Origin of the sequence: Deinococcus sp. KSM4-11 (assembly GCF_004801415.1) — a bacterium.
Taxonomy (GTDB): domain Bacteria; phylum Deinococcota; class Deinococci; order Deinococcales; family Deinococcaceae; genus Deinococcus.
In genome coordinates this window covers 167,050-281,013 of sequence record NZ_SSNX01000004.1, presented here as the reverse complement: position 1 = coordinate 281,013, position 113,964 = coordinate 167,050, and the positions used below count along the sequence as shown (strand labels likewise).

Genomic DNA, 113,964 nt, shown 5'->3' with positions numbered 1-113,964 from the left:
CCATCACGTCATCGACCTGACGTCCCGGCCGGACGCGGTCATGCGCGTGGCCCCCCTGCCCGACGCCCCCGCTCCGTTGCCCCTGCCCAGGAACACGCCCACCGCCGAACTGCACCTGGACTCCGCGCGGCTGGTGAGTCTGGCCACCCGCAGCCAGCTCGGCACGTACCGCGCATACCAGCGCAGCCTGAAGGATGTGGGGGTGGCCCTGCGCGAGCGCCCGGAACTGGCGGCGGCGCAGGCCGTGTTCGCGGTGACGCTGTTCTACGGGCCGCTGGAACAGGCCGGGTTCACGCTGCTCGACCTGCCACCCGCTCGTGCCCGGCTGTACGGTCTGGGATTCCGCGTGCTGCGCCTGGTGCATGGCACCGTGCGGCCACCCAGCGTGAAGGCGCCGAAGATGGCGTGGATGCCCAGGGAGGAGTTCGTCCGGCGATTCGGCTGAGCGCAGGCTGTCAGCCCCTCACGTGAGAGCGTTCATGCCCAGCTCATTCTTCGCAGGGAACGCCGTTTATGCTTTGCGCAGCACAGAAAAGCGCAGGCAGCCCCTTCCATGAAGACAGCGGTGCTTCTGCGTGGTCGGAGCCGGAGGTCGCACCAAGTTGAAGGTGCAGCACAGTCGGAGGCCGCCTGACGTACATCCCTGCCGGGCTGATCGGCACTGGAGGATTCATGCTTCGTTTCCCTCATCCCCTGTCCTCCCTTGTGGGTTCGACCCTGCTCGCGGCCGTCCTGTCTGCGTGTGCGAGCTCCACCACCACCACGCCGGCTCCCGTATCAGGCAACCGCCCGGTTGTCACGTCGCTCTCTGGAAACATGGAACTGGGCGATCAGGACAGGCCCCAGCCGACCACCGTGACGATCAACGGCTCTCACCTGCAGCAGGCCAGCGTGACCTTCGGGCTGATCGGGCCGGGCAGCGACCTGCACGTCAATGCCGACGGCACCCGCATCACGGTGGTGGCGCCGACCAATGACGCGGGCCGCACGCCGATCATCGTGAGCACCCCGGACGGCAAGGTGAACGCCGGGATCTACACGTTCCTACAGGGCCTGCCCCGGCCGCTGGTGCGCCTGCTGGCCCTGACGCCCACCTCTGGCCCGGCAACCGGCGGCACGACCGTGACCTTCACCTACGACGGCGATCTCAACTTCTCGCCGGTCGATCAAGCGGACTTTGAGGTACCCGACGTGTACTTCGGCACCGTCAAGGCCACGAAGGTGCAGCGGAACGGGGACACCATCACGGCCGTATCGCCGGGTGGGAGCGGCTTCGTGGACGTGACGTTCCGGTGCCCGATCGACAGCTGTTACACCTTCAGCACCAGTGAGGCGATTCCCTTCTCGTATATGCCCTGAGCGGCTGGGCCGTCAGTAACCGCCGCGGGTATCCCGTGTGGTTTCACCTCGTCCGAAGCGCGCCGCGAGTTCCTGCGTGACGCGGGCCAGCAACGTGGCGTCCACGCCCACCGCGACGAAGGTGCAGCCCGCCGCCAGGTAGCCTCGGGCCTGCGTCTCGTCGGTGCTGAGGATGCCCGCCGCCTTCCCGCTGGCGACAATCCGGCGGATGGCGTCGTCGATGGCTGCCACCACGTCCGGATGCTCCGGGTGACCGAGCTGCCCCAGGCTGGCGCTCAGGTCGGCCGGGCCGATGAACACGCCGTCCACGCCCTCGACCGCCAGGATCTCGTCCAGGGCGGCGAGCCCGGCGGCGGATTCCACCTGCACGAGCAGGCAGATGTGCTCGTCGGCGTGATGCACATAGTCTGGCACGCGGTTCCAGCGCGAGGCACGGGCCAGGGCGCTGCCCACACCGCGCACGCCACGCGGCGGGTAGCGGGTCGCGGCGACCAGCGCGCGGGCCTGCCCGGCGCTCTCGACCATGGGGATCAGCAGGGACTGCACGCCCAGGTCGAGGTACTGCTTGATCAGGTGGGTGTCTCCGACCGGGGGGCGCACGACCGGCGCGACCGGGTATGCGGCCAGGGCCTGCACCTGCGCCAGCATGCTGCGGACGTCGTTCGGCGCGTGCTCGCCGTCGATGAGCAGCCAGTCGAAGCCTGCCCCGGCGCAGATCTCGGCACTGTACGGGTCGGCCAGGCCCACCCACAACCCGATCTGCGCGTTCCCGGTGGCGAGGGCCACCTTGAGAGGATTGGAGAGGCTGGGCGGCGTCATCGGTTCACGGTTCCTTCCCGGCCAGACCGATGTAGGCGGGATCGACGAAGATGCCGCCCTGACGCTGCTCGGTCACGTCCGCCGGATTGCCGTGAAGATCCTGAACCTGCGCGGCGTACACCTCCGCATCGTCCTGTGGCACGTACCCGAGGATGTCCCAGCCCTCGGGACTCATCCAGCGACGGGTGTTGCCGCTGATGCCCGCCACGATCAGGTACGCCACCCCCGGAGCCGTGACCGCGCGGGCAAACAGCTGGGCCGCGTCCCTCGGAGAGAGCCAGGTGGACAGGTGCCGGGCATCCTGCGGCTGCGCCTGGAACGAGCAGATCCGCACGCCCACGAACTCCAGGTAGGAGCGGTCGACGTACATGCGGCCCAGCGCCTCGCCGAAGACCTTACTGACTCCGTAGTAGGAGTCCGGGCGCACCGGAACGTCCGTGCCGATCACCTCACGCGGGTAATTCCCGACCGTGTGGATGCTGGACGCGAACGCCACCCGGCGCACGCCCGAGAGCCGCGCGGCCTCCAGCACGTGGTAGGTGCCGTCGATGTTCACGTCCCGGATATGTTCGTAGGTGTGCTCGTTCGGGATGCCGCCCAGGTGGATCACGGCGTCCACGCCGTCCATCACGCCACGCACTGCCTGAAAATCGGTCAGGTCGGCCAACATGACCTCTTCTCCCTCACGCGCCGGGCCCAGGTCACGCACGTCCGTCAGGCGCAGGGTCGTGTGCGGATTCGGCAGGAAGGCGCGCAGGCCGTCGCGAAGGGCCGAGCCGATCTCGCCGGCCGCGCCTGTGAGCAGGATTCGTTTCACGTCAGGTTCATTCATCATCGACCTCGGTTCCGGCCTCCACGGTAGCGTGCGGAGCGCCTGCGGCACCTCCAGCGGGGGCACGGAGCCATATGGGCGGGAAAGATGTGGAAACGATCCGCCCGGTACCGTCAGCGTGATCGACGTGGCCCGCGCCCTGGCCACGCAACAAGACCGGAACGTATGGCGGAACGGCAGCCGGATTCAGGCGGAGTGGAATTGTCACGAGTGGATGAACCGGAGTCGCTGCGGCCCTTCGCGAGACAGCAACGCCCGGCAGATGCCGGGCGTCGCGCAGGGTGTTGCTGTGCGGCGGCTTACTTCGCGCCGATGGACTGCCCGGCGGCACTGGCCTTGCTCTGCCACAGGGCGTATTCCGAGGATTCGGTCGTCAGCGTGGCCGGATTGACGAGCGTCGTGTTGTTGTAGCAGGAGCCCGAGACGCAGTCGGGCGTCCAGGTGTTCGCCAGCGAGGGCGTGCCCGTGCTGCTGTAGCGCATCCAGGCGATCTGGTTGTCGTGCACGGTGTTGTTCACCCACACGCCGCCTGCCTTGGAGCCCTGCTGATCCCAGACGTAGATGCCGATGTTCTGCGCCGCGATCTTCTGGCCGTTGGGCAGCAGCCCGCTCGACAGCACCCGGTTGTCGTGCACGTTGTGGTCGTGCCCCCCGGCGATCCCGATGCCCTGGTTGCTGGTGCTGATGATCGTGTTCCCGTACACCTCGAAGTAGCCGCCCGCGGTGCTCATGGTGCTGCCGTTGCCGTCGCCGAGCAGGATGCCGCCACCGGCATACCCGGAATCGGTCGCGGTGTTGATGGCGTAGGCGCCCCAGATGATGTTGTCGTGGATCTTGACGCGGCTCGCGGAGGTGCCGGTGGACTGGTACATGTTGATGTTCTCTTCCAGCGCGCTTTTGCCGGGTTCGTTGATCACCTGGTTCCAGCCGATTTCCGCGTTCACCAGGCCCCGCACGCTGTTGAACTGCACGAACTGGTAGCGCACGAAGGCATTCTGGTAGCCGCCACTGCCGTTGCTGAGACGGCCGTCGATGTTCTTGACGCTGTTGCGCAGGATCTTGATGGTCTGGCCGGCGCCGCTGTTGCCGATGAAGTTGCGCACGTAGATGCCGCCGGTGCCTTCCATGTAGTTGTTGGACACGTTGAGGTTGACGGTGTCCTCGGAGTTCAGGAAGCGGCCCATGGCCTTGCCCGAGACATTCGGGTTGACGCCGTAGCCCTTGGTGTTGCGCAGGGTCAGGTTCATCTTGAAGCCGCTGATGAGGTTACCCGGGCCCTTGACGTTGGCATTTTCGATGATGACGGGATCGGTGGTCTTGACGGTGATGGCCGGCACGCTGGGGTTGGTGCTCTGGTAGTTGCCGGTGTACGTGCCACCGACCGTGATGACCAGCGGCCCCTTGTAGGTGACGTTGCCGCTGGGGGTCGGCGTCGGCGTGGGGGTGGGCGCCGGGGTCGAGGACGGGTAGGTAACGAGGAAGCAGCTCTTGGACGCCCCGACGGCCGGGTCGCTGCCGAAGGCGGTACTGGTGCAGGTGCCGGAGTTCGTGATCGACTTGTAGATCCAGCGGGTGTCCGCGCCGAAGCGGACGGTCTGGGTGCCGCTGACGGTGAAGGCGCCGTACTCGGAGGCCAGTTTGGTGTAGGTGGTGCCGCTGGGATCGCCAGACGTCGAGGACGCGGCGCAACTGGTCACGCGGGCGTTGGCCCAGTCGCCGTGATCGTAGGAGTTGCCGTCACCGGCGTCGGTCACCACGAGCTTGAGTTCCTTCTTGCCGGAGACGCTGACACTGACGGACTTGGTCGCGCTGGAACCAGTCATGGTGCCGGAATCGTAGAGCTTGGTGCCGTCGGCCCAGACCTGGAAGACAACGCTGCCGCTGGTGCCCACTTCATCGTCCACGCCGATGTCGCTGGCGAAGGTGCTGCACTGGCCGCCCAGGGCATAGGTGATGGTGGAGTTGGCGTGGACGCCCACCCCGGTCGAGTAGGTCTTGCCGCCCAGGGTCAGCGTCCGGCCGTCGCCGCTGCCACTTTCGCCATTGCTCTTGTTCAGTTCCACGGGGCCCCAGCCGTTGGTGGCGGACGTCCAGGTCTGGCTGGACAGCTGGTTGTCGCCGGACGAGAGCGCCATGGCCTTCAGGGTGCCGGTGGTGGCGGGGGCCACCCAGGGCGCGCCCACCCCGTCTGCCAGTCGGCCTTGACCACCGTTCACGGCGGATCCCTCTGGGGTGCTGGGCGACTGCGAGCAGGCGGCCAGGGCCAGGGGGATCAGGAGGAGGGCGGCGGTGCGGAAGCGGGCAGGGGGGAAGTGGGTCATGTGATGTCCTCGGGAAGTGATCTGCGATAGGGCGACGGCCCTGGAAGCGGACGCGCTTCGGGGGATTCGTACGCTGGTTTGGGGGAGGGGGGGACGTTGGTGGCCGGGGCTCGTCAGCGGCCGTGCATATGCCTCTGGACTTAAGTTAACCAAACGTTATGAAAGTCAGGTGTACGCCATCATGTGAGGTTTGTTACTTGTGAGTAAAGGTGAGCCTGCTCAGGCTGTCAGATTCGGCGTGATCAACGCATAAAATCGTTTAACATTGCCCGGTCATGAAATCGCTTTCTCACGTGGCCGACTCTCATGACCTCCGAGACCAGTGGTTAATTCCTTCATAAACTCTTCGCTGTCATCGGATAAAAGGATGATTTCCATTTAGACATCCTGTCTAGACATCAGATTCGGATCAGACCCGTCCGATAGGGAGAACGACTCCCCAGACCAGTGCCAAGACAATTTACCTGCCCATTCATGAGAAGGCCGCCCTCCCATCCCAATCCGCCACGCGCTACCTGTTCAGACCTCAAGCCAACGAGGCGACCTGTGTCACATTCACGGAAGAGCCTCAGAGAAGTTCACTCCCTCCTCATGCAGCCCTGACCGAGCGGCCGTCACTCTGCCCTGAACCGGCACGAAGGTGGCCCTGTCAGTGAACCAGACCCGTGGGCAGGATCAGGTGATCCCGACGGTAGGCCGTGCGGAACCCGGCACGGCGCATGTTGTGCTCACTCGGATTGGGCTTGTCGGGCACTTCCTCCGCCACCTGCGTGAACACCGTATGTGCCCCCGCCCGCGCGGCATCCGTGATCCGGCGTGTGATCAGCGCCGACTGTGCGCCGTGCCGACGCCATTCGGGCAGCGTGGTGGCATTCCCGAGCCACCCATACCCCCCGTGAACGTACAGGCTGGCACACGCCACAGCGACTCCACCGATCCAGGCAAGGTAGTCCGTCCAGCCGGGCCGACCAGAAACGGCGCGGGTCATGGGTTCAAGATCCGGAGGCATGGAGAACCCACGGAGCATGACCGACCCGAACGTCGCATACTCGTCCGGCATGACCTGCCGCACCTGCACGTCCGGTGACGCCTGGGGCACAGACGCCGCCTCCCGCCAGACCTGCATCCATGCGCGAGCTGGTCGTGCCCCAAGGCCCAGCAGTCGGTTCCCCAGGTCGTCCGGCTGCACGCCCGGCACGAGTCCGACCATCACGTTTGGCAGCCCCAGGGCCCGTGCCCTCGTCCGTAGGCCCTCGATGGCCTCATCCGTTGCCGGTTCGGTGACGCCCAGATTGATCGTGCGGTTGAAATCCAGCACCTGCGGATACCGGGTTAATGTCACCAGGAATGCGCCGGGCAGATCGTGGACGAACAGGCCCAGTGCGTCCCGATCCGCTGGCGTCAAACCGTCCGACAATTCAGTCAGAACCTGTCGTTCCAGCAGTTCCAGCGTCTGTGGAGTCAGCCCCCCGGAAGGAATGACGTGTGTCATGCTCCAGCTTATTCACAAATCCTGAGCACGCCAGCCGCAGAGCAGGGAACGACGTCCCGGTGAGGGGATGCTGGTTTTCCTCTCCTGCTAGGGATCCCGGCCGCCTGCCGCCCGACCCTGGAAAACTGGGTGGGCTATAGGACGTCCTCCGGCCGGGCTCAGACCTCAAGCTGCTCGGTATTCGTCAGGCCGGAAAGGGAGTTCCGCCCGCCCCTGTTCACCTGTCGCATTTCTACAATCGTCCGCACGGGTGACTTCTCTATCGTGACGTCATGACTGAGCCTGCTGCTCCCACTCTGTCCGTCCCCAAGCGCCCCCCCATCCTGTTCCTGCTCGCCACCGCCTTCCTCTTCTCCATGGGCATGTCACTGGTCTTCCCGGTGCTGCCCTTCGTGGTCGCCCAGTACGTGCCCAACATCCACCAGCAGGCCAGTGTGATCGGCTGGCTGGCCGCCATCTACGCCCTGCTCACGTTCTTCTCCTCGCCGGTACTCGGCGCACTCAGCGACGCCTACGGCCGCCGGCCTGTCCTGATGGTCTCGCTGTTCGGCTCCGCCATCGGCTACGTGATCTTCGGGATCGGGGGCAGTCTGTGGATGCTGTTTCTCGGGCGGGGCATCGACGGCCTGACCGCCGGCGGTCTGAGCGCGCTGTTCGGCTACGTGGGCGACACCACGCCCGAAGAGGAGCGCGGCAAGGTCTTCGGGCAGATCGGCGCGACCGTGGGGGCTGGCTTCATCATCGGCCCAGCGCTTGGGGGGCTGCTGTCACACCTCAGCCCGAGTGCTCCCTTCTATGCCGCCGCGCTGGTCAGCGTCCTGAACCTGCTCTGGGGCTACTTTATCCTGCCCGAGAGCCTGAGCCCCGCGCGGCGCACCAAGCACTTCGACGCCGCGCACCTCAACCCCCTCACGCAGCTCCGGGGGGCGCTGGAACTGCCCGTCGTTCGCCGCCTGGTGACGGTGAGCGTGCTGTTCATCCTGCCCTTCTCGCTGATGCAGGTGGTGCTGTCCATCATGGCCCGCGACAGTCTGCACTGGGGGCCGGGCCAGGTCAGCACCGTCTTCATGGTGGTGGGCGTGTGCGACATCGTGGCGCAGGGACTGCTGCTGCCTATCCTGCTCAGGCGCCTCGGAGACCGCCGGGTGTCGCAGCTCGGCCTCTCGATGGGAGTGGTGGGCATGGCCCTGCTGGCGCTGGTGCCGACCACAGCGCTACCGACCCTGCTGTACATAGGCGTGATCCTGTTCGCGTCGGGTGAAGGCATCTTCAACGCCACGCTGGCCTCGCTGCTGTCGGCCTCGGCACCGGAGGATGCGCAGGGACGCGTGCAGGGGGGTGCGCAGGGCGTGCAGTCGCTGGCGCAGGTGGCAGGACCACTGATCGGGGGCACGTTGTACTCGCGGGTCGGTGGCACTCCGACCTTCGCAGCGGGCACCGTGGTGGTGGCTCTCGCCCTCGCCGTGCTGACCGGCAGCCGCACGCCGAACGTGGAACCGCGAACGGAAGCGGCGGACTGAACGACCACTCAGGACAACCGACGCAGGGAAGGTATTGGAATATGCCCCTCCCCTCCCTGCGCTGGTTGCACTTCTTCTTTCGGGGGCGTCCACGCCGGACGACCGTGTTGCTGGAAGACAACCTGATGTAATGCCCCGCACAATCAAGCAGTCTGTCGAACGGTAGGCGCTGGTGGTCGACCTGTTCGACGCGGCGCCACCGGCTACCGGCTCCGATAGGGGTTCGTGCAGCGATGAACTGAGATCCTACGGCCCTGGCAGTCTGCCGACCGATTCCAGGATCACGGGGCCAGGTATTTAAGTTCTAGGCTGGGGGCACGCGCACCGCCCTCAGCCGTCGCGAAGTCGGCGAAGCCATAACTGCCCTCCGGCTGATCCTTCGCAAATCGCAACCGGTACTGGGTGCGGTCGCCACGCGCCGCCCGGTTCGCAAGGTCGTCCCTCACCTGGGTCAGGACGTCTGCTGAGCGCCGTGTCAGGGCCGCATCCTTGGAGAAGGCGGCAGTGACCAGACTGAGCGCCGGAGTGCCAAAATCCGTGATGGTCAGCTGGTTCCCGTAGTTCACCTGTTCCAGGATCAGCTGTTCGCCCGCAGTGGTCATGTCCGCGTAGGCGCTCGACGGATAGACGGTAACCTGCTCCAGACCCAGGGTGGCGGCCGAGAGATCCCCCGGAACCACGGTCGGCGGCAGGCCAGACAGGTCAAAACTGAAGAATGCCCGCACGGAGACCGTGGCGCTTCCCCCCTCCGGCACCATGTCGCCCATGCCGCCCGTCCGCGCGGTGTTGCCACCAACAACTCCATTCGAATACAGCGCGTCGCGGCCGGAGGTGTAGCCGTCCAGCGCCGCCTGGCTACCGAGCACAGCCGTGAATTGCCGGGCCGTCCTGAAGCTGGCCACGGTCTCTTTCAGGGTGCCACCGGCCTGATCTGCGGCACTTGATCCGACCAGGAAGCTGTAGGTGATGGGGGCCGCTGTGCCATCGGCATACTTGAGATCGACTTTCGGATCGATGGTGACCTTCGTACTGTTGGCATTCCACACGAAGGTGACCTGATCGCGGCGCAGCCCTTCGGAGAACGACACGTAGGCCGCCTCCACCGAGGCGTGGTTCATGGGCTGGTTGAAGCTCAGTTCAATGTTGGTGTCCTTGTGCACGCCCACCGCACCGTTGGGGGGGCTGATGGCCAGGAGTTCCGGCGCACCAGCCGAGGGCCCAGGGGTGCCCCCACCACACGCGGTCAGGCTGAGGGCGAGGAGCAGAACCAGTGCCGACGTGCGTCCGTCTTTCATCGTGATCACTCCTCGCATTGGATCTCATGTCGGTCGCGACCTGCGGCCTCAGCCATTCCACAGTCCTGGGAACAGTCCAGATGGGTGCTTCGTGCTCCAGCTTATCCGGAAGCTTGACGCTCTGCTGGCAACGCTTGACAGTGACCCGAAAGAACGCCATCCCAATACAGAGCCAGAGCCGCTCCTACACCAACAGTCCAAAAACCGAGCCAGATAACTCCACGCATAAAGCAAACCCCCGCGCTGGGCGGGGGTTTTCCTGGCGGGCCCTGCAGGACTTGAACCTACGACCCTCGGTTTTGGAGACCGATGCTCTACCAACTGAGCTAAGGACCCTGGGATGCTGCTGGCGCGGACGCACTTGAGCCTGTGCAGAGTAGCAGACACCCAGGGGGCGTGCAAGACACGCCATCACGCCTAGAGCACGCCACCGCCGAGCATCAGGCGCAGGGCCGCGAGCACCGCCACGACGGCGCTCAGGGTGGTCGCCGTGCGGTCTTTCCCCAGCGCGCCGAAGATCAGGCCGAGCAGGGCGGGCGGCAGTACGAAGATCCAGTTCAGCCAGCCGAACAGAGGCAGCACGCCCAGGATCAGGCCAAGGGCCGCGAGGATACCGAAGATCAGGGACAGGGCTCTCATACCCCTGAATACGGCGCCTGCGGGCTGGGGGTTCCTGTTACGCCTGGCCGCGCATGCCCTGTTCGGCGATCCGGGCCGCGGCGGGTTCATCGTCCTGGCCGCTGTCCTTCACGGCGTGAGCGCTCATGCCCCACTGGTGACCGCTGCTCTGCGCGCCCTGCAGGATCACGCGGGCCAGTTCACCGAGCGTGGCTCCGCCCGCGCGGACGTCCATGCGGAATTCACGGCGCAGTTCATCCAGACTGGTGTCGTCGAGCATCAGTTCCGTGCCGTAGCGCAGGGTGGTGGGCGGCACGATCAGCAGGTGGGCCTCGCCGGGCGTGATGGCGTGCCGGAAGCAGCGGCCGGTCAGCAGGCCCGCCACGGTCGTGACCTTGCCGAAGGTCTTGTTCTCTATGCCCCGCACTTCCAGCGTGAGGCCCTGGATGGCGCGCAGGGGCTCCACCGCGCGATCGAGGGATTCCGCGAACAGCGATCCCGTGCCCAGGATGACCGTCCGGGGTTCGGGCAGCGCTTCGGGCAGGTCCGGCAGGCCCTCAGTCAGGAAATCGCGGATCATGCCCACGCCGTTCTCGAGCATGGGGAAGCCCTCGTACTCCTCCTCGGTGGGAAGGGGCTCGCCGGCCAGCAGGTACAGCTCGTCAGAGGGGAACACGAATCGGGTGCCGCGCTCCGCGAGGAACTGCTTGCGCCACACGTTCAGGCGGCGCAGCGAATCCTGCGCTTCCTCGCGCGTGAAGGTGCGGACGTCCGGCAGGTTCGTGCGGTGAGATGTGAGCCCAATGGGAACGACCGCCGCCGAGATCACGTTCGGGCGGCTGGACAGGTACTCCACAGTCTCGTCGAGGTGATCGCCGTCGTTGCGCTCGGGCACCAGCACGATCTGCGTGTACAGATCGATGTCGGTCAGGCGCTCAATCATGCTGCGGATCTGCACGGCCTGCGGGTCTTTTACCTTCAGGCGCCACCACTTCATCATGTCCTGCCGCAGATCCTGGTTGGCCGTGTGCACGGACACGTACAGCGGCGAGAGATTCTCGTCCTGAATGCGCTGGATGTCGGTTTCCGTCAGGTTCGTGAGGGTCACGAACGAGCCGTACAGGAACGACAGGCGGAAGTCGTCGTCCATGATGTACAGGCTCTTGCGGAAGCCCCGGGGCATCTGATGCACGTAGCAGAAGTCGCACTTGTTCGCGCACTTGCGGATGCCGTCGAACAGCACTTCCTCGAACTCCAAGCCCGGATCCTCCCACTCGACGGTGAAGGTGAAGGTCTCATCCAGGCTGGGCGCGGTCGGCAGGAACAGGCGGTGGTGATCCTGGGCGGTACCCGGCACGCCCGTCATGACCTGCGGGGCCTGCACCGGGCGGGCAATCTCGAGGGTGGCCGCTCCCTGCGACAGCGCGTGGCGGTAGGCCAGCACGTCGGTCACGGCGTCACCGTTCACGCGCAGCAGGACGTCGCCGGGGCGCACGCCCGCCCGCTCGGCCGCGCTGCCCGCCTCCACCGATTTGATGGGAGCGGGGTACAGCGTGTCCTGGATGTTCTCGGCGGCCGTCACGGTCATGCACCTCCCAGCGGAGCCCACTCGTGGCCCCGGTCAAGCATGACACCATACCAGACCCGTGGACACGGTGCGTCATCTGGCGCACCATTCCCACGCCCTCAGGCGGAGGTGAGCGCCACCCGCTTCAGCATGGGCACGGCTGGGCTCACGTTCATCTGGAGGGCCAGGTCGACATCGGCCCCGAAGCCCCGTTCGATCAGTTCCCGGCCAGAACTGCACCCGGCGCCAAGGCGAGCAAGGTCAGGGCGTGCGGCCCGGAAGGCCTGGGCGGCAGCCTCCGCTTCGGGCGATGACCGCCCGCCCAACGCGTCGATCACGGCCCCCGCGCCGATCCAGTCCTCCAGCGCGGGCCGCAGCGTACCGTCCGGCCAGCGTTCCCCGGCCGGCACGACCAGCACGCGCTTCACGCCGCGCAGGTGGGCGCCCACCGCCCCGGCATTGCGCAGGCAAGCGACATAGACGGACACGCCCAATTCGGCCGCCGCCACACAGAGGGTCGCTCCATTGGGCGAGGGCAGCACCACCCTCTCCCCCACTGGCACTGACCGCAGAGACGACGGCGACAACGAGTATCCGTCGGCCAACCGACGCTCCCAACTCGCCAGCAGCGCGCCCTGCTGCTGCGCGAAGGCCACCGCCGAATCGTCCCGCCAGCGGTAGGGAAGCACCATCGCGCCGCGCGCCACTGCCACATCCACGCACGTCGAGAACGAAAGCACGTCCACGATCACCACGGCGTCTGCCAGCGGAGCCAGGAAGCGGAGGCCCGCCTCGCCCCACTCGCAGCGCACCTCGAAGGCCGACTGGTCGACGAACATCTCCCGCAGCGTAGCCGCTAGTGTGCAGCCATGTCGTCGCTGATGGAACTCCGCAAGGTCTGGGGAAATGCGCCGCTGCTGGCCGTCTCGGTGGGCGTGTTCATCCACGACGAGTCCGGGCGGGTGCTGCTGCAACGCCGGGGCGACGACGGTCTGTGGAGCGAACCGGGCGGCGCCCTGGAACCCGGCGAGGACTTCCTGACCGGCGCGCACCGTGAACTGCTGGAAGAAACCGGACTGAGCTGTCCCGACCTGGCCCTCATTCCGCTGCCAGACGGCCTCCAGGACGGTCCGGAACTCCACGGACGGTATCCGAACGGCCATGAAATCTACGTCGTCGGCCTGCGGGCCCAGGGGCATCTTCCCGCCTCTGCCCTGGCACAGGCGGCGCCCGACGACAGCGGCGAAACGCTGGAACTTCGCTGGTGGCCGCTCGACAACGTGCCACCACTGAGCAGCAACGCCAACCGCACAAGCATGAACATCCTGCGCGCCCGCGTGGGCCTGCCACCCCTGCCGCTGGTGCCGACTCCACCTCCGCCACCGATTGGCAATCACCTGATGGATCTGCGAAAGCTGATCGGCTCCCGCCCGCTGTTTTCTCCGGGCGCGAACGTCCTCGTGACCGATGATCAGGATCGGCTGCTGCTGCTCCGGCACGGCGCCACGGGGCTATGGGCGCTGCCGGGTGGGGGCCTGGAGCCCGGCGAGAGCTTCGAGCTGTGCGCCGCCCGCGAACTGTTCGAGGAGACTGGCTTGAAGGCCGCGCGCTTGGAGCCGCTGGAGATGTTTGCTGGCCCTGACTACCGCTTCACCTACCCGAACGGCGACGTCGTGGACAACGTGTCGGTGCTGTACCGCGCGCACGGCGTGACCGGCGACCTCACCCCGCAGGACGGCGAGGTGCCTGGTGTCGGCTGGTTCCACGCCGACGAACTGCCGGACGACGAGGAACTGAGCGGCGAGCTGATCCGGGCAAACCTGCGCGTGTGGCGGAACGCTCAGTCCTGATCCTGCGGGTAGTCAGGGAAGATGTTGTCCGCCTCCCAGTGAGGCACCAGACCGTAATGCCGGTACAGGGCTGCCTACTCGGGCAGGTTCGCGTCCGGAGCGACCGTGGGTGCCGTCTGGATCAGCCGGGTGCTCGCGTTCACGGAGATCTCGCCGTCCTCGACGGACGCGAGGAGATCCACGGGCACGAAGCGCGAGTCCGGCGTCGCGACGTCCAGAAAACGGATCTTCTGCTGCGTGGTGTCGTCCAGCAACACGGCCTGAACCCATCCCACAGCGCTTCCTACCACATCGACCACATCAGACCCGATCACGTCCTGAACGTGATTGGGAAACAGCCGAGTGTAGTCCATGACGCGCTTCACGCCTTCTCCCGAATCCCCCATCCCTGCGCCCGCACGGCGGCCATCACCCTGTCCATCACCGGATCGACTTCCTCGTCGGTGAGGGTCTTCGCCGTGCGGAACACGAGGTGCACCGCCACGGAGCGCTGGCCCTCGCCGATCTGCTCGCCGGTATACACGTCGAAGGGTTCCACGGACTCCAGCATCTCGCCGCCTTCCTCGCGCAGCAGGGCGGCGACCTCGCCGTAACTGACGGTCTGCGGGGTCACGACGGCCAGATCCCGCCACGCAGCGGGGGCGCGGCTGGGGTCGCGGAATGCCCACGCGCGGCCCGGCAGCGGCAGAGCCACGTCCAGCACGTAGGTATCGCCCTTCAGGCCGAATTCCTGCGCGATCTCGGGATGCAGGGAACCCATCCAGCCGATGACCTCGCCGTTCCACACGACCTCGCCCGCAATGCCGGGGTGCAGGGCGGCCGGCACGCCCTTGCCATCCGCACGGTCGGCTCGCAATTGCCGGAGTTCGAAGCCCGCGCCAAGAGTGGCGGCCAGCGACTCGACAAGGCCCTTGAAGGCGCGGAAGTCTCCGGCCACGCCCGGCTGTTGCGCGCTGGGGCTGGGGGCCAGCGCGCCGCGCAGCAGCAGGCCCAGGCGTTCGGCCTCGCCGCTCTGCGGGAAGATGCGGCCCATCTCGAAGATCAGCACACGGTCGCCCCTGGCGTGCGCCTGCGCGGCCCTGAGCAGCGACGGGTACAGCGCGGTTCGCAGGCCGGTGCGGTCGGCGGTCATCGGGTTGCGCAGCCGGGCGGTGGGCGTCTCCGTGCGGGCCCTGGCGGCTTCCTCGTCGCTGGTGAAGGTATAGGTCACGACCTCCTGGAAGCCCAGACCGGCCAGCGTGCGCCGCAGCGTGGCGCGTTCCACGCCCTCGCGTTCCGCACCGATGTTGCTGGGATGCACGCGCAGCGTGGGCAGAGACTCCGGCAGTTCCGCGTAGCCATGCAGGCGCGCGACCTCCTCGGCCAGATCCTGCCAGATGGTCATGTCCACCCGCCACGACGGCGGCGTGACGTGCAGCGTGTCGCCGTCGCCCGTGACCGTGCAGCCCAGACGCGTCAGGATGTCGCGCATCTCGGCGGTGTCCACGTGCATGCCGAGCAGCGCGCGGATCTGATCGCCGGTCGTGTCGATGGTGCCGGGCACCTCCGGTTCGCCCACGACGGTCGCGCCGGGATGGATGGTGCCGTGCCCGGCCTCGGCGAGCAGGGCCGCTACCCGATCCGCCGCCTTTGGCGCGAGGAGGGGATCGACGCCACGCTCGTAGCGGTACACAGCGTCCGTCTTCAGTCCCAGCCGGGTGCTCGTGCGGCGCAGCAGGACGGGATCGAAGTGCGCGGACTCGATCACCACAGCCGTCGTGTCGGCCCGCACGTGCCCGTGGTCGCCGCCCATGATACCGGCGATGCCCAGCACGGTGTCGCCCGCCTTCGGCTGCCCCGCCGCCGCGAAGGCCTCAGCCACGCTGGAAATCTCTGGCTGGTCGCCACCCAGGATCAGCAGGTCTTCTGCGCCGACCGTGTGCACGCCCCCCATCAGATCCTTCACGACCTCGCCCTGCCGCTGCCCGAAGGCCACCAAGATCTGGTCGTCCGCCACATCCCGCCGGTCGTACAGCGCCGTCGGCTGCCCAAGTTCCAGCATCACGTAATTGCTGGTGTCCACGATCAGGTCAATCGGACGCATTCCGGCCAGCGTCACGCGGCGCTGCATCCACAGGGGCGCCGGGCCGTTGGTCAGGCCGCTCACGGTGCGCGCCGCGAAGTGGTCACAGCCGAAGCGCAGCTTTCTGGACGGATCACGCTCTAGCGTCAGGCCCTTCGGCGGGAGGGTGACCTTGATTTCCCCCGGCCCGCTCGCCGCCGGGCCAGCCGGCGGTTCTACCAACACCAGCTTCAGGAAGGCCGCCAGGTCCCGCGCCAGGCCCAGCGCACTCAGGACGTCCGCACGGTTCGGCGTGACCTCCACATCGAGCACGTGGTCGTCCGGCCACAGTTCTCGCATCGGCGTTCCCGGCGTTGCCGTGCTCGCGGGGAACAGCATCAGCCCCGCCGCGCCCTCGCCCAGGCCCAGTTCCTTCGCGCTGGCCGCCATCCCCCACGACTCCACGCCCTGCATGGCCCGCACGCCGTAGGTCATACCCCCCAGTTCCGTGCCCGGCGACACGAGCGCCACCATCGTCCCCACCGGCAGGCCCACCGCGTTCGGCGCTCCGCTGGCAATGACCTGTTCTCCGTTCGAACCGGTATCCAGCGTCAGCTTCGTGAGCTGCGTGCCCTCGATGGGTTCAGCACGCGTCACCGCGACCAGCAGCACACCCCTCGGTGGCGCGGCCACCTCGTCTACGCCCTCCAGCGGCAGGCCCAGGTGCGCGAAGGTCGGTTCCAGCTCCGAGAGGGGCGGGAGGTTCGGAACGAGTTCTTTGAGCCAGGAGTATGGGATTTTCATTGTGTATACCTCTGCGATACGGTCGGGAAGCGGCCTTCCGCCAGTTCTCGTACCACGTCCCGGAGTTCAGGGGGCACGAGGTTGACCTCGTCCAGACGGTCTACGCTGATCCACTGGGGTGAGTACCAGTTCTCCTCACTGCTCCGGATGGCTTCCGGCCCGTCACCGAGGCGCATCTCGCCCGACACGTGGTTCACCTGAAAGTAAAACTCGTCGTTGCCCAGACCCTGGTGGCGGTACACCAGTGGCCCGACCTCCACGAAGAGGTTCACTTCTTCCAACAGTTCGCGGACGCAGGCTTCGGCGGGCGTCTCTTCGCCTTCGATGCCGCCGCCCGGCAACGTGGCGTATTCGCGCCCCTGCTTGCGCCGCAGCATGAGCAGAACCTCGGACTGGTCATTGAGAAGAATGCCGACGGCGCGGGGACGGAGGCTCATGAGTGGCCTGGGTGCTGAATAGGCTGCCTCAAATACGCTATACGCGCTGCCCAAAGGCCCAGTACAGTTCTAGAGAGCCAATGCCATAGTTGAAGCTTTTCTGGAGTAAGTATCAAAATTCTGCCTTCCTTTTTTCCGTCCTCACGATATTCAATATCTGGATGTCTTCCACTGCCTACGTAGCGCCATTGTCCATGCGCAAAGGCATTCCTGAAACCCCACACTTCACCCGTCGTAAGAAACTTAGAGACTGCTTTACTCGGCCCATGCCTGGGCGAAGCCGAAACAATAGCTTTCAGGTATGAATCCTGAGTATAGACAAAATACAGGTAATTAGCAGACAGCACCGCAGCGTGATTCATTGAATCGTCGCTATATATTTCGACGAAATACCTTTCAGCAAATGTCAATATATGGGCAAGCTCGCCGTACACAGATTCAGCATCTGGATAATACGCGGGAAATTTGTTAGACAGCACAAGCGAATCAATCGCAAAAACCTCGTCCCTTATTTAAGTAGCCAGTGATTCTAATGAATCATTAGGAACTCCAATTATTGCAAGTTCAGGCTTGTAGCTGGCCAACCTTTTGTCCATCTCCTCCCAAGTCATTCCCACTTACCCCAATTCCCCCCGGAACTGCCCGATCACCCTCGGATCGTTGGCGTAGAAGTAGCGGATGTCGGGAATCTTGTACTTGAGCATGGCAATCCGCTCTGGCCCTAGGCCGAAGGCAAAACCGGTCTTGCCCTCGTAGACGCGCGCCTTGCCCGCCGCCTCGCGCAGGTCGTCCACGGCGCGGAAGACGTTCGGATGCACCATGCCGCAGCCGCCCAGCTCCAGCCATTTGCTCTCGCCGCGCGGGTTGTCCCAGTACACGGCGAAGTCGGCACCGGGTTCGGTGAAGGGGTAGTAGCTGGGCTGGAAGCGGACTTTGGCGGTGGCGCCGTACAGGCCGCGTGCCATCTCGGCAATGGTGCCTTTGAGGTCGGCCATGCTGATGTTGTCGCCGACGACGAGGCCTTCGAGCTGGTGGAACATGGCCTCGTGGGTGGCGTCGGTGGCCTCGTAGCGGTAGACCTTCCCGCGTGCGACGATCTTCAGGGGTGGTTCGTGGTCGACCATGTAGCGCACCTGCATGGGGCTGGTGTGGGTGCGCAGCAGGCGGCCGTCTTCGAGCCAGAAGGTGTCCTGGAGGTCGCGGGCGGGGTGGTACCACGGGACGTTCAGGGCCTCGAAGTTGTGGTGTTCGTCCTCGACTTCGGGGCCTTCGACGACGGTGTACCCCATGCGTTCGTAGATGGCGGTAAGGTCGTCGTACACGCGGTTGATGGGGTGCAGCCCGCCGGCGGGGAGCGGAAGGCCGGGCAGGGTGACGTCGATGGCCTCACTAGCGAGTTTGGCGTCGAGGGCGGCACGTTTCAGGGTGGCCTCGCGTTCGTCGAGGGCGGTCTGGATGGCCTGCCGGATGGCGTTGATCTCCGCGCCGCGCGCCTTGCGTTCCTCCGGAGGGAGTTTGCCCAGGGCGCCGAGTTCGCGGGTCACGCTGCCACTCTTGCCGACGTATCGGGTCTTGACGGCCTGGAGGTCGTCAAGGGTCTGGGCGGCGTGGATCTCGGGAATGGCTTCGTGCGGCATGGGGGTGTCGGTCATACGGTCTCCTGGTCGTGAACAACTGGTCATGAAAAAACCCCGCCCTGGCGTGGGCGGGGTGACGCGCTGCGCCTGTATCAGGCGAGCGGAACCCCGGAGCGGGGAAACGGCGAAAGTGTACCGGATCGGGGCGTCATGCAGATCAAGGTAGCAGATCGGGATCGCTTGACCCTCCGCGTGATGGCGGATGTTTAAGTTGCGTTCATGTTCAGGCCGCCGGTGTGCCTGGAGGGTACCCGCCCTGTTTTCTACGTCTGGGCGCGTGCCACCATGACCTCATGGGTGAGGTAAGTGTGGAACTGGTGTTGCTGGCGGCGGGGGTGCTGCTGCTGGTCAGTCTGGGTGTAAGCCGGGTGGGTGGGCGGCTGGGCATTCCGGGGCTGCTGCTGTTTCTGGGCGTGGGCATGTTGTTCGGGTCGGACGGCCTGGGCATTCAGTTCCACAATTACCGTCTGAGTCAGGCGATCGGAACCCTGGCCCTGTGTTTCATCCTGTTTCAGGGCGGCCTGGATACGAACTGGGTGCAGACCCGGCCGGTGGTGCGCCGGGGCCTGAGTCTGGCGACGCTGGGCGTGCTGGGTACGGCGGGCATCATGGCGGCCTTCACGCATTTCGCATTCGGATTTCCGTGGCTGGTGGCGTGGCTGCTGGGCGCCATCGTGAGCAGCACCGATGCCAGCGCCGTGTTCAGCGTCCTGAAGGAACGCAAGCTGGGCCTGAAGGGGGACGTGACGCCGCTGCTGGAATTCGAGTCCGGCGGGAACGACCCGATGGCGGTCTTTCTCACGGTGGGCCTGCTGGAACTGATCGCGCACCCGGAAGCGGGGGTGCTGAGCATCGTGCCGCTGTTCCTGGAGGAGATGCTGATCGGGGCGCTGGTCGGCTACGCACTGGGCCGAGCGGCGCTGTGGATCATCAACCACGTGCAGCTCCAGTTCGAGGGTCTGTATTCGGTGCTGAGTATCGCGCTGGCGCTCACGATCTTCGGTGGGGCGGCCGTGGCGGGCGGCAGCGGGTTCCTGGCGATCTACATCGCGGGCGTGATCCTGGGCAACGCGGAGTTCATCCACAAGCGCAGTCTCGTGAACTTCCATGATGGCCTGTCGTGGCTGATGCAGGTGGCCATGTTCCTGACGCTGGGGCTGCTGGTGAATCCGCACGACCTGCTGCCCACGGCGGGGTTGGCGCTGGCGTGCGCGCTGGTGCTGGTCTTCCTGGCCCGGCCGCTGAGCGTGTACCTGAGCCTGGCGAACGCGAAGATGCCCGCCAACGAGAAGGGCATGGTGGCGTGGGTGGGCCTGCGCGGCGCGGTGCCGATCGTCCTGGCGACCTTCCCGCTGCTGGCGCACGTGCCGCAGGCGCAGACGCTCTTCAATATCGTGTTCTTCATCGTGCTCACCAGCGTCCTCCTGCAGGGCACCACCCTGACGCTGGTGGCCCGCTGGCTGCACGTGCGCGAGAACATGCCGCCCGCACCGACCTACCCGATCGCGTACACGCCGACCGGGCAGGGCAAGAACGGCATGGTGGAGGTCGAGGTGAGGGCCGGGAGCGAGGCGGCCGGGCAGCGCATCGTGGATCTGAGATTGCCGCCTGAGGCGCTGCTGATCCTGGTGCACCGTGCCGGCGAGTTCCTGATTCCCAAGGGCGCGACCCAGTTGCTGGCCGGTGACAGTGTCCTGGTGCTCGCGGAAGGGGACGCGCTGCGGGCGGTACGGGAGCGGCTGGGAACGGCCTGACAAGGAACGAGGCAGAGCGGGAGAACAATGCCGGACTGGCAAGTGAATATCACTCCCCATGCCTCCTACTGACCCGGCAGGCACGTCTGGCTTCGACAAGATCCCCCCCGCCGGGCGGTACCAGTGGGGGGATTTGTGCGTCTGGAACGTAAGAAATTACTCAGAACCTCCTGCTTAGCCTGAGGGCGATGAGGACTCCCGCCCGATCTGTTCGTCTGCCCAGCCCGCTGCTGGCCCTGCTGGGACTCGGCGCTCTGTGTGCCCTGCAGCTCGCGCAGCTGCTGGGACTGGGGCCGTCCGTCCTGGGAGCCATTCCAACCGGCCTGCTGGAGGTACCCGTGTTCGTGGGGAGCGGCGCCCTGATCGTGGCGCTGGCCTCGCGCACCGTGGAGGTTCGCGCGTGGCGACTCGTGGGGCTCGGCACGCTGCTGTGGGGGGCGGGACAGTGGCTGTTCACCCTGCTGCCCCAGCCGCTGCCCGTGCCGTCGCCGGTCGATCCGCTGTTCCTGGCGCTGCCCACCTGCTTCCTGCTGGCCCTGCTGCGCTTCGAGCGGCGCTGGCCGTCCCTGCCGGGCATGGCCGCCAAACTGGATGTCGCGGCCCTGATGGTGAGTCTGGGCGGGTACGTGTGGTACTTCCAGGTCGCTCCAGCGCTGCTGCAACCGGGGATCGACATGCTCCCCAGCGTGGTGTCCAGTACGTATCCGCTGGCCGATCTGCTGGTGCTGGGCCTGCTGCTCGCGCAGGGCTGGCGCAGCCGCGAGGGCGCGCCCGGCGGGACGTGGCTGCTGGCCCTGGGAATCCTGGTGTTTCTGGCGGCGGATCTGGGCTTCTCGGTCATGAGCGCGCAGGGCACGTATACCGGCACCGACTGGCCAGACGCGCTGTGGCCGCTGGCCGCGCTGGTGTTCGCTGGCGCGGCGTGGCAGGCGGCACACCGCCCAGACCGCACACGAACCGACGCGCGCCTCCTGAGCATGCACACCCGCCTCGCTCCGTACGTGGCGCTGCTGGGCAGTTTCGCGCTGCTGATCTGCCTGAGCGAACGGGACACGCTGGAGGGTCTGGGAGCCCTCACGGCGACCTTCGTGGTAGCGCTGCTGGTCGCGGCGCGGCAGACCCTGGCGCTGGGGGAAATCCAGGATCAACGGGCGCTGCTGCACCACCAGGCCCACCACGATCCCCTGACCGGGCTGGGAAACCGCGTGCAGCTCGACGCGATCCTGCGCGGCGCGCTGGCCGGCGACGACGAGGTCGGGCTGCTGTTCGTGGATCTGGATGACTTCAAGTTCGTGAACGACGCCCTGGGGCACCGCGTGGGCGACCAGTTCCTGCAGGAGGTCGCGCGGAGGCTGTGCCAGGCGGCAGGAACGGGGCATCCCTGCATCCGGCTGGGTGGGGACGAGTTCGTGGTCGTGCTCGCGCCGGCCACCACGGCCACCCTGCAGGCCCTGTGCGAGCGGGTGGTGCTGGCCCTGCGGGAATCCGTGACCCTGTCCGGGCAACGCCTCCAGATCACGGCGTCGGTCGGGGGCGCGCTCTCCACACCGCAGGAACGTGACCCGGCCGCGCTGCTCAGATGGGCGGATCAGGCGATGTACGAGGTCAAACGCACCGGCAAGAACGCCCTGAGCCTGTATACGCCGGGCGTGCACGACCAGCTCGCGGCCCGCCGGATCCTGATCGAGACGCGCCTGCGCGGCGTGCTGGAGCGCGACGAACTGAGTCTGCACTACCAGCCGCAGCGCGATCAGGACGGCCAGCAGCGGCGGTTCGAGGCGCTGCTGCGCTGGACCGATCCGGAACTCGGGCCGGTGTCGCCGGGTGAGTTCGTGCCCATCGCGGAGACGGCCGGACTGATGGTCGCGCTGGACAACTGGGTCATCGACGAGGCGTGCCGGCAGCTGGCGCTGTGGCTGCCACAGTTCCCGGACCGGCAGGTGGCGGTGAACATCAGCCCGCCGCATCTGGTGCGCGCGGACTTCCTGCCGGGCCTGAAGGCGTCCCTGTCCCGCCACGGCGTGCGGCCGCAGGCGCTGGAGCTGGAGGTCACCGAGCGGCTGCTGGTCGAGAACGAGGTTCAGGCCCGCGAGACGTTGCGCGCCCTGCTCGACCTGGGCGTTCACGTGGCCATCGACGACTTCGGGGTGGGGCAGTCGTCCCTGTCGGCGCTGCTGCGGCTGCCGATCACGACCCTGAAGATTGACCGGGCCTTCACGCACGAACTGGGGGTCGGCGGGCCCGGCAGTGCGCAGGCGCAGGCGGCGTACACCGTGGTTCAGGCGATCGTGGCGCTGGGACAGGCCCTGGCGCTGCGCGTGGTGGCCGAGGGCGTGGAGACCTCCATGCAGGCGCAGCTGCTCCAGAACCTGGGGGTGGACGCCTTGCAGGGCTACTGGATCGGCCACGCACAGCCGCCGGAGATCACGCCCCTGCCGGAACTGAGCAGCAGCTTCAGCGCCCACCACGCCTGACAGCCAGCGACCCTCCCCGTCGTCTGCCCTGCAAAGACACGCCCGCCCGGCCGCCCGAGTGGGGGTGTTACCGTGGAGCCATGACGACTGCCGAGAACCCCGCGCCCCCGGTCACGGCCGCACGTGACACGGCCATCTTCGACCTGATCGACCGTGAGCACGACCGGCAGCTCCACGGTCTTGAACTGATCGCCTCCGAGAACTTCACGTCGGCCGCGGTGCGCGAGGCGCAGGGCTCGGTTCTGACCAACAAGTACGCGGAGGGCTACCCCGGCAAGCGCTGGTATGGCGGATGCGAGGTCGTGGATCAGGTCGAGCAGATTGCCATCGACCGCGTGAAGGAACTGTTCGGGGCGGCGTGGGCGAACGTGCAGCCGCACTCGGGCAGCAGCGCGAACCTCGCGGTGTACAACGCCCTGATCGAACCCGGCGACACGGTGCTCGGCATGGATCTCTCGCACGGCGGGCACCTGACGCACGGCAACCCCGTGAACTTCTCGGGCCTGCGCTATCACATCGTCGGGTACAAGGTAAATCCGGAGACCGAGCGGATCGATCTGGACGAGGTGCGCCGCCTCGCGCACGAGCACCGGCCGAAGATGATCATCGCGGGGGCGAGCGCGTATTCGCGGATCATCGATTTCGCGGCCTTCCGCGCCATCGCGGACGAGGTCGGGGCGATCCTGTTCGCCGACATCGCGCACATCGCGGGCCTGATTGCGGCGGACGTGCACCCGAACGCGCTGCCACACGCGCACGTGGTCGCCAGTACCACCCACAAGACCCTGCGCGGCCCGCGCGGCGGGATCATCCTGAGCAACGACCCCGACGTCGGCGCGAAACTCGACCGGGCCGTGTTCCCCGGCTACCAGGGGGGACCGCTGGAGCACGTGATCGCTGCCAAGGCCGTGGCCTTCGGGGAGGCGCTGCGCCCGGAGTTCAAGACCTACGCCGCGCAGATCATCGCCAACGCGCAGGCGCTCGCCGGGGCCTTCCAGGACAAGGGCTACCGGGTGGTGTCGGGCGGCACGGACAACCACCTGTTCGTGCTCGACCTGCGGCCGCAGGGCCTGAACGGCACCAAGGCCACCCGGCGCCTGGACGCCAACCACATCACCATCAGCAAGAGCACGCTGCCGTACGACACCGAGAAGATCATGCATGGGGGCGGCATCCGCATCGGCACCCCGGCCGTGACCACCCGCGGCATGAGGGAAACCGACATGCCCCGGATCGCTGACCTGATCGATCGGGCGCTGCACGAGCAGGACGTCAAGGATGAGGTTCATGGCTTTGCGAGCAGCTTCCCGCTGCCCTGAACGGGCCGAATGTCCGCACTTCACGCGGACAGAAGCCGGTACGCTGAGTGACCATGAGTACTCCGATGGCGTCCAACACCCCTGGCAGTGACCTCACCCTGGAGCTGACCCGACTGGGGCTGAACGCGCCGGAGCTCGGGAGCGCCATGCAACCCGTGCTGGACAGCCTGATCGCGCACACGGCCGCCGTCGGCTCCGGATATTTCCAGTGGCGGGATCAGACGCTGGCGTACCACGCCCGCGCCGCCAGCGGCGAGATGCCCCAGGGCGCCAGGATGGCGGCCCTGCTCGCCCATGGCCTACCGCGCCAGCTGCCCCTCATCGGCGCCCTGCAACACGCTCCTGGCGTGCTGTTCTTCCCAGACACCCGCCTGGATCCCAGCACGGCCGGGTTTTCCGAGCTGGGCGTGCAGTCCCTGATCGCCGCGCCCATCCGGGGCCGCGACGGCCATCTGGTCGGCACGGTGCTCGCCCACACCTTCGCCCAGCACGACTGGACTCCCGACGAGTGCACGCTGGTGAGCAATGTCACCGGCCTGCTCTGCCTGCTGGCCGCCCGGCTGGACGCCGAGGAACGTGAACGCGCCGCGCAGGAGGACGCCCTGCGGGCCCTGGGCCTGTGCCTGGAAGCCCGCGACGCCGAAACCAGCGGGCACACGGATCGCGTGACCAGCCTGGCCACCTGGATAGCCGCCACGCTGGGCCTGCACGGCCCGGAACTGCGGGCCCTGCGCTGGGGTGCGTACCTGCACGATATCGGCAAGGTCACCATCCCGGACGCGATCCTCGGCCACCCCGGCCCCCTCACAGCGCCCATGTGGGCCCGCATGCAGGAGCACGTTCAGGCGGGCATGAACCTCGCCCAGCAACTGCCGTTCCTGCCGGGGGCCGCCCTGGACGTGATCGCCCACCACCATGAACGCTGGGACGGCACGGGCTATCCCGCGGGCCTGAGCGGCGAGGACATCCCACTACCCGCCCGGATTTTCGCGGTGTGCGATGTCTACGACGCGCTGATGCACGTCCGGCCGTACAAACCCGCGTGGCCGCTCAACGAAACGCTCGTCGAGATCCGCGCGGGGAGCGGCACGCACTTCGACCCGCAGGTCGTGGACGCCTTCCTCGATACCCTGGCCAACGAAACCGCCCAGGCCTGAGCCACCAGCGCGGGTGCCCGGCGGAACCGCTCACCCCCCGGTGACGGATGTGGCGGGGATCACGCGGCTGCGGCCCACCACCCCAGCGAACGCGGCGATCAATGCGGCGAACACCACGACCAGCAGCAACGCGACCCGCAGGGACACCGCGCCCGCCAGTCCCCCGATCAGCGGCGGCCCGACCAGGAACCCGACGTACCCCGCCCCGGCCGCGGCGGCCACTGCTGTCGCTGCCGGTATACCGGGTACCGCGCCGGCCGCGCTGAACATGACCGGCACCACGTTCGAGAACCCGAAGCCGCACAGCGCGAAACCCAGGAAGGCCAGCGCCGGCACCGGCGCCAGCAGGGCCAGCACCATCCCGACCGCCGCGAGCAGGCCGGAGGTGCGCAGGAGCGTCACGGCGCTCATCCACGCACGCAACCGGTCGCCCACCAGCCGCGCGGTCAACATGGCCACGTTGAAGGCCACGAACCCGCCGACCGCAACGCCCCGGTCCGCGTGCAGGGCATCACGGAGGTACACGGCGCTCCAGTCGGCGACGGCGCCCTCGGCCACGTAGGCCAGCAGCACCAGGACCGACACGCCCAGCAAGACCCCGGACGGCAGCACGAACGTCGGCCCGTCCTGGGCGCGGCCCCGATCCAGCGCGGCCGGCAGCAGCCGCGGCAGGGCCAGGAGGCCCAGTACCGCCAGCACCCCGGCCACGAGCAGCGCGTACGACAGGGGTGCCCATCCGGCGCGCAGCAGCAGCGACGCGCCGCCCGCACCGGCCAGCGATCCCGCGCTCCACATCGCGTGCAGCGACGACATGACCGGGCGCCGGAGCTGCCCCTCGACCAGGACGCCGTGCGCGTTCATGGCCACGTCCATCAGGCTCACGCCCACCCCGAACACGAACAGCGTCGCGACCAGAAGCGGCACGCTCGGCGCGGCGATCAAGGCGGGAAGCAGCGGCACCACGGCCACCGCCGAGGCTGTAGTCAGCACCCGACTCCCGAAACGCGCACTCAGCCGCCCAGCCAGCGCAAGCGCCAGCACACACCCCACCGCCAGGGCCACCAGGACCAGCCCCAGCGCCGGTTCACTCAGGTGCAGGTGTTCCCGCACCGACGGGATGTTCGCCGCCCACGTGGCCATCGCCGCGCCGTTGATGAAGAAGGCCGCCATAGTGGCGACTCTGGCCCGTGGTGGGCTGGCCGGTGAGGTCATGCTGTACGTTACCGGATCACGTTCGTCAGACTCACGGGATGCGAGCGGTCGGGCCGGGGTTCGCGGGGCCAGTGGCGCATCGGGTGGTCGGATTGGTGACGTGATGATGGCAGCCGCATTCCCCCAGAATAGTAATTACCACCCCAGATTTATCCCAGGGCGTAATTCAGATGTACAGTGATGCGTACAATGACTCCAGACACGCCCGTCCAGATTCTCGACGCCTACGCCACCGCCGTCTACGCCCGTGACGTGGACGCCCTGCTCGCCCTGTACCACCCCGACGTGACGGTGTACGACATGTGGGAATCGTGGCTGTACGACGGCCGGGACGCGTGGCGCGGCATGGTCGAGGGCTGGTTCGGCAGCCTGGGAGACGGGCGCGTGGAGGTCACCTTCGACAACGTCCGCAGCACCGCCACGCCGGAACTGGCCCTTGTGCACGCCTTCGTGACATACACGGGTCAGAGCGCCAGCGGGGAACGCCTGCGCGCCATGAACAACCGCGTGTCGATGACCCTGGTGCCTGAGGGAGACCGGTGGCTGATCCAGCATGAGCACAGCAGCGCCCCCGCGCAGTTCGAGACAGGGAAGGTCAGTCTTCAACGCCCGGTGTGATCAGGGCGCTGGCGGGTGGCCCCGCTCTGGTGGGCCACCCGCCGGTGAGAAGACGGCTCAGCGCGGCAGGACGCTGGTGCCCATCAGGTATTGGTCGATGGCCCGTGCCGCCTGGCGGCCTTCACGGATGGCCCACACGACCAGACTCTGGCCCCGGCGCATGTCTCCGGCGGCGTACAGGCCCTCGACGCTGGTGGCGTAGCCGCTGCCCTCGTCGGTTCCAGCCTGGGCGTTGCCACGGGCATCCTTGGTCACGCCGAAGGAGTCGAGCACGCTGCCCATGGGGTTGGTGAAGCCCATGGCGAGCAGGATCAGGTCGGCCTCGTGGATCTCCTCGCTGCCGGGCACCTCTTCGAGCTTGCCGTTCACGAGTTCGATGCGGACGGTCTTGACGCCGGTGACCTTGCCGCCCTTGCCGATGAATTCCTTGGTGGCGATGGCGAACTCGCGCACGGCCCCTTCCTCGTGGCTGCTGCTGGTGCGGAGTTTCAGCGGCCAGTACGGCCATACCAGGGGCTTGTTCTCCTGCTCGGGCGGCTGGGGCATCACCTCGAACTGCGTGACGCTGGTGGCGCCGTGACGGTTGCTGGTGCCCACGCAGTCACTGCCGGTGTCGCCCCCGCCGATCACGACGACCTTCTTGCCGTCCGCGCGGATCTGCTTTCTCAGCTTGTCGCCGGCGTTCACGCGGTTCTGGTTGGGCAGGAACTCCATGGCGAAGTGAATGCCGTCCAGGTCGCGGCCTGGTGCGGGCAGGTCGCGAGGCTGCTCCGCGCCGCCGGCGAGCAGCACGGCGTCGAATTCGGCGCGCAAGTCGGCGGGCTTCACGCTCTGCCTGCTGAGGTTCGTGACCTTGCTGTCCCGGGGCCAGTCGCCCACGACCACGCCCGTGCGGAAGGTCACACCCTCGGCCTCCATCTGCGCCACGCGGCGGTCGATGTGGCTCTTTTCCATCTTGAAGTCAGGAATGCCGTAGCGCATCAGGCCGCCGATGCGGTCGTTCTTCTCGAACACCGTCACGTCGTGCCCGGCCCGCGCAAGCTGCTGCGCGGCGGCCAGCCCGGCGGGGCCGCTGCCGACCACGGCGACCGTCTTGCCAGTCCTCACCTCGGGCGGTTGCGGCATGACCCAGCCCTCCTGCCAGCCGCGTTCGATGATCGCCAGTTCGATGGACTTGATGCCCACCGGATCGTCGTTGATGTTCAACGTGCACGCCGCCTCGCAGGGAGCGGGGCAGATGCGGCCCGTGAACTCCGGGAAGTTGTTGGTGGAGTGCAGCGTGTCCAGCGCCGAGCGCCAGTCGTCCTGGTACACCAGGTTGTTGAAGTCCGGGATGATGTTGTTGACCGGACAGCCGTTGTTGCAGAACGGAATGCCGCAGTCCATGCAGCGCACCGCCTGCTTGCGCGCCATCTCGCCCGCCAGCGGCTCCACGAACTCGCGGTAGTGCTTGAGGCGCGCGGTCGGCTGGGCGTACTTCTCCTTGATGCGGGGTTGCTCGAGAAAACCGGTGATCTTGCTCATGGGGACTCCGGGGATGAACTGGAAAGCGGGCGTGATGGTCGGGCGGCGGGAGCGAAGTGACCCTCTGCCCTGAGGGCCCTCCGCTGTCGGCTCCTTACTTCGTCAGCGTGCCCTGGCCGCCCTTCTTGCCGGTCTTGACCTTCATGCTGGTCGTGTCGGCGGCCTTCACGGTGCCTTCCTCGGGACGGGCGGGAGCGGCCGCGTGTTCCTTCAGAGCGCGCTGGTATTCGAGCGGGAAGACCTTGATGAACTTGCCCAGCGCCGCGCCCCAGTCGTCGAGGATCTCGCCAGCGCGCTGCGAGCCGGTGTAACGGTGGTGTTCCTCGATCAGGTACCTCAGCTGGGCCTCGTCACTCTGGCCGCCGTGCAGGGCGCGCCGATCGGCCCCCAACACGGCAAGGCTGTGGAGCTGCTCGTCTTCGGGCTGGACGCGCGCGAGGCTGACCATGCTCAGGTTGCAGCGTTTCTCGAACTGGCCGTCCACGTCGTACACGTAGGCCACGCCGCCCGACATGCCCGCCGCGAAGTTGCGGCCGGTCTTGCCGAGCACGACCACCGTGCCGCCGGTCATGTACTCGCAGCCGTGGTCGCCGGTGCCCTCAACGACCGCCTGCGCGCCCGAGAGCCGCACGCCGAACCGCTCTCCGGCCACACCCCGGAAGAAGGCCTCGCCGCTGGTCGCGCCGTAGAGCACGGTGTTGCCGACGATGATGTTCTCCTCGGCCTTGCCCCGGAACTCGATGGTGGGACGCACCACGATCCGGCCGCCCGAGAGACCCTTGCCGGTGTAATCGTTGGCGTCGCCGATCAGGTACAGGGTCAGGCCGGGTGCGAGGAACGCGCCGAAGGACTGTCCGGCCGTGCCCTCCATCTGGATATGCACGGTGTTGTCGGGAAGGCCCTCGGGACGCGCGCGGATCAGCTCGCCCGACAGCATCGCGCCGACCGAGCGGTTGACGTTGCGTACGTCCTGCAGGAAGTGCACCCGTTCGCCCTTCTCGATGGCAGGGCGGCACTTCTCGATCAGCTTCAGGTCGAGTGCCCGGTCGAGGCCATGGTCCTGCGTCTGGAGGTGGCGGGTGCCCACATCGTCCGGCAGCTCCGGGCGGTAGAACACGCGCGAGAAGTCCAGGCCCTGCGCCTTCCAGTGCTCGATGCCCTTTTTGGTGTCGAGCAGGTCGCTGCGGCCGGTCAGCTCATCGAAGGTACGGATGCCCAGCGAGGCCATGATCTTGCGGGCCTCTTCGGCGATGAAGAAGAAGAAGTTGATGACATGCTCGGGCTTGCCCTGGAAGCGGGCGCGCAGCACCGGATCCTGCGTGGCCACGCCGACCGGGCAGGTGTTCAGGTGACACTTGCGCATCATGATGCAGCCCTCCGCGACCAGCGGCGCGGTGGCGAAGCCGAACTCGTCGGCCCCGAGCAGCGCGGCGATCACGACGTCCCGGCCGGTCTTGAGCTGCCCGTCGGTCTGCACGCGCACGCGGTCGCGCAATCTGTTGAGCACCAGCGTCTGCTGCGTTTCCGCCAGGCCCAGTTCCCACGGCGTGCCCGCGTGCTTGATGCTGCTCCACGGGCTCGCGCCGGTGCCGCCGTCGTGCCCGGCGATCACGATGTGGTCGGCCTTGCACTTCGCCACGCCCGCCGCGATGGTGCCCACGCCGACCTCCGACACCAGCTTGACCGAGATGTCCGCGCGGGGGTTCACGTTCTTGAGGTCGTGGATGAGCTGCTTGAGATCCTCGATGGAGTAGATGTCGTGGTGCGGCGGCGGCGAGATGAGGCCCACGCCCGGCACCGAGTGGCGCAGAAAGCCGATGTACTCGCTGACCTTGCCGCCGGGGAGCTGGCCGCCCTCGCCGGGCTTGGCGCCCTGCGCCATCTTGATCTGGATCTGGTCGGCCGAGGTCAGGTAGCCGGTGGTGACGCCGAAGCGGCCCGAGGCGACCTGCTTGATCTTGGAGCGCAGCGAGTCGCCGGGTTCCAGCGGGTAGTCGATCTCGACGCGCTTGTCGCCGGTCGCGCCCACACCCAGGACGCTGCCCAGCGTCTCACCGCGGCCGATCTTCTCGCCGCGCATTTCACGCTCGTAGCGGGCCGGGTCTTCCCCGCCCTCGCCGGTGTTGCTCTTGCCGCCGATGCGGTTCATGGCGACGGCCAGCGTGGTGTGCGCCTCGGTCGAGATGGAGCCCAGGCTCATGGCGCCGGTGGCGAAGCGCTTCACGATCTCGGTCGCGGGTTCCACTTCTTCCAGCGGCACGGGCTCCACGCTGTCCGTGCGGAACTCGAACAGGCCGCGCAGGGTCATGTGGCGACGGCTCTGGTCGTTGATGATCCGCGCGTACTCCTCGAAGGTCGAATATTCCCCGCTGCGGACCGAGTGTTGCAGCTTGGCAATCGCGTCCGGCGTCCACATGTGCTCCTCGCCGCGTGCGCGCCACGCGTACTCGCCGCCAGCGTCCAGCTTGTCGCGCAGCAGCGGATCGTCGCTGAAAGCCGCGCGGTGCATCCGCAGCGCCTCCTCGGCCACCTCGAAGATGCCGATACCGCCGACCTTGCTGCTGGTGCCGTAGAAGTACTTCTGCACGAAGTCTTCCTTCAGGCCAATCGCCTCGAACAGCTGCGCGCCGCAGTAGCTCATATAGGTGCTCACGCCCATCTTGGACATGATCTTGCTCAGGCCCTTGCCGACCGCCTTGATGTAGTTCTGGATGGCCTTCTTGGCGCCCACCGAGGACAGATCGGGCATGCCGGGGATGTCCTGGTGCAGGTCGGCCAGCGTTTCGAGGGCCAAGTACGGGTGGATCGCCTCGGCGCCGTAGCCGGCCAGCGCGGCGAAGTGGTGCACCTCGCGGGCGTCACCGGTCTCGACGACCAGCCCGGTCTTCATGCGCAGTCCGGCCCGGACGAGATGGTGGTGCACGCTCGCCAGCGCCAGCAGCGCCGGAATCGCCACGCGGTCGCGGTTCACCGTGCGGTCACTCAGGATGATCACGTTGTGCCCGGCCTCGATGGCGTCCACGGCGCGCGCGTTGATGGTCGCCAACTTCGCCTCGATCCCACGCGAACCCCACTCGGCGGGGTAGGTGATGTCCAGATCGTAGGACTTGAACTTGCCGCGCGTGTGGCCCTCGATGGAACGCAGTCGGGCGATGTCGTCGAAATCCAGGATGGGCTGATCGACCTGGAGGCGCATCTGCGGGTTGACCGCGTTGATGTCCAGCACGTTCGGGCGCGGTCCCACGAAGGACACCAGCGACATGACCACGGCCTCGCGGATCGGATCGATGGGCGGGTTGGTGACCTGCGCGAAGAGCTGCTTGAAGTACGAGTACAGCGGCTTGTTCTTGCCCGACAGCACCGCCAGCGGCGAGTCGTTGCCCATCGAGCCGATGCCTTCCTCGCCCGTGAGGGCCATGGGGCCCATCAGGAACTTCAGGTCCTCCTGCGAGTACCCGAAGGCCTGCTGGCGGTCGAGCAGCGCCTCGCTGAATTCGCCGATGGTGCCAGTGTCCTCGGAATCCGAGAGCGGCACGCGGGTGTTCTCCACCCACTGGCGGTACGGCTTGGCCTGCGCGAACTGGGTCTTGAGTTCGTCGTCCTCGATGATGCGGCCCTGCTCCAAGTCGATCATGAACATCTTGCCGGGCTGGAGACGCCACTTCTTGACGATCTGCGCTTCCGGGATGGGCAGCACGCCCGATTCCGAGGCCAGGATCACCAGGTCGTCGCGGGTCTGGATGTAGCGGGCGGGGCGCAGGCCGTTGCGGTCGAGGGTCGCGCCCACCTGTCGGCCGTCGGTGAACACCATGGCGGCCGGGCCGTCCCACGGTTCCATCAGGGCGGCGTGGTACTCGTAGAACGCGCGGCGGCGATCCCCGATCAGGGTGTTGCCCTCCCATGCCTCCGGGATCATCATCATCGCGGCCTGCGCCATGGGGTAGCCGGCCATGGTGAGCAGTTCCAGGGCGTTGTCGAAGGTGGCGGTGTCGGACTCGCCCTCGAAGGAGATCGGGTAGAGCTTCTTCAGGTCGTCGCCCAGCACGGGGCTCGCCATGATGCCCTCGCGGGCGCGCATCCAGTTGAAGTTGCCCTTCACGGTGTTGATCTCGCCGTTGTGCGCAACCATGCGGTAGGGGTGCGCCAGCGGCCACTCGGGGAAGGTGTTCGTGGAGAAACGCTGGTGCACCAGGGCCAGGGCCGACACGACCCGCGTGTCCTGCAGGTCGAGGTAATACTCGCCCACCTGGTCGGCCAGCAGCAGGCCCTTGTAGATCACCGTGCGGCACGACATCGAGGGCACGTAGTATTCGGCGCCGTGCGTGAAGGCCAGCGCCCGGATGGCGTTGCTGGCACGGCGGCGGATCACGTACAGCTTGCGCTCCAGGGCGTCCGGCACCAGGGTGTCGGCCCCAGCCCCGATGAACACCTGCCGGATCACGGGCTCCTTCTCGCGCACCGTGGGGCTCATGGGCATGTCGCCGTTGACCGGCACATCGCGCCAGCCGAGTACGAGCTGGCCCTCGGCCATGATGGCGCGCTCGAGTTCCTGCTCGCACGCGCGGCGCGACGCGATCTCCTTGGGCAGGAAGATCATGCCCACGCCGTAGTCGCCGGGCGGGGGCAGCGTGACGCCCTGCTCCTGCATGACCGCGCGGTAGTACTCGTCCGGGATCTGGATCAGGATGCCGGCACCGTCACCCATCAGGGCGTCCGCGCCGACCGCGCCGCGATGGTCGAGGTTCTCGAGGATCTTCAAGCCGCGCTCGATGATCGAGTGGTTCTTGTGGCCCTTGATGTGCGCGACGAAGCCCACGCCGCAGGCGTCGTGCTCGCGGGCCGGGTAGAGCCCCTGCGTGGCGGCGGCCAGGCGTTCGGCGGCATTGGCCCCACTGTGGGTGGGCACGGAGCCGGCAACGGGGCCGCTGGTCTGCTGTTCGTTCATGTCCATGTCGTCGCTCCATCTCACCGTGTGCGTCCCGGCGGTGAATCCGGACGACCTGCCCGGAGCAGGTCTTCAGTGTCCACCGTACACCTTCTCCGCCGGAACATCGGAGACTTGTTTATAACGTCCAGGCCGAAGGATGACCGACAGCACCGTAAAAACTACTTGCTTTTGCAAGCAACTATACTGACGCTTCCGACCGGGTTTTCGCGTTAAAAGACACTGGCCATTCCTCCTGTCGATTGCCAGGAACCGCTCTACTGACCGCGAAGAGGATGTGCGAGGAAGAAGTCCGGCCAGGACGTGAACCAGAGCCGCCTTCTCTCACGCAGAGATGGTCACCGACAGTGAGACAGCGGGCTCCTTTGGGTGCCCTCTCCCCCAAATAGCCTGCACAGCGGTTCAGGCTTCCGGCGTCAGGGTCAAGACGGTGAGCTCGGGCGGGCACAGGTTCCGGAAGGGAATGCCGCTGGTGCCCAGGCCCCGGCTCACGTAGGCCGGCGTGCCGTGCGCGCCCTGCACCCAGCCCATCGCGTAGCGCTGCCCGAACGCGCTGGGCACCACCGGCGCCCCGATCAGCGGCAGCCGTACCTGACCTCCATGCGTGTGCCCGCTGAGCACCAGTCCAGCGGCGACGGGCAGATCAGGCAGCACGTCCGGATTGTGGCTGAGCAGGATCGTCGCAAGGTGCCCAGCTCCGGCCAGCGCCGTCCGGGCGTCGGGGGTTCCGTTCCACAGGTCATCGACGCCGCCGATATACAGGTCGCTGCGCACGGCCACCCCCTGATCCCGCAGGATGGTGATCCCCTCGGCACCCAGATCCTGCGCCAGCTGGGCGCGGCGCGCGGCCCAGTCGGCCTGGGCGGGCCCGTAGTACGGACTGGCGAACTTCCCGAAACTGCCGTAATCGTGGTTGCCCCAGACGCCGTACACCCCCAGCGGGGCCTTCAGGCGCGCCAGTTCACGGATCAGCGGCCGTGGCGACGTGCGCAGCCGCTGGTCGATGTAATCCCCACCCAGCAGGATCAGATCGGGCCGGGCCGCCAGGGCGGCGTCCACCCAGCGGCGGATCTGACCGCCGCCCACATACAGGCCGTAATGCAGGTCGCTCAGGAAGGCCACCCGCAGGGCCGAACGCAGCCCCCGCAGGGGCCGGGTGTGCGCCGTGACCTCCAGCGTGTGGGCCTGGGCCACCCCGGCGCCACCGGTGGCCATCAGCGCGGCCCCGCCACCGGCGAGCGCCCGCAGCAGGCGGCGGCGGGTGAGAGACTGAACGCGTTCCATCCAGGCAGGGTAGCAACCGCCCGGTGGCGGTCATGATCCAGTCGTGAAGATGCTGTCAGGTCCGCCCGGTACCATGGCGACATGCCCGTTCCTTCCTCTCCACCGCTGCTCCTCGTGATCGACGTGCTCGACGAGGACACGGGACTCGCGGACGTCGAGGACGACCGTGGCCGCACCTTCCAGCTGCCCGCCGAATGGCTGCCCGACGCGAACGACGGCGCGGCCTACCACGCGCACGCGACGGGGATGGCCGTGACCTTCACGCCTGCCCCGGACGGCGCACGCCTGCTGCGGGAGCGCAGCAAGCAGACGCTGCTGGCCTTCAGTGACGAGCACGGCAGCGACGAGTCCGGCAGTGATGGCAGCGGAGAGCCGACATGACCGCCCCCGCCCTGATCGTTCCGGACCTGCATGGCCGCCCGGACCTGCTGCGCGCGGTGCTCGACCACTTCCCGGACTCCCACCTGGTGGTGCTGGGCGACGCCATCGACCGGGGCGCGCGTTCCATGACGGTGGTGGACATGCTGCTCGACCTGCACACAGCGGGCCGGGCCACGCTGCTGATGGGCAACCACGAACGCATGGCGCTGGAGGGCATCCGCTGGTACCGCCGCTACCTGGGCACGCACGACATGGGCGATTACCGCCGCGCCATGGAGGGCTACCAGTGGTGGATGCGGGCCGGGGGGGACACCGTCCGCAGCGAGCTGGGCAGCCTGACCCTGGAGAAATTCCCTGCGCGGCTGGAGACGTACCTGAACCTCCTGAAGACCGTCGTGTACGTCACGGGGGATCACGTGATCCACACTACGCCGCCGACCTCGCCGAGCCTGCTGGTGTCGCATGCAGCTCCGCCCGTACACCACCCGGAGCATCCCAATCCGGAGGACGCCGCGCTGTGGCTGCGTCCCTACGAGGGTCCCTTCCGCATGCCCGGGGGCGTGACTTTCAGCATCCACGGCCACACGCCGGTGCAGACGCCTGCGCGGATCGCGAACCACCTGTATATCGACATGGGCGCATACGAGACGGGTCGCCTGGCCGTGGCGGAAGCCACACCGCACGGCCTGCCGCAGCTCACGGTCATCTGTGGCCGGGGCGAACCTAGTAAGGCCCGCAAATACCCACGGTTCGGCGAGCCGGTGCCCGTGCGGGTGATCGACCTGCCCGGCGCGCCGCAGCGCTGAAGCTCAATCCTTCAGAAGTCAGAAAGGGTCGTTCAGTCCATCTTGAGGTTCGCGTCACCTCACGCTGAACAGCCATGGCCACACTAGAGGTATGGAACTCCTGCTGCTCATGGCCGCCGCGACGCTGCTGATCATGCTGCTCAGCTTCATCGTCCTGACCCGCGAGGAACGTGAGGTGAACCGCGAGTTCAACGACAGTGGGGCACAGAACCACGGACTGCCGGTCGCCGGGGATTGACTATCCGGCAGCCCAAGTGAGAACGCAGCCCTAGGCATCGGGGCTGCGTTCTCGTGTGGGGCTTCAGCTTTCCTCGTACTCCAGGTACGTGTAGCCGAGGAGCTCCTCGCCGTAATCCTCCAGGAGTTCATTCTCCTGATCGGCCGTGAGGGTCTTGGCCTTGATGGCCGCGTCGGCCTGATCCTCGATGGCGTCGCGCAGCATGGGCTCCTCGTAGCCCATCGACTCGATCATGCGCCGGGCCTTCTGGCCGCGCACGAACAGGTCGATGTGGTACCGCCCGCCGGGCCGCACGGTCACATGCGCCTCGCTGACCTTCCCGAAGAGGTTGTGGGCGCTGCCCAGCACGTCCTGGTACGCGCCCATCAGGAACGCGCCCAGGTAGTACGGGCGGTCGCCGGGCTCGTGCAGCGGCAGGGTGGCCTTCACGTCGCGCAGGTCGATGAACTTCTCGATCTTGCCGTCACTGTCGCAGGTGATATCCACGATGGTCGCCTGCCGGGTCGGCTTCTCGTTCAGGCGATCCAGCGGGACGATCGGAAACAGCGCCTGGATGGCCCAGTTGTCCGGCAGGCTCTGGAAAAGCGAGAAGTTGCAGATGAACTTGTCCGCCAGCACCTTCTGCAGGTCTTCGAGTTCGTCGGGCACGTACTTCTCGTTCTGGATGAGTTTGGCGATCCGGCGCAGGATGGCGTTGAACAGCGCCTCACCGCGCGCCCGGTCCGGCAGGGTCACGTACCCCAGGTCGAAGAGGTTGTGCAGCGTCTGCTTGTCGCCCACGGCGTCGTTGTACGACTCGCGGTAGTTGCGCGACGTGATGTTCGCCAGGATCTCTTCCATGTCCTTGACGATCTGGTGGCTGTTCTCATCGGCGGGCGCGAGGTCTTCGAGGTCGCGGGTGGGGCCGGTCACGTCCACGACCGGCATGATCAGCACGGCGTGGTGAGCGGTGAGCGCCCGGCCGGATTCGGACACGATCACGGGCTCGGGCACCTGCCTTGCCTTGCAGACCTCCTGCACGGTGTACACGATGTCGGCCGCGTACTCCTTGACGGTGTAGTTCATGCTGGCGTAGAAGGTGGTCTTGCTGCCGTCGTAATCGACGCCCAGGCCGCCGCCCACGTTCAGGTACTTCAGCTCGGCCCCGGCGGCGATCAGGCCCGCGTAGGTCTGCGTAGCCTCGCGCACCGCCACCTTCACCCGGCGGATGTCGGTGATCTGCGAACCGATGTGCGTGTGCAGCATGACCAGCGTGTCGAGCATGTTCTCCTCGCGCAGCCGCTCGACCACGCGCAGGAGTTCGTAGGCGTTCAGGCCGAACTTCGCCTGATCCCCGCCGGATTCCTCCCACTGCCCGCTGCCCCGAGCGTGCAGCTTGAAGCGCACGCCCATGGCCGGGCGCACGCCCAGGGCCTTGGCCTGCTTGAGGATGCGTTCCAGTTCGCTGTACTTCTCGATGGTGATGACGACGTTCTTGCCGAGGGTGCGGCCCCACAGCGCCAGCTTGATGAAGCCGTCGTCCTTGAAGCCGTTGCAGCACAGCAGCGCGTCCGGGTGCATCTTCTGCGCCAGGCACAGCGCCAGCTCGGCCTTGGAACCGGCCTCCAGGCCATGTGCGTAGTCGAAACCGGCGGCAGCAACCGACTCCACGACCACACGGCGCTGGTTCACCTTGATGGGAAACACGCCCTGGTAGTGGCCGGTGTAGCCGTACTCCTGGATGGCCGACTGGAAGCTTTCGTTCAGGTGCTTGACGCGCCCGGCGATCACCTGCGGGAAGCGCAGGATGACCGGCAGGCTCTCGCCCCGTTCGACGATCTCATCAACGATGGCACGCAGCGGGGCGTGCAGGCCGGGGCTGGGGGTGACTTCCAGCGCGCCCTTGTCGGACACGCGGAACCAGCCGCCGCTCCAGTTGGGCACCTGGTACAGTTCGGCGGCGTCGGTGGTGGTGAAGCTGGTGTTCAGGGGGTTGGTGGCAGTCACGTGAGGCGTCCTCCTCCGGGTGGGGTAGGCTCGCCGTGCGCGGGGTTCGGAGGCCACTCGCTGACCCGCCGGACGCCGTGCGAAACCGGGGCAAATAATACGGCAAGAGGGTGCCCCGCACCGTCATGTCCGTCCACCCCCTGGAAAATGAAGGGGATAAAAAGAAGAAAGCGAGGCGTTCACCTCGCTCCTCTCTCCTGGCGGTCCGGACGGGATTTGAACCCGCGACCTTCTGCGTGACAGGCAGATATGCTAACCGCTACACTACCGGACCAATACTGGCGCACCAGCGGACAGAAGACTACGGGCGCCCGCGCCGGAAGTCAAGCCGGTCGGCGCGGGCGCGAGCCTTCAGGATTGGTCAAGCGCCCATCCCGGCAAAGGTGGGCGCGGGTACGCACCGGCGCGCGGGGGCGCGTCAGCATCGGCCATGGCCCGTGCGCCCGATCCCAGTTGTGCCGTCCGCCCCGCCGCCCTCGCCGCCCTGCTGCTCGCCGCCGTCGCCGGGGCCCATTACGCTGCCCCCCTCCCGGACAGCGCAATCGCCAAAGCCAGTCGCCAGTTCAGCCTGCCTTTCACCGGCCCGCCCGGCCCGAATACTTGGCTGCTCGGCCAGGGCTACGGGAACACCACGGGCGCGTACCGGCAGCGGCGCAGCACCTACGGCAACCTCCAGGGCATCCACGCAGGCCTGGATTTCAGCGCGCCCTGCGGTACGCCCGTGCACGCCATCGGGGACGGCGTGGTGGTGGATGTGGACGGGCCACACGGCAGTCCGCCGCACAATGTCGTGATCGACCATGCCGGGAACCTCAGCAGCCTGTACGGGCACCTGCTGCGGCGATCCACCCTGAAGGTTGGGCAGCGCGTGAAGCGCGGGGACGTGATCGGGCTGAGCGGCGACTCACAGTTCACGTGCGTGAGCGCGCCTCACCTGCATCTGGAACTGCGCGACCGCTCGCACCAGCGCTTCTTCAACCCGCAGCCGTACATTGCGGCCGACTGGAATTCCCTGGCCCTGGCGAGCGGCTTCGGTCGCGGCTACGAATACGACCTCAACGCTCCGCGCCGCTGGCAGGCGCCCGACACCCAGCCCGAGGCCCTGCGCGGGGGCCGGCTGCTGAACGAGTTCGCACGCCCCTGGCCCCCCGCTCCCGGAGGTTCCCGATGATCCGGTTCCTGCTGGCCGCGCTGCTGACCGGCAGCGCCGTGGCCGCCACGCTGCCCTCCCAGCCGATCCTCTCGGGCAGCTGCTGTCCCGGAGCCGTCTGGACTCCGGATTCGCAGGCGCTGCTGTTCCTGGACGGCCCGCCGGTGCGCGGCAGCACCGGCATCTACACCGTGCCGGCGGGTGGGGGCGCGGTCACGCGGAGATTTTCGACCGTCGCCTTCTATTCCCCCGCGCTGAAATGGGCGGTGCGGCCCGGCACGGGCGAGTCCACGACCCTCGCGCGTCTGTCGGACGGCAAGACCTTCACGCTGCCCACGCGTGGGGGGGACGTCGTGTGGAACCGGGCCGAGACGAAGCTCGCGTACGCCCGCAGCGCCACCACCGGCAACTACGACCGCCGGGTCACACGGGTCTTCACCGCCGACGTGTTCGGAGCCCCGAAAGCGGTGGCCACGGTGTACGGCGGCGGGCCGATCGCGTGGCTGAACGACCGTACCCTGCTGGTCAGCGGCAAGACCACCGCCGGCGCGCGCGACCGCGACCTATTCACGCTGGACGTGCAGACCGGCGCGCGCCGCACCCTGCGCACCGCGCTGGGGTTCCGGTCGGTGCAGGTCAGTCCGGACGGCCAGCAGGTCGCATATACCATCTCCTTCGACAGCGCCGCCCGCAATGGCCTGTGGCTGCAGCCGACCGCCGGGGGAAGCCCGAAGCGCCTGACTGAGTTCGGCGCGTTCCTGTGGAGGGACGCCCGCCGCCTGCTGCTGATTCCGCTGCGCGTGGACGGCGGCCCGCACGTGCTGCGGCAGCTCGACACGCAGATGAACACGTGGACGACCCTCGGCGACCTGGGCGATCAGGTGCGGCAGGCCGACTGGCAGGTCAGCCCCGACGGACAGCGCCTGAGTTACCTGAGCGCCAGGGACGGAAACGTGCGGGTGCTGCGCCTGCCATGACCACGGCGGCGCTAGGCTGCACCCATGTTCCGCCGTGATCCCACCACGCGGGCGCTGGAGCAGGTGGCCGGCGTGCTGGGGACGGACGTGCGGACGCTACGGCCCCTGACGCGCACGCTGTACCGCAAAGGCGGCGTGCTGGGGGCGGCGCTGGGCGGCAAACAGGTGGTTGTGGGTCTGGGGGGCGTGCCTGCCGACGGCATCTTCGAGCTGGCCAGCGTGACCAAGCCCTTCACGGCAGCCCTGGCGGACGCCCTGGTGCGGGGGGGTCGGCTGCAGTGGGACGAGCCCCTGGCGGCGCTGGGCGGCCCCCTGCGGACATTGCCGCTCTTCCTGACCGCCCGGAGTCTGGCCACGCACACGGCGGGCCTGCCGGCGCATCCTGCGCGGGTGGCCGTCACGACCTTCACGCACTTCAATGGGCCCTACGCGCCCCTGAGTGCGCGGGAGGTGCTGGGGAGTGCGCGGCGCTGGGCCCGGCCCGGCGGACGCTTCGCGTACTCGAATCTGGGAGTGGGCGCGCTGGCGCTGGCGCTGGCCTACGCGGCGGGGGAAACGCCAGAGGCCGGGGGGTACGCGCGGGCCCTGCGCACCTGGGTCACGGCCCCACTGGGCCTGGAAGTCAGGCCCGACCCGGCGGGCGTGCTGGTCGCTCCGTCCGGGCTGCTGGGTTCACAGGCCTTCACGGGATTCGGGCCGCTGGTGGGGGCGGGGGGGCTGTACGGCGCGGCCGACGACCTGCTGGAGTTCGCGCAGGCGCACCTGGACGGCCGGGCGGGGGCGCACTGGCAGGACATCCAGCGGCCGCCCGGCCTGCCGCCGCTGCTGTCCGGGGTGAGTCCCGGCTGGTTCGTGAGCGGCCCCGGTCAGGTGCGCTGGCATGACGGCGTGGCGCGCGGCACCCGCACCGGCCTGGGCTTTCACCCGATGTCGGGCGCGGCCGTGGTGCTGCTGGTGCGGGGCGGGGCGCCGCTGGTGGGCGTGCGGGGCGCGATCCCGGCGCTGCTGCTCGCGCTGCTGGGCCCGGGCGTGTAGGTCACGCGGGGCTCAGGGCGTGGTGGCCACGGGGGGCGGCAGGAGCCAGGTCAGGGCGCGGGCATCGTTCAGGCCGCTCAGCAGGGGCCGCGCCCGCCAGTTGCCCTGGTTCAGGCCGTACACGGTGTCGTAACTGCTGAGGTTCGCGTTCGTCAGGGCGTACAGGTACCCGTCGAGGGTCACAGTCACGTCGCGCAGATCGATGAATGAATTGACGGTCGCGGCGTTCGCCGTGGTGCCGTCCCAGACCTTCAGCGGCTGGGCCACGCCGCCCCCCAGGTCGCTCGGCCACGCGATCAGCAGGGTGCGGGAGCCGGTCGCGGCGCTCCACACGCGGTCGTAGCGGGTCTTGCCGAAGGCGCCCAGGGTGGTGGCGGCGTCGGGTTCGCCGGTCGCCTTGAGTTTCTGCAGGCCGCTGTCCATGGCGGCCACAATGTCCGATCCATACGGCGCGAGGTCGCGGATGGCGGGCGTGGCAATGGGCGTGCTGACCTCGGCGGTGGCGTCGCCGGTGGTCACGACGGCAGCCCGCATGATCTCGCTGCCGCCGCCCACACGGGCCCGCGCGACCACCCCCACCTCGCCGCTGACGGCCAGCCGGAGGGGCGGAATGTTCGAGCCGGCGCTGGGTGGCAGATAGGTGGGCAGCAGGGCCGTCCAGACCAGCGTGCCGTCCTCGCGGTACAGCGCGAGCTGCTGGGGGCCACCGTCGCACTCGCTGAGGGTCAGCAGGCGGGTGCGGGTGACGTTCATGGCGGCCTGCTTCAGGCACACGGGCGTGAAGGTCGGGGGGGTATACGGCGTGCCGGTCGCCAGCGTGGCGTCCCGGCTCTCCACGCCCGCCGTCAGGGTCAGGGCCAGCCGCAGGCCGCTGGACAGGGGATCGACCGCCACCGCCTTGCCCGAGGGGGTCGGGATGGCCACACTGGTGTCGTCCGAGATGGGGGCCGGGTTCAGGCTGTCGTTCGGGGCCAGCGTGCGCAGCGTGGCTCCGCCATCGACGATCATGACCACGCGTGCGCCGGGAATGGTCTCCTCGGTGCCGGTACACGCGGCCAGCACGAGGGGCAGGGCCAGCAACAATAGGAAGCGGTTCACGGGAGACCTCCGGGGGTCGGGAGCGGGCGTCAGGGGGTGGTCAGCAGCGGCACGTCGAAACCCGTGCCGGTCAGGTCGAACAGCGGGTACGCCGTCTGACCGGGCAGACCGACCGCCAGCCGGTACCGGCCCAGGCCCAGGTCCGCCTCGGCCTGCAAGGCCCAGCAGCAGCGGTCGATGGTGAGGCCCACGACCGGCGCGAGCGGCGTGGGATTCTGCCGGACGCCGTCCACCCAGCTGAAGGTCTGCGACAGGCCCACCGTGACGTACGCGCCGGGCCGCTCGCCCTTGCGCCCGATCCCGACGGTGGCGCGCACCGGGCTGAGCTGCAAGGATTCGTACTTCCTGTCGACCGCATCGCGCGTGCGGGTATACACGGCGCGGCCGGACAGGGCGGCGCGACTGCCGAACTGCCACGCCACGTCGGCATCCACACGGCCCAGTTCGGTACGCGGCTGATCCAGGCCCGCCACGTTCATCACGGCGCTCAGGGCCAGGCGGTTGCCGGGCTGCGTGGTGCTCAGCGATCCCGACAGCGTGGGCCGCGTGAACCCGCCGCGCACCAGATCGTATGCGCCGCCGTACGTGACCTGCCAGGAGGTCGCGCTGCCGCCGGTGGTTCCCACACTGAAGTTGATGGTGCCGCTGTCCGTCGCGGTGTCCGGACGGTTCAGCAGCAGGTCGTGCGTGCTGCTGAACTGGTAGCGGTTGCGCCACGTCACCGTCTCAGTGCCCGTGACGCGCGCGGTCGTGAGGTACAGCTGCTCGGACGCGCTGACGGACAGCGGGTTGAGCACGGTGTCGCGCGTGACGGCCGCGTTCACGCTGAAGCCCACGTTGTCCAGCCGCTGGTTCTGGATGTCCTGCGTGGCGTACACGGAGAAGGAATTCGTGCGGACATCCCCGGTCACGGTGGCGCGGGCCGTGAAGGGCGCATACCCGGTGGCGCGGCTGTACCCGCCCGTGAAGGTCAGCGTGAGATCCGGGGCGGGCCAGCGGCTGCTGCGCCGGTAGTACGCCGCATGCGCCGGCTCGGCCGGGGTTGCGGGGGCGGCCGAATCTGTGGGCGCCACGGGCTGGGTGTCCGGCTGGGTCGGAGTCTGGCCGGGCGCCTGCTCTGTGGGGAGCTCCGGCACCTGGCCACTCGTGTCGGGAAGCGGGGCGGGAGCGGCTGGATCCGGCTGGGCCGGTGTGGTGCCCACACCGGCGCCCACCGCGGGAGTGTCCACGCCGGAAGCAGGGACGGCCGCGTCGGGCAAGGGTGTATCGGGTGTGGGCGCGACGGCCGGGCTGGTCGGGACGGCTCCGGTGCTGGCGGGCCGGGCGGGCACGTAGGTCAGCACGTTCGACTGCGGGTCGCTGAGCGTCACGGTGTACGAGAAGCTGTCGAGTTCCTTCGTCACGAAGTCGTAGCCGAGCTGGGAACTGAGGTTCAGCGGCAAACGCGACACGTCCAGCGTGAAGACGGTGGCCCCCTGCTGCGTGCCGGGCAGGAACAGGTCGCGGCGGTACTGAATGCCGAAGCGCACATCCTTCACCGGCACGGTGCTGAGGGTGACGCCCAGCGGCGCGCTCAGCAGGTGATAGACCGCGTCGAAGGCGAAGGGACTGGTGCCCTCGTTGCGCGTGTACCCGGCGCTGAACTGCACGGTGTTGGTGGTGTTGAAGCGCTGCGTGAGGGTCGCGCCCAGGTTCAGCTGCACGGTGCGGGCCCCGGTGCCGTAGAAGCGGCCCGTATACGTGTTCGTGAGGATCAGGTCGGCGTTGGTCCAGGGCTGCGCCGTGAACGCGATGCTGTGGCTTTCCTCCAGGCGTTCGGTGGTGATGTTCGGGCCCTGCGCCGTGGCACTGGGCGACAGCGGGTTGCTGCGCGCCATGTAGTTCCCGGCACTGAAGTGGAAGTCCGTGCTGAGGTTCCCGCGCGTGTACGGTTTGGGATCGACCACGACCTCCGGCAGCTTCAGGGGCGTGTCCAGGCCGGTGGTGGGTGCCGGGCCGTAGCGGTCGGCATAGTTGAATTCGGCCGTGAACAGCGGGTAGTCGACCTTCGCACCGAAGGTGACGCGCGTGACGCCCCGTTCCGGATCGGCGGCATACCGCCCGATGTCCTGGCGGTTCACCGTCAGCGAGTACTCCAGATCCTTCAGGGCCGACTCCAGCGGCAGGCGGCCAGTCACGGCCAGGTTCAGATCCACGTCGTCGCCGGGCTGCTGCACGCTGTCCAGGAACGGGCGGGGACTGATGAGCGTGTACAGGTTCACACGGTCCACGTACGGCATCGGCGCGTACGAGCGCAGCGACACGCCGTAGCCGACGCTGGGATTGCGGTTCTGGTAGTAGCGCAGCAGCGTGGTGCCCAGCGTGCTCGACCCGATCGAGAAGGGCAGGTCCGCCTCGACGGTCAGGCCGTCGTCGGCGCCCTGCCCGACCAGCAGGCGGGGCTGACGGTCGGCGTCGTTCAGGGGGATCACCACGACCGGCAGGTACAGCACGGGCGCGTCGGCGATCAGGAGCTGCGCCTGGTACGCCACCAGACGGTCGCCGGGGTACATCAGGATGCGCTTGGCCCGGAAGGCGTAATCGTTCGGTGTCCGGCCGCAGCGGGCGCAGGTGGTGAAATAGCCGTCCGTGGCGCGCAGCTGGCCGGGGATGCGCTCGATCTGCGCGCCCCGGATCTCCAGGTCGGCGTCGCTCATCAGGACGTCCTCGCCCGTGACCTGCTCGGCTCCCAGATCCACGACGAGGTTCTCGCCGGTCATGACCTGACCGTCCTTGGCGCTGCGGTACGTGGCCTGGCCGACCAGCGTCAGGGTGCGCTTGGTGCGGTTGAACTCGACCCGTTTGGCCCGCACCAGATCGTCGTCGACGCGCAGTTCGACCATCTCGCCCGCGATGACGACGAGTTCCTGATCATCGACGTTGCGCAGTTCGAGCGTGTCGGCCGTGACGATCCGCACCGTGCGGGCGCCCGCCGCGCCGCCCAGCAGGCCCAGCAGCGCCAGCGTGAGGGCCGCGCTGCGCGCGCGGTTCCGGGCCCGCCGGCCCAGCGGCCGGCCGTGGGAACGGCCCGTCACCGGACGCCGTCCTGCAGGGAATTCACAGCCAGGACAGCCGCCGACGGGCGCGGCAGGTCACGGTCGCCCGCGAGCAGCGCCCCGCCTGCCGCACGCCCGGCCAGGACGCTCAGGCTGGTGCCGGGATAGTAGAAGCCCAGCACGTACAGGTGGCTGTACCCCTGCCGGGCCAGCCCCAGGGCCCCGTACTGCGAAAGGCCCACACCGTGCCCCGCCCCGCTGCCCTCGACGACCAGGGGGCCGCCCGTGGCGAGCGCCGTGCCGTCCAGCGTGACGCGGGTACCTGCCGCGCCCAGCGAACGCACGAAGCCGCCCGCGTTCGCCCCGTCGATCCGGCCCGTGCCGGTCGATCCCGTCAGGGTGATCTCCAGCGGCCGGCCGGACGGGCTGAGGCGCGTCACGGCGACGCTCTGGATGGCACCGACCTGCACGTGGTAGCGAGCGGCGACCTCCGCGAGCTTCGCGGCCCCGACCTCCAGCCGCCAGTGGGCTCGCGGACTGCCCGCCGAGAACGGATCGGTCTGCGCTGGCAGGTACGGCAGGGCCTTGCCCCAGACCTCCGCGCTGGAGGCCGTGTAGCCACCGGAATCCGCGCTGAAATACGTGCTGGCGGGCTGTGTGCCGTAGGCGACCACCTGCCCGCGCGTGGCGAGCACCGCCGCGTCCGACGAGGGCGTTTCGGCCCCCACGCCGGGGTACACCTGACAGCTTTCCGTGGCGCAGGTGTCGTAGGGGCTGTTCGGGGTGATGCGCGCCGCCACGTAGGTCCGTGCGATCACCGCCTGCGCGCTCAGGGCCGCCACCGGCCAGGAGGTTGGCATCTCGGCCGGCACGACCGACCGCACGTAATCCTCGACATCCACCACGTTGATCGCCTGCACCCGACCGGCCTGCACGCGCAGCTGCACGCCGCCCCGGTAGGTCTTCCCACCGATCTCGACCACGCTGCCCACGCTGGGCGGCAGGTACAGCGCCACGTTCCCGGCATCCTGCCCGTTCAGGGTGAGGCGCGCGCCGTCCGGGGTCAGGCCGACCGTCCAGCCCGCCAGTGGGAGCGGCGCGGCGGCCCCCAGCGGCCCGCCCGTCAGGCCCGTCCCTGCGGGGCGCACGGGCACCCGCACCACGACCTGCGGCGCGCTGGCGACCAGCACACGCACATTCAGTGCCTGCGCGGCGCTGGCCGCGAGCAGGGCAGCCAGGATCAGCGGGCCAGAAGGGTGGGAACGCGGCAGGAAACGCATCTAGCGCGAGTATACGCAGCCGCTCTCCTCAGCGAACTGACAAGACCGTGAGAAGCGCGCCCCCGCGCCCGCGCCCGGCGCGGCATGATGCCCCTCATGCCGCCCGCCGATTCCCAGCCGCCCGGTCAGGTGTGGGCCCACACCGGTCAGCCCTTCACGCCCCGCGACTACGGCGTTCTGGTGCTGGGGGCCGGCCGCATGGGCACCGCCTGCGCCCTGTTCCTGCGTCAGCTCGCCCCGCCACTGGGCGTCCTGCTGGTCGAGGAGGGCGGCCTGCCCAACGAGGAGGGAGCGACACTGCTCTCGCCCGGCATCTGGACGGCGCTGGACGCGCCCGCAGAGCGCCGGGCCGAGGCGCAGTGGGTGCGGACGCAACTGGGCACGGCCTTCGGCGACATCTCGCTCCAGACGCGGGCCTTGATCGACCTGCACACGATGCCCGGCATAGGCCGCGTGCCCACCCGTGACCTGGGGCTGGACGCGGCCCTGGTGACAATGGACTCCCTACCCTGGGCCAGCGTGCACGCCCAGGCCGCCACGTACCGCCCCGGCGCGCTCGCCCTGAATGCGGCCCAGGCGGCCATCCGTGCTGGCGCGAACCTGATGCTCAACACCCGCGCCCAGCTCTGCGGGGACGGCACGGTCATGCTGGAGCGCCTGACGGTCACCAACACCCACCGGATCGTCGTGCACGAGACCCACCGGATCCGCGCGCAGACCATCGTCGTGGCCCTCGGCGCGAACGGCCCGCACGCCGTCGAGCACGATCTGGGCGTACACACTGCGCACGCCCGCGCGTACCGGCAGTTCCCGCGCCTGAACCTCCCCAGCACGGATCGCTCTCCCCTGCTGCGTGCCCACGGCCTCACGCTGCGGCCCGTCAGCGGCGGCTATACCCTCGTCCCGGCCATCCACCACCGCGACCCGGCCGGGTACGAACCCGTGGGCGGCAAACTGACCGGCGTGCCCACCGGCCTGCGCCGAGAGACGCTGGAAGACCTCGTGGCCGCCATGGACGACCTGCCCGCCCTGGCCACGGACGCCCTCGAGACGGGCCGCAGCCTGAGCGACGTGCCCGGCGCATGGTTCGCGCTCCCGGACGGCAGACCGGACGGCCTGCCCATGCACAGCGAGGTCACCCCGAACACGCACCTTCTGCTCGGTGGCCCGAAGGCCGACGCGCTGGGGCTGAGCGTGGCCTACGATCTGGCCGCCAGGATCGCAGGCGTGGAGGAACGGCCGTGGGATGGGAGCGCCACCCTCCCGTGAGGAGCAGGGAAAATCACTGGATCAGCCCTGAGTGACGCTGATCCAGTGATCCGTGTGTCGACCGCTCAGCTCTCCGTGAACGCGCCCAGGTGGCGGAAGCGCTCGCCGCGCTGCTGGCGCAGTTCATCCGGCCCCAGGGCCATCAGCTCCCGCAGGTGGCGGGTCACCGCCTCGCCGACCGGGATGGCGGCGGCATCAGCATCCAGGTGCGCGCCGCCGGTGGGTTCAGGGATGATCTCCTCGACGATCCCCAGGTCGAGCAGGTCCGGCGCCGTGAGCTTCAGGGCCTCGGCCGCCAGGGGGGCTTGGGCGGCGTCCTTCCAGATGATGCTGGCGGCGCCCTCCGGAGAGATCACGGAGTACCACGCGTTCTCCTGGATCAATACCCGGTTCCCGACGGCGACCGCCAGCGCGCCACCACTGCCGCCCTCGCCGATCACGACGCACACGGCAGGGACGCGCAGGGACAGCATGCGGCGGATGCTCTCCGCGATGGCCCAGCCCTGGCCGCGCTCCTCGGCTTCCAGACCCGGATAGGCGCCCTGCGTGTCGACCAGCGCGACCACCGGCAACTTGAACTTCTCGGCCAGATCCATCAGGCGCACGGCCTTGCGGAAGCCCTCGGGGTTGGCGCTGCCGAAGCGACGGCGGATCTTGCTTTTCGTCTGCCGGCCCTTTTCCTGGAGCAGCAGCATGACGGGAATTCCCTGCCAGCGGGCGGGACCGCCGATCAGCGCGGGATCGTCGCCGAAGCGGCGGTCGCCGTGCAGTTCATGGAACTCGGTGCACAGCCGTTCCACGTAATCCAGGGCCGTGGGACGACCGGGCGCGCGGGCCAGCTGTACCCGTTCCCAGCGGGTGGGCGGTGGGCGCAGGTCGCGCAGGCGCTGCACCTCGGCACGCAGGGGGTGCAGCGCCGCGTCGAGGTTCTGCCCGGTCTTCTGCGCGGTGCCCTCCAGGTCACGCACCCGCGCCTCCAGCTCCTTCAGGGTATCGGGAATCAGGGCGTCCGGGTTCAGGGTCACGCGCTGGCCTCACGGTGGGTGAGCAGGCCGAGCAGGGAGGCCAGGTACGTGCGGTGCTCGCGGCGATCCACGACGGCATCCACCATGCCGTGCTCCAGCAGGAACTCGGCACGCTGGAAGCCCTCGGGAAGATTCTGGCGGATGGTCTGCTGGATCACGCGCGGGCCCGCGAAGCCGATCAAGGCGCCAGGCTCGGCCACGATCACGTCCGCGATGGTGGCGAAACTGGCGGTCACGCCGCCGGTCGTCGGATCCGTCAGCAGGCTCACGTAGGGCAGGCCACGGGCACTCAGGCCCTCCAGCGCCACCGTGGTCTTGGCCATCTGCATCAGGGACAGCGCGCTTTCCTGCATCCTGGCCCCGCCGCTGGCGGTCACGATGATCAGGGGCGTGCCATGCCACGCGGCGTGCTCGGCCGCGCGGGCGATCTCCTCGCCGACCACGCTGCCCATGCTGCCGCCGGAGAACGCGAAGTCCATGACCGCCAGCGTGATGGGCAGACCTTCCAGCGTGCCGTGTCCGGTCAGGATCGCGTCGGGCCGCCCGGCCTTGCGCTGCGCGCGTTCCAGCCGCGCGGTGTAGGCCTCTGTGTCCACGAAGCCCAGCCGGTCGACCGGACGCACCGGCCCGGACAGCTGCGTCCAGCTGCCGTCGTCAATTAGCAGGGTCACGCGGTTGCCAGCGTCCACGCGCATGTGAAAGCCGCACTTGGGGCACACGAACGCGTTCGCCTCCAGGTCACGGTTGTACAGCCCTTCCTTGCAGTTGGGACACTGTGTCCACAGGTCCGGCATGTCCGTGCCCTCACCCTTCTGCTGCGGGCGGCGGCGACGGAAAAAACGATCTAGGGCCATGTCAGTCCTCCCGGCTTCACTCTACCGGTGCATTCTAAGCGGGCTTCTGGGCTGCGGGTTGCACCGCGTCCAGCTTCCGGGCCGGGGCTCACCCGAGTTTGCCCTTCAGGTAATCGTCGAGCTGCGCAAGTTGCAGGTTCACATCTCGCTGGAGCGCGTCGATGCGGGCATTCACGGCGCTCAGCTCGCTCGTGCCGGACGCGGCCGGCAGGGCATTCAGACGCTCGTCGATGTGCGTCTGCAGCAAGGCGAAGCGGCTGCCTTCCTTGCTGTCCAGGCTGACGCGCAGCTGCTCCATGTCGCGCAGCAGACGGGCGCTGTCGGCCTGGGCCCGCAGGCCCGAAATACCCGCCCAGAAATAGAAGACCAGGGTCAGTAGCGTTCCCAGGATCAACAGGAGCAGCCCCATGGGCACCTTCGTGTACGTCACGAAGCCCAGGCTGATGGTGTGGGGGAACATGAGGGAATTGGTGTTCAGCAGCGCAAACAGCGCGAGCAGCACCAGCACCACAATCAGGACGACCGTCCGCATGAGCGCAGCCTAACATTCCCCCGCGGCACTCCAGCGTTGCCTAAGCGCTTCGTGAGTTCCGGCCGAAACGGACGCACAGAGTCGCCCATCTGGAAGGGTATCCTGCACTCATGTCCCTGGTCGTGATGGTCACTATTCCCCCGGAGCGCGCCCATGACCTGGCCCGCACCCTGGTTGCCGAGCACCTCGCCGGCTGCGTGAACGTGATCGGCGGCGTACAGAGCGTGTACCGCTGGCAGGGCGAGATCGCCGAGGATCCGGAAACGCTGCTGCTGATCAAGACCAGCGGAGAACGCTATCCGGAACTTGAGGCGCGCATCAAGTCCCTGCACCCGTACGAGGTGCCGGAGATCATCGCCCTGCAGTTCGACCGGGCACTGCCGGAATTCCAGTCTTGGCTGCGCGAGGCGCTGGAAGACCGCAAGTAGCGTAAAGCGCTGACAAGACGACGACATGGATGCAGGCAGGAGCAAGGGCTCCTGCCTGTCGTCTGCCCGTTTGGCTACCGTCCGGCGAGCAGTTGCCAGATGGCGGGGTTGCTGACCCAGCCGTACCACACGTTCGGGAGCAGGCCCAGGAGGGTCACGCCGGCCACGCCCAGCACGACGGCAAGGGTGGTGGGGGGCCGCTGGCCGTGCGCGTATTCGCGGCTGGGGGTGCGGTCCGGCATGAACATCAGCATGCCGGGGCGCAGGTAGTAGATCAGCGCGGCCACGCTGGTCACGGCGGCCAGCACGCTGAGCCACACGTAGCCGTTCTGGAAGGCCGCCTGGAAGGCGAGGTACTTGCCGAAGAAGCCGGCGAAGGGCGGCAACCCCGCCAGGGACGCGAGGCAGATGGCCAGCGCGACCGCGTAGGCGGGGTGGCGATAGAACAGCCCGCGCAGATCCGAGATCTCCATGCCGACCTCGCTGCGCTGCAAGGCGGCGACGATGGCAAGCGCGGCGGCGGTCATCAGGGTGTACACCAGCAGGTAGTACGTGAGGGCCGCGCCGCCCGTGGCTGGCGTGCCTAGCAGCGCCATGGCCAGGAACCCGGTGTGCGCAACAGCGGAGTACGCCAGCATGCGCTTGAAGTTGCGTTGCAGCAGGGCGGCGCTGTTCCCGATGATCAGGGTGGCGGCGGTCAGGATCTGGAGCACGCTGGCCCAGCCGGGCGCGTCGGCCAGCGCGCCGGAGAACACGCGCAGCATGCCCGCGAACACGGCGACCTTCACGACCGTGCTCAGGAACAGGCTGATGCTGGTGGGCGCCCCGGAGTACACGTCCGGCGTCCACTGGTGGAAGGGCACGAGCGCGATCTTGAACGCGAAGCCGATCAGCACCAGCAGCGCCCCGCCGACCAGGATGCCGGTGTTCTGCGGCAGCAGGCCGCTAACCGAGCCGACCCGCAGGCTGATCTCAGCGAAGTTCAGGCTGCCGGTCGCGCCGTACACGAACGCGATCCCGTAGATCAGGATGGCGCTGCCAACCGCGCCCAACAGGAAGTACTTCAGGCCGGATTCCTCGGCGCGGCGCGAGTCCTGCAGGGTGGCCAGCACGTACCCGGACAGGCTCATGATTTCCAGACCGATCAACAGCACGATCAGGTCGCCGCTGAAGGCCATCAGCAGCGCGCCCGTCACGGCGTACATCAGCATGGCGTCGAATTCTGGGAAGGAGATGCGCGCGCGCCACGCGGTGTCAAGCGACACGAGCAGCGTCATCACGCTGCCGACCAGGATGACCAGGCCAAGCAGCAGGGCCGGGTTGTCGGCCTGGAGGGACGCGGTGATCAGCGGTTGGCCGTCGGACAGGGCCACGGCGTGCGTGAAGGCCTGCCGGCCCTGATTCCACAGCGTCATCATCCAGACGCCGGAGATCAGCAGCCAGCCGATGTTCATGTACGTCAGGGCGCGGCGGCTGACCCAGAAGCCCAGCAGGGTGCTGAGGAGCGCGCCGAGCAGCACGGCCAGGATCGGGAACAGCGCGCCCATGGCGTACACGTCGGTTCCGGTGGGGGTGCTCAGCATCCGAACTCCGTCCAGTTCCGTTCCACCCTGGACAGTTCAGGGCGGCCCTCCACTTCCCGGAGTCCGTCTGTCGTTCCTTCGCGCATCCGCTCGGGTGACCGCCGGCAGAACACCGGCTTCACTTGGAAGTTATTCAGCATCTTATTGTCCCCCGAGTGCGGTGAGCACGGCTTTCACGGCGGGTTGCATCAGGTTCAGGGCGGGCGCGGAATACACGCCGAAGAAGATCGCGATGCCCAGCGGCAGGGCTAGGATCAGCCACTCGGTATGCACGAGGTCGCGGACGGGTATCCCGCCGGGCGGCCGCGCCTGCCAGAAGGTGTGCTGGAAGGCCGTGAGGGCATACGCGGCGGCAGCAATGGTGGTGATCCCGGCCAGGAACGCCAGCCACGGGTACACCTGGTACGCGCCGAGCAGGATCGAGAACTCACCGACGAAGCCCGCCATACCGGGCACCGCGATCGAGGCCAGCCACAGGGCCAGCGTGAGGCCGCCCAGGGCGCCCGCCTGGGTCATCACGCCGCCCACGCGCACCTGAATGCTGCCGGTGCGTTCCTGCACCATCCCGACTGCGAGGAACAGCGCGCCGGTGTACAGGTTCTGGAAGGCGAGCAGGTACATCGCGCCGATCACGGCCGTCTCGTTCAGGGAGAATACGCCCAGCGCGACGAAGCCCATGTGCGAGAGCCCCGCGTAGGCGAGCAGGCGTTTCCAGTCCTGTTGGTGGAACGCGATCCACGCGGCGTACAGCGCCGTGAAGGCCGCGAGGCCCATCAGAATCGGGCGCAGCTCCAGGCTGGCATCCGGGAACAGGGTGATCCCGAAGGTGAACACCCCGTATCCGCCGACCTTGTACAGCGTGCCCATGACGTCCGGGATGCCGCTGTCGTGGTTCTGCTCGTGGAAATCCGGCAGCCACGCGTGCAGCGGCCACAGCGGCAGCTTCACGGCCATGGCGGTCAGGAACGCCACGTACAGCCACGTCTGGGTGCTCCCGGCGGGCAGGACGTGCGTTCTCAGGTCGGCGAGCGCGAAGGTGGGACTGCCGCCCAGGTACTTGATGCCGATGATCGAGACCAGCATCAGCAGCGAGCCGAATAGCGTGTACGCCGCGAACTTCACCAGGGCACGCATGCGGCCCTGCTTGCCGTAGATGGCGAGCATCAGCAGCGAGGGCAGCAGCGCGTCCTCGAAGAACACGTAGAACAGCACCAGATCCCGCGCGGCGAAGATGCCGATCAGGCCCGTTTCCATCGCCAGGATCAGAGAGAGCATGGTGCCGGGGTTCGGAATGCGCCGCGCCGCGTACAGCACCGCGATGAACGACATGAACGCCGTGACCATCGCCAGCGCGAGGCTCACGCCGGACAGTTCTGTGGAGTACGTGATTCCCAGGGCTGGCACCCAGTTCACGTCCAGCGGGCCGCTGCCCCCGGCGCGCCAGATCATGAAGCCGAAGCCCAGCGTGAGGGCCGAGAGGAGGCCCGCCATTTCGTCGCGCCAGCGTTTCGGCGTGACCAGCAGGATCAGGCTGCCGAACATGGGCAGGAAGATCATGAATGTGGGCAGCAGCCGGATAAGGTCGCGGCTCACAGGCCACCTCCGATGGTCTTGAGCGCCCAGTACCCGATGATCGCGGCCGTGCCGAGCAGCATGCTGACCGCGTAAGCCCGCACGAAGCCGCTCTGCCACAGCGTGAACAGCCCGCCCGGCGCGGCGGCGTTGCCCGCAATGCCGTTGATCAGACCGTCGGTGCTGCGATCCGCAATGTCGAGCGCGCCGGAGATGGTGCGGCTGGGCGCGCTGATCAGGTTGTCGTACACGGTGTCGAGGTACAGCGCGTTGGTGCTCGTCCGGCCCAGCGGCCCGTTCGTGAGCGTGTCGCGCCGGAACGAGGTGTAGGCCCACAGCAGGCCCAGCACCCCAGCCGCAACCGCCAGGACGGTCAGCAGCAGTTCGGTGGAGGACGCGAGCTCATGTTCGAGGGGCGGCACGACCTTGCCCAGGAACCCGTCGAAGGCGTGCCCACCGCCCAGGAAGGCGGGAACGTTCAAGAAGCCGCCCAGCGTGGCGAGCGCGGCCAGGATGCCGAGCGGCGCGGTGATGATCGCGTCGGCCTCGTGCGGGTGGGCGTGTCCACGGTACTCGCCCTGCCACACCAGGAAATACCAGCGGCCCATGTAGAACGCGGTCAGCAGCGCCACGCCCAGGCCAATGACGTACAGGCCGATGTTCTGCCCGTACGCGGCGGCCAGGATGGCGTCCTTGGAGAAGAACCCGCTCCAGATGGGAATGCCGCAGATCGCCAGGACGCCCATCAGGGAGACGATGTGCGTGAAGGGCATGAACTTTCGCAGGCCGCCCATCTGCCGCACGTCCTGCTCCTCGTGCACGGCATGGATGACGGCCCCGGCGGCGAGGAACAGCAGCGCCTTGAAGAACGCGTGCGTGAGCAGGTGGAACACGCCAGCGGTGTACGCGTGCAGGCCGACGGCCATGAACATGTAGCCCAGCTGCGACACGGTGGAGTACGCGAGGATCTTCTTGATGTCGTACTGGTTCAGGGCACACAGCGCGCCGTACAGGGCGGTCAGGCCGCCCACCCACGCGACCCACAGGGACGCCGTGGGCGCGAGGTCGTACAGGAAGTGGCTGCGGGCCACGAGGTAGACGCCCGCCGTGACCATGGTCGCCGCGTGGATCAGCGCGGAGACGGGCGTGGGGCCGGCCATGGCGTCCGGCAGCCAGGTCGTGAGCGGCAGCTGGCCGGACTTACCGACCGCGCCGACAAGCAGGAACAGACACGCGAGTTCCAGCGTGGGCTGGTCGAACTTCACGCTGCCGATGCGTTCGGCCAGCTGCGGGATGTTCAGCGTGCCGAAGGTCTTGAACAGCAGGAACATACCCAGCATGAAGCCCAGGTCGCCGATGCGGTTCATGATGAAGGCCTTGCGGGCCGCATTGCTGTTGCTGGTGCCCTCGGCATTGGTGGCTTCGAACGACGCCTGATCCTTCGCGTCACCGCGCCCGGCGAACCAGAAGCCGATCAGCAGGAACGACGCGGTGCCCACACCCTCCCAGCCGACGAACATCAGCGGGTACGAGTCGGCAAGCACCAGGATCAGCATCATCGCCACGAAGAAGTTCAGGAACGCGAAGAAGCGCGTGAACTTGGGATCGTGGCCCATATACGACACGGAATAGACGTGGATCAGAAACCCCACGCCGGTGATGATCAGGGTCATCAGCGCGGAGAGCTGGTCCCAGGTGAAGCCCACCGTGAGGTTTGCGGTGACGTTCCCGTCACCGAGGGCCATGTTCGGCAGCCACGTCCACAGCGTCTCGTGCTGCGGCGCGTCGGTCAGGCCAAAGTAGCGGCTGACGGCGATCAGGAAGCTGAGCAGCACCATGCCACTGCCCAGCCAGCCGCCGGTGCGGCCGGGGAAGAGGCGGGGCGAGCAGATCAGCAGGGCGAAGCCCAGCAGCGGCAGCAGCGGTAACAGGTAAAGGGGCACTCTGAGCACTCAGCCTTTCATGCCCGCGAGATCGTCCACGTTGGTCGTCTCGCGTTTGCGGAAGATGGCGACAATGATCGCCAGGCCGATCGCCACCTCGGCGGCGGCCAGGGTCATCACGATGAACACGGCGGTCTGTCCGGTCGGGTCGCCCCACGCGCGGGCAAACGCCACCAGGGCGATGTTCGCGGCGTTCAGCATCAGTTCCACCGACAGGAAGATCATGATGGCCGTGCGGCGGGTCAGTACGCCGATCATGCCCAGCGCGAACAGGATGCCGGACAGGGCCACGTACGAGGCGGTCGGCACCATCAGGCACGCACCTCCCGCTCGGGCAGGCGCGACACCGTGGCCGGGACGGACGGCAACAGGACTTCCTCGGTGTCGTCCACGCCGTCCGGCTCGGCCGCCGGGCGCTGCACCAGCGCGACTGCGCCCACGATGGCGACCAGCAGCAGGATGCTCACGGCCTCGAAGGGCAGCAGGAAGCGGGTCAGGAGCGTCTCTCCCATGACCAGCGCCGTGCCGTCCCCCACGCCCTTCACGCCCACGGCGAGCGGCTGGGGATCTTTGTACGTGAAGGCCAGCACCACGAAGGCCCCCGCCAGCACCGTGCCGCCGATCCCGGCGAGTTCGCGCACGTATGGAATCGGGTCGGCGCTGGTGATCGGGGAGTTCGCGTTCAGCAGCATGATCACGAACAGGAACAGCACCATGATCGCTCCGGCGTACACGATGACCTGCGTGGCCGCCAGGAACGACGCGCTCATGGTGGCGAACAGCCCGCCCACGCACAGCAGCGTGCCGACCAGCCCGAGGGCGGCATGCACCGCGTTCCGGGCCGCGATGGTGGTCACGCCGCCCGCGATGGCCAGCGCGCCCAGAAGAACGAACGCGATCATCATGCGCGGCCTCCGATACCAGCGGTCACAAGGTCAGCACCCCTCTTGCCGTCTGCAGTCCTCATTTCGGGTACGTCACCCCCTCCAGTTCGGCGCGCACGCCACCCTCGACCTGGAAGCCCAGCCGCACGGGTTTGCCAGTGCGGGCGGCCTCGCGGCGCTGCGGCAGGCTGCCCTGCATGCCGACCAGCATGTCCTCCTTGCCGTACACGAAGTCGCCGTAGCGGTAGTCGGCCATCTCGAACTCGTTGCCCATCACCACGGCGCCGGTCGGGCAGGCTTCCTCGCACATGCCGCAGAAGATGCAGCGCAGCATGTTGATCTCGTACACCTTCGCGTAGCGCTCCCCAGGACTCGTGGGGTTCGCCGGATCGTTCTCGGCGGCCTCCACGTAGATCGCGTACGCCGGGCACGCGGCCGCGCACAGGCTGCACCCGATGCACTTCTCGAGATTCGTGCCGGGATGCCGCGTGAGGATGTGGCGTCCACGGAAGCGCGGCTGCAGCGTGGCCCGCTGCTCGGGGTAACTGACCGTGATGGGCTTCTGGAACATCTTGCCCAGCGTCAGGCCCATCCCCTTGGCAATTTCAAGAACGCCCATATCCAGCTCCTTTGATGATCCGCACGGCGCCCATCAGTCCCCCCCCACCGGTCGGGGAGTGGGCCGCACGGCGTCTTCCTCGCGTCGGACGGTGGGCGTGTTCCACAGCGGCCGCACGCGGTCACTCATGATCAGCAGCGCGACCAGACCCGCCAGACTGAGGATCGCCAGGAACCACAGGCCGCCGTTGCCCCGGTACGCGAGGAACGCGGCCGTGAGCATGGTGTTCGCCAGGGCGACCGGCAGCACCAGCTTCCAGCCGAAGCGCATGAGCTGGTCGTACCGCAGCCGGGGCAGCGTGGCGCGCACCCAGATGAAGGTGAAGAGGAAGAACGCGATCTTCACGACCAGCCAGATGATCGGCCAGTCGCTGATGCCGGGGATGATCCCGTTCAGGAACTGCGGGCCTTTCCAGCCGCCGAAGAACAGCGTGCTCATTACAGCCGACGCGGTGATCATGTTCACGTATTCGGCCATCTGAAACAGCGCCCACTTGATCGCGGAGTATTCCGTGAGGTACCCGGCGACGATCTCCTGCTCGGCTTCCGGCAGGTCGAAGGGCGTGCGGTTCGTCTCCGCGAACGAGCTGATCAGGAACAGCGCGAAGCCCAGCGACTGGAACAGGATCAGCCAGCCGTGCGTGGCCTGCCAGATCACGATGCCCTGAAAGGACGTCGTACCGACCAGCATCAGCAGGCCCAGCAGGCTCAGGCCCATGCCGAGTTCGTAGCTGATCATCTGTGCGCTCGACCGCAGGCCGCCCAGGATCGGGTACTTGCTGCCCGACGCCCAGCCGCCCAGGAAGATGCCGTACACGCCCATGCTGGTCAACGCGAGCAGCGCGAGGACGCCCGTATTCAGGTTGTACACCCACGGGTCTTCCCCGAACAGGCTGTTGGCCGGGCCAGCGGGCAGGCCCCCGAAGGCCGACAGCGCCATGGCAATCGCCACGATGGGCGCGAGCGTGTACACCAGCTTGTCGGCCAGCGTGACGCTCACATCCTCCTTGAAGATGCTCTTGATGGCGTCTGCGAGAGGTTGCAGCAGGCCCAGCGGCCCCACGCGGTTCGGACCGGGGCGCAGCTGCATGCGGGCCAGCAGGCGGCGCTCCACGAGGGTCATGTACGCGAAGGTGGTGAGCAGCGCGAAGATCACCAGCACGGCCTTCAGCAGGGTGATCAGGGCGGCGGCGAGCCAGTCGGGCATCAGTCATCCCCCCCGGGCTGGACGGCGGTCATGGGCAGTTCCATCCCGATCAGGGAGTTGATGTGCTCGGCCCGTGCCGAATCGCCGCGCGGCACCTGCATGCGCTCCGTCCAGAGTGTTGGCGTGTGCACCTGGCCGGTCGGCGCCGTCGTGGCCGTGGGCAACGGATGGATCACGCCGCGCGGCGGAACGCTCTCCAGCTTCAGGCCGAATTTCGCGGCGGCGAGCGTCTGCGCGCCCCGGAGGCCGCGCACCTTCGCCTTCACGCCCAGCGCCTCGGCCAGGGCGCTCAGGGTGCGGATCAGGTCGGCGGCCTCGCCGCTGCTGAGGGCCGCCTGCTCCAGCCCCAGCAGGCGGCCTTCGAGGTTCACGGTCGTGCCGCGCTTCTCGTAGTTCGTGAGGGCCGGCAGCACCACGTCCGCGAGCTGCGCCGTGGACGTGAGGTGCGTGTCGTGCACCACCGTGAAGCCGCGCGCCTTCACGCCGGGATCGAGCCGGCTGATGAACGCGGCCGGGGCCTGCGCCAGCTGGGCGTATCCCAGTCCACCGCGGCGCGGCACGAGGTTCAGCGCGGCAAGGCCCCGGCTGTTCGGCCCGGCGGGAATCGCCATGACCTTCGCTCCCGTGCGGCTGGCCAGACTGGCGACGGTGGACGCGAATGACCCCGACGCGCCGTTCAGGGCGTCCGCACCGAGGATGATGACGGGGGCCTTGGCGTCCTCCAGGGCCTTCAGGGCGGCGCGCAGGTCGTCGGTGTCCGGGGTGGCGAGGCGGGTCAGGCCACTCAGGCCGTTTGCGGGAATGCGGGTGCCCGCATGCTTCCATAACCCCGACTCCTGACCGATTACCACCAGCTTCTCCGGCTTGCGCACGGGCCGCTCGATCAGCCGCAGGTCGGCAATGGCGGTGCCATGGTCGAACTCGGCGGGCAGCAGGCCGCCGCGCAGCATTTCCAGGATGCGGAGTTCCAGTACGGGCGCTTCTTCACCCAGATCCGCACCGATCACGACCACCAGATCGGCGGTCGCCACGTCCGTCAGGGTCGCGGCGGGCGCGGTGATGTTCACCTCGTAGCGGGGCCAGTGATCCACGTGTTTCGTGCCGGTCAATTCGGCCAGGGACTCCAGCGCGAGCCCCTCCTCCAGCGTGCTGTCGGCGCCGATGTACAGGGCCAGATCGTCCATATTCTGCCCGGCCAGGCCCCGGTTGATCGCGGTGATGGCTGCGTCCCAGTCGGCGGCATGCAGCTGGCCGTCGGCGCCCCGGATCAACGGTACGGTCAGGCGGTCGTGGCTGGCGAAGGAGTGTCCGAAGCGGCCCGCGTCGCAGATCCACGCCTCGTTCACGTCGCGGTTCTCACCGGCCACGATGCGCTCCAGGCGGCCGTTGCGGGCGTCCACGGTGATGGAGCACCCGACCGGGCAGAGCGTGCAGGTGGTGGGCGTGTGGTCGTACTCCCAGTTGCGGCCCCGGAAGCGCGCCACGTTGTCCAGCAGTGCGCCCACCGGGCAGATGTCCGTGATGTTGCCCTGGAAGCCTGTGGGGAGCCCGCCCTCTTCTGTGTCGATAAAGGTGTGCCCACCCCGCTCGATGAAGTCCAGCACCTCCTGCCCCGGCACCTCCTCGAAGTAGCGCACGCAGCGCTTGCAGTGAATACAGCGCTCCTGATCGAGGATCACATACTTCGAGAGCGGGTAGTGCTTGTCGGCGTGGCGGCGGTCGAAGCCGAAGCGGCTCGCGCCGTAGCCGTACTCGAAGGCGCGGTCCTGCAACTCGCAGGCGCCGCCCTTGTCGCAGGTGGGGCAATCCAGCGGGTGGTTCAGGAGCGTGAACTCCATCATGCCCGCCTGCGCCTTCGCCACGACCTCCGAGGTTTTGGCGCTGCGGATGTGCATGCCCTCGGTGGCCTGCATGGTGCACGACGCCATGGGTTTCGGGAACCAGAAGATCTTCGGCGTGGCCGCGTCCCCCTCGCCTTCCATCACGAACGTCCCGTCGGGGTTCTTGCGCGGACTGCCGGATTCGATCAGGCACATGCGGCACGCGCCCACCGGGCTCAGGTATTTGTGGGCGCAGAAATACGGCACGTCCCCGCCCGACTGGAACACCGCGTCAATGGCGGACGTTCCGGCGGGCAGGTCAAGCTCCACGCCGTCAACGACGACTTTCATTCATCCCTCCAGCGATTCCGTGCGGGGTACAGCGGCTTCTGCGTCGTGGCCAGCGCGTCGTATTCCTCGCGGAACAGGGCGATGCTGCTCAGCACCGGCCCGAGGCACGCGTCGGCCAGGGCGCAGAAGCTGCGGCCCCCAATGTTCTCGGACATGTCCATGATCAGCTGCACGTCGCCGGGCTGGCCGTGGCCGCGCACCAGCTTCTCGTACATGCGGGTCATCCAGCTGGAGATGCCCTCGCGGCAGGGGGTGCACTTGCCGCAGCTCTCGTGCCCGTAGAAGCGCACGAGGTTCCAGGTGGCGTTCACGATGCAGTCGGCCTTCGGGATCAGCGTGACGCCGCCCGTGCCGAGCATGCTGCCCGCCGCCGCCACCGACTCGTAGTCCATCGGCGTGTCGAGGATCTTGTCGGTGTACGGCAGCATGGGGCAACTCGATCCGCCGGGGATGATGGCCTTCATCTCCTCCAGCGGGCCGCCCGCCCAGTCGTAGATGAGCTCGCGGAAGGTGGTGCCCAGCGGCAGCTCGTACACGCCGGGCCGCGCGACCGGGCCGCTGATCTGGAAGAGTTTCATGCCCTTGCTCTTCTCGGTGCCCATGTCCGCGTGCCAGTCCGCGCCGTAGCGCAGGATCTGCGTGGCTGCGCAGAAGGTCTCGACGTTGTTGATGGTTGTGGGCAGCCCGTACAGACCCGCCGCCGCCGGGAAGGGCGGCTTCAGGCGCGGGTTGGCGCGCAGGCCTTCCAGCGAGTTCATCAGGGCGGTTTCCTCGCCGCAGATGTACGCTCCGGCCCCACGGTGCACGTGCAGCTCGAAGTCGAAGCCGCTGCCCAGGATGTTCTTCCCGAGCAGCCCCGCCGCGCGGGCTTCGTGGATGGCGGCCCACACGCGCTCGGCGGCGTGCACGTACTCGCCCCGGATGTAGATGTACCCCACGCTGGCACGCATGGCGTATCCGGCGATGACCATGCCCTCGATCAGCTGGTGCGGGTCTTCGGACATCAGGTAGCGATCCTTGAAGCTGCCCGGTTCGGATTCGTCCGCGTTGCAGATGATGTAGTGCGGCTTGCCGTCCTTCAGGGGCATGAACGACCACTTCAGGCCGGTGGCGAAGCCCGCGCCGCCGCGCCCGCGCAGACCGGACTTCTTCACCTCGTCGATCACGGGATCGGCGCCCATGGCAAAGGCCCGCTTCACGGCCTCATAGCCGCCATTCTGGCGGTAGAAGTCCAGCGTCCAGCTGCGATCCTGCCCCACGTAGGCGTACAGGGTCGGGGCGAAGCGCGGATCCTTGGCGCTGGTGATCGGCTTGGGCGGCGTGGGTGCGGTGGCCGTCATACGTCACCCCCCGCGTGTTCCGGAAGGCGCGTCAGGCCCGTGATGCTCGTGCCCACGACCTCACCGCTCGCCAGTGTCTGCCGCCCGTCGGCCGTAATCGTCACCGGCACCAGATTGTCCGGCAGCGGCTGGAGGTCGTGTCTCAGCGACTCCAGAATCCGCGCGCACTTCGCCGGGCCGACGTTCTCGTAGTAGCCGTCGTCGTTGATCTGCATCATCGGGGCGGTGCCGCACGAGCCCAGGCACTCGACCTTCTGCACGCTGAAGCGTCCGTCGGGGCTGACCTCACCCGGCTGGACGTCCAGCTGCGTCACCAGCTCGTCCCACAGCTCGTCCGAACCCTTCAGGGCGCACATCAGAGTGGAGCACACCTGGAGGTGATACCGACCGGTCGGCACCGTGTGGTACGTGGAGTAGAAGCTCATCACCGAACGGACTTCCGTGGCGGTCGTGCCGCAAAGCGACGCGATCTCCGCCATGCGCAGTTCGGACACGAAGCCCTCGGCGTCCTGCACCTCGCGCAGCAGCGGCATCAGCGCGCTTCTCCGGCCCTGCGGCGAGTCCGGGTAGCGGGAGAAGATGTCCGCCACCAGGGGTTGTTTGTCTGCGAAATACGTCAAGGCGAGGACTCCTTACCGGTCCACGTCCCCGAGCACGGGGTCGATGGTCGCGAGAATGGTGATCAGGTCGGCGAACTGTGCGCCGACGCAGGCGTACTCCAGGGCCTGGAGGTTCACGAAGCTGGGCGAGCGGATCTTGACGCGGTAGGGCATGGAGCCGCCGTCTGAGACCACGTAGTAGCCAACCTCGCCACGGGCGCTCTCGATGGGCACGTAGGTCTCGCCGTGCGGCGGGTGGAAGCCCTCGGTGACCAGCTTGAAGTGGTGGATGACGGCTTCCATGCTGGTTTCCAGCTCCTGCCGGGGCGGGAGGCTGATCTTGCGGTTGGGATCTTTGACGGGGCCGGGTTTGAGCTTCTTGAGGCCCTGGCGGACGATCTTGATGCTCTCCGCGAACTCGAGGAGGCGCATGTTGAAGCGGTCAAGGCTGTCGCCGTTCTGGCCGGTGACGACGTTGAAGTCGTACTCTTCCAGGCCGCAGTAAGGGTTGTCCTTGCGGTTGTCCATGGGGACGCCGCTGGCGCGCAGATTCGGCCCGGTGAGGCCCAGGTCGAGGGCCACGTCGGGCGGAATCACGCCGACCCCTTTGGCACGGTCGAGGAAGATCGGGTTGTTGGCGAACAGGGTGGTGTACTCCTGCACACCTTTCTCCATCTGGTCGAGGAATTTCGCGACCATCTGGGGCCAGCCGTCGGGAATGTCACGGCTCAGGCCGCCGACGCGGAAGTACCCCTGGTTCATGCGGTAGCCGCAGACGGCCTCGAAGACGTCCACCAGCGCCTCTTTCTCGCGGAAGGCGTAGAAGAACGGGGTGAGCGCGCCCAGGTCGAGCAGGCCGGTACCGACGAACACGAGGTGGCTGTGCATGCGACCCAGTTCGTGCAGGATGACGCGCACCACGTTCGCCCGCTCCGGCACCCGCGCCTGGAGCAGCTTCTCGACGCTCAGCACGTACGCGAGTTCGTGGCTGAACGAGTGCAGGTAGTCCGTGCGGGGCGCGTAGGTCACGCCCTGCTGGAAGGTGCGGTTCTCGAAGGTCTTCTCGAAGCCGCTGTGCAGGTAGCCCATGTGCGGCGTGACCTTCATCACGTACTCGCCGTCCATGTCCACGACCAGCCGCAGCACCCCGTGCGTGCTGGGGTGCTGCGGCCCGACGTTCAGGCTCATGATCTGCGTGTGCATCATCGCGCCGGTCTGTCCGTGCATCCGCTGCGCGCTGGTACTTTCCTGGTGATCCGGTGTCATCTGCTCGGGCGGCAGCGTACCGGTCTGCGTGCCCTGGCCCTGGGTGGGTTTGTCGGTGATGGTCACTTCGGCCCTCCTTCCGGCATCACGGGCGGCTCGATGTCCCGGGTGCCGCCCCGGCGCAGGCTGCCCCGGTAGCCGGTCAGGCCAGTGCTCTGCCCGGTCAGGCCCGCCCGGAACGCGGCGGGATCAAGGAACCGGCCGTCGCGGAACAGGGTGGGCGATTCGCCCAGCGGGAAGTCCTTGCGCAGCGGGTGGCCTTCCAAGTCGTCCGGAGTGAGCACCTTGCGCAGATCCGGATGGCCCGTGAATTCCACGCCCAGCAGGTCGTACACCTCGCGTTCCAGGTAGTTCGCGGCCTTCCACACGGAGTACACGCTGGGCAGCGGCTCGCCGTCGTCCAGCCAGACGCGCAGGAACACCCGGCGGTGGTCGTGCGGGTGGTAGACGTTATGCAGCACCGCGAAGCGCTTGGGCCGCGCGTCGGGGTAAGCGAGGTAGTCGATGCCAACGGAGTCCAGCAGCATGAAGCCGCGCGCCTTGAGGGCCTGGGCCACCATCAGCAGATCGCCTGGGGTGACCAGCACCGTCGGCTCGGCCGCGTCGTCCTCGGTGAGGTTCAGGTCGCGCAGCAGGGGGCCCAGGTCGCGCGGATCGGCGATCGGTGTGGCGGGGGCGGTGGCCGCTGCCTGCGGCGTGGTGGGCCGTGGCGCGCCGGACTGCGAGGACTGCGCGAAGCCCTCGCGGCCGCTGAGTTTGCTGGTATTGTCGCCGCCCGTCATCGCGTCCACGCATCCACCATCGGGAGCTGATGACCGAGCTCGTCGAAGGCCTCGCCGCGCACCTTCTTCTGGAGCTGCATCACGGCGTAGATCAGGGCCTCGGGGCGGGGTGGGCAGCCGGGCACGAACACGTCCACCGGCACCACGCTGTCCACGTTCTGCACGATGGCGTAGTTGTTGAACATGCCGCCGCTGCTGGCACACGCCCCCATGCTGATCACCCACTTGGGATCGGGCATCTGGTCGTACACGCGCCGCATGACGGGCGCCATCTTCTTGCTCAGACGTCCGGCGACGATCATCACGTCCGCCTGCCGGGGCGAGGCGCGGAAGACCTCGCTGCCAAAGCGGCTCATGTCGTTGCGCGCGTTGGTGGAACTCATCATTTCGATGGCGCAGCACGCCAGTCCGAAGGTCGCCGGCCACAGGGAATTGCTGCGCCCCCATGCCACCAGTTTCTCCAGGCTGGAGAACAGCACCCCCTCGGACTCCAATTCCTGCCAGTCCTTCTCAAACAGTTCCTTCAGGGGCATGCAGTCACCTCCACGGTGTGGCCCTGCGCTGCCGGTGCAGCGGTCGGGGGGGCCGCAGGATCGGGGGCGGCACCATCTCTTTCTTGATTTGCCGCCGGAATCCCCATTCTCAGGCCCATTCGAGCACCTTCTTTTTCAGCACGTACACGTACCCGACCAGGAGCAGGAGCACGAAGGTCACGGCTTCCAGGAACGCGAAGGGGACGAGGTGCTGGTAGGCCACTGCGAGCGGGTAGAAGAACGCCGTCTCGATATCGAAGACGATGAACAGCATGGCCACCAGGTAGAAGTGCACCGGGAAGCGCTGACCGGTGCCCACGCCGCCGTGTTCGGGGTCGTTGCCGCTCTCGTAGGCCATGAGCTTGACGCGGGTGGCTTTCTTGGGCCCCAGGATGGCGCTGACGACCACGGCGAGCACGCCGATTCCCAGGGCGACGAGCAGCATGATCACAAAGTTCGCGTACTGTTCGATGATCTTTCCCCTTTCTCCCCCGGTGCTCCCGCTTCCACACCTACTCGTGAAAAAGAGCACGAGAGAGTTGAAAAAAAGAGAGGGGGCCAGACGACATAGGCGGACGGACAGACTGAGGTACTCCCCAGTTTTATCACGATTCCAACCCGGAACCGCGCGCGCACACGCACCCACCCGACCCAGCAACGGGTCTGGCGGTCAGTCTGGAAGGCCAGACCGCGATCATCCACCCCCGCCGCAGCGGGCCCCACAGGCCACGTCGGATGAGCGTCCAGAGACAGCCGTCCAGTTCCTCAGCGGCCCAGCGTGATGAGGGTAAAGAGCCAGCGACTATCGGTGCCGCCCGGCCCGAACTGGTAGCCCACGCCCGGCCCCACCAGGCTCGGCAGGCCGCGCACGTCGAACAAGGTATCGAGCCACACGTACGTATACCCGGAGGTCCAGGTACGGGACGCCCGCGCCCGAACAGCTCCCGGCGCCAGCAGGCGATCCTGTTTCGGGAAACGGTACAGAGCCGTCAGGTTGGTCTCCTCGTAGCGGGACACGCCGAAGTCCGGGATGGCCACTGTACCCCCCACGTAGCGCTCGAAGTGAGACGCGGCCAGCGTCAATCCCTGAACCGGACTGGCCGAGGCAGCCAGGTAGACATCCACGCTGCCCTGAACCTGCCCCTGAACCGGAAACACGTAGGTGCGGGCCGTCGTGCCCAGGTACGCGTTCACCACGCCGAAGGTCTTGCTGAAGCCTCCGCTGACCTCCGCCTGCCCGTACGGGGCCACGGTCTCCGCCTGGACGGCCACGCCCAGCGTGCCCAGCACGCGAACGCGCCCCTGCATGATCCTGAAGGCGTCGCCGCCGGACAGATGCGAATGCAAGCCCTCTCCCTGGACGAGCGCGCTGTACTGCACGCCCACGTCGGAGTTGTGCGTGTATTCCATGCGAGGAATCCCCTCGGCGGCCGTGTAGCCGTTGAAGTACACACCACCGGCCAGGGTCGTGTCGTTCACGCGGCTCCCGACGTTGATCTCCCAGTAGTTCGCCTGCTTCACGATCGACAGGCGGATGTCGGGTTCCGTGGGCAGTGGCAGGTACCGCACGCCGTAGCCGGTCGCCGTGGTGTACGCGATCTCAGAGGTGCCGAAGCGGCCCATGTAGTTGGAAGGCAGATGGAAAATCGACTGCGCCTGCGCGACCGGAGCCCAGAGCGCGGCGACGAGCGCGGCAACAGTCAGGGGGCGGCCCAGGGGCCGACGAACGGATGGACGTGATGAAGCGGGGCGGCGAAGGAACAACCTCATGACCGCCCCACCCTACCCGACCCGCCGGCACAGTGGCGTCACATGTGGTGAGTGCACAGGGCTAAGTACAGTGCCGGGCCAGTACGCTCCAGAGCCGCGCCGTGCAGGGAATTACGCGCGCAGGTTCACGATGGTCACGCCGTGCCCGCCCTGGTTGGGCTCCGCGTCATGGAAGGATTCCACCTTGCGGTCGTTCTTCAGGTATTCGCGCAGCAGGCGGCGCAGGACGCCCTGGCCCTTGCCGTGCACCACGCGCAGCTGTTTTTCCTTTAGCGCCGAGGCCTCCAGGATCGCGGTGCGGAGCTCCTCCACGGCTTCCTCAACTCCCAGACCCCGGAGCTGCAACTCGGCCTGGAAGGTGGTGGGAGCGCGGCCCACGAAACTGCCGCGCAGGGCGGGCACCTTCACTTCCGGCTGAACACGCACATCGCGGCGCTTCACGCCGACCTTCATCACGCCAAGCTGCACGACCAGATCATCGCCCCGCAGTTCCAGCACCTGCCCGGCCGCGTTGTAGGCGGGCACGTCCACGCGGCTGCCCACGCGGATGGGATCGCCCCGTTCCTCGCGCACCGGTGGAGCGGGCCGGGCCTTCTGCGCGGCGGTGCGGAGTTCGCGGAGTTCCTGCATCACGCGCGGACGGGCGCCGTCCTCCTGAGCCCTGGCCCGCAGGGTCCGGACGCGCTCAATGGCGTCGGCGTACAGCGACTCGGCCTTCTGCGCGGCCTCCGCAAGCATCTCGCCCCGGCGCGTTTCGAGGGTCTCACGCTCCTGGCGCACGCGGCCCAGTTCGCCCTCGGCTTCCCTGCGGGCGGTTGTGGCGGTCTCCAGCTGACCGGCCAGGTCGGCACGTTCGCGTTCCAGGCCCTCCAGCATGCGTTCCATGATCCCGGCGTCCTCGCCGAGCAGGCCCGTGGCACGCTCCAGCACATCGGCCGGCAGACCCATGCGCTGCGCGATGGCCAGTGCGTAACTGCGGCCCGGCTGTCCCACCTGCAACACGTACGTGGGCGAGAGGGTATCGACCTCGAAGCCCATGCTGGCATTCTTCAGGCCCGGCGTTTCCAGCGCGAACAGTTTCAGCGGCGACAGGTGCGACGTCACGATGCCGCGCGCGTCCTGGGACAGCAGCGTCTCGATGATCGCCTGCGACAGGGCCGCGCCTTCGTTCGGATCGGTGCCGCTGCCCAACTCGTCGACCAGCACCAGCGTGTCTGGCGACGCGTGCCGCAGCACGTAGCGCAGGTGCTTGAGGTGACTGGCGAAGGTGCTCAGGGACGCCTCGATGCTCTGCTCGTCGCCGATGTCCACCAGCACGTCCTGCACCACGGGCAGTTTCGCGCTTGCCGCCGGGACGTACAGGCCGCACTGGTGCATCAGGACGGCCAGGCCGAGGGTCTTGAGGGTCGCAGTCTTGCCGCCCATGTTCGGGCCAGTGATCAGCAGCAGTTTCGTGCTGCCCAGCGCGATGTCGTTCGCCACGGGATGCTCGATCAGCGGGTGGCGCGCCTCGCGCAGGTCGTACACGCCGGCGGGCGACGGCTCGGGGCGGTTCAGCCGCCAGTCCCGCGCCAGCCGCGCCTTCGACGCGATCAGATCGAGTTCCCCGATGGTCGAGAGGGTCATCGGCACGTCCCCGTCCTGCGCGAGCAGGCCCGACAGCTCGGTCAGAATCCGGCGCACCTCGGCCTCCTCGTCGAGGATCAGGCGGGCCAGTTCGTTGTTGAGCTGCGTGATCGCGGCCGGCTCCACGAAGTACGTCTGCCCGGTTGCGGAGGCGTCCACGATGATGCCCTGCACCTGCCCCACGCGGCTGGCCTGTACCGGCAGCACGTAGCGGTCGCGGCGGATGGTGACGATGTGCTCCTGCAGGACGTCGGCCCACTTCTCCAGGGTGCTTGCCAAGCGTTCGCGGATGCGCCCCCGCAACGGCTCAATCCGGCGGCGCAGGTCGCGCAGGTGCGGCGACGCCTCGTCTCGCACGCCGCCCTCGCGGTCGAGGGCACCCAGCACGCGGCGCACCAGTTCCGCGTGATCGCCCAGGCCCAGGGCGACCTCCCGGAGCGGCCCGCGCGAATTCGCGCCGATGGCCCGCTTCACGGTCATCGCGCCGTCCAGCGAGTAGGCCGCGTTCAGCAGCTCCTGCCCGGACAGCACCCGGCCTTCCTGTGCCCGCGCGTGCAGGTCACGGATGTCCTGAATGCCGCCCAGGCTCAGGCTCACACCGAAGAGCGCATCCTCCACCTCGTCCAGTTCGCGCGCGATCCGGCCCCCATCGTCCGAGGGTTGCAGCGCCCCGGCCCGCTCGGTGCCCAGCGTCGTCGCGCACCGCTGGGCGAGGGCGTCACGGACGCGGGGGAAATCCAGGGCAGACAGGGCGCGCGAATCGAAGGACATCTTGCGTGAAGCATAACAACGCGCCTGGGCGAATACCGTGCGCCGAGTGGCTTAGAAACGAAGCTCACAAGGTACCGTGAATGCATGAAACTCGCCGAGGCCCTGATCGAACGCGCCGACCTGCAAAAACGCGCGGCCCAGCTTGAGGAGCGGATCGTCAAGAACCTGCTGGTGCAGGAGGGCGAGGCGCCGCCCGAAGAGCCCCGGCAATTGCTCCACGAATTCATGGACGTCGCCCAGCGGCTTGAGGCCCTGTTGCCCCGCATCCACCGGGCGAACCTCGCGGCCACCCTGCCGGGCGGTCAGACACTGACAGACGCCCTGACTCGCCGGGACATGCTCGACCTGCGCCTGAAGGTGCTGCGCCGCGCGGCGGCCACGGCTTCCGAACGGCAGACGCGCTACAGCAACAGCGAGGTGCGGATCCTGTCTGCCGTTCCGGCCCGCGACCTCCAGACGCAGGTGGACGCCCTCGCCAAGCAGCGGCGCGAGCTGGAGGCCGAGATCCAGCAGACCAACTGGCTGACGGAACTGGGCGACTGAGCTCGGGCGGGTGGAAAGGTACAGTACGGGCGGAGGGGCCACGTGCGGGCGGAAGCCTACCTCGCAGCGGGGATAAAGCTGCACCTCCTGGTTGACGTCGGGGCAGCGTCTCGGGTTCAACCCCCGATCCTCACAGGGAACGCCCAGCACCCAGCACCCCTGACCCAGACCGTTCACCCCTCACCACCACGGCCTCGACGCACGCCGCGCCCCTCCACCCACCTCTCCGGAGGTGGTTTTTCCTGGGCTACGGGGCCTCAGTTCCGGTTCAGCCGCGTGATGACCCGCCGTCCCGCCTCGTCGTCCAGCATGCCGACCTTCTCGAAGCCGGCCTTCCCGTAGGCACGGATGGCGCGCTCGTTGCGTTCGTCGGGGCCGATCACACTGCGGTGCAAGTCTGGACGTTCGCCCTGGAGCTTGTCGATGAACGCCCGGATAACCTGTGGCCCCACCCCCCGCCCGGTCTGTTCGACCTCCCCGATGAGCAGGTCGATGGCCCAGGTCTCCCCGGCGCGCATGGCCCACGGCTGGAATTCATGCCCTTCCCCGATCCGTTCGGTCTGGAGAAAACCGGTAGGGTGGCCGTCCACACGGAAGATGAAGCCGGGCACGTCGCGGTTCGGGGCGAAAGAGTGGTCGCAGACGGTGGCCTCGTCGCGTTCACCGTCGTCCCAGAAGGCACGGACGTGTGGCTCCGGCAACCAGCGGGTCAGCCGGGGCACGTCGGCCACCGTCAGGGAGTCAAAGCGTATCGGCATCCAGGCCCACGGCGCGTAACGCCGCACGGAATTCCGTGTCCGTGACGGGCAGGACGCTCAGGCGTGTCCCCTTGCGGGTCAGGGGAGAATCGGCCCACTCGGGCAGCGCGCGCAGGTCGTCCAGGGTCAGCAGGCGGGGGAAGGCGCGCACCGGCTCGACCTCAACCATGCTCCAGCGGGGGTCGCCCGGCGGGGATTTCGGATCGTGGTAGGGACTGGCCGGGTCGAACTGAAGGTTGTCCGGGTGCGCTTCCCGGCTCACGCGGGCCACCCCGGCGACGCCGTTCGGTTTCGCGTTCGAGTGGTAGAAGAGGCACAGGTCGCCGAGGTGCATGGCGCGCAGGTTATTGCGCGCCTGGTAGTTGCGGACGCCGTTCCACGGTTCGTGGCCCACGCGTTCCAGGTCGGGGTACCCGAACACGTCCGGTTCGGATTTCAGAAGCCACCGCTGCATGAAGATCAGCGTAGCGTCCGCTGGTGCCTTCGCCACCGTGCGGCACGCGGGCAGGTTCTATCCTCGGGAGATGCGCGCGTCACCCTGGCTTCCCGTTCTGTTGCTGCTGGCGCTCGGCGCGTACCTGCTGCCACCGCGAGAGCCGGACGCCCAGGCGGCCCCGGTCACGACGCGCACCCTGCCGGACTCGCTGCCGCCGCAGACGCGGGCGCTGTTCGAGGCGTCCCGTCCGGCGACCGTGCAGGTGGAGAGCGTCGATCCGGCGCGGAACTCAGCGGGCATCGGCACCGGCTTCTTCATCAGCGCGCAGGGGCAGGTCATGACCGCGTACCACGTGGTGAGCAGCGGCACGCTGTTTCAGGTGAGCACCGTGAACGGCAAGAGCTACCGGGCGCGCGTCACGGCCTTCAACGCGGCGGCGGATGTGGCCTTGCTGAGCATCGAGGGACGCGGCCCCTTTCCGTACCTGAAACTCACGACGCGGGCACCCCGGGTGGGCGAGACCGTGCTGGCTATCGGCAACAGCGGCGGAGACTTCCTGCAAGCGCGGCGGGGCCAATTGCTGGGCCTGGACATGGCGGCGGGCCGCTCGGACTTCCCACAGGGCACGCTGGAGATGAGCGCGCCCCTCGCGCCGGGCGACAGCGGCGGGCCGATCATCGACGGCAACGGGCAGGCGATCGGGGTGGTCAGCTACATCCGCGTGGACGAATCCGGACGCACGCGGCGCAGCTACGCGGTGCCGGTCGTCGCCGGGAATGTCCTGGTACAGGGGTTGCTGGACGGGCGCAAACAGGACGTGGCGGTGGTCGGTCTGGTGCTGGACGACCTGCACAGCGGCCTGACCGACCCGCCCGGCGCGGTGGTGTCGCGGGTGGCCCAGGGCAGCCCGGCGGCCCGGGCGGGCCTGCGTGGCAGCCGCCTTGACCGCGACGGGAATCTGGTCGAGCTCGGTGACATCATCACCAGCGTGAACGGCCGACCGGTGCGTGGGGCCGACGAGTTCATCACGGCGATCCGGAAGGTCGGGATCGGGGTGGCGGTGCGCCTGGGCTACGTGCGCGGTGGCGTGGCGCAGGAGACGTCGGTGGTGCTGGTGGCGAAGTCCAGCGTGCCCGATCTGCGCGAGTGAAGGCGGCATCACACGCTGCAAATCCGCCCGCCACGGGCAGCGCGGATGATGAGGGAATGTCGCGCGCATTCGTGAAAGAGGACGAGGGCAGCCGCTGGGAGCGGCCCGCCGCGCCCCGTGAGTACCGCCTGCTGTGGATCGGTGACTCGCAGCCGGAAGTGCTGCGCGAGACGGATGACCTGCTGGACGCCCTGCGCTGGCTGGCGGCGCGGGAACGGCCGGGCTTCGAGTTGCGCGACCGGGCGGGAGCGCTGCTGGCGCTGTCCGATCCGGCCGGTTCCGGGCTTACCAGCGGCCTTCGAGCGTGACCCGGACGGCCCCGGCGAGGCTTTGACCGGGCGCCAGGACGCGCATGTCCACGCCGCCGATCCCCTGGGCGGCCAGATTGAAGGCGTCGGTGGCGTGACTGGTGGGTTCCAGCGCCAGCGAGCCGTCGGGCGCGGTGAACACGACCAGGTGGGAGAAGGCGCTGTCGGCGGTGAGAGTCAAGCCGCGGCCGGGCCACGCCAGGTGGGCCACCCCGTCCCACGCCGTATAGGTGCGGTCAATGGTACGGTCGCCGACCGGGGCGGGCACGCGGTAGTCCTCGTCGGTGTGGAGGGGTCGGGCCGCGCCGACGGGCAACGAGCGGTGATCCGTGTCGTAGGCGAGGGCCGCGTCGAAGCACACGGTCGGGTCGGTATCGCCGTCCTGACGCGTGAAATACGGGTGCAGGCCCATGCCGGCGGGCATCGCGGTCGTGTCCGCGTTGGTGAGGGTCACGCTCGTGTCGAGGTGCGGGCCGTGCAGCAGGTAGTCCACCTGGGCGGTGAAGGCCCACGGCCAGTTCAGGTCGGGGAAGGTGCGCGAGTCGAACCCGCAGCGCAGGTGGGCGTCCGTGACCCGCGTGACCGTCCAGGGGCGGTTCCGGACGTCTCCGTGCTGGGCCAGCCCATCCTTGGTGGTGACCTTGAGCTGGACGTCGTGCCCGCCGAACGGAAAGCGCGCGTCGCGGATGCGGTTGCTGAAGGGCAGCAGCGTGAAACTCGCGCACTGGGAACTGGTCTGCACGTCGGCCAGCTCCACGTGCCGCATGACCGGGCGGCCCGACGCGGCGCGCAGGTTGAGCACCGACGCCCCGACCTCCGGCACGATCTCCAGGGTCAGGGCGCCACTGGAGATGGTCTCTACCCTCCAGTGGCGTTCAGGAGGGGTCATGCGCGCCCCCGCGTGACTTCGTACAGCAGGATGCCCGCCGCCACCGAGGCGTTCAGGCTCTGCACCTGCCCGCGCGTGGGAATGCTGACCAGCACGTCGCACTTCTCGCGCACCAGGCGGCGCAAACCCTCGCCCTCCGCGCCGATCACCAGGGCGACCTTACCGGAGAAATCCACCTTGCCGACGGGCTGGGCGGCCTCGCCAGCGGCGCCGTAGACCCACACGGCATCTTCCTTGAGCTGGTCGATCAGGCGCGGGAGGTTCTTCGTCTGCGCGACCGGCAGGAAAGAAGTGGCCCCGGCGGCCGTTTTCGCCACGACGGGCGACAGCGGCGCGCTGCGACGTTCCTCGACGACCACGCCGTGCGCGCCCAGCACCTCCGCGCTGCGGATGATCGCGCCGAAGTTGCGGGGGTCAGTGATTCCATCGAGCAGCACGATCACCAGCGGCTCGCCGCGCTGGTCGGCCCGGTCGAGGATGTCATCCACCGTGGCCCACGCGAGGTCGTCCACCTCGGCCATGACGCCCTGGTGCGCGGTGGTTCCCGCGAGCTGGTCGAGTTCGATGCGGGGCGCGAAGCGCACGAACACGCCCAGCTCCTTGAGTTCCCGGACAAACGTTTCCTCGACGCCCCTGGCGACCAGCACCTCGGTCACACGACCGTCTTTCAGTGCTTCCAGCACCGGATTGCGCCCATACAACAACATATCGGGCAGTGTACCCCGCCCTGGACAGAGCACCCTGGGCCAGAGCAGACGGAAGTGGATCCGGAGAACCAGGTGCGCCGGGGGGTCTCCAGGAACGAACCGCCCGTTTGGTTCCGTGCCGTCCCGCTGCTACGCTGAAAGCATCTCCATTCCGGGCACCCGCCCGCCCTCTGCGATATGCCGAAGATGCCGCGCCCCGCCTCTGCTCCACCACGCCGGTTGCTGAACCAGCGCCGCGCGCCCTGACGCGCTGTCCGGACCCCGCCCCGCGATCCCGACCCCGCCGCACAGGAGCTCCCATGACCACACCTTTATCCGACCCTCCACCGCGCGAGTCCGAAGCCACGGACGCCGCATACCACGCGGCCCGCAGCGCCTACGAGGCAGCGCAGGCTGCCGAGGACATGGTTCAGATCGTCGCGCCCGACGGCACGGTCACCCAACCGGAGCTGCTGCCGGACATCGAAACCCGCCTGGGCCTGTACCGCCAGATGCGCCGCGCGCGGCATTTCGACGAGCGCGGCTGGGTGCTGTACCGCCAGGGCCGCCTGGGCGTGTTCCCCCCCTACGGCGGCATGGAGGCCAGCCAGGTTGGCACGGCCGCCGCACTGACCCGGGCCGACTGGCTGTTCCCGACCTACCGCGACACGGGTGCGGCACTCACGCTGGGCCTGCCGATCGCGCGGGCCATCGCGTACTGGCGCACCTCGCCACACGGCTGGCACATGCCCGACGACCTCAAGGTGCTGCCCTTCTACATTCCCATCGCCACGCAGTACCCGCAGGCAGTCGGCGCGGCGCTGGCCGAGCGGCGGCTGGGCACCCGGAACATCGCCATGGCGTACATCGGGGATGGGGGCAGCAGCGAGGGGGACTTCCACGAGGCGCTGAACTTCGCGGGCGCGCTGAATGCCCCCTGCGTGTTCATCCTCCAGAACAACGGCTGGGCGATTTCCGTGCCCACCCGCCACCAGACGAAGGCCACGAACCTGTCGCGCCGGGCCGATGGCTACGGCATTCCCGGCGTGCGCGTGGACGGCAACGACGCCCTGGCGACCTACCACGTGACGCGCGAGGCGGTGGAACGCGCCCGCAGCGGCGGCGGCCCCACGCTGATCGAGACGGTCACATACCGCGTGAAGCCCCACACGACCGCCGACGATCCGACCCGTTACCGTACCGACGCTGACAACGCTGGCTGGGATGCCAGAGACCCGGTGCTGCGGCTCCGGACGCACCTGTTCAGTGAGGGGCTGCTGACCGATGCCGACGAGACTGCCCTGCTGGCCGACATCGCCGCCGAGTTCGAGGCCGCCCTGGCCGAGGCGGACGGGTACCCCGAACCGACACCCGAGGAAATTCTCGACCACGTCTTCGCGGAACCTACGCCGCAGCTCAGACGACAGCGCGAGCAGATCACCGCCGAGCAGCGCGCCCTGGAGGCCCGACCGTGACCGCCACCCTTCCGGCCACGAGAACCATGACCATGGTCGCCGCCATCAACGACGCGCTGGACGTGGCCCTGGGCCTTGACGACACCGTGCACATCTTCGGGGAGGACGTTGGTCTCATGGGCGGCGTGTTCCGCGCTACTGACGGCCTCCAGGCGAAGTACGGAGAGGCGCGCGTCTTCGATACGCCGCTGGCCGAAGCGGGACTCGTGGGCATGGGCATCGGCATGGGACTGGCGGGCCTGAAGCCGGTCGCGGAAATCCAGTTCGCGGGCTTCCTGTACCCGGCGCTCGACCAGATCCTGTCGCACCTGGGCCGGTATCGGCACCGCACGCGCAGCCGCTACCACCTGCCCATGGTGATCCGTGCCCCGTACGGCGGCGGGGTACACACGCCCGAGCAGCACGCCGACAGCCCCGAGGCGATTCTGGCGCACGTGCCCGGCGTGAAGGTCGTGATTCCCAGTACGCCGGCCGACGCCAAGGGCCTGCTGCTGAGCGCCATCGACGACCCCGATCCGGTGTTCTTCTTCGAGGCTATCAAGCTCTACCGCAGCGTGAAGGAAGACGTGCCGGAAGGCGACATCCGGATTCCGCTGGGTCAGGCGCGGATCGTTACGCCGGGCGACGACGTGACCGTCATCTGCTACGGCGGCATGGTCGAGGTCGTGCAGAAGGCCGCTGCCGCCGCCAGGGCGGCCGGGATCGGCGTGGAGGTCATCGACCTGCGCACCCTGGTGCCGATGGACACTGAGACCGTGCTGGCCAGCGTCGAGAAGACCGGACGCGTGGTGGTGGTTACGGAGGCGCCCCGCACTGCCGGATTCCACAGCGAGATCAGCGCCGTGATCGCCGAGGAGGCCATCGAGCACCTGCGCGCCCCGATCGTGCGCGTGACCGGCTTCGACGCGCCCTATCCGCCCTTCACCGCCGTGGAGGACATGTACCGCCCGAACCCCGTGCGCGTGGCGCGGGCCATCAAGGCGGTCATGGGGTACTGAGGTGGCGTAGAGCGTGGCCTGAACGACGGTTCTCACTCAGCAGCGGATCATGAAGGGCAGGGACGATGACAGGAATGCGTCTTCCTGCCCTGCTGCTGACGGCCGGCCTGCTCGTAGGGGCCGCGTTCGGCGTGGGTTTGTTGCAGGCAAAACGCGGCGCACCAGTGGTGGCGGCCACTGCACAAATAGAGCCGGAGGTTCCCGTCACCACCGCCCCCGCTCCTGAACCGGTCAGCGCTGCGCCGGACGCGTCCATCCCGGCCGTGCCGACCACGGAGCCTGCCTCAGTGGAGCCGACGGCGCCCAATGTAACCCCGCCCGACGTGACGCCTGCTTCCACTCCCCCAGTGCCCACGCACGCGACCATCTCCGGCATCCGGCACGAGTACCAGCGTATGAACAACTGCGGGCCGGTCACCATTGGCATGGCCCTGAACCGCTGGGGCAGCCAGCTCACGCAGTACGACATCGCGCCGAAGCTGAAGCCCAGTGTGGGGGACGTGAACGTGTCGCCGGACGAACTGGCCAGATACGCTCGGTCACGGGGCATGGACGTGCACCTGGCGCGCGGCGGCGACCGCACCCTGCTGCGTGGCCTGCTGGCCGCGGGCTTTCCGGTGATCGTGGAGACGTGGTTCATCACGCACGACTCGGGCGGCATGGGGCACTACCGCCTGCTGACCGGTTACGACGACGCGGCGCAGCAGTTCAGCGCCCTGGACTCGTACCTGGGGCCGCTGAAGCTGGACTACACGACGTTCGACGGGATGTGGCGGGCGTTCGGTCGCACCTTCCTGGTGGTGACCCCGCTGGAAAAAACCGCGCAGATGCGAGCGGTGCTGGGTTCTCACGCCGATCCGGCCACCGCCAGAACCGAGGCCCTGCGCGTGGCCCAGGCCGAGGCCGACCGCATAGGGGATGCCATGTCGTACTCGAATCTGGGGCAAGCCCGGCTCGATCAGGGCGACGCCATTGGTGCGGCGCGGGCCTTTGATCAGGCCCTGGCCGCCCAGCCTGACCGGACGCTCGACCCGACCCGCCCGGCGTGGGTGCAGGGCGGCCTGCCGTGGCGCACCCTGTGGTATGAATTCGGCCCCCTGGAGGCGTACACGCGCACCGGACAGTACGGCAAGGTGCTGGCCCTGACGGGCGCGGTGCTGCGTTCCGTGCCCCGCCACGAGGAAGCCCATTACTGGCGGGCGCGGGCGTTGGCCGGGCTGGGCCGCAGCGCCGAAGCCCAGGCCGAATACCGCGCTGCGCTGCGCCTGCGGCCCGAGTTCGCGGCGGCGCGGGCCGGGCTCGACTCCCTATAAACCCCCACCGGGCACCGCCTCCATCTGGCCGTGATCCGGGGCTTTCACACTTCGGGCATGAAGTCCGTCCTGCTCGCGGCGTTGACTCTGTCCAGTTCAGCTCTCGCCGTCCGGCCCTCGCTGGATGCACCCGGCGTGATCACCCACGGGCCGCGCACCGTCCGGGAGGTGGCCCTGACCTTCGACGCGGACATGACGCCCGGCATGGAGCAGGAACTGCGCTCCGGGCGCGTCCTGACCTTCGACAATGAGGCGGTCGTCCGTGTGCTGGAGCGCGCACAGGTGCCCGCGACCTTCTTCCTGACTGGCATGTGGTCGCAGGTGTATGCGGCCTCGGCGTGGGCGCTGGCGCACAATCCGCTGTTCGAGGTCGAGGATCACAGTTACGACCATCCGGGCTTCTCGCAGCCGTGCTACGGACTGGCGGCCATCGCCCCGACTGCCAAGGGGCCGGACATCCTGCGCTCGCAGCGGGCGATCGCCCAGGCGACCGGGGACACGCCGCAGTACTTCCGCTTTCCTGGCGGCTGCGCCACGGCGGCCGACGTGCAGCTCGCACAGGCCGCACACCTTCAGGTCGTGCACTGGGACGTGATCGGGGGGGACGTGAACCAGAGCAATCCGGCGGTGATCGTCCGGCAGACGCTGGGCCGCGTGCAGGATGGCAGCATCGTCGTGCTGCACGTCAGCGGCGGGCACGCGCCAGCCACGGCGCTGGCGCTCCCCGGCATCATCGCCGGCCTGCGGCGGGAAGGCTACCGCCTCGTCACGGTGCGGGAATTGCTGGGAAACGGGAGCGCAAGTGCCGCAGGGCCGTCTGCGCCTGCATCGGTGCCCACACAGATGTCCAAGAAAGAAGCGGAGGCCACGGCACTGGCCGGGCCTCCACTGGGAAGCGCGTGGGAACGGCTTACTTCTTGGGCGCGTCGATGGTCTTCGCGGCCTTAGCGTTCGCGCGGGCCATCTGCCGTGTGGGGGTCTTCTCGACCCGCACGCCGATGGTCGCCGTCTCGGCCGCCACCTGCCGGTTGATCAGGATCTGCTGCCCGATGCCGATCAGGGTGGACAGGATGATGTAGATGGTCACGCCCGCTGGGAAGGTCAGCGCGAAGTACAGGAACACGATGTAGATCATGGCCTGCTGCCGGAACATGTCCGGGTTCTTGCGCGTCATGACGTACAGCTGCGCGACGTTCACGATCAGGTAGATGACGGCCAGGATGTAGAAGGGATCGGGCACGGCCAGATCCGGCAGCCACAGGAAGCCCGAGTCGAACTCGAAGTTGCGGATGGTGGACCAGAGCGCGATCAGGACCGGGAAGGGAATGAAGGTCGAGAAGCACCCGGCCGGGTTGAAGTTGTAGTCCTTGTACAGCTGCCCCATCTCGGCCTGCATGGCCTTCTGCGAGTCGGCGTCCTTGCGCTCCTTGTACTTCTCCTGGATCTCCTTGATCTTCGGCTGCATGACCTGCATACGGGCGGTCGTGCGGCCCTGCGCCTGCATCAGCGGCCACATCACCAGGCGCAGCAGCACCGTCAGCACCATTAGCACCAGGCCCCAGTTGCCGATGACCTTGTAGATCTGTTCCATCAGCTTCACGATCAGCAGGCTGATCTGCCCGAAGATGTTCGGCTTGAACAGGCCCGGCAGGGTCGTGTAGCCGCTCTGGTACAGGTGGATCAGTTCGTTCTTGCCGCCGTACACTTCCAGGTTGCTGCTGGCGGGCAGCGTGGCGCTGATCAGGCCCTGGGGGCCGCCGGTCAGGGTGGCGTCCAGCGTGGTGCCGGACCCAGGCCGGATGATCAGGGCGTGCGCGACCTGGCTGGGGTTCTCCTGCAGGGCCGCGTACTGCACGTTCTTCACGGCCTGGGTACCGGCTCCCTGCACGGCGACGGGTGCCGCGCCGCCCACCGCGTACGCCTGCACGCGCGGGTTGTCGGCCTTGCCCAGGCCGGGGAACTGCATGGCCACCTGCGCGGGGCCGCCCGTCACGTCAGTCTTGACGTCGATCTTGAAGTTGCGGGGGTGCAGCGTGACGGTCTTGGTGACGCCCACGCCGCCCTGCGTGTACTTGAACACCGCGTCCAGCCGGTTGGCGGGCAGATCGGTCTTCAGTGCCGGGGCGGTCGTCTCGGCGGCCTGGGCCGGATCGAGCGCGCCCCCCTTCAGGGCGAAGGCATGGCGGCTGGCCGGGAAGGTCGGGGTGGCGCCCTGCGCGACAATCTCGCCCACCATGTTCGGCATGACCCGCTGGTTCTTCAGGCCGCTGAAGTCCCAGGCGCCGTTCACCTTCTTGATGTACGGCGTGCCGGCCGACTGCTTGATGTACCACGCGATGATCTCGCCGCGGGCGTTGAAGACCACGTCCTGCAGGTTGCTGGTCGCGATGAACTCGTCGCCGGGCTGGCCGTCGAAGTCGGCGGTGATCCACTCGGGCGTGATGGCCTTGCCGAAGGTGGGAAGGGGGCCGGTATTGCCGCAGCCCGTGAGGAGCAGGGCCGCAGCCAGGGCGGTCAGAGGGAGCAGGTGTTTTGTCTTCATGGGGTTCTCTTGTTGGGGTGAAGCTGCGAGGGAAAGTGCTCCGGCACCGGGTCGAAGCCGCCCGGTACCAGCGGATTGCAGCGCACGATGCGCCACGCGGCCAGCCAGCCGCCCCGCAGCGCCCCGTGCTTCTCGATGGCCTGGGCAGCATACTCCGAGCAGGTCGGCGTGAACCGGCAGGTGGGCACGGGTTTCCGGGGGGAAAGCTCGTGCTGGTAGTAACGGACGACCTTCACCAGACCGCGCGCAGCGAGGCTCATGTCGTCCCGCCAGCGTCCGGAGAGGGGGCAATGGTCACGGGAGCAGGTACGGGCCGCGCGGCTCCGGAGTTCCCGCCCTTCGCCTTCACGCGCCCCGGCGCCCGGGCCAGCGCGCGGGCCAGCGCCGCCTGCACCTGCGCGAAGTCGGCACTGAGCACGCCCGGGTTGGGCAGCAGAATCGCCCGGCAGGGGGGCAGGCCGCCCGGCAGCGTCCGCAGCGCCTCGCGTATGCGGCGGCGGACGCGGTTACGATCCACGGCGCGTTTCAGGGTCTTTTTCGCCACGACAATCCCGATGATCGCGCGGGGTCGCCACGTCTCACCGTAGCGGGGACGGTACTCCGTGACCCGCAGCGTGAACAGCGGGTCACGCACGGCGACGCCGTGTGTGCGCACCTTGCGGAACTCCCGGTCGCCACGCAACGAATCCAGCGCCACCGGACGGCGGGGCCGTTCCTGCGTGGCGCTGGGGGTCGGGGACTGGGAAATATGCCGCTCCGGGGTGTGGAGCTTACTCGTCGCTGACGGTCAGCTGGTGACGGCCCTTGGCACGGCGACGCGCCAGGATGTTGCGGCCGGACTTGGTCTTCATGCGGGCGCGGAAACCGTGGGTCTTGGCCCGCTTGCGGACGTTGGGCTGGTAGGTACGCTTCATCTCTGCTCTCCTTGCTCGCGGCGTGGCGGCCGGCACTGCTGCCCTGACCGGCCGACTTCACGCGGCGCCCCGTTTCGGGGCAAACTCCGGGAGTGTATCACGCCCGCGCGGGAAGGGCCAAGTGGGTGGGCGCAGAGCGCAGGGCGAACAGGAGACGCCGTGGATCGGCCAGCGCCGCGCCGCTGCGCCGGCGTGAGCGATCCGATGGCGGCACCTGTCGCCTCAGATTCCCATGCTGATGTACTTCGTCTCCAGGTACTCGTCGAGGCCCCAGTGCCCGCCCTCGCGGCCGACGCCGCTGTTCTTCATGCCGCCGAAGGGCATCTGGGGCGCGGCGGCACTGGGACCCCCGTCGTTGATGCCGACGATGCCGTATTCCAGGCCCTCGGCGACGCGGAAGGCGCGGCCCAGGTCGCGGGTGTAGGCGTACGCGGCGAGGCCGTACTCGCTGGCGTTCGCCAGGGCCAAGCCCTCTTCCTCGGTGTCGAACACGACGACGGGGGCCACCGGACCGAAGGTTTCCTCGCGCAGGATCAGCGAGTCCGGGTGGACGTCCGTGAGGACGGTGGGCTGGAAGTACAGCCCGTCCCGAACGTGGCCGCCGACGGTCGCGGTCGCGCCGCGTGAAATGGCGTCGTCCACCTGGGCGCGCACCTTGTCCAGTCCGGCCTGCTCGACGACCGGGCCGACGCCGGTGCTGTCGAGCAGCGGATCGCCGAGCACGAGGTCGCCCGTGAGCCTGGAGAGGACGGCCGTGAACTCCGGCGCGACCTCGCGCTGCACGTACACCCGGTTGGTGGAGATACAGGTCTGGCCGGCGTTGCGGAACTTGCTGTTCATGACCTCCCGCGCGGCCTTCTCCAGGTCGGCGTCCGCGAAGATCAGGAAGGGGGCGTGCCCGCCGAGTTCCAGCGACACGCGCTTGATGGTCTTCGCGGCCTGCCCGTACAGCAGGCGGCCCACGGCAGTCGAACCCGTGAAGGTCAGTTTGCGCACCCGCGGGTCGTCCATGAAGGGCACGCTGAAGGCCGGGGCGTCGTTGGTGGGCAGCACCTGCAGGGTATTGGCGGGGCCGCCCGCCTGGAGCCACAGTTCCGCGAGGTACAGCGCCGTCATGGGGCTCTGCTCGGCGGGCTTGAGGATCATGACGCAGCCGGCAGCCAGGGCCGGCGCGGCCTTGCGGGTGATCATCCCGGCCGGGAAGTTCCAGGGGGTCACGGCGTACACGATGCCGACCGGCTCGCTGCTGGTAAACCCGCGCTTGTGGTCGAAGCGCGACGGCACCCGCTCGCCGCCGATGCGACTGGCCTCCTCGGAGCACCACTCGATGAAACTGGCCGCGTAGTGCACCTCGCCGCGTGTCTCGGTGATGGGTTTGCCCATCTCCAGCGTCATCAGGCGGGCCAGCTGTTCCTTGTGCTCGAACATCAGGTCGTGCCACTTCCGGAGGATCTGCCCGCGCCTGTACGGGTTGACCTTCCGCCACTCCTGCAGGGCGACCTCGGCGGCGTCGATGGCGCGGCGGGCATCGTCGGCGGTGCAGTCGGCCACCGAGCCGATGGTCTGACTGTTGCCGGGGTGGATGACCTCGAAGGTCTTCGGGGCGCTGCGCCACTCGCCATCGAAATAGGCCTTGGAGCGGGTGACGGGATCGTTGAGCAGGGTGGTCATGGGGCCTCCAGGAAGCGTCGGGCAGAGCGGATGGAACAGGGGCGTCAGGCGGGTTCGGATTCGGCGGTCACGTCTGCCAGGACGCCGCCGCGCACCGGGATGTCCGGCCAGGAATGAGGCTCAGTGTCGAAGAGATTTCCCTCGATGATGGTGAGATCGGCGTGTTTTCCGGATGCCAGCGTGCCGCGCTCGTGCCCGTCACCGTGCGCGACCGCCCCGCCGCGCGTGTACGCCCCGAGCGCCTGCGGGAGTGTGACTGCCTGCCCCGGCACGTAGGGTTCAGCCACCGCGGCCGCCAGCCCGCTCATGGGCCGCAGTTCGCGCACCACTGGGCCGTCGGACGAGAAGGCCACGTCCAGGCCCGCGTCGAACATGGCCCGCAGCGGGAACACCTGCCCGGCCAGCGCGTCCGGGACGTACCGGTCGTAATTGGCACGCAGCTCGTGCAGGAAGACCGGTTGCGGCACGACGATCACGTTCAGGGCGCGGGCCAGACGCAGGTGCTCCGCGTTCGGCAGGCCGAAGTGCTCAATGCGGTGCCTGGGGCCACCGGGATACTCCCGAGCCAGCCGCTGGTACACGCCCAGCACCTGCGTGAGGGCCACGTCCCCGATGGCGTGCGTGCCGATGCGGAAGCCTGCCGTGTGCGCCTCGCAGGCCAGGGCGTACAGCTCATCCGTGTCGAAGCGCAGCACACCCCGCGTGCCCGTGCCCTTGAACGGCACGCTGACCGCCGCCGTCGCGCCGCTCAGGCCGCCGTCCGCGAAGAATTTGACGCTGTCGCAGCGCAGCATGGGCGATTGATGCCTGTCCGGCAGAGGGTACGTGGCCGCCCCGCCGTCCGGGCGGCGGATGGACAGCAGGTTCACGCGGATCGGCAGGTGGCCCGCCGCGTCCAGCGCCCGGTAGGCGGCGTACAGGGGTGGATCGACGGCCGGGTCGGTCACGGCCGAGTAGCCCAGCGCCTTCAGGGAGTCCAGCCCCGCCAGAATCCACGTCTCGAACTGCGCCTGGGTGGGTTCCGGCATCGCGCCGTACACGAGGCCATATGCCGTCTCGGTGAGGATGCCGCGCCCGAAGTCGATCTCCCCCCCAGCCGGAGCGGGCGTGTCGGCCTGGATTCCAGCAAGTTCCAGGGCGGGCGTGTTCACCGCGTGGATGTGGGCGCAGGTGCGGGTCAGCAGCACCGGACGGCCGGGCGCGAGGCGGTCAAGCAGATCGCGCGTGGGTGCACCGCCCAGCCGGGCCTCGTTCCAGCCGCGTCCCCACAGCCACGCTCCTTCCGGGAGTGCCGCGTGCCTCGCCGCCACCCGCCCGGCCAGATCGTCCAGCGACGTCGCCTCCCGCAGATCGAGCAGCGTGGTGCGGAGCTGCCCCACCTTCCAGACATGCACATGTGCGTCCGTGAAGCCGGGGAAGGCATGTGCGCCGCCCAGATCGACGCGGGTCGCACCCCGGACGTCCAGACCATCCAGCGGCCCGGCCGCCACCACGCGCCCGTCCCGCACCAGCAGGGCCTCCACCGCCCGGGCATCGGCCCAGGGATGAATGGAACCGCCGTGGTACAGCGTGCTCATGACCGGTAGGCCCGGTTGCGCCACACGATGCACACGCCGTAATTGCGGCAGGAGTCGTCCTCCAGATAGTCCGGGATGATGCCCCACACGCCGTAGCCGCGCCTGAGTTGCACGCTGAGCACCGGGTCCGACCGTTCAGTCCGGATCACCGCCATGACGTACTGCTCGATGCTCAGCTCGTCGGCCACCGCGCCGTAGCCCTTGGGCATCGCCCCGGCGATGTGCCCGCGCAGGTTCAGGCGGCGGATCAGGTTATGCCGCGCTCCGTACAGCAGGGTTGCTAGCCCCTGCCCGCGACAGGTGGGATGCACGCCGATATCCGCGCCGTACAGCCACTCGCCGTGCGGGTCGTGCGTGGTGAAGAGGTTGTCACCGGTCTCCTCCAGGTACGGGTGCGCGTAGTGCGCGAAATCCACGTCCATGCGCAGGTCGCTGCTCGACGCGACGAGGTCGCCGGACTCCACGTCCAGCACGGCGAGTTGCCCGTCCGGGAAGTGTGCCTGGTGCGAGCGGAAGTGCCGTTCGGTGGCGATCTCGTCCTCGGAGAGATCCGGGAAGCACGCGCGCTGCACGGCCTCCAGGGCGGGGGTGTCATCGGCGCGGGCCTGCACCACCACGTAGCGCCCGTCGGCGCGGGCGGCGAGCACGTCGCGGCCCAGGAAACGCGGCAGGACGGTCACGCGCTGACGGCCTCCGGCTCGCGCAGCGCCGCGTAGGCTTCGCTCACCGCGTCGGCCACGGCGGTGAGCGCCTCGCGCAGCATGTCCTCGGGGATGTCCAGCGCCGGCAGGAAGCGGATGCAGTTGGAGTACAGGCCCGCGCGGATCAGCAGCACGCCCCGCTTCACGGCCAGCGGCACGGCGTTGGCGATCACCTCCATCCACGGTTCCTTGGTATGCGTGTCCTTCACGAACTCCACGACCATCATCGCGCCGATGCCCCGGATGTCCCCGATGGGCAGCTCGCCGCGCAGCGGTTCCCAGACCTCGCGCACCACGCGCTCCACGGTCTTCGCGTTCTCCATGAAGCCCGGTTGGTGCAGCACGTCCAGCACCGCCAGGGCCGCCGCGCACGCCAGGGGGCTGCCGCCGTACGTGCTGCCGATGCCGCCCAGGTGCGGAGCATCCATGATCTCCGCGCGGCCAGTTACGGCGCTCACGGGCACGCCTGCGCCGAGGCTCTTGGCCGTGATGACCAGATCCGGCACCACGCCCGAGTGCTCGATGGCGTACATCTTCCCGGTGCGCCCGCTGCCGCTCTGGATTTCATCGGCGATCATCACCGCGCCCGTGCGGTCGCAGATTTCTCTGATCTTCCGCAGGAACTTCGCGGGCGTGGGAATGAAGCCGCCCTCGCCCATCACCGGCTCGATCACGATACACGCCAACGCCGAGCCGTCGATCTGCGCCACCAGCGCGTTCTCCAGGTTCCAGCAGCACCAGTCGATCCAGGCCTCGGCGTCCATCCCGACCGGCGGACGGTACGGATTCGGGAAGGGCAGGCGGTAGACCTCGCTCGCGAACGGCCCGAAGCCCTTCTTGAACAGCCCGTACTTGCTGGTCATGGACATCGTCAGGTTCGTGCGCCCGTGGTACGCGCCCTCGAACACGATGATCCCGGCCCGGCCCGTGAACGCCCGCGCGATCTTCACGGCGTTCTCCACCGCCTCGGCTCCGCCGTTCGCCAGCAGCGTCTTTTTGGGGAAGTCGCCTGGCGTGAGCGAATTCAGGCGCTCGGCCAGCGCCGGGTAGCCCTCGAAGTTCACGACCAGCGCGCCCGGATGCACCGCCTGCGCCGCCTGTTCCTGAATGGCCTTCACGACCTTCGGGTGGTTGTGCCCCACGGCCATCATGCCGATGCCGCACGCCAGATCCACGAAGGTATTGCCGTCCACGTCGGTGACCAGCGAGCCCTGCGCCGATGCCACTGCTACCGCGTTCGCCTGCCCCAGCCCGCGCGAGACCGCGTCGGCGCGGCGGTTCTGGAGGGCAATGGACTGCGGGCCGGGAATGGGCGTGTTCAGCTTGATATACGGCATGGTGAACTCCTTGGATTGATTTGGGCGGAAATCGTCTTTACGGTGGTGGAATGCACAACCGGGTCAAGGAGCAAGAGAAGCTGTTGGACTTTCTCAAAGCTCAGGTAACGGCGGGAAAAGACATCCATTCAGCGATTCGTGCCGCCTGGGTGGAACTAGGGTCAGGACTGATGGATCTGAAGCACGCGGTGCAGCTCTTTCAATGCGTGGAGAGCAGGGAAGCGGCGGGTCTCGTTGCCAGGGCTACCTTTGAGATTCCACGGGCGGCTGACACATCCAAGCCATCAGAAGTACCTCGCCTGAAGTGAGTGCAAGGTGTCTTATGCGACCCCAGCCGCCCGCACCGCCCCCACAAACTTCTCCAGACCCTCGGTGAGTTCGTCGTCGGTGACGGTAAGGGGGACGAGGACGCGGATGACGTTGGCGTACATGCCGGCCTTGAGGAGCAGCAGGCCGCGGTCGCGGGCCTCTTCAACGACGCGTGTGGCCATCTCGGGGTCGGGCTCGCGGGTCACGCGGTCTTTGACGAATTCCAGGGCGATCATGGGGCCCTGGCCGCGCACGTCGCCTATTCCAGCGATGCCACCCTGCAAGGCTGTGAAGGCGGCGCGGAGGCGCTGGCCGACGTGCCGGGCGTGTTCCAGCAGCGTGCCGTCCTCGAACAGGCCCAGCACGGCCAGCCCGGCGGCGCAGGCCAGCGGATTGCCGGCGTAGGTGCCGCCGAGCCCGCCAGTCTGCGGGGCGTCCATGATCTCGGCCTTGCCGGTCACGCCGCTGATCGGCAGGCCGCCGCCGATGCTCTTGGCGAAACACAGCAGGTCGGGCTTCACGCCGCTGGCCTCGATGGCCCAGAAGTCACCGGTGCGGCCCACGCCGCTCTGGATCTCGTCGGCGATGAACACGATGCCGTGCTGGTCACAGAGCTGGCGCAGGGCCTTCAGGAATTCGACCGGGGCAGGCAGGAAGCCGCCTTCGCCCAGCACGGGTTCCAGGATGATCGCGGCGACCCTGGACGGATCGACCGTGGTGCGGAACAGTTCCTGCAGGCCCTCCAGCGCGGCCTGCACGCTGGTGCCCCGGTACTCGTACGGGAAGGGCGCGTGGTACACGTCGGGCGCGAAGGGGCCGAAATTCTGCGCGTAGTACGCCTTCTTGCCGGTCAGGGTCATGCCCATCAGGGTGCGGCCGTGGAAGGAGTGCGTGAACGAGATCACGGCCGGGCGGTTCGTGTGCGCGCGGGCGATCTTGATGGCGTTCTCGGTGGCCTCCGCGCCGGTGCTCAGGAAGAGGGTCTTGGCCTTTACACCGCCGGGAAACCGGGCGTTCAGGCCCTGCGCGAGCCGCAGGTACGGTTCATACAGGGTCACCTGGAAGCAGGTGTGGCTGAAGTCCGCGAGTTGCGCCTGAACGGCAGCCACCACCGCCGGATGGTTGTGACCAACGTTCAGGACGCCGATCCCGCCGATCCAGTCGTGGTACTCGCGGCCCTCTATATCCCACAGGCGCACGCCCTCGGCTCGGGCGGCCACGATGGGGTGCGCCAGGCTGATGCCGCGCGGGATTTCCGAGTGCCGCAGGGCCAGGAGGTCCTCGGTGCGGGTGGTGGTGACGGTCATGGTGCCTCCTTGAGCCCACTCGGGCAGCGTCAGGGTGTGGGAACGCAGGATGGGGATAACCGGGCCAGCCTACCTGCCGGATTCCAGGGCGACCCCGGAGACCACCGACAGGAAACTGGTGGTTTTGTTGGAGGCCAGCGCTAGGGGTGCCGGGGCAGCGCCTGGGGAGCAAAGTCCGGCGGAGGATCGCCGCTCTCGTCTTTCAGGGCCACGCCACTCAGCTCGCGGCGCAGGGCCGCCAGGATCAGGTGATGCAGTCGCCACGCCGCCGTGCGCGCGTCCAGGCCTGCCGGGCGGATATTGGACACGCAGTTGCGCGCCGAGTCCGGTGTCACCGGCTGCGGCCCGTAGGTCAGGTACGCCCCCAGGCTGTCCGGACTGCTCAGACCGGGGCGTTCGCCGATCAGCACCAGGGCCAGCCGGGCCCCGAGGGCCAGGGCCACGCCGTCCCCGAGCGCCACGCGGGCCTGCATGGCGAGCGTGATCGGCGCCACGCCGAAGCCGCTGGAACGGAGCGCGGGCAGCAAGGCGGACAGCACCGGAACCACCTGCGCCAGAGCGCCCGCCGAGAGGCCGTCCGCCACGATCACCGCGATGTACAGCGGTTCCGCGCGTGCGGCGTGCCCGTTCGCCAATACCGTCACGGATTCCGGGTGCAGGGTCCGGCCAAGATCCGGACGGCGCAGGTATGTGGCCCGGTCGGGGGCGCGGCTCCGCACGTCCAGCACCGTCTCCCCGAGCGCCTCCAGCGCAGCGCGCAGACCCGCGAAGTCGGCGACATCGTGCACGGCGTCCCGCGCGGCGGCGTGGGCCTGCGTGAAGGCCAGCAGTTCCCGCGTGGGCAGCGACGTGCCCGTGCGGCCCTGCGCGACGCGCGCGTCCGTGAAGTCCTTCAGGACGGCCCAGGGATCGTCGTCCCGCCCGCCGGTCACCGCTTCTCCAGGGCGGACATCAGGGCGTGGACGTGGCGGGCTTCCGGTCTGGACAGCGCTCCGCCGCGCGTGATGCCCACCGAGTCCAGCCACGCGGCAAACTCCGGTGCAGGCGGGCGGTTGAACAGCCGCCGGACATACCACGCGTCGTGGAAGCTGGTGCTCTGGTAATTGAGCATGATGTCGTCCGCGCCGGGCACACCCATGATGAAGGTCACGCCCGCCCCACCCAGCATGGTCAGCAGCACGTCCATGTCGTCCCCGTCGGCCTCGGCATGGTTGGTGTAGCAGAGATCGCAGCCCATCGGCAGGCCCAGCAGCTTGCCGCAGAAGTGATCCTCCAGACCCGCGCGGATGATCTGCTTGCCGTCGTACAGGTACTCCGGGCCGATGAAGCCGACCACCGTGTTCACCAGCAGGGGCCGGAACCGCCGCGCTACCGCGTACGCGCGGGCCTCCAGCGTGCCCTGATCGACCCCGTGGTGCGCTCCGGCCGAGAGCGCGCTGCCCTGCCCGGTCTCGAAGTACATGACGTTGTCGCCCCGCCCGCCGGCAAACGCGGCGCCGCGCTCCAGCTCCAGCGCCGCCGCATGCGCCTCCCCCAGCAGCGCGAGGTCGATGCCGAAGCCCGCATTGGCCGCCTGGGTGCCCGCCACGCTCTGGAACACCAGATCGACGGGCGCGCCCCGTTCGATGGCCTGCAGGGTGTTCGTCACGTGGGTCAGCACGCAGCTCTGGGTGGGCACACCCGTCCGCTGCCGGAACTCGTCCAGCAGAGTCAGCAGGCCCGCGCAGCTCTCGACGGAATCCAGCGCAGGATTGATGCCGATCACCGCGTCCCCCGCGCCATAGCTGAGGCCGTCCAGCATGCTGGCCAGGACGGCACGCGGATCGTCGGTCGGATGGTTCGGCTGGAGCCGCGTGCTGAAGGTGCCGCGCGTGCCGATGGTGTTCCGCAGGCGCGTGATCACCTCGACCTTCGACGCGACCAGCACCAGATCCTGGTTGCGCATGAGCTTGGCCACCGCCGCGACCATCTCCGGCATCAGGCCCGGCGCCAGGGCCGTGAGGCGTTCGGACGTGGCGTGGTCGCCCAGCAGCCAGTCGCGGAATTCACCCACGCTCAGGCCCGCCACGGGGGCGAATGCCGCCGCGTCGTGCCCATCCACGATCAGGCGCGTGACCTCGTCGGACTCGTAGGGAATCAGCAGGTCGGCCAGAAACGCCCGCAGGGGCAGGTCGGCCAGCACCGCGCGGGCCGCCTCGCGCTCGGCGGCGCTTCCGGCCGCCAGGCCTGCGAGTTCATCCCCGGATTTCTGCGGGCTGGCCCGGCCCAGGAGCGTTTTCAGGTCAGGAAACGAGTAATGCGTGTGGCCCAATGTGACGTGATACATGGAAGACCCTCGGGCGGTGGAAAGGGGGAAAGGGCGGCGCGGACACGCGAACCGTTCAGGGCTGGAGCGCGTCGAGTTGCAGGGCCAGCCACCACAGGGCGCGGGTGTCGGGCTGGCCCAGCGACCTCGCGGTGAGGGTCTCGATGCGTTCCATGCGGTAGCGCAGGGTGTTCGCGTGAATGCCCAGCCGGGCGGCCGTCTCCACCTGTGAGAAGCCCGTCTCGCTCAGCGTCCGGATGGTGGCGATCAGGCCATCGGCTCCACGAGACGACCTGAGGGGCCCCAGCAGGGAGCGCGTCAGGTCGCCCTGCGCGTCGCGGTCGCCGCTCAGCGCGCGGGGCACGAGCACCTCGGCGTACGAGCGGAGCTGGCCCGGGCGGGCGTGGGTCGCCAGGGTCAGCGCCTCGGCCCGGCTGTGTCCAACGGCGTCGACGCCCGTGCGGGCCCGGCTGTACACCATGCCACCCGGAGCATCCGGCCCCGCCCAGCCCAGGCGCGCCCAGACCCGCTCGGCACTGATCCGGGCGGGCAGCAGAAACCACACGGTGTTCAGGTTCACGCTGACCAGTGGCGCCGCCCCGAGCGACGCCAGCACCTCACGCACCTGCTGGGCGGCCCGCTCTCGGCCCGCGAAGCCCTCGGCGGTCAGGGGCAGGGGGGCGTGCAGGGCGAGCAGCCCCACGCTGTACTCGCCGGCGGGATCGAAGCCCAGGCGGGCGGCGCGTTCCTGCGCGGCCGGGTCGTTCGTGAAGCGGCCCTCCAGCAGGCTGTCCACGAAGGCGTAACCCAGCCGGGCCTCGCGCACCTCGGCGTCCCGCTGCGCGAGGAGCAGCAGGGCCACCACCGTCGCGGCGTGCTCGGCGGCGCGCACGGCCAGATCCGGCGGCGCCCTGTCCGGCCCGGATCGGCGCGCGGTGGCATCGGGCGCGCGCTGCACCCACACGCCACCCTCGCGGCCCCCACGCAGGATCACGGGCACCAGCGTGCCCCCCGCCAGATCGCGCGGAGCATTGCCCGGCCGGGCCAGGGCGGCGAGCACGTCGGCCTGGCCCGGCGCGGGGCCAGGGGTCAGGGGCAGCCCGGCCGCCGACAGCACGACCGCGCCGCGGCCCAGACCGTCCGCGAGGGTCTGCGCGACGTCCGCGAGATTCCCGCTGAGCGCCGCGCGGGTGAGCGCCCGGTGAATGCGTTCGCTGCGGCGCAGCACGTCGGCCTGTTCGCGCAGGATGTGGCCGTGCACTTCCTGCACGACCTGCGCGAACGGCACCTCGTACGGCAGTTCCAGCGTGGGAATGCCACGCGCGGCCAGCGCCGCGGCGGCCTCGGCCGGGAAGGCCGGGAAGAAGTGCGGGGCGGCGAGCACCACGGCGGCGGGCGCGCAGGCGGCCAGTTCGGTGGCGAAGGCGCCCAGTGCGGCGGGCTCACGCGGCCAGGACAGGCCCGTCGAGAGCAGGAAGGTGCCGGGCGTGACCCAGCGGGGGGTCTCGGGTACGTCCACCACGTGGGCCAGGACGACCTCGCGCGTCCGGTCACCCTCGCCCACAGCCCGCGCCGAGGCGAGCGAGGGCAGGGTCAGGGCGTCGTGGACTCGCATGCGCTTCTCCGGGCGGGGCGGCTCATGGGTTCAGCTTAGGGCACCGCATGGTGAATCCCATCCAGGGAGTCCGGCGCAACGCTGGAGATTCTCCACAAAGTCGTGTGCCGGACAGACCTTTAGGCTTCATGAAATTCCCCGCTGTCCGCTTCCTGTCCCCGCTCCTGCCCGCGAGGTTCCTATGACCGGTTCCGCATCCCCTGCGACGTCCGCCCCCGCTCCCTCCAAGCTCGGCCTGTGGGGCGTGGTCATGGTCATCTACTTCACGGTCGCCGGCGGCGCCTTCGGCCTGGAGGGCCTGGTGGGCAGCAGCGCGCCCGGCATGGCGCTGATCCTGGTGCTCGTCACGCCCTTTATCTGGAGCCTGCCGACGGTTCTGATGGTCACGGAACTCTCCACGGCCATGCCGGTCGAGGGCGGCTTCTATGTGTGGGTCAAGCGTGCGCTGGGCCGCTTCTGGGGCTTCACACAGGGCTGGATTGCGTGGCTGTACGGCCTGGTGATCGCCGCGAGTTTCGCTGCGCTGTTCACGGATTACACCAGTTCCTTCCTGAAACTCGCCTTCGGCGTCACGGTGCTGGACGACCACGCGGTGGTTCGCTGGATCGTGGCGGTGCTCCTGATCGCGGTGTTCGCGCTGCTGAACATCCGGGGGGCGAAGGCCGTGGGCGACTCCAGCAAACTCTTCGCGGTCATGGTGTTCGTGCCGTTCATCATCATGATCGTCATTGCGGCCGTGAAGTGGGTCGGACACCCTGTGCCGTTCTGGCAGCCGCTCACGCCGCCGGATACGGGCGTCGCGGGCGCCTTCGGGCTGGGCCTGTTCATCGTGATGTACAACTTCCTCGGCTGGGACGGGATCAGCACCATTCTGGAGGAGATCGAGAATCCGCTGAGGGTCATTCCCAGGGCCATGCTGATCGCCGTGCCGCTGGTCATCGTGGGCTACCTGCTGCCCACCGTGGCGGGCCTGACGGCCGGCGTGGCGTTTAGCACGTGGGGCGACACCGTGTACTTCCCGGAACTCGCGCAGGCGATCGGAGGCCGGTGGCTGGGCATCTGGGTGGCGCTGGGCGGCATGTTCTGCGCGATGGGCCTGTTCAACGCCATGATCCTCTCGAACAGCCGGCTGCCCTTCGTGTTCGCCGCCGACCGCTACTTGCCGCCCAGCTTCGTGCGGCGCCACCCCACCTACGGCACGCCCGCCCGCTCGATCATCCTGTGCGCCGTGATCTACGCGCTGCTGGCCATCGGGCCGTTCCAGACGCTGGCCGTGACCACCGTGCTGCTGTACGGCGTGTCGCTGATCCTGCAGTTCGTCGCGCTGATCGTCCTGCGCATCACGGCCCCACAGATGCCCCGGCCCTTCCGGATCGCCGGTGGCCTGCCGGTCGTGATCCTGATCGCACTGCTGCCCACTGCAATCATCCTGCTGGCAATCCGTGGCACCGTGATCGACGAGGGCGCGCAGTTCCTGGCGCTGGCCGGGGCGCTGCTGGTCTCCGCGCCGCTGGCCTACCTGATCCTGAATGCCGTGTTCAAACGCGGCGCAGCGGATACGCTGAGTCACGACATCACAACCCTGCCCGGCGACTGATCCCGCTCCACGGCCCCCGCTCTGCTCCGGAGGAAACACCATGCGACGACTGACCCTGCTGAGTACCGCCCTGACCGTGCTTCTCGCGCCGAGCGCCCAGGCCCAGGCGGCCACGACCATGCTGAGTACCCTGGGCAAGACCGAGGGGCAGCTCAGCATCGTCGCGTGGGCCGGGTACATCGAGCGGGGCGAGAGCGACAAAGCCTACGACTGGGTGACCGGCTTCGAGAAGCAGACCGGCTGCAAGGTGTCGGTGAAGGTCGCCGGCAGCAGCGACGAGATGGTGTCCCTGATGAACCAGGGCGGCTACGACCTCGTGACCGCGTCCGGGGACGCCTCGCTGCGCCTGGTGGCCGGTGGGAAGGTGCAGCCGGTGAACCTGAAGCTGATTCCCAGCTACGCGAAGATCAACCCGAAACTCCAGAAGGCACCGTGGCACACGGTCGGCGGCCTGACCTACGGCGTGCCGTACCAGTGGGGACCGAACGTCCTGATGTACTCCACCAAGGTCTTCAAGACCGCGCCGAAAAGCTGGGACGTGGTCTTCAAGGCCATGACTCTCCCGGACGGGAAGAGCAACAAGGGCCGCGTGCAGGCGTACTACGGCCCCATCTACCTCGCGGACGCCGCGCTGTACCTGATGAAGACCCAGCCCGCGCTGGGCATCAAGAATCCCTACGAACTGAACGAGGCACAGTACAAGGCCGTCCTCGACCTGCTGCGCGCCCAGCACCCGCTGGTCCAGCGCTACTGGAACGACGCGAACGCGCAGGTGCAGGACTTCACCAACGAGGGCACCGCCCTGAGCCCCTCCTGGCCATTCCAGGTGAACACCCTGAAGGCCAACAAGCAGGCCGTGGCCAGCACCATTCCCACCGAGGGCGCGACCGGCTGGGCCGACACCACCATGCTCAGCAGCACCGCCAAACACCCGAACTGCGCGTATCTGTGGATGGAACACAGCCTGAGCCCGAAAGTGCAGGGCGACGTGGCCGCGTGGTTCGGCTCGCTGCCCGCCGTGCAGGCCGGGTGCAGCGCCAGCACCCTGCTCGGCAGGGACGGCTGCGCGACCAACGGGTACGCCGCCTTCGACCGGATCTGGTTCTGGCGCACCCCATCACGAAGTGCGCCACGCAGGGCACGTGTGTGCCGTACGGCCGCTGGGTCAGCGACTACATCGCCATCCAGGGCGGGAAATAACGTCGTCGGGCCACCGGGAACGGCGCGTCCAGGCGATCTGTCCGGACGCCCCGACGATCAGGAATGACGGGTGACATGGACATGCTGGACGGAACAGCCGGGCAGGCCGTGCGGTCGGACACGATGACCCGGCCTCCGGCGGCCGAACTGCGCGGCGTGAGCATGTCGTACGGCGGGAATGTCGTCGTGCGCGGCGTGAACCTGAGCGTGCAGCCCGGCGAGTTCTACTCGCTGCTGGGGCCATCTGGGAGCGGCAAGACCACCTGCCTGAGGCTCATCGCGGGCTTCGAGGCGCCGGAGTCCGGCAGCGTGCACCTGTTCGGCACCGACGCCACCCGGCTGGCCGCGTACGACCGCCCGGTGAACACGGTCTTTCAGGATTACGCGCTGTTCCCGCACATGACCGTGGGGCAGAACGTCGGGTACCCGCTGACCGTCCGGGGGCGCCCCCGCGCCGAGACGCAGCGCCGGGCCGAGGAACTGCTTGACCTCGTGCACCTGCCGGGCTTCGCGGGGCGGCGGGTCTCGCAGCTGTCGGGCGGGCAGCGGCAACGCGTGGCGCTGGCCCGCGCGCTGGCCCACGCGCCGAAACTGCTGCTGCTCGACGAACCGCTGGGCGCGCTGGATCTGAAGCTGCGCGAGGCGATGCAGAGCGAACTGCGCACCCTGCACGCGCAGCTGGGCCTGACCTGCCTGTATGTCACGCATGACCAGGGCGAGGCGCTGAGCCTCAGCGACCGCGTGGCCGTGTTCCGCGACGGCCAGGTCGTGCAGGAGGGCACGCCCCACGACCTGTACGAACACCCGCGCACCGCCTTTGTCGCCGATTTCGTGGGCGGCGCGAACGTTCTTCCCCGGAATCTCCTGGGAGCCGCCGCGACCGGAACCGCCGCCCAGTACGCCCTGCGGCCCGAGCGCCTGCACCTCGCTCCTCCGGGCACGTCCGGCCCGGGGCTGGGCGGGCGCGTGCAGGGCAGCGGCTATCTGGGCGCCTTCACGAAGCTGGAGGTGCTGCTGGACGGCGGGCGAACCGTCACCGCGCATCTTCCGCCGCTCGCCCACCCGCCCCGGCCCGGTGATCCTGCCCAGCTGACCTTCGATCCCGCCGATCTCCGCCCGCTGGAGCCGGAAGGAGCCCGGTGAGGGCCGCTACACCCACCCGCCGCAGGCCGCCGCGCTGGCCGCTGCTGCTGCTGATCCCGCCGCTGCTATGGCTGGGCGTGCTGTACCTCGGGTCGCTGCTCGGCCTGCTCAGCTACGGCCTGCGCGCGGTGGACGACTTCACCGGGCAGGTGCTCCCCGGCTTCACGCTCGCGTCGTTCCGGGCGCTGTTCGTGCCCAGCAACGTGGACATCATCGTGCGGACCGTCGTCATGGCCGCCGCCGTGACCGCCTGTTGCGCGCTGATCGCCTTTCCCATTGCCCTGCTGATCGCCCGCTCGCGCGGGCCGCGCAAGGCCACGCTGCTGCTGCTGGTCACGCTGCCGCTGTGGGCCAGTTACCTCGTGCGCGTGTACGCGTGGCGACTGATCCTCGCGCAGGAGGGGGTCATCCGCTATGCCGCAGACCGTCTCGGCCTCGGGAACGTGCTGGACGCCATTCTCGCCCTGCCTGTGATCGGCGGCACCAGCCTGGCGAACTCCTCGCTGGGCATGTTCCTGGTGTTCGTGTACGTGTGGCTGCCGTACATGATCCTTCCCCTTCAGGCCGCGCTGGAACGGGTGCCCGCCAGCCTCCTGCAGGCCAGCGCCGACCTGGGCGCGCGCCCCACGCAGACCTTCCGGCGTGTGCTGTTCCCGCTGGCCCTCCCGGGCCTTGCGGCGGGGAGCATCTTCACGTTCAGCCTCACGCTGGGCGACTACATCATCCCCAGCGTGGTCGGCGCACCTGGGTTCTTCATCGGGCAGATGGTCTACACGCAGCAGGGCGCGGCCAACAACTTGCCGCTGGCCGCGGCGTTCAGCGTCGTGCCCATCCTGATCGTCACCGCGTACCTCGCCCTGGCCCGGCGACTGGGGGCCTTCGATGCGCTGTGAGGATTTGAGATGACCTCCGTTCACTCGTCCTGGCCCCTGCGGATTGCGGCGGGTGCGGGCCTGCTGTTCCTGCACGTCCCCCTGGCGTTGATCGCCCTGTATGCCTTCACCACCGAGGACCGCACGTACGCCTTTCCGCCGCCGGGCCTGACGACGAGATGGTTCGCGGTGGCCTTCGCGCGGCACGACCTGTGGGCGGCCCTGTGGCTGAGCGTGCGGGTGTCCCTGGGCGCGACCGCCATTGCGCTCGTGCTGGGCACGCTGCTGGCCTTCGGGATGACCCGCACGCGCTTCAGAGGCCAGCACGCGGTGACGCTACTGACGATTCTGCCCATCGCGCTGCCGGGCATCGTCACCGGGCTGGCGCTGCTGGTCAGCCTGCGCCGGCTGGGCGTGACGCCGGGCGTCGCGACGATCATCCTCGGGCATGCCACGTTCTGCATCGTCACCATCTACAACAACGTCTCGGCTCGCCTGCGGAGGTTGTCGCCCAGCCAGCTGGAAGCGAGCGCCGACCTGGGGGCACGACCCGCGCAGACCTTCCGGTACGTGCTGCTGCCGCACCTCGCGACGGCCCTCCTGGCGGGCGGGCTGCTCAGTTTCGCCCTCAGCTTCGACGAGGTGATCGTCACGACTTTCACCGCCGGCCCCCAGCAGACCCTCCCGATCTGGCTGTACGGCGAACTGTTCAAACCCCGCCAGCGGCCCGTCACGAATGTCGCCGCGCTGATCGTCATGGCCGTGACCTTCCTCCCCATCCTGCTCGCCCAGCGCCTCACCCTCGGCACGGACGACCCGAGCGGTTCGGGGAAAGGCGCGTGACCGCCCAGCCTCACCGCGATCACGGCCACCCCTGCGGCCACCGCCTCCACCTGTCGTTCGCCACCCGTTCCAGACCCACCGCTCCCGGAGGTTCCCCATGACCACGTATCCCGCGCAACTCCTGATCAACGGCGAACTCGTGACCGGCTCGGCTTCACCGCTGGACGTGCTCGACCCGGCGACGGGCGGCGTCCTGACGCGGGTGAATCAGGCGAGTGACGACCAGGTGGACGCGGCGGTGGCCGCTGCCAGGAACGCGTTCACAGGCTGGGCGGCCACTCCACCCAAAGACCGCGCGGCGGCGCTGCTGGCCCTGGCAGACGCCATCGATGCCGACGGCAAGGAATACGCGTCATTGGAGTCGGACAACGCGGGCAAACCCTACGGCGCGGCCCTGGCAGACGAGATTCCGGCGGTGTCGGACACGTTCCGGTTCTTCGCGGGTGCCTGCCGGACGCTGACGGGCGCGGTGGCGGGCGAGTACCTGGCGGGGCACACGAGTTTCATCCGGCGTGACCCGGTGGGAGTCGTGGCGAGCATCGCGCCGTGGAATTACCCGTTGATGATGGCCGCGTGGAAGCTCGCGCCGGCCCTGGCCGCCGGAAACACGGTGGTGCTCAAGCCCAGCGAGCAGACTCCCCTCTCGACCCTGCACCTGGCGAAGAAATTGCAGACGCTGCTGCCGCCCGGCGTGGCGAACATCGTCAGCGGTCTGGGGAGCACCGTGGGCTCGCGGCTGATCCACCACCCGGACGTGCGGATGGTCTCGGTGACGGGCAGCATCAGCACCGGGCAGCATGTGCTGGAGGCCGCGAAAGCCTCGATCAAGCGCACGCACCTGGAACTCGGCGGCAAGGCGCCGGTGATCGTGTTCGACGATGCCGATCTGGAAGCCGTGGTCGAGGGCATCAAGGTGTTCGGCTACTACAACGCCGGGCAGGACTGCACCGCCGCGTGCCGCGTGTACGCGCAGCAGGGCATCTACGACCGGTTGGTGGCCGCCCTGGCCGACGCCGTGGGCAGCATCCGCATGGGCACGCAGCGCGCCGAGGGCACCGAGATGGGGCCGCTCGTGAGCGCCGCCCAGCGTGACCGGGTGGCGGGCTTCGTGGAGCGGGCGCGCGCGCTGAAGCACGTGGAAGTCGTCGCGGGCGGCCACATGGGCGAGGGCAACGGGTTCTTCTACCAGCCCACCCTGATCGCGGGGGCTACGCAGGACGACGAGATCGTGCGCCGCGAGGTGTTCGGCCCGGTCGTGAGCGTGACCCGCTTCACCACCGAGGAGGACGCCGTGACCTGGGCGAACGACAGCGACTACGGCCTGGCCAGCAGCGTGTGGACGAACCACGCCGGGCGTGCCATGCGCGTCAGCGCGCAGCTCCAGTACGGCGCGACGTGGGTGAACACGCACTTCATGCTGGTGTCCGAGATGCCGCACGGCGGGTTCAAACAGAGCGGGTACGGCAAGGATCTCAGCAGCGCCGCCCTGGAGGACTACTCCGTCGTGCGGCACGTGATGATCAAGCACTGAGCCAGGGGCAGGTCAGCTACCCCGGTACGTCGAGTACGACCAGGGCGTCATGACCAGCGGCACGTGATAATGCGCGCCGGCATCCGCGACCGTGAAGCGCAGCGTGACCACGTCCAGGAAGGGAGGGGTGGAGGCCGTCGGGAACTCGGCGTAGTACGCGCCCACGTGGAAGGTCAGCTCATAGGTTCCGGCCACAAGCCGCCCGCGTTCGATGAGCGGGGCGTCCGTACGGCCGTCCGCGTTCGTGATGGCCTCCGCGAACTTCTCCCGCAGCGGCCCGGTGACGCCGTGCAGTTCCACCCGGATCCCCTGGGCGGGGCGGCCCCGCGCGGTGTCGAGGACGTGCGTGCTGAGGCCCGCGCCGCCGCTCATACGGAACCTCCGCTCGGGTTCGCCTTCGGCTCACCTGAGTTCCGTCTCATGCGCGCTCGATCCAGGCTTCCATCAGGCCGTAGGGTTCCGGGTCGACGTGGAAGATTTCGCCCTCGTTCTCGATCCCGAAGCGTTCGAGGTTGTAGCGCAGGTGATGCCGGTTCGGCAGCTGGAACCACACGCGTGAGATCTCCGGGCAGACGCCCAGCACGGCCTCGCCCAGTCGGTACAGGGTGTTCTGGAGGCTGGGCGAATAATGGTCGGTGAAGGTGCGCTGGATCTGGTCGAAGGCGCGTTTCCATACGGCGTCGTAGTCGCAGTCGGGCACGGCATACTCCCATTTCGCGGTCACGACCGTCGCCATGATCCGGTCCGTGGATTCCGGCAGCGTGGTGAACCGCTCCTCCAGTAGATAGCCCGCCCAGCCGCTCTGCGTGGTCTTCAACACGGACAGTTCCGCAATGCCGCTCGTGACCTTGAAGGAGGTGCCGTCCATCGTCTCCACACGTACGGTGTGCTTCGGCAGCTGCCGCACGAAGCCGTGGTCATGGCCCTGATCGCCGTCGCCCGGCAGGCGTTCCCACAGGTGCTCGGTGAACTCCGCAAAGCCGCCCGTCACCTTCGGCCCCGCCCGGACGAAGTGGGCCAGCAGCTCCTTCCCGAAGGCCTCCACGCTGCCGGCAAAGCCTTCCTTCGCCAGGGCATAGATCGTATTCCGCACGGTGTCCGTGGCGAGCAGCTCCGCATTGTCGCCGTCTGCGTGCGCCGCTTCGAACTCGCCGGTCATGGCCACACGCACGTTCACATCTCGAATTTCATGCCGGGACGTACTTCGGAACACCTTGAACACCTGCACGTCGGCCTTACCGTAATTGTTCTCGCCCAGCTTCACGTTCACCCTGGTCATCGTTCATCCCCCTGGATCAGGTCGAGCACCCTCAGCCGCGCGATCCGCCCGATCTCGTGCAGGGCCGCCGCACGCTCCTGCTCCGGCGTGTTCGCCAGCCGCCGCCGCGCCCCCTCGAAGATGCTGGCCTTCGTATTCTCCCGCACGCACACCACGTACGGCAGGCCAAACCGTTCGTGGTACGCGGCATTCAACGCATGGAACTCCTCATACTCGGCCGGAGTCAGACGATCCAGTCCCGCCGATGCCTGCTCGCTGGCGCTCTCCGACGTCAGTTCGCCCGCCAGAGCCGCCTTGCCTGCCAGATCCGGGTGAGCGCGGATCAGCGCCACCTGCTCCTCCTGGGAACCGGTATCGAAGGCGGTCGCGAAAGCCCGCGCCACCGCCTCCGCACTCGCGAAGGGCCGTGCCTGCGCCACCACCCGCGCGTAGCGGGGCGAGTGCTCCAGCACGCCCGCGAAGTGAAGCTCAAATGCCTCGGCACTCAGGGCATTGATGTCGGACAGCGTCCGGGGAGATCGGGCAGTCACACACTCACCTCCAGCAAGCCCCCGCATTCTGCCGCACACCCGCCCCGACTCCCACCGGGTCACCTGACCAGAATGTGAGAAAAGCACGTCAGCGCACTGAAGGCAAACACCACCCCACGGCCGCCCCCACCCGTCAGGGTAGGAAGCATGACCCTGAACCTGACCGTGTCCAGCCGCCTGACGCTCCTGACCGGCCTGACCGCTCTGCTGGCCGCGTGTGGCAACACCACCGTCACCATCACGCCGACGCCCAAGCCGACCGAGGTCGCGGGCCTGATCATGGGCAAGATCACGCCGTTCACCGCTGGTGACGCGAATTCCGTTGCTCCGGACTATCTGAAGATCAGTGCGCCCGTGAGCACCACGGGGCAATTTGATCTTGGACTGCCTAAGGCCAGCGTAATGAACACGACTTACAACAGTGACCTTGTTGCCATCAAGGACGTGTTTGGCTCCTGCACTGATCCCCAGATTACCGCCCCCGCCGACATGGAAGTCTTTCCCATCAACTACCTGACGACGGATAAGAATCAGCGAATCATCTCAGAACCCACCGCCGGATCAACCCCTTTCACTTATCGAGGCTGGTGGTACTCGAACAAAGAGGCCACTGTGAAGTTCAAGGGCACCCAGTGCCTGCTTCTGGGTGACACCGATACGACCCTGTCATTCAAGCTCGGCTGGAATCTCGTGCTGGTGAGCACCGATGGCAATACGGCCACGTATACGATGTCCACCCAGCCGACCACCCATGTTGCCTGGCAGCCATTCAACACGACCAAGATGGCGAGCCTCGGCCTGAGCCCGAATGTGCTGACGCCCTGGCGCGTTCTGCCCCAGTACCGCAACCGCTGAGCCCAGGTTTTACAGGCGACCGGCATTTCGCGTGTCCGGTCGCCTTCACGTCGGAGCAAGAAACTCTTGCGGGGTGGACGCCACACGCCTTCCAGACGCATGATCGGCGAACACCGAAAGGAGTTGCCCATGCCCATTCACCTGTCCCCTTCCGCGTACGCTCTGGCCGCGCACCTGCATGCGCGTCTGCGCGGGCGCTGGCAGGCCTTGCCGGGTGCGAATACCGGTCAGTCCACGGTGCCCCCGTTCCAGGCCGCGCCGATCCCGGAGAACCTGCGGGGCCGCCGGGTAGAACTGATCGTTGAGGCGTCGGATCTCCGAGCCCTGAACTCGGCGCTGGCCTCGAAGGCCGATGCGGTGGTCGTCGACTTCGACGATACCTTCGCGCCCACGCCGGCGAACGTGCAGGCCGCCTACGACGCGCTGGCATGGGTGATGGACACGGAGAAGCCGCTGCTGGCCCGCCCGCGCGCCCTGTACGCCACCGAGCCGGGCCTGGACTTCGGCGGCCCGGCCAGCGCCGCCCTGTGCGATCTGGCCGTGCTGCTTACGGCGCGGCCTGACCGGGTACCGCACCTGTACCTCCCCAAACTGGAGACCGAGGTCGAGGCGCGGTTCTGGCAGGAGGCGCTGAGTCTCGCGGAAACGCACCTGGGACTGGAGGCGAACACCGTGCGGGTGTGCCTCCAGATCGAGACATTCAGCGGACTCCTGAACGCCGACATCCTGTTGCACGTCCTCCGTTCCCGCGCGTATGGACTGAATGCCGGACGCTGGGATTACGTGTTCAGTCTGATCAAGCACATCGGTGCCACGCGCCCTGGCCCCGTCCCGCCGCGCTCGCAGCTCACGATGGATGTGCCCGCCATGCGCGCCTACGCCGAACACCTTGTGGGCGTGTGCCAGCAGCACGGGGCCGAGGCGATCGGCGGCACGGCCTCACTGGCGCCCGATCCGGCGAACCCACAGCCCGCCCTGGAGGCCGTGCAGGCCGACAAGGAGCGGGAGGCGACCCAGGGCTTCACGGCGGCGTGGGCCGGGCTGCCAGACCTGCTGGACGCCGTGCGGGCGGGGATTGCCCCCAGGGTACGACGGCCGTCCACAGCCGTGCAGGCCGACCTCCAGACGATCCTCACGGATCTCCCCACTCCGAACCACATTCCGGTGCTGGAACTCCGCGATTCCGTGGGGCTGGCGCTGGACGTGTTTGCGGCATGGCTGGAGGGACGTGGGGTCGTCGTCCGTGGCGGGCGGGTGGAGGACACGGCCACGGCGGAACTGGCCCGCGCGCTGGTGTGGCAGTGGGTGCGGGTGGGGGCGACGCTCGACGATGGCAGCGTGCTCACCCGCGACCGGTACCGGATGGAGCGCCGCGCCCTGATGCCGGACAATGTGGGGGCGGCGCGGCTGCTGGATCATCTGGTGCTGTCGGACCGCTGCGCGGCGTACTTTCCCCGTGAGGCCCAGGGGCTGTTTCCTGACCTGTTCCAAGGAGTGACCTCTTGAGTGTGAATCGAACCGACAATCTGACGGAACTGAACGCGCGGGTGCTGGCGGCCTGCCGCGAACTGGCGACGCTGACCGAAGTGCCGGGCGAGACGACCCGGACGTACCTCTGCCCCACCACGCGGGACGTGCATGCCTTCCTGCGGGCGTGGGCTGACTGGCTGGGCCTGAGCACCACAGTGGACGCCGTGGGGAATCTCCGCTCCCGGCGGGAAAGCGCGGGGGCACGAACCCTGTACGTGGGCTCGCACATCGACACGGTGCCGAATGCCGGGGCGTACGACGGCATGCTGGGCGTGCTGCTGGCCTACGCGCTGGTCGAGGCGCTGGGTGACCGTGGGTTGCCGTTCGCCATCGAGGTGCTGGCCTTCTCGGAGGAGGAGGGCGTGCGCTACGGCGTGCCGTTCATCGGGTCGCGGGCGCTGACGGGCACGGTGAACGAGATGCTGGGCCTGCTGGACGCGGAGGGGCAGAGCGTGGAGGACGCCATCCGCGCCTTCGGCCTGAGCCCGGACGACCTGCCGGCCGCGCGGGTGACCGGCGGCGCGTTGGGCTACGTGGAGGTACACATCGAGCAGGGGCCGGTGCTGCAGGCGGCGGGCGCCGCCGTGGGCGTGGTGACGGCCATCGCCGGGCAGAACCGCGTGCTGCTGGATTTCAGGGGCCGCGCATCGCACGCGGGCACCACGCCCATGGCGCACCGCCGGGATGCGCTGGCAGCGGCGGCGCACTTCGTGGTGGCGGTGGAAGACCGGGCGCGGAACACGCCGGGCCTGGTGGCGACGGTGGGGGTCATGCAGGCGCGGCCGGGGGCGATCAACATCGTGCCAGGCGACGTGCACTGCACGCTGGATATCCGCCACGAGCGCGACGCCGCAAGGCTGGACGCCCTGCCCGCCCTGCTGGACGACGCGCAGCGCTTTGCCGCCGAGCGTGGCGTCACGGTGACGGTCACGCCGAAGATGGAGGAGCGCGCCACCCCTATGGACGCGGGCTTCCAGGCCCTGCTGCACCACGCGGCGGACGACGAGGGCCTGCTCCATCCGGAGCTGGTGAGTGGCGCAGGGCACGACGCGATGGTGATGGGCACCGTCATGCCCGCCGCGATGCTGTTCGTACGCTCGCCGAACGCCCTGAGCCACCACCCGGACGAGATGGTGAACCCCGAGGATGTGGAGGCCGCCCTGCGCATTCTGCTCCGCTTCGTGGAGCGGCTGGCCCTGGAGGTGACGGCGTGAGCGCCGACGTGATCGTGCGCGGCGGACAGGTCGTGACTCCGGACGGCGTGCGCCGCGTGGACATCGGCATAGCAGACGGCCAGATCGTGGAGATGGGCGAGGAACTGACCGGCGCGGGCACGAACCTGGACGCGACCGGCCTGCATGTCTTCCCCGGCGTGGTGGACGCCCACGTGCACCTGAACGAGCCCGGCCGCACCGGCTGGGAGGGCTTCGACACCGGCACGCGGGCGCTGACCGCCGGAGGGGCGACCGCCTTCCTGGACATGCCGCTGAACTCCTCACCTCCGCTGCTGACCCGTGCACGCTTCGACGAGAAACGGGCGCTGGGCGAACAGAAGTCCCGGCTGGACTTCGGGTTGTGGGGCGGTCTAACGCCGCTGAACCTGGATCAGCTCGACGACCTGGCGGACGCCGGGGTGATCGGCTTCAAGGCCTTCATGTCGAATTCCGGCCTGGACGAATTCCCCGCTGTGGACGATGTGACGCTGTACGAGGGCATGAAGGCGACGGCGCGGCTGGGCCTGGTCGTCGGCACGCACGCGGAGAGCGACGACTTCACGGGGCGGCTCACGCAGGCGGCGCGGGCCGGGGGCAAGCGCGGCGTGCGGGATTATCTGGCGACCCGCCCCGTGGTCACGGAACTGGAGGCCGTGCAGCGCGCCCTGCTGTTTGCGCAGGAGACGGGCGCGGCCCTGCACCTCGTGCACCTCAGCAGCGGCGCGGCCGTGGCCCTGGCGACCGAGTGGAAGGCCAAGGGTGTGGACGTGACCGTGGAGACTTGCCCGCACTACCTGCACTTCACCGACGAGGACGTGGAACGCGTGGGCGCAGCCCTGAAGTGCGCGCCGCCCCTGCGCCCGCAGGCCGTGCAGGACGACCTGTGGCGCGAACTGCAGGCCGGGCACGTCGATACGGTCGGCTCCGACCACTCCCCCGCCCCGCCATCCATGAAGACGAGTGACGACTTCTTCGCCCTGTGGGGCGGGATCAGCGGCGCGCAGAGCACCCTGAACGTGCTGCTGGAAGACGGCCACCACCGCCGGGGCCTGCCGCTGGAGGCCGTGGCCGCCCTGAGCGCCCTGAACCCCGCCCGCCGCTTCCGCCTGCCCGGCAAGGGCCGCCTGGAGGTCGGTGTCGACGCCGATTTTGCTCTGGTGACCCTGGACGAGTCCTTCACGCTCACCACGCTCTACGACCGCTGGCAGCAGAACCCGTACCGGGGACAGACCTTCCGGGGGCGCGTGCAGGCCACCTACCTGCGCGGCCGAAAGGTCTACGAGAACGGCGTGTTCGACGACTCGGTGCATGGGATGCTGCTCCGGCCCGGACGCTGATCGGCTCGTCCTCTTCCGATGTGCTGTGAACCGGGGACGACCGGGACTCTCCAGCCTTCTCCGCTCTACCTGCTCACCGCCCCATTCAAGGAGCCCTCTGTGAAACACCTCGGAGTCACCCGCAGTTCACTGCAGCCGTCACATGCAGTCATCACCCCAGATACCTTCGTCCGGACGGCCCTGGCGGAGTGGCCGGGCAGCGCCATCGTCCTGCACATCGCGCCGGTGATGGGCCTGGGCGCGCGGTTCGTGCAGTTCACGGCCGAGATGCCGCCGGGCGCGCAGGCGAAGGAATCGGTGCATGGCTACCAGCGCTTCGTGTTCGTGCTGGACGGCGAACTGGAGGTCGTACTGGACGGTGAGACCCGAACCCTGCGGGAGTATGAGTATGTGTTCCTGCCGTCCGGGATGACCCACACGCTCAGGGCCGAGGCTGGTTCACGCGTGTCGGTGTTCGAGAAGCCGTACGAGGTCGCGGGCGTGACCTCCCCAGCAGTTCACTGGGGCAACGAGCGTGACAACGCCGGAGCCGCCTTTGAGGGCGACGACCACCTGATCGCCCGCAAACTACTGCCGGACAGCTCCGAGTTCGATTTCATGGTCAGCACCATGAGTTTCGCGCCGGGGGCCTCGCTGCCCTACACGGAGATCCACTACATGGAGCACGGCCTGCTGATGCTGGAAGGCGAGGGCCTGTACAAGCTCCAGGACACGTACTATCCGGTCACCCAGGGGGACGTGATCTGGATGGGGGCGTACTGCCCGCAGTGGTACGCGGCGCTCGGGCGACAGTGGAGCAAATACCTGCTCTACAAGGACATGAACCGTCACCCGCTGATGAGAGGAGGATCGAATCCATGAGCCGACGTGACCTGCCACTGACCGACAATTACGACGTGAAACGCGGCGAGGACGGTCACCGGTATCTGGTGCCGCTGATCCGGGGCTTCAACCTGACCCGCATTCCGCTGCTGAACAAGGGCACGGCCTTCACCGCCGAGGAGCGTGAACTGCTGGGCCTGGACGGCCTGCTGGCCCCGCAGGTGGATTCGCTGGAGGTGCTGGTCGAGCGGCTGTACGACGAGTACGTGAAGCTCGACGACCCGATGCGCAAGCACACCTTCCTGCGGAACCTGCAGGATCGCACGGAGGTGCAGTTCTACGCGCTGCTCTCCCGTCACGTCGAGGAAATGCTGCCGATCGTGTACACGCCGACGGTGGGCGAGGCGGTGAAGCGGTTCTCGCAGATCTACCGTTACCCGCGTGGCCTGACTATCAGCACGCAGAACATCACGCGGGCGAAGCAGGCGCTGGCGAACGTGCCCCTGAACGACGTGCGGATCATCGTGGCGACCGACTCCAGCGCGATCCTGGGCATCGGGGATCAGGGTTTCGGTGGCATGGCCATCTCGATTGGCAAGCTGTCGCTGTACACCGTGGCGGGCGGCGTGGGGCCAGACAAGACACTGCCGGTGGAGTTGGACGTGGGCACAGGCCGCGAAGACCTGCGTGACGATCCGCACTACCTGGGCGTGAAGCACGAGCGCCTGACCGGCGAGGCGTACCTGCAGTTCATGGACACCTTCGTTGAGGCGACGCTCCAGCGCTACCCGAAGGCGATCATCCAGTGGGAGGATTTCAGCAAGGATGCGGCCTTCGACGTGCTGCGCCGCTACCGGCGGGTCGTGCCGAGCTTCAACGACGACATCCAGGGCACCGGCGCGGTGGTGCTGGCCGGCGTGCTGAACGCCTGCCGCGTGAAGGGCGAGCATCTGGCAGATCAGGTGGTCGTGGTACACGGGGCCGGAGCGGGCGGAGCGGGGGTGGCCGCCGCGATCCGCGAGGGCATGCGCCGGGAGGGCCTGGACGACGCGGCCATCCAGCGCCGCGTGTTCGTGCTGGACTCGCGCGGCCTGCTCACCGACGACCGGCAGATGGAGGACTACAAGCGATCCCTGACCACCCCGAAGGCCCTGGCAGACGGCTGGCCGGGCACCGACCTGCTGGGCGTGATCCGGGGCGCGAAAGCGACCGTGCTGCTGGGCCTGAGCGGTCAGGGCGGCATCTTCAGCGAGGAGGTCGTGCGCGCGGCGGCGGCGAACACCGCGCGGCCGATGGTCTTCCCGCTGAGCAACCCCACCGCGCACACCGAAGCCCTCCCGGCGGACATCCTGCGCTGGACGGACGGGCAGGCGCTGGTCGCGACCGGTAGTCCCTTCGACCCGGTGAGCCTGGACGGCCAGACCCACGAGATCGGGCAGGGGAACAATGCGTTCATCTTTCCGGGCCTGGGCTTCGGCGCGATCCTGGCCCGCGTGCGCGAGATCACGGACGAGATGGTCACGGAGGCCGCGTATGCGCTGGCTGCGTACACCGAGCGGCACCATCCGGCGCGGCTGTACCCGCCCGTCTCGGAACTGGCGAAGGCCAGCGTGGAGGTCGCCGTGGCCGTGATCCGTCAGGCCCTGTCCGACGGCGTGGCGACCGAGTTCGAAATCCGCCGCATGAGTGACGAGGAGCTTCACGGGTTCGTGGAGCGCAAGTTCTGGCAACCGAAGCACCTGCCGTTCCGGCTGGAGTAAGGCTTACAGAGCTGCCGCAGGAGCGCCGCCCAGGACTTGGGCGGCGCTCCTTTGTACCTGAGCTCAGTTCGGGACGGCGCGTTCCGGGATGTCGCGTGGGGTGTCGCTGGCCGCGTCGATGTACGGGTCGGGCGGCACGTCCTTGGAGATGATCGGGGTGCTGATCAGCGGCTTGAAATCGTCGTCGGCCACGAATTCCCAGCGGCGCCGTCCCAGCAGGGCCACGCCGAAGCTCAGGACGAACAGGGCCAGCAGGGTCAGCATGAAGGTCACGTAGTGGCCCTCGAAGGCCCCACTGAGCCCATGCCGCAACGCGCCGACGCTCTGCGTGACGGGCAGCCACGCGTGAATGACCTGGAAGAAGCGGGGCGCCGTTTCCACCGGGTAGGAGCCGCCGGACGCAGCGAGTTGCAGCACCAGCAGGATCAGGGCCAGCAGACGGCCGGCCGCGCCGAAGCAGAAGATCAGGGCCAGCACCATGACCAGGAAGGTCAGGCTGGAGGCCACGGCCGTGAAGACGACCTGGGCCGGGTGCAGGAAATCCACGCCCAGCAGGTGCACACCGAGCACCACGAGCAGCGCCTGGAGGGTGACGAGTGCGGCGGGCGCGGCGGCCTTGCGGATCACGCGGGCGAGCTGCGAACTGCGCCGTCCGCTGCGGGGCAGTTGCTGGTACGGGAAGATGAAGGTGGTCAGGGTCACGCCGACCCACAGGCTCAGGGCCATGAAGTACGGGGCGAAGGCCGCGCCGTTGTTCTTCACGGCTGCGAAGGTCTGCACGGCGGGTTTCACGCTCACGCTCAGCCCGGCCGGATCGCCGGTCAGCGAGTCGATCCGGGTGGGAATCCTGGATTGCAGCGTGGTCAGGCCGGTGAGAAGTTTCCCGGCCCCGGCGTTCACGTCACTGGCCCCCTGCTGGAGAGACGTGGCCCCGCTGGCCACCGTCTTGAGCCCCTCGCCGAGCTCCCCGCTCTTCGCGGCCAGGGTGCGGGCCCCGTTCTTCACGGCGTTCAGGTCGCTCTGGCTGGGCAGCTGGCGGGTGATCTGTCCTAGCGTGGATTTGATCTTCACGGTGCCGTCCACCAGAGTATTCACGCCGGATTGCAGGGTCTTCGCGCCGCCCTGCAGGCTGCGGGCGCCGCCGGCCGCCTGGGTCGCCTTGTCGGCCAGCGTGTGTGCGCCACTCTGGAGGGTCTTCACGCCCGCTGCGAGCTGCGTGGCTCCGTCACCCAGTTTTTTTGCTCCCTGGACGGCATCGGCGCTGCCGGCGCGGGCGGTGCCCAGCTGGGTGGACAGGAGCTTCGCACCGCTGGCCAGGCTGCCCACGCCGCTGGCCAGGGCCGTGGCGTTGGTGGCCAGGAGCTGGGCTCCCTGGACGGCAGCGTCCGAGCTGCGGCTGGCAGCACTCAGCCGGGCCGACAGGGCGCTGGCCGCACTGCCGAGTTGCGCGGCGGCCTGGGTCTGGTCGCCGCCACTGGGCCCGGCGGGTGTGGCGGCCTGGCGGAGGGGGGCGCCCAGCCGGTCAAGGCGGGCGCGCAGGGTGACGCTGGCGGCCCGCAGGTCGTCGGCCTGGGCGGCCAGGGAGGCGACGTCCTCGCGGACGGCCTGGGGCACCAGAATCTGCGTGCGGAGGTTGGCGTTGAGGGCGGCGGTGCGCGTGGCAAAGCTGCCGGCGCTGATGCTGAGCTGCCGGGCGCTGGCGCTCACCTGCCCCAGGCTGCCGCGCAGCGCCGGGGACTGGGTCGCCAGGGGGGCTCCGGCCTGCACGAGCTGCTGGGCACCGCCATTCAGCTCGGCCGCACCTACCGCGAGCTGCGCGGCGCTGGCCGACAGCTGGGTCAGGCCGCTCTGCAGGGCCGGGAGGGTGGTCGAGAGCTGGGTCGCCCCTCTGGACAGCTGCGTGGCCCCGGCGCTAGCCACGCGGGCCGAGGCCGCGAGCCGCTCAGCGCCGGCGGAAAGCTGGCCCAGTCCAGTCTGAAGCTGCGGGAGCTGCCGGGCGAGGGTCGCGCCGCCCTGTGCGAGTTGCGTGGCGCTGCTGGCCGCCCTGGCGGCGCCCGTCGAGAGGGTGCCCGCTCCGCCCGACAGCGCGTCGAGGCCGCTGGCGAGGTCGCCGGTTCCGCTGACCAGCCGGGCCGCGCCGGATTTCAGAGGTGCCAGCGTGGCCAGGCCGGGCGTGGCGGCCTCCAACGTGTTCAGGCCGCCCGCGAGTTTGCCGGTGCCGTCGGTGAGGCGCGTGACGGCACTGGAAAGCGACGCGGCCCCGGTCACGAGCTGCTGGCCGCCGAGGGCCGCTCGCTGCGCACCGGTCGCGAGGGTGCCCGCGCCGTAGTCGAGTTGCCGGGTGCCGATCTTGAGCTGCGACGCGCCAGCCTGCAACTGGTCGGTGGCGCTGCGGAGGCTGGTGAGGTTGCGCTGGGCGTCGGCCAGGGTGCGCTGGACGACCGTCCAGCGGTTCTCGCCGAGGGTACGGTTCAGCTCGTCGCTGAGGGTGGTGGCAAAGGCAGTGGCCACGCGGCTGGCGAAGTAATTGCTGCCCTCGGCGACATAGAAGTTCAGCTGGCCGTGCTCGGCGCTGCTGCCGGCGATCGCCTGTTTGCTGAAGGTGCGCGGGATGGTCAGGGCGAAGTAGGCGTCGCCGCGCCGCACGGCGTCCTGCGCGGCCTGCTCGCTAGGGTAGGGCAGGTAGTGGAATTTCGGCGTGGCGTTCAGGTCGCGCAGAACGTCCTGGCCCAGGGTGTAGGTCTGCCCGCGGCTGACGGTGCCCTGGTCGAGGTTCACGAGGGCCACGGGGAGGTTCTCCAGGTGGCCGTACGGGTCGAGGGCGCTGCTGAGGTAGATGGTGGCGTAGGCGAGCGGCACGGCGGTGATGGCGGCGGCGGAGACCCACATCATCGGCCACTGCCACAGGCGGCGCTCGGCGGGGCTCAGGCGGCGGTAATCGTCCCTGAGCGTCTGGAGATTGAGGGGGGTGCGTGCGGACATGGGCTCTCCTGAGGAACCTGAGGGCAATGGGTCGGCGTCAGGCCGAGTATGACCGTTCCAGACGTGAGTATGGTCTCTTATTGACAGAGTGTCAAGTGACGAAACGTCAGCACGGTGCTACGCTGGTTCCATGCCCTCCCACCGCCGCCTGGATGCCGACACCCGCCGGGAACAGTTGCTCGCCACCGCCCAGAACCTGTTCATCGAGCGCGGTTTCGAGGGCGTGGGGATGAACGACATCGCCCACGCCCTGGGCACCTCCAGACCCACCGTGTACACCTACTTCACCTCCACCACAGCCATGCTGCGCGCCCTGCTCGACGCCCGACTCCCCGCCCTGTGGCAGCGCCTGCATCCCCTGCTGGAAACCGGGCAGGACTCCGGCCCCCCGGTTCACATGGCGCTGGATTACCGGGCGATCTTCGGGGCCCTGCTCCAGGAACGCGACCTGCTGCTGCTCATGCACTCCGGCGGCGGCCCGACCTTCCGGGAACAGCGCAGTCACTTCCTGCAGGAACTCGCCGCCCTGCTCGCCCCGTACCGGCCCGCACTGGCCCGGCCCGGCGCCCTGCACATCGTCACGCTGTTACTGGAGGCCGTGGCCGTCGAGACCCTGCGCCACCCGGAGAGCGCTCCCGAAGGGCTGGACGACAGCCTGGCCGCGTTTCTGGTCGGTGGCCTGGGCGCGCTGCGCGGCAACTAGCGGGCGCTGGGCGCAACCTGCGTACACTCAGGGCATGACCGAGGCGACTCCCGCGTCCACATCCTGCGTGCTGGTGATCGTGGGCGGTTCCATGGCGGCCGTGAAGGCGCCGTCCGTGCTGCGCCGGCTGCGCGAACAGGGCCTCGGCGTGCGGGCGATCGCCACGCGCGCCGCCCTGGCCTTCATCACGGAGCTGAGCCTCAGCACCGCCGCCGACGGGCTGGTGGGCACCGATGCCCACTGGTTCGAGGCCCGCCCCGACGCCCTGCACCTGACCCACGCACGGGTGGACGGCGTCGTGGTAGTGGCTGCCTCGGCCGAGCTGCTGGCTGGCGCGGCGGGCGGCCATGCGAACGATCTGGCGCTGGCGAGCCTGCTCAGCGTGAGGGGGCCGGTGCTGTGGGTGCCCGCCATGAACGAGGCCATGTGGCGCAGTCCGGCCGTGCAGGCCAATGTGGAGCGCCTCCGGAGCTGGGGCCACCGCTTCCTGGGGCCGGAAGTCGGCGCCTTCGGCACGCGCGGCGAGGGCAGTGGCCTGGGGCGCATGGCCGAGCCCGAGGACATCGCCGCCCGAATGCTGACCCTGCTGCGCCCGGTCAAGCGAGACTTGGAGGGCATGCGCGTCGTCGTCTCGGCCGGACCGACCCGCGAGTACCTCGATCCGGTGCGGTTCATCAGCAATCCGTCGAGCGGCAAGATGGGCTTTGCCGTGGCCGAGGAGGCGCGCGACCGGGGCGCGGACGTGACCCTAGTGACGGGCCCCGTGACGCTCGGCGACCCGCCCGGCGTGACGACCGTCCGGATTGAATCCGCGCTGGAACTGCGGGACGCGGTGGTCGCGGCGGCGGCAGACGCGGACATCGTCGTGATGACGGCCGCCGTGGCGGATTACCGCGCGGCCGAGCAGGCTTCAGAGAAACAGGCGAAAATCGCGGGCGACGTGACCATTCACCTCACGCCCAACCCGGACATCCTGGCGCACCTGGGGGCCGACAAGGGCAAGCGGGTGCTGGTGGGCTTCGCCATGGAAACCCACGCCGGAGTGGAGCGGGCCGCCGCGAAGGCCGCGCGCAAGAACGCGGATTTCATCCTGCTGAACTACCCCACCCGCGAGGGCACGGCCTTCGGCGGGGACGACAACCAGGTGACGCTGGTGCGGCCCGACGGCCGCCACGAGGACTGGCCACGCGTGAGCAAGCGTGAGGTCGCGCGCCGGCTGCTGGACGAGGCCGTGCAGGCGGCCCACGCCCGCCCGACAGTTTGAATTATTCAGCGGCTATGCAATGATGGAGGG

At 68.4% G+C, this 113,964-nt stretch carries 99 protein-coding genes and 2 tRNA genes (1 of these 101 only partly in view); 39 read left to right on the top strand and 62 right to left on the bottom strand.

What is annotated here, in order from left to right:
• Positions 1–445 carry the 3' end of a Sectered polysaccharide deacetylase gene (locus E7T09_RS13590; protein ID WP_136389724.1) on the top strand. 587 nt of this gene lie to the left of the window's left edge, so the window shows 445 of its 1,032 coding nt (coding positions 588–1,032); the start codon falls outside the window, past its left edge; it ends in the stop codon at positions 443–445.
• A gap of 227 nt (positions 446–672) precedes the next feature.
• On the top strand, positions 673–1,359 hold the full coding sequence (locus tag E7T09_RS13585; protein WP_136389723.1) for an IPT/TIG domain-containing protein: 687 nt from the start codon (positions 673–675) through the stop codon (positions 1,357–1,359).
• 12 nt (positions 1,360–1,371) lie between these two features.
• Here E7T09_RS13585 and hpaI read toward each other — a convergent pair whose 3' ends face one another.
• The 4 genes from hpaI to E7T09_RS13565 form a co-directional block, all read right to left on the bottom strand.
• Positions 1,372–2,178 carry a 4-hydroxy-2-oxoheptanedioate aldolase gene (hpaI, locus tag E7T09_RS13580; RefSeq protein WP_136389722.1) on the bottom strand — a complete coding sequence of 269 codons (807 nt, stop codon included), beginning with the start codon at positions 2,176–2,178 and terminating at the stop codon, positions 1,372–1,374.
• 4 nt (positions 2,179–2,182) lie between these two features.
• Positions 2,183–2,995, bottom strand: coding sequence for an NAD-dependent epimerase/dehydratase family protein (locus tag E7T09_RS13575; protein ID WP_370293935.1), 813 nt, complete (start codon positions 2,993–2,995; stop codon positions 2,183–2,185).
• Positions 2,996–3,309: 314 nt separating this feature from the next.
• The gene (locus E7T09_RS13570) at positions 3,310–5,331 is read right to left on the bottom strand and encodes an NPCBM/NEW2 domain-containing protein (protein ID WP_136389720.1); all 2,022 of its coding nucleotides are present in this window, start codon (positions 5,329–5,331) and stop codon (positions 3,310–3,312) included.
• Between the two features lie 649 nt (positions 5,332–5,980).
• A complete protein-coding gene (locus E7T09_RS13565) occupies positions 5,981–6,823 on the bottom strand; it encodes a GNAT family N-acetyltransferase (protein WP_136389719.1) in 843 nt (280 codons plus the stop codon).
• A gap of 272 nt (positions 6,824–7,095) precedes the next feature.
• On the opposite strand from E7T09_RS13565, the gene E7T09_RS13560 reads away from it, so the two are divergent.
• Positions 7,096–8,343 (top strand): MFS transporter, encoded by a 1,248-nt coding sequence (locus E7T09_RS13560; protein WP_136389718.1) that lies wholly within the window; start codon positions 7,096–7,098, stop codon positions 8,341–8,343.
• A 281-nt stretch (positions 8,344–8,624) separates the two neighbouring features.
• Here E7T09_RS13560 and E7T09_RS13555 read toward each other — a convergent pair whose 3' ends face one another.
• The 5 genes from E7T09_RS13555 to E7T09_RS13535 all read right to left on the bottom strand — a co-directional run bounded on the left by E7T09_RS13555 (position 8,625) and on the right by E7T09_RS13535 (position 12,662).
• Positions 8,625–9,638, bottom strand: a complete 1,014-nt coding sequence (locus E7T09_RS13555; protein ID WP_168734847.1) for an Ig-like domain-containing protein — start codon at positions 9,636–9,638, stop codon at positions 8,625–8,627.
• 260 nt (positions 9,639–9,898) lie between these two features.
• Positions 9,899–9,974 (bottom strand) — tRNA-Trp (locus E7T09_RS13550).
• Positions 9,975–10,055: 81 nt separating this feature from the next.
• Complete coding sequence (locus E7T09_RS13545; RefSeq protein ID WP_136389716.1) at positions 10,056–10,277, bottom strand: hypothetical protein; 222 nt, start codon at positions 10,275–10,277, stop codon at positions 10,056–10,058.
• 37 nt (positions 10,278–10,314) lie between these two features.
• On the bottom strand, positions 10,315–11,844 hold the full coding sequence (locus tag E7T09_RS13540) for a DUF512 domain-containing protein (RefSeq protein ID WP_168734846.1): 1,530 nt from the start codon (positions 11,842–11,844) through the stop codon (positions 10,315–10,317).
• A 98-nt stretch (positions 11,845–11,942) separates the two neighbouring features.
• A complete protein-coding gene (locus E7T09_RS13535; RefSeq protein ID WP_136389715.1) occupies positions 11,943–12,662 on the bottom strand; it encodes a 2-phosphosulfolactate phosphatase in 720 nt (239 codons plus the stop codon).
• Between the two features lie 30 nt (positions 12,663–12,692).
• On the opposite strand from E7T09_RS13535, the gene E7T09_RS13530 reads away from it, so the two are divergent.
• The gene (locus tag E7T09_RS13530; protein ID WP_136389714.1) at positions 12,693–13,673 is read left to right on the top strand and encodes an NUDIX domain-containing protein; all 981 of its coding nucleotides are present in this window, start codon (positions 12,693–12,695) and stop codon (positions 13,671–13,673) included.
• Between the two features lie 74 nt (positions 13,674–13,747).
• Here E7T09_RS13530 and E7T09_RS13525 read toward each other — a convergent pair whose 3' ends face one another.
• From E7T09_RS13525 to pheS, 5 genes are all read right to left on the bottom strand, one after another.
• Entirely contained in the window at positions 13,748–14,038 is a 291-nt protein-coding gene (locus E7T09_RS13525; RefSeq protein WP_136389713.1) for a PRC-barrel domain-containing protein, read from the bottom strand.
• Complete coding sequence (locus tag E7T09_RS13520; RefSeq protein WP_136389712.1) at positions 14,035–16,518, bottom strand: phenylalanine--tRNA ligase subunit beta; 2,484 nt, start codon at positions 16,516–16,518, stop codon at positions 14,035–14,037. The genes E7T09_RS13525 and E7T09_RS13520 overlap by 4 nt, the downstream gene beginning before the upstream one ends.
• Positions 16,515–16,955, bottom strand: coding sequence for an NUDIX domain-containing protein (locus E7T09_RS13515; protein ID WP_136389711.1), 441 nt, complete (start codon positions 16,953–16,955; stop codon positions 16,515–16,517). The genes E7T09_RS13520 and E7T09_RS13515 overlap by 4 nt, the downstream gene beginning before the upstream one ends.
• Positions 16,952–17,389, bottom strand: a complete 438-nt coding sequence (locus E7T09_RS13510) for a hypothetical protein (protein ID WP_136389710.1) — start codon at positions 17,387–17,389, stop codon at positions 16,952–16,954. The genes E7T09_RS13515 and E7T09_RS13510 overlap by 4 nt, the downstream gene beginning before the upstream one ends.
• A 183-nt stretch (positions 17,390–17,572) precedes the next feature.
• A complete protein-coding gene (gene pheS / locus E7T09_RS13505) occupies positions 17,573–18,592 on the bottom strand; it encodes a phenylalanine--tRNA ligase subunit alpha (RefSeq protein ID WP_136389831.1) in 1,020 nt (339 codons plus the stop codon).
• A gap of 293 nt (positions 18,593–18,885) precedes the next feature.
• Between pheS and E7T09_RS13500 the strand changes: the two genes are divergently transcribed.
• The 4 genes from E7T09_RS13500 to E7T09_RS13485 all read left to right on the top strand — a co-directional run bounded on the left by E7T09_RS13500 (position 18,886) and on the right by E7T09_RS13485 (position 25,296).
• Positions 18,886–20,346 (top strand): potassium/proton antiporter, encoded by a 1,461-nt coding sequence (locus tag E7T09_RS13500; protein ID WP_136389709.1) that lies wholly within the window; start codon positions 18,886–18,888, stop codon positions 20,344–20,346.
• Between the two features lie 188 nt (positions 20,347–20,534).
• Positions 20,535–22,820, top strand: coding sequence for a bifunctional diguanylate cyclase/phosphodiesterase (locus tag E7T09_RS13495; RefSeq protein WP_136389708.1), 2,286 nt, complete (start codon positions 20,535–20,537; stop codon positions 22,818–22,820).
• 80 nt (positions 22,821–22,900) lie between these two features.
• Positions 22,901–24,139, top strand: coding sequence for a serine hydroxymethyltransferase (glyA, locus tag E7T09_RS13490; RefSeq protein ID WP_136389707.1), 1,239 nt, complete (start codon positions 22,901–22,903; stop codon positions 24,137–24,139).
• Positions 24,140–24,192: 53 nt separating this feature from the next.
• Complete coding sequence (locus tag E7T09_RS13485) at positions 24,193–25,296, top strand: HD-GYP domain-containing protein (protein ID WP_136389706.1); 1,104 nt, start codon at positions 24,193–24,195, stop codon at positions 25,294–25,296.
• 30 nt (positions 25,297–25,326) lie between these two features.
• On the opposite strand, the gene E7T09_RS13480 is transcribed toward E7T09_RS13485, so the two are convergent.
• On the bottom strand, positions 25,327–26,466 hold the full coding sequence (locus E7T09_RS13480; RefSeq protein ID WP_168734845.1) for an MFS transporter: 1,140 nt from the start codon (positions 26,464–26,466) through the stop codon (positions 25,327–25,329).
• Between the two features lie 231 nt (positions 26,467–26,697).
• On the opposite strand from E7T09_RS13480, the gene E7T09_RS13475 reads away from it, so the two are divergent.
• Entirely contained in the window at positions 26,698–27,126 is a 429-nt protein-coding gene (locus tag E7T09_RS13475; protein WP_136389704.1) for an SgcJ/EcaC family oxidoreductase, read from the top strand.
• A gap of 57 nt (positions 27,127–27,183) precedes the next feature.
• Here E7T09_RS13475 and E7T09_RS13470 read toward each other — a convergent pair whose 3' ends face one another.
• The 3 genes from E7T09_RS13470 to E7T09_RS13460 form a co-directional block, all read right to left on the bottom strand.
• Positions 27,184–28,650, bottom strand: a complete 1,467-nt coding sequence (locus E7T09_RS13470; protein ID WP_136389703.1) for a glutamate synthase subunit beta — start codon at positions 28,648–28,650, stop codon at positions 27,184–27,186.
• 94 nt (positions 28,651–28,744) lie between these two features.
• Entirely contained in the window at positions 28,745–33,601 is a 4,857-nt protein-coding gene (locus E7T09_RS13465) for a glutamate synthase-related protein (RefSeq protein ID WP_136389702.1), read from the bottom strand.
• Between the two features lie 396 nt (positions 33,602–33,997).
• On the bottom strand, positions 33,998–34,879 hold the full coding sequence (locus E7T09_RS13460) for a metallophosphoesterase (RefSeq protein ID WP_136389701.1): 882 nt from the start codon (positions 34,877–34,879) through the stop codon (positions 33,998–34,000).
• A gap of 81 nt (positions 34,880–34,960) precedes the next feature.
• Between E7T09_RS13460 and E7T09_RS13455 the strand changes: the two genes are divergently transcribed.
• The 3 genes from E7T09_RS13455 to E7T09_RS21935 all read left to right on the top strand — a co-directional run bounded on the left by E7T09_RS13455 (position 34,961) and on the right by E7T09_RS21935 (position 36,304).
• Positions 34,961–35,260, top strand: a complete 300-nt coding sequence (locus tag E7T09_RS13455; protein WP_136389700.1) for a hypothetical protein — start codon at positions 34,961–34,963, stop codon at positions 35,258–35,260.
• Positions 35,257–36,066, top strand: a complete 810-nt coding sequence (locus E7T09_RS13450; RefSeq protein WP_136389699.1) for a metallophosphoesterase — start codon at positions 35,257–35,259, stop codon at positions 36,064–36,066. Before E7T09_RS13455 ends, E7T09_RS13450 begins: the two co-directional genes overlap by 4 nt.
• Before the next feature lie 91 nt (positions 36,067–36,157).
• Complete coding sequence (locus tag E7T09_RS21935; protein WP_168734844.1) at positions 36,158–36,304, top strand: hypothetical protein; 147 nt, start codon at positions 36,158–36,160, stop codon at positions 36,302–36,304.
• 63 nt (positions 36,305–36,367) lie between these two features.
• On the opposite strand, the gene speA is transcribed toward E7T09_RS21935, so the two are convergent.
• A complete protein-coding gene (gene speA / locus E7T09_RS13445) occupies positions 36,368–38,290 on the bottom strand; it encodes a biosynthetic arginine decarboxylase (RefSeq protein ID WP_136389698.1) in 1,923 nt (640 codons plus the stop codon).
• A gap of 198 nt (positions 38,291–38,488) precedes the next feature.
• Positions 38,489–38,564 (bottom strand) — tRNA-Asp (locus E7T09_RS13440).
• Between the two features lie 156 nt (positions 38,565–38,720).
• Here E7T09_RS13440 and E7T09_RS13435 point away from each other — a divergent pair.
• From E7T09_RS13435 to E7T09_RS13425, 3 genes are read left to right on the top strand one after another with little or no spacing between them, the layout of a single operon-like run.
• Positions 38,721–39,461, top strand: coding sequence for a M23 family metallopeptidase (locus E7T09_RS13435; RefSeq protein WP_136389697.1), 741 nt, complete (start codon positions 38,721–38,723; stop codon positions 39,459–39,461).
• A complete protein-coding gene (locus E7T09_RS13430) occupies positions 39,458–40,417 on the top strand; it encodes a hypothetical protein (RefSeq protein ID WP_136389696.1) in 960 nt (319 codons plus the stop codon). The genes E7T09_RS13435 and E7T09_RS13430 overlap by 4 nt, the downstream gene beginning before the upstream one ends.
• A gap of 24 nt (positions 40,418–40,441) precedes the next feature.
• Entirely contained in the window at positions 40,442–41,452 is a 1,011-nt protein-coding gene (locus tag E7T09_RS13425) for a serine hydrolase (protein WP_136389695.1), read from the top strand.
• Between the two features lie 12 nt (positions 41,453–41,464).
• Here E7T09_RS13425 and E7T09_RS13420 read toward each other — a convergent pair whose 3' ends face one another.
• The 3 genes from E7T09_RS13420 to E7T09_RS13410 are packed head-to-tail and all read right to left on the bottom strand — an operon-like array spanning position 41,465 to position 46,865.
• Positions 41,465–42,550 (bottom strand): hypothetical protein, encoded by a 1,086-nt coding sequence (locus E7T09_RS13420; protein WP_136389694.1) that lies wholly within the window; start codon positions 42,548–42,550, stop codon positions 41,465–41,467.
• 29 nt (positions 42,551–42,579) lie between these two features.
• Positions 42,580–45,624 carry a hypothetical protein gene (locus E7T09_RS13415; RefSeq protein WP_136389693.1) on the bottom strand — a complete coding sequence of 1,015 codons (3,045 nt, stop codon included), beginning with the start codon at positions 45,622–45,624 and terminating at the stop codon, positions 42,580–42,582.
• Positions 45,621–46,865, bottom strand: a complete 1,245-nt coding sequence (locus tag E7T09_RS13410) for a SpoIID/LytB domain-containing protein (protein WP_136389692.1) — start codon at positions 46,863–46,865, stop codon at positions 45,621–45,623. Before E7T09_RS13410 ends, E7T09_RS13415 begins: the two co-directional genes overlap by 4 nt.
• A 96-nt stretch (positions 46,866–46,961) precedes the next feature.
• Between E7T09_RS13410 and E7T09_RS13405 the strand changes: the two genes are divergently transcribed.
• Positions 46,962–48,134 carry an FAD-dependent oxidoreductase gene (locus tag E7T09_RS13405; RefSeq protein ID WP_168734843.1) on the top strand — a complete coding sequence of 391 codons (1,173 nt, stop codon included), beginning with the start codon at positions 46,962–46,964 and terminating at the stop codon, positions 48,132–48,134.
• A gap of 65 nt (positions 48,135–48,199) precedes the next feature.
• On the opposite strand, the gene E7T09_RS13400 is transcribed toward E7T09_RS13405, so the two are convergent.
• The 3 genes from E7T09_RS13400 to E7T09_RS13390 form a co-directional block, all read right to left on the bottom strand.
• Entirely contained in the window at positions 48,200–49,159 is a 960-nt protein-coding gene (locus tag E7T09_RS13400) for an acetyl-CoA carboxylase carboxyltransferase subunit alpha (RefSeq protein WP_370293929.1), read from the bottom strand.
• Positions 49,156–50,013, bottom strand: a complete 858-nt coding sequence (accD, locus tag E7T09_RS13395; RefSeq protein ID WP_136389691.1) for an acetyl-CoA carboxylase, carboxyltransferase subunit beta — start codon at positions 50,011–50,013, stop codon at positions 49,156–49,158. The genes E7T09_RS13400 and accD overlap by 4 nt, the downstream gene beginning before the upstream one ends.
• An 88-nt stretch (positions 50,014–50,101) precedes the next feature.
• The gene (locus tag E7T09_RS13390) at positions 50,102–50,545 is read right to left on the bottom strand and encodes a LapA family protein (protein WP_136389690.1); all 444 of its coding nucleotides are present in this window, start codon (positions 50,543–50,545) and stop codon (positions 50,102–50,104) included.
• Between the two features lie 110 nt (positions 50,546–50,655).
• Here E7T09_RS13390 and cutA point away from each other — a divergent pair, with 110 nt between their 5' ends.
• A complete protein-coding gene (gene cutA, locus E7T09_RS13385) occupies positions 50,656–50,973 on the top strand; it encodes a divalent-cation tolerance protein CutA (RefSeq protein WP_136389689.1) in 318 nt (105 codons plus the stop codon).
• 74 nt (positions 50,974–51,047) lie between these two features.
• On the opposite strand, the gene E7T09_RS13380 is transcribed toward cutA, so the two are convergent.
• The 16 genes from E7T09_RS13380 to E7T09_RS13305 all read right to left on the bottom strand — a co-directional run bounded on the left by E7T09_RS13380 (position 51,048) and on the right by E7T09_RS13305 (position 69,638).
• The gene (locus tag E7T09_RS13380) at positions 51,048–52,556 is read right to left on the bottom strand and encodes an NADH-quinone oxidoreductase subunit N (RefSeq protein ID WP_136389688.1); all 1,509 of its coding nucleotides are present in this window, start codon (positions 52,554–52,556) and stop codon (positions 51,048–51,050) included.
• 141 nt (positions 52,557–52,697) lie between these two features.
• Positions 52,698–54,113, bottom strand: a complete 1,416-nt coding sequence (locus tag E7T09_RS13375; protein ID WP_370293951.1) for an NADH-quinone oxidoreductase subunit M — start codon at positions 54,111–54,113, stop codon at positions 52,698–52,700.
• Positions 54,114–54,145: 32 nt separating this feature from the next.
• Positions 54,146–56,071 (bottom strand): NADH-quinone oxidoreductase subunit L, encoded by a 1,926-nt coding sequence (nuoL, locus tag E7T09_RS13370; RefSeq protein WP_136389687.1) that lies wholly within the window; start codon positions 56,069–56,071, stop codon positions 54,146–54,148.
• Positions 56,072–56,080: 9 nt separating this feature from the next.
• Positions 56,081–56,383, bottom strand: coding sequence for an NADH-quinone oxidoreductase subunit NuoK (gene nuoK / locus E7T09_RS13365; protein WP_136389686.1), 303 nt, complete (start codon positions 56,381–56,383; stop codon positions 56,081–56,083).
• Entirely contained in the window at positions 56,383–56,976 is a 594-nt protein-coding gene (locus E7T09_RS13360; protein WP_136389685.1) for an NADH-quinone oxidoreductase subunit J, read from the bottom strand. Before E7T09_RS13360 ends, nuoK begins: the two co-directional genes overlap by 1 nt.
• Positions 56,977–57,034: 58 nt before the next feature.
• Positions 57,035–57,574 (bottom strand): NADH-quinone oxidoreductase subunit NuoI, encoded by a 540-nt coding sequence (gene nuoI, locus E7T09_RS13355; protein WP_136389684.1) that lies wholly within the window; start codon positions 57,572–57,574, stop codon positions 57,035–57,037.
• Between the two features lie 33 nt (positions 57,575–57,607).
• A complete protein-coding gene (nuoH, locus tag E7T09_RS13350) occupies positions 57,608–58,780 on the bottom strand; it encodes an NADH-quinone oxidoreductase subunit NuoH (RefSeq protein ID WP_136389683.1) in 1,173 nt (390 codons plus the stop codon).
• Positions 58,780–60,951, bottom strand: coding sequence for an NADH-quinone oxidoreductase subunit NuoG (nuoG, locus tag E7T09_RS13345; protein ID WP_136389682.1), 2,172 nt, complete (start codon positions 60,949–60,951; stop codon positions 58,780–58,782). The genes nuoH and nuoG overlap by 1 nt, the downstream gene beginning before the upstream one ends.
• Positions 60,948–62,291, bottom strand: coding sequence for an NADH-quinone oxidoreductase subunit NuoF (nuoF, locus tag E7T09_RS13340; RefSeq protein WP_136389681.1), 1,344 nt, complete (start codon positions 62,289–62,291; stop codon positions 60,948–60,950). Before nuoF ends, nuoG begins: the two co-directional genes overlap by 4 nt.
• Positions 62,288–62,911: an NADH-quinone oxidoreductase subunit NuoE gene (gene nuoE, locus E7T09_RS13335; RefSeq protein WP_136389680.1), complete on the bottom strand. Its 624-nt coding sequence runs from the start codon at positions 62,909–62,911 to the stop codon at positions 62,288–62,290. Before nuoE ends, nuoF begins: the two co-directional genes overlap by 4 nt.
• Before the next feature lie 12 nt (positions 62,912–62,923).
• A complete protein-coding gene (gene nuoD, locus E7T09_RS13330) occupies positions 62,924–64,117 on the bottom strand; it encodes an NADH dehydrogenase (quinone) subunit D (protein ID WP_136389827.1) in 1,194 nt (397 codons plus the stop codon).
• Positions 64,118–64,218: 101 nt separating this feature from the next.
• Positions 64,219–64,938: an NADH-quinone oxidoreductase subunit C gene (locus tag E7T09_RS13325; protein WP_136389826.1), complete on the bottom strand. Its 720-nt coding sequence runs from the start codon at positions 64,936–64,938 to the stop codon at positions 64,219–64,221.
• Positions 64,935–65,471, bottom strand: a complete 537-nt coding sequence (locus E7T09_RS13320) for an NADH-quinone oxidoreductase subunit B family protein (RefSeq protein ID WP_136389679.1) — start codon at positions 65,469–65,471, stop codon at positions 64,935–64,937. Before E7T09_RS13320 ends, E7T09_RS13325 begins: the two co-directional genes overlap by 4 nt.
• A gap of 109 nt (positions 65,472–65,580) precedes the next feature.
• Positions 65,581–65,916 carry an NADH-quinone oxidoreductase subunit A gene (locus E7T09_RS13315; protein ID WP_136389825.1) on the bottom strand — a complete coding sequence of 112 codons (336 nt, stop codon included), beginning with the start codon at positions 65,914–65,916 and terminating at the stop codon, positions 65,581–65,583.
• Positions 65,917–66,236: 320 nt separating this feature from the next.
• Entirely contained in the window at positions 66,237–67,241 is a 1,005-nt protein-coding gene (locus E7T09_RS13310) for a hypothetical protein (protein WP_136389678.1), read from the bottom strand.
• A 111-nt stretch (positions 67,242–67,352) separates the two neighbouring features.
• The gene (locus E7T09_RS13305; protein WP_136389677.1) at positions 67,353–69,638 is read right to left on the bottom strand and encodes an endonuclease MutS2; all 2,286 of its coding nucleotides are present in this window, start codon (positions 69,636–69,638) and stop codon (positions 67,353–67,355) included.
• Between the two features lie 84 nt (positions 69,639–69,722).
• Between E7T09_RS13305 and E7T09_RS13300 the strand changes: the two genes are divergently transcribed.
• Positions 69,723–70,181 carry a DIP1984 family protein gene (locus tag E7T09_RS13300; RefSeq protein WP_136389676.1) on the top strand — a complete coding sequence of 153 codons (459 nt, stop codon included), beginning with the start codon at positions 69,723–69,725 and terminating at the stop codon, positions 70,179–70,181.
• A gap of 257 nt (positions 70,182–70,438) precedes the next feature.
• Here the strand turns inward: E7T09_RS13300 and E7T09_RS13295 are convergent, their stop codons facing one another.
• Together E7T09_RS13295 and E7T09_RS13290 are read right to left on the bottom strand one after the other, a co-directional pair.
• On the bottom strand, positions 70,439–70,939 hold the full coding sequence (locus tag E7T09_RS13295) for a GNAT family N-acetyltransferase (RefSeq protein WP_136389675.1): 501 nt from the start codon (positions 70,937–70,939) through the stop codon (positions 70,439–70,441).
• Positions 70,923–71,393 (bottom strand): EVE domain-containing protein, encoded by a 471-nt coding sequence (locus tag E7T09_RS13290; protein ID WP_136389674.1) that lies wholly within the window; start codon positions 71,391–71,393, stop codon positions 70,923–70,925. The genes E7T09_RS13295 and E7T09_RS13290 overlap by 17 nt, the downstream gene beginning before the upstream one ends.
• Positions 71,394–71,463: 70 nt before the next feature.
• Between E7T09_RS13290 and E7T09_RS13285 the strand changes: the two genes are divergently transcribed.
• Entirely contained in the window at positions 71,464–72,525 is a 1,062-nt protein-coding gene (locus tag E7T09_RS13285) for a S1C family serine protease (RefSeq protein WP_136389673.1), read from the top strand.
• A gap of 56 nt (positions 72,526–72,581) precedes the next feature.
• Complete coding sequence (locus E7T09_RS13280; RefSeq protein WP_136389672.1) at positions 72,582–72,833, top strand: hypothetical protein; 252 nt, start codon at positions 72,582–72,584, stop codon at positions 72,831–72,833.
• On the opposite strand, the gene E7T09_RS13275 is transcribed toward E7T09_RS13280, so the two are convergent.
• Positions 72,811–73,722: an aldose 1-epimerase gene (locus E7T09_RS13275; RefSeq protein WP_136389671.1), complete on the bottom strand. Its 912-nt coding sequence runs from the start codon at positions 73,720–73,722 to the stop codon at positions 72,811–72,813. The two genes, E7T09_RS13280 and E7T09_RS13275, sit on opposite strands and share 23 nt — an antisense overlap.
• Complete coding sequence (gene rlmB, locus E7T09_RS13270) at positions 73,719–74,429, bottom strand: 23S rRNA (guanosine(2251)-2'-O)-methyltransferase RlmB (RefSeq protein ID WP_136389670.1); 711 nt, start codon at positions 74,427–74,429, stop codon at positions 73,719–73,721. The genes E7T09_RS13275 and rlmB overlap by 4 nt, the downstream gene beginning before the upstream one ends.
• 404 nt (positions 74,430–74,833) lie before the next feature.
• On the opposite strand from rlmB, the gene pdhA reads away from it, so the two are divergent.
• The 4 genes from pdhA (at position 74,834) to E7T09_RS13250 (ending at position 79,142) form a co-directional block, all read left to right on the top strand.
• Positions 74,834–75,883 (top strand): pyruvate dehydrogenase (acetyl-transferring) E1 component subunit alpha, encoded by a 1,050-nt coding sequence (gene pdhA, locus E7T09_RS13265; protein WP_240741796.1) that lies wholly within the window; start codon positions 74,834–74,836, stop codon positions 75,881–75,883.
• Between the two features lie 32 nt (positions 75,884–75,915).
• Positions 75,916–76,881 (top strand): alpha-ketoacid dehydrogenase subunit beta, encoded by a 966-nt coding sequence (locus E7T09_RS13260; RefSeq protein ID WP_205747020.1) that lies wholly within the window; start codon positions 75,916–75,918, stop codon positions 76,879–76,881.
• A 74-nt stretch (positions 76,882–76,955) separates the two neighbouring features.
• On the top strand, positions 76,956–78,194 hold the full coding sequence (locus tag E7T09_RS13255; protein ID WP_240741783.1) for a C39 family peptidase: 1,239 nt from the start codon (positions 76,956–76,958) through the stop codon (positions 78,192–78,194).
• Between the two features lie 57 nt (positions 78,195–78,251).
• Entirely contained in the window at positions 78,252–79,142 is an 891-nt protein-coding gene (locus E7T09_RS13250) for a polysaccharide deacetylase family protein (RefSeq protein ID WP_136389666.1), read from the top strand.
• Here the strand turns inward: E7T09_RS13250 and yidC are convergent.
• The 8 genes from yidC to E7T09_RS13210 form a co-directional block, all read right to left on the bottom strand.
• Positions 79,105–80,736, bottom strand: a complete 1,632-nt coding sequence (gene yidC / locus E7T09_RS13245) for a membrane protein insertase YidC (RefSeq protein WP_168734842.1) — start codon at positions 80,734–80,736, stop codon at positions 79,105–79,107. The genes E7T09_RS13250 and yidC overlap by 38 nt on opposite strands.
• Positions 80,733–80,996 carry a membrane protein insertion efficiency factor YidD gene (gene yidD / locus E7T09_RS13240; protein WP_136389665.1) on the bottom strand — a complete coding sequence of 88 codons (264 nt, stop codon included), beginning with the start codon at positions 80,994–80,996 and terminating at the stop codon, positions 80,733–80,735. The genes yidC and yidD overlap by 4 nt, the downstream gene beginning before the upstream one ends.
• A complete protein-coding gene (gene rnpA / locus E7T09_RS13235; RefSeq protein WP_136389823.1) occupies positions 80,993–81,418 on the bottom strand; it encodes a ribonuclease P protein component in 426 nt (141 codons plus the stop codon). The genes yidD and rnpA overlap by 4 nt, the downstream gene beginning before the upstream one ends.
• A gap of 88 nt (positions 81,419–81,506) precedes the next feature.
• Entirely contained in the window at positions 81,507–81,650 is a 144-nt protein-coding gene (rpmH, locus tag E7T09_RS13230) for a 50S ribosomal protein L34 (RefSeq protein WP_136389664.1), read from the bottom strand.
• Between the two features lie 222 nt (positions 81,651–81,872).
• Positions 81,873–83,321: an NAD-dependent succinate-semialdehyde dehydrogenase gene (locus tag E7T09_RS13225; RefSeq protein WP_136389663.1), complete on the bottom strand. Its 1,449-nt coding sequence runs from the start codon at positions 83,319–83,321 to the stop codon at positions 81,873–81,875.
• 44 nt (positions 83,322–83,365) lie between these two features.
• A complete protein-coding gene (locus tag E7T09_RS13220) occupies positions 83,366–84,898 on the bottom strand; it encodes an amidohydrolase (RefSeq protein ID WP_136389662.1) in 1,533 nt (510 codons plus the stop codon).
• Positions 84,895–85,578, bottom strand: coding sequence for a nitrilase (locus E7T09_RS13215; RefSeq protein ID WP_205747016.1), 684 nt, complete (start codon positions 85,576–85,578; stop codon positions 84,895–84,897). The genes E7T09_RS13220 and E7T09_RS13215 overlap by 4 nt, the downstream gene beginning before the upstream one ends.
• Entirely contained in the window at positions 85,575–86,936 is a 1,362-nt protein-coding gene (locus E7T09_RS13210) for an aspartate aminotransferase family protein (RefSeq protein WP_136389661.1), read from the bottom strand. The genes E7T09_RS13215 and E7T09_RS13210 overlap by 4 nt, the downstream gene beginning before the upstream one ends.
• 50 nt (positions 86,937–86,986) lie before the next feature.
• Here E7T09_RS13210 and E7T09_RS13205 point away from each other — a divergent pair, with 50 nt between their 5' ends.
• Positions 86,987–87,244: a hypothetical protein gene (locus E7T09_RS13205; protein ID WP_136389660.1), complete on the top strand. Its 258-nt coding sequence runs from the start codon at positions 86,987–86,989 to the stop codon at positions 87,242–87,244.
• A 12-nt stretch (positions 87,245–87,256) separates the two neighbouring features.
• Here the strand turns inward: E7T09_RS13205 and gabT are convergent, their stop codons facing one another.
• The 4 genes from gabT to E7T09_RS13185 form a co-directional block, all read right to left on the bottom strand.
• On the bottom strand, positions 87,257–88,552 hold the full coding sequence (gabT, locus tag E7T09_RS13200; RefSeq protein ID WP_136389659.1) for a 4-aminobutyrate--2-oxoglutarate transaminase: 1,296 nt from the start codon (positions 88,550–88,552) through the stop codon (positions 87,257–87,259).
• Between the two features lie 140 nt (positions 88,553–88,692).
• On the bottom strand, positions 88,693–89,484 hold the full coding sequence (gene eutC, locus E7T09_RS13195; protein ID WP_136389658.1) for an ethanolamine ammonia-lyase subunit EutC: 792 nt from the start codon (positions 89,482–89,484) through the stop codon (positions 88,693–88,695).
• On the bottom strand, positions 89,481–90,878 hold the full coding sequence (locus E7T09_RS13190; protein WP_136389657.1) for an ethanolamine ammonia-lyase subunit EutB: 1,398 nt from the start codon (positions 90,876–90,878) through the stop codon (positions 89,481–89,483). The genes eutC and E7T09_RS13190 overlap by 4 nt, the downstream gene beginning before the upstream one ends.
• 55 nt (positions 90,879–90,933) lie before the next feature.
• On the bottom strand, positions 90,934–92,472 hold the full coding sequence (locus E7T09_RS13185) for a PucR family transcriptional regulator ligand-binding domain-containing protein (RefSeq protein WP_136389656.1): 1,539 nt from the start codon (positions 92,470–92,472) through the stop codon (positions 90,934–90,936).
• A gap of 181 nt (positions 92,473–92,653) precedes the next feature.
• Between E7T09_RS13185 and E7T09_RS13180 the strand changes: the two genes are divergently transcribed.
• The 6 genes from E7T09_RS13180 (at position 92,654) to E7T09_RS13155 (ending at position 99,658) form a co-directional block, all read left to right on the top strand.
• Positions 92,654–94,069, top strand: a complete 1,416-nt coding sequence (locus E7T09_RS13180; RefSeq protein ID WP_168734841.1) for an APC family permease — start codon at positions 92,654–92,656, stop codon at positions 94,067–94,069.
• Between the two features lie 40 nt (positions 94,070–94,109).
• Complete coding sequence (locus E7T09_RS13175; RefSeq protein WP_205747015.1) at positions 94,110–95,336, top strand: ABC transporter substrate-binding protein; 1,227 nt, start codon at positions 94,110–94,112, stop codon at positions 95,334–95,336.
• Positions 95,333–96,412, top strand: coding sequence for an ABC transporter ATP-binding protein (locus E7T09_RS13170; RefSeq protein ID WP_205747014.1), 1,080 nt, complete (start codon positions 95,333–95,335; stop codon positions 96,410–96,412). Before E7T09_RS13175 ends, E7T09_RS13170 begins: the two co-directional genes overlap by 4 nt.
• Positions 96,409–97,305, top strand: coding sequence for an ABC transporter permease (locus E7T09_RS13165; RefSeq protein WP_168734840.1), 897 nt, complete (start codon positions 96,409–96,411; stop codon positions 97,303–97,305). The genes E7T09_RS13170 and E7T09_RS13165 overlap by 4 nt, the downstream gene beginning before the upstream one ends.
• A 9-nt stretch (positions 97,306–97,314) precedes the next feature.
• Entirely contained in the window at positions 97,315–98,127 is an 813-nt protein-coding gene (locus tag E7T09_RS13160; RefSeq protein ID WP_136389654.1) for an ABC transporter permease, read from the top strand.
• Positions 98,128–98,224: 97 nt separating this feature from the next.
• On the top strand, positions 98,225–99,658 hold the full coding sequence (locus E7T09_RS13155) for a gamma-aminobutyraldehyde dehydrogenase (protein ID WP_136389653.1): 1,434 nt from the start codon (positions 98,225–98,227) through the stop codon (positions 99,656–99,658).
• Positions 99,659–99,670: 12 nt separating this feature from the next.
• Here the strand turns inward: E7T09_RS13155 and uraH are convergent, their stop codons facing one another.
• Genes uraH through uraD form a run of 3 tightly spaced genes read right to left on the bottom strand, consistent with a single transcriptional unit; the run spans position 99,671 to position 101,467 of the window.
• Entirely contained in the window at positions 99,671–100,030 is a 360-nt protein-coding gene (gene uraH, locus E7T09_RS13150; protein ID WP_136389652.1) for a hydroxyisourate hydrolase, read from the bottom strand.
• A 46-nt stretch (positions 100,031–100,076) separates the two neighbouring features.
• Positions 100,077–100,937: a factor-independent urate hydroxylase gene (gene pucL, locus E7T09_RS21930; RefSeq protein WP_168734839.1), complete on the bottom strand. Its 861-nt coding sequence runs from the start codon at positions 100,935–100,937 to the stop codon at positions 100,077–100,079.
• Positions 100,934–101,467, bottom strand: a complete 534-nt coding sequence (gene uraD, locus E7T09_RS21925; RefSeq protein ID WP_240741782.1) for a 2-oxo-4-hydroxy-4-carboxy-5-ureidoimidazoline decarboxylase — start codon at positions 101,465–101,467, stop codon at positions 100,934–100,936. The genes pucL and uraD overlap by 4 nt, the downstream gene beginning before the upstream one ends.
• 147 nt (positions 101,468–101,614) lie before the next feature.
• Here uraD and E7T09_RS13140 point away from each other — a divergent pair, with 147 nt between their 5' ends.
• From E7T09_RS13140 to E7T09_RS13115, 6 genes are all read left to right on the top strand, one after another.
• Positions 101,615–102,322 carry a hypothetical protein gene (locus E7T09_RS13140; RefSeq protein WP_136389651.1) on the top strand — a complete coding sequence of 236 codons (708 nt, stop codon included), beginning with the start codon at positions 101,615–101,617 and terminating at the stop codon, positions 102,320–102,322.
• 129 nt (positions 102,323–102,451) lie between these two features.
• Positions 102,452–103,828: an aldolase/citrate lyase family protein gene (locus E7T09_RS13135; RefSeq protein ID WP_240741781.1), complete on the top strand. Its 1,377-nt coding sequence runs from the start codon at positions 102,452–102,454 to the stop codon at positions 103,826–103,828.
• Between the two features lie 2 nt (positions 103,829–103,830).
• Entirely contained in the window at positions 103,831–105,066 is a 1,236-nt protein-coding gene (locus tag E7T09_RS13130) for an allantoate amidohydrolase (protein WP_240741794.1), read from the top strand.
• Entirely contained in the window at positions 105,063–106,403 is a 1,341-nt protein-coding gene (locus E7T09_RS13125; RefSeq protein ID WP_136389649.1) for an allantoinase, read from the top strand. Before E7T09_RS13130 ends, E7T09_RS13125 begins: the two co-directional genes overlap by 4 nt.
• A gap of 99 nt (positions 106,404–106,502) precedes the next feature.
• On the top strand, positions 106,503–107,264 hold the full coding sequence (allE, locus tag E7T09_RS13120; RefSeq protein ID WP_136389648.1) for a (S)-ureidoglycine aminohydrolase: 762 nt from the start codon (positions 106,503–106,505) through the stop codon (positions 107,262–107,264).
• Positions 107,261–108,985 (top strand): NAD-dependent malic enzyme, encoded by a 1,725-nt coding sequence (locus tag E7T09_RS13115; RefSeq protein WP_136389647.1) that lies wholly within the window; start codon positions 107,261–107,263, stop codon positions 108,983–108,985. The genes allE and E7T09_RS13115 overlap by 4 nt, the downstream gene beginning before the upstream one ends.
• 63 nt (positions 108,986–109,048) lie before the next feature.
• On the opposite strand, the gene E7T09_RS13110 is transcribed toward E7T09_RS13115, so the two are convergent.
• Positions 109,049–111,967 (bottom strand): YhgE/Pip domain-containing protein, encoded by a 2,919-nt coding sequence (locus tag E7T09_RS13110; RefSeq protein ID WP_136389646.1) that lies wholly within the window; start codon positions 111,965–111,967, stop codon positions 109,049–109,051.
• Between the two features lie 130 nt (positions 111,968–112,097).
• On the opposite strand from E7T09_RS13110, the gene E7T09_RS13105 reads away from it, so the two are divergent.
• Entirely contained in the window at positions 112,098–112,670 is a 573-nt protein-coding gene (locus E7T09_RS13105; protein WP_136389645.1) for a TetR/AcrR family transcriptional regulator, read from the top strand.
• Positions 112,671–112,704: 34 nt separating this feature from the next.
• Positions 112,705–113,934, top strand: coding sequence for a bifunctional phosphopantothenoylcysteine decarboxylase/phosphopantothenate--cysteine ligase CoaBC (coaBC, locus tag E7T09_RS13100; protein WP_136389644.1), 1,230 nt, complete (start codon positions 112,705–112,707; stop codon positions 113,932–113,934).
• The last annotated feature ends 30 nt before the right edge of the window (positions 113,935–113,964 follow it).

Coding starts and splice junctions, on each gene's coding strand:
- E7T09_RS13585 (WP_136389723.1), top strand. CDS start 673: ATGCTTCGTTTCCCTCATCCCCTGTCCTCCCTTGTGGGTTCGACCCTG.
- hpaI (WP_136389722.1), bottom strand. CDS start 2,178: ATGACGCCGCCCAGCCTCTCCAATCCTCTCAAGGTGGCCCTCGCCACC.
- E7T09_RS13570 (WP_136389720.1), bottom strand. CDS start 5,331: ATGACCCACTTCCCCCCTGCCCGCTTCCGCACCGCCGCCCTCCTCCTG.
- E7T09_RS13565 (WP_136389719.1), bottom strand. CDS start 6,823: ATGACACACGTCATTCCTTCCGGGGGGCTGACTCCACAGACGCTGGAA.
- E7T09_RS13560 (WP_136389718.1), top strand. CDS start 7,096: ATGACTGAGCCTGCTGCTCCCACTCTGTCCGTCCCCAAGCGCCCCCCC.
- E7T09_RS13555 (WP_168734847.1), bottom strand. CDS start 9,638: ATGAAAGACGGACGCACGTCGGCACTGGTTCTGCTCCTCGCCCTCAGC.
- E7T09_RS13545 (WP_136389716.1), bottom strand. CDS start 10,277: ATGAGAGCCCTGTCCCTGATCTTCGGTATCCTCGCGGCCCTTGGCCTG.
- E7T09_RS13540 (WP_168734846.1), bottom strand. CDS start 11,844: ATGACCGTGACGGCCGCCGAGAACATCCAGGACACGCTGTACCCCGCT.
- E7T09_RS13535 (WP_136389715.1), bottom strand. CDS start 12,662: ATGTTCGTCGACCAGTCGGCCTTCGAGGTGCGCTGCGAGTGGGGCGAG.
- E7T09_RS13530 (WP_136389714.1), top strand. CDS start 12,693: ATGTCGTCGCTGATGGAACTCCGCAAGGTCTGGGGAAATGCGCCGCTG.
- E7T09_RS13520 (WP_136389712.1), bottom strand. CDS start 16,518: ATGAAAATCCCATACTCCTGGCTCAAAGAACTCGTTCCGAACCTCCCG.
- E7T09_RS13515 (WP_136389711.1), bottom strand. CDS start 16,955: ATGAGCCTCCGTCCCCGCGCCGTCGGCATTCTTCTCAATGACCAGTCC.
- pheS (WP_136389831.1), bottom strand. CDS start 18,592: ATGCCGCACGAAGCCATTCCCGAGATCCACGCCGCCCAGACCCTTGAC.
- E7T09_RS13500 (WP_136389709.1), top strand. CDS start 18,886: ATGGGTGAGGTAAGTGTGGAACTGGTGTTGCTGGCGGCGGGGGTGCTG.
- E7T09_RS13495 (WP_136389708.1), top strand. CDS start 20,535: ATGAGGACTCCCGCCCGATCTGTTCGTCTGCCCAGCCCGCTGCTGGCC.
- glyA (WP_136389707.1), top strand. CDS start 22,901: ATGACGACTGCCGAGAACCCCGCGCCCCCGGTCACGGCCGCACGTGAC.
- E7T09_RS13485 (WP_136389706.1), top strand. CDS start 24,193: ATGAGTACTCCGATGGCGTCCAACACCCCTGGCAGTGACCTCACCCTG.
- E7T09_RS13480 (WP_168734845.1), bottom strand. CDS start 26,466: ATGGCGGCCTTCTTCATCAACGGCGCGGCGATGGCCACGTGGGCGGCG.
- E7T09_RS13475 (WP_136389704.1), top strand. CDS start 26,698: ATGACTCCAGACACGCCCGTCCAGATTCTCGACGCCTACGCCACCGCC.
- E7T09_RS13470 (WP_136389703.1), bottom strand. CDS start 28,650: ATGAGCAAGATCACCGGTTTTCTCGAGCAACCCCGCATCAAGGAGAAG.
- E7T09_RS13465 (WP_136389702.1), bottom strand. CDS start 33,601: ATGGACATGAACGAACAGCAGACCAGCGGCCCCGTTGCCGGCTCCGTG.
- E7T09_RS13460 (WP_136389701.1), bottom strand. CDS start 34,879: ATGGAACGCGTTCAGTCTCTCACCCGCCGCCGCCTGCTGCGGGCGCTC.
- E7T09_RS13455 (WP_136389700.1), top strand. CDS start 34,961: ATGCCCGTTCCTTCCTCTCCACCGCTGCTCCTCGTGATCGACGTGCTC.
- E7T09_RS13450 (WP_136389699.1), top strand. CDS start 35,257: ATGACCGCCCCCGCCCTGATCGTTCCGGACCTGCATGGCCGCCCGGAC.
- E7T09_RS21935 (WP_168734844.1), top strand. CDS start 36,158: ATGGAACTCCTGCTGCTCATGGCCGCCGCGACGCTGCTGATCATGCTG.
- E7T09_RS13435 (WP_136389697.1), top strand. CDS start 38,721: ATGGCCCGTGCGCCCGATCCCAGTTGTGCCGTCCGCCCCGCCGCCCTC.
- E7T09_RS13430 (WP_136389696.1), top strand. CDS start 39,458: ATGATCCGGTTCCTGCTGGCCGCGCTGCTGACCGGCAGCGCCGTGGCC.
- E7T09_RS13425 (WP_136389695.1), top strand. CDS start 40,442: ATGTTCCGCCGTGATCCCACCACGCGGGCGCTGGAGCAGGTGGCCGGC.
- E7T09_RS13410 (WP_136389692.1), bottom strand. CDS start 46,865: ATGCGTTTCCTGCCGCGTTCCCACCCTTCTGGCCCGCTGATCCTGGCT.
- E7T09_RS13405 (WP_168734843.1), top strand. CDS start 46,962: ATGCCGCCCGCCGATTCCCAGCCGCCCGGTCAGGTGTGGGCCCACACC.
- accD (WP_136389691.1), bottom strand. CDS start 50,013: ATGGCCCTAGATCGTTTTTTCCGTCGCCGCCGCCCGCAGCAGAAGGGT.
- E7T09_RS13390 (WP_136389690.1), bottom strand. CDS start 50,545: ATGCGGACGGTCGTCCTGATTGTGGTGCTGGTGCTGCTCGCGCTGTTT.
- cutA (WP_136389689.1), top strand. CDS start 50,656: ATGTCCCTGGTCGTGATGGTCACTATTCCCCCGGAGCGCGCCCATGAC.
- E7T09_RS13380 (WP_136389688.1), bottom strand. CDS start 52,556: ATGCTGAGCACCCCCACCGGAACCGACGTGTACGCCATGGGCGCGCTG.
- E7T09_RS13375 (WP_370293951.1), bottom strand. CDS start 54,113: ATGATCTTCCTGCCCATGTTCGGCAGCCTGATCCTGCTGGTCACGCCG.
- nuoK (WP_136389686.1), bottom strand. CDS start 56,383: ATGGTGCCGACCGCCTCGTACGTGGCCCTGTCCGGCATCCTGTTCGCG.
- E7T09_RS13360 (WP_136389685.1), bottom strand. CDS start 56,976: ATGATGATCGCGTTCGTTCTTCTGGGCGCGCTGGCCATCGCGGGCGGC.
- nuoI (WP_136389684.1), bottom strand. CDS start 57,574: ATGGGCGTTCTTGAAATTGCCAAGGGGATGGGCCTGACGCTGGGCAAG.
- nuoH (WP_136389683.1), bottom strand. CDS start 58,780: ATGCCCGACTGGCTCGCCGCCGCCCTGATCACCCTGCTGAAGGCCGTG.
- nuoG (WP_136389682.1), bottom strand. CDS start 60,951: ATGAAAGTCGTCGTTGACGGCGTGGAGCTTGACCTGCCCGCCGGAACG.
- nuoF (WP_136389681.1), bottom strand. CDS start 62,291: ATGACGGCCACCGCACCCACGCCGCCCAAGCCGATCACCAGCGCCAAG.
- nuoD (WP_136389827.1), bottom strand. CDS start 64,117: ATGCACGGACAGACCGGCGCGATGATGCACACGCAGATCATGAGCCTG.
- E7T09_RS13325 (WP_136389826.1), bottom strand. CDS start 64,938: ATGACGGGCGGCGACAATACCAGCAAACTCAGCGGCCGCGAGGGCTTC.
- E7T09_RS13320 (WP_136389679.1), bottom strand. CDS start 65,471: ATGCCCCTGAAGGAACTGTTTGAGAAGGACTGGCAGGAATTGGAGTCC.
- E7T09_RS13315 (WP_136389825.1), bottom strand. CDS start 65,916: ATGCTGCTCGTCGCCCTGGGAATCGGCGTGCTCGCCGTGGTCGTCAGC.
- E7T09_RS13310 (WP_136389678.1), bottom strand. CDS start 67,241: ATGAGGTTGTTCCTTCGCCGCCCCGCTTCATCACGTCCATCCGTTCGT.
- E7T09_RS13305 (WP_136389677.1), bottom strand. CDS start 69,638: ATGTCCTTCGATTCGCGCGCCCTGTCTGCCCTGGATTTCCCCCGCGTC.
- E7T09_RS13300 (WP_136389676.1), top strand. CDS start 69,723: ATGAAACTCGCCGAGGCCCTGATCGAACGCGCCGACCTGCAAAAACGC.
- E7T09_RS13295 (WP_136389675.1), bottom strand. CDS start 70,939: ATGCCGATACGCTTTGACTCCCTGACGGTGGCCGACGTGCCCCGGCTG.
- E7T09_RS13290 (WP_136389674.1), bottom strand. CDS start 71,393: ATGCAGCGGTGGCTTCTGAAATCCGAACCGGACGTGTTCGGGTACCCC.
- E7T09_RS13285 (WP_136389673.1), top strand. CDS start 71,464: ATGCGCGCGTCACCCTGGCTTCCCGTTCTGTTGCTGCTGGCGCTCGGC.
- E7T09_RS13280 (WP_136389672.1), top strand. CDS start 72,582: ATGTCGCGCGCATTCGTGAAAGAGGACGAGGGCAGCCGCTGGGAGCGG.
- E7T09_RS13275 (WP_136389671.1), bottom strand. CDS start 73,722: ATGACCCCTCCTGAACGCCACTGGAGGGTAGAGACCATCTCCAGTGGC.
- rlmB (WP_136389670.1), bottom strand. CDS start 74,429: ATGTTGTTGTATGGGCGCAATCCGGTGCTGGAAGCACTGAAAGACGGT.
- pdhA (WP_240741796.1), top strand. CDS start 74,834: ATGGTTCAGATCGTCGCGCCCGACGGCACGGTCACCCAACCGGAGCTG.
- E7T09_RS13260 (WP_205747020.1), top strand. CDS start 75,916: ATGGTCGCCGCCATCAACGACGCGCTGGACGTGGCCCTGGGCCTTGAC.
- E7T09_RS13255 (WP_240741783.1), top strand. CDS start 76,956: ATGCGTCTTCCTGCCCTGCTGCTGACGGCCGGCCTGCTCGTAGGGGCC.
- E7T09_RS13250 (WP_136389666.1), top strand. CDS start 78,252: ATGAAGTCCGTCCTGCTCGCGGCGTTGACTCTGTCCAGTTCAGCTCTC.
- yidC (WP_168734842.1), bottom strand. CDS start 80,736: ATGAAGACAAAACACCTGCTCCCTCTGACCGCCCTGGCTGCGGCCCTG.
- yidD (WP_136389665.1), bottom strand. CDS start 80,996: ATGAGCCTCGCTGCGCGCGGTCTGGTGAAGGTCGTCCGTTACTACCAG.
- rpmH (WP_136389664.1), bottom strand. CDS start 81,650: ATGAAGCGTACCTACCAGCCCAACGTCCGCAAGCGGGCCAAGACCCAC.
- E7T09_RS13225 (WP_136389663.1), bottom strand. CDS start 83,321: ATGACCACCCTGCTCAACGATCCCGTCACCCGCTCCAAGGCCTATTTC.
- E7T09_RS13220 (WP_136389662.1), bottom strand. CDS start 84,898: ATGAGCACGCTGTACCACGGCGGTTCCATTCATCCCTGGGCCGATGCC.
- E7T09_RS13210 (WP_136389661.1), bottom strand. CDS start 86,936: ATGCCGTATATCAAGCTGAACACGCCCATTCCCGGCCCGCAGTCCATT.
- E7T09_RS13205 (WP_136389660.1), top strand. CDS start 86,987: ATGCACAACCGGGTCAAGGAGCAAGAGAAGCTGTTGGACTTTCTCAAA.
- gabT (WP_136389659.1), bottom strand. CDS start 88,552: ATGACCGTCACCACCACCCGCACCGAGGACCTCCTGGCCCTGCGGCAC.
- E7T09_RS13190 (WP_136389657.1), bottom strand. CDS start 90,878: ATGTATCACGTCACATTGGGCCACACGCATTACTCGTTTCCTGACCTG.
- E7T09_RS13185 (WP_136389656.1), bottom strand. CDS start 92,472: ATGCGAGTCCACGACGCCCTGACCCTGCCCTCGCTCGCCTCGGCGCGG.
- E7T09_RS13180 (WP_168734841.1), top strand. CDS start 92,654: ATGACCGGTTCCGCATCCCCTGCGACGTCCGCCCCCGCTCCCTCCAAG.
- E7T09_RS13175 (WP_205747015.1), top strand. CDS start 94,110: ATGCGACGACTGACCCTGCTGAGTACCGCCCTGACCGTGCTTCTCGCG.
- E7T09_RS13170 (WP_205747014.1), top strand. CDS start 95,333: ATGACGGGTGACATGGACATGCTGGACGGAACAGCCGGGCAGGCCGTG.
- E7T09_RS13160 (WP_136389654.1), top strand. CDS start 97,315: ATGACCTCCGTTCACTCGTCCTGGCCCCTGCGGATTGCGGCGGGTGCG.
- E7T09_RS13155 (WP_136389653.1), top strand. CDS start 98,225: ATGACCACGTATCCCGCGCAACTCCTGATCAACGGCGAACTCGTGACC.
- uraH (WP_136389652.1), bottom strand. CDS start 100,030: ATGAGCGGCGGCGCGGGCCTCAGCACGCACGTCCTCGACACCGCGCGG.
- pucL (WP_168734839.1), bottom strand. CDS start 100,937: ATGACCAGGGTGAACGTGAAGCTGGGCGAGAACAATTACGGTAAGGCC.
- E7T09_RS13140 (WP_136389651.1), top strand. CDS start 101,615: ATGACCCTGAACCTGACCGTGTCCAGCCGCCTGACGCTCCTGACCGGC.
- E7T09_RS13135 (WP_240741781.1), top strand. CDS start 102,452: ATGCCCATTCACCTGTCCCCTTCCGCGTACGCTCTGGCCGCGCACCTG.
- E7T09_RS13115 (WP_136389647.1), top strand. CDS start 107,261: ATGAGCCGACGTGACCTGCCACTGACCGACAATTACGACGTGAAACGC.
- E7T09_RS13110 (WP_136389646.1), bottom strand. CDS start 111,967: ATGTCCGCACGCACCCCCCTCAATCTCCAGACGCTCAGGGACGATTAC.
- E7T09_RS13105 (WP_136389645.1), top strand. CDS start 112,098: ATGCCCTCCCACCGCCGCCTGGATGCCGACACCCGCCGGGAACAGTTG.
- coaBC (WP_136389644.1), top strand. CDS start 112,705: ATGACCGAGGCGACTCCCGCGTCCACATCCTGCGTGCTGGTGATCGTG.